The following is a 111,015-nucleotide window of genomic DNA, read 5'->3' on the forward strand; positions in this document are numbered from 1 at the left end:
CTCGGCCTGCTCGGCCTCGAGGCCGGCCTGCCGAAGCGCGAGCTGTGGCGCCGCGTGATCGTCGCCTGCGTCTCTCCGGTGTTCCACTGGAAGTTCTTCTCGCGCCGCATCCAGGCGAGCCTGTTCACCGGCGATGCCGCGCATGACTGGACCGGCCGCATCGCCTGGAGCGCCGCCATCATGACCACCGTCGCGACCGGCACCTTCTGGCTGTTCCTGCTCGCCTGGGTGTTGCCCGTGTCGGTGCTGCTGCAGATCGCGACGATCTTCCGCATCCTGGTCGAGCACAGCTTCCCCGAGGCGGAGCTGATCGCCGCGCGCGACAAGGAATTCGTCTGCCACGCCACCTGCGGCGTCTTCCCCGGCGCGCAGCCGCCGCTCGAGAAGGCGAACACGCTTGGCGGCGCGCTCGCCTGGACCGGCTGGTGGGCCAACATGCTGACGGTGCAGCTCTTCGTGCGGCTCTTCGTGCTGTGCGGCGACGCGCCCTGCCACGACTTCCATCATCGTCGCCCCGCGACCAAGCGCTGGACCACCTACGCGCATGCGCGCCAACAGGACCTGGAGAACGGCTCGCCGGGCTTCCCGACCGGCTACTTCGAGGCCTGGGGCCTGATGCACGCCGTCGACCGCAGCCTGGCGAGCCTCGCCAAGACCGCGCCGGCCACGCTCGGCCGCGAGCCCGCGGCCCATGCGGCCGCGCCTGTCACCTATGGGGAGCGCCTGCAGGAGGGCTGAACCAGAAGAACTTCGTCCGGAACGGGTCCGCGCCACTCCTGCGCGGACCGCTCGCCGGCACCGGGGTCGTCCTGCCCGGACCGGCGAGACTACGGGCCGCACCGCCGAAATCGGCTGGTGCGGCAACCGCCCCGGCATTGGGCCGGAACTACATCCATCCGTGTAGTCCTGTGGCTGACGCGCCGCCTCGCCCTGACAGGCGGCCGTGCGCCCGCGCGCCGCGCCCGCAGCCTGCGGCGTCCATCAGTCCCGCTGATCAGGTCTGCTCAGGCCGCGCCCGGCTCGGCCGGCGGCAGCTCCGCGATGCGCACCACGCTCTCCGGCAGCATGATCGTCACCGCCGTGCCCTCCCCGGGGGCGCTGACGATGCGCAGCGTGCCGCCATGCGCCTCGACGAGGCCCTTGGCGATCGGCAGGCCGAGCCCGGTGCCGGGGAAGCTGCGGGAATGCCCGCCATCGATCTGCTGGAACGGCTCCAGCGCGCGCGGGATGTCCTCCGCCCGCATGCCGACGCCGGTGTCGCGCACCAGCAGTTCCGCCGCGCCGTCGGGGCGCTGCCTGGCGGAGACGGTCACGCTGCCGCCCGCGCCGGTGAACTTCACCGCGTTGCTGATCAGGTTGTTCATCACCTGGCGGAAGCGGAGCTGGTCCACCTTGATCTCGAGCCCCGGCTCGCCGCGCCGCACTTCCAGCCGCACGTCGTTCTGCATCGCCAGCGCCGACAGCTCGCGCGCCGAGGCGCCGAGCAGCGTCTCCGCGCGGCACCACACCAGGCTGAGCTGCGGCGCCACCTTCGCCAGGCTGGAGTAGTCCAGGATGTCGTTGATCAGCTCCAGCAGCAGCCGGCCGGATTCGTTGATCTGCTGCGCGTACTCGGCGTGCTGGTGCGCCGTGAGGCGATAGCTCGACCCCGGCAGCATCATGTCGGAGAAGCCGATGATCGCGTTCAGCGGCGTGCGCAGCTCGTGGCTCAGCGTGGCGATGAAGCGCGCGCGGAGCGCGCTGGCCTCCTCGGCGGTCGCCTTGGCGATCCGCAACTCGATCTCGGACTGCTTGCGCGCGAGCACGTCGATGTAGACGGAGAGCGCGCCCTCCACGAGTTCCTGGTCGCCGCTCTCGAAGGGGCGGCTGACATTCGCCTCCGAGTGGTTGCCGAGGATCAGCGCATGACCGGAGGCGCGGTCATAGGCCCAGAGCACATAGGGCATGCGCAGGATGCCCGTGAGCTCATAGGCGGGCGATTCGATCACGCTGCGCGCCGTGGTGAGGAAGAAGGCCGGCGCCGCGGGCACCGTCGCGAATTCCGCCGGCGCGTCGGAGCCGAAGCCGATCGCATGCGTCACGCGGAACAGGTCGGGCGAGGTGGGGGAGGGCTCGTGCCGCGCGAAGGCGGCGCGGTCGCAGAGCGTGTTCTCGACGATCACCTCCAGCATCGAGGCGCCGAGTTCCTCGGGGGTCGCGCAGAGGTCGGAAAGCCGGTGCGCCTCGCGGATCAGCTTGGCGACGGTGCGGCTGCGGCGCGCTTCCCGGAAGGCCTGGCTCTGCTCTTCCTGCAGGCGCAGCAGGCGCGCGCCGAGGTCGTTGCACTCGCGCCGGTAATAGGCGAGCTCCCGTTCGAGCTTCGCCAGGTCGAGGGCGCGCAGTTCTGTCACTGTCGCCTCCGCAGCACCGTCAGCACGCCGGTCCAGTCCAGCGGCCGGCTGTGCTCGCCGTCGAAGGGCGCGACCTCCACCCCCGAATAGAAGCCGAGCAGCGGCACCTTCGCGTCCAGCCCGCGCACCACGAGCTCGGCTTCCTCGATCGAGGAGCCGCTGCGCGCGCTCGCCCGACCCGCGCAATCGATGTAGAGGCCGAGCAGGTTGTCGTGGCCACCGACCGTGCGGTTCATCTCCTCCACGCCGCGGCGGACGGAATCGAGCATGAGGCCGTTGTCGCGGCTCATGATCTGCACCAGCGCGCCTTCCTCGAAATCCGGCTCGAACAGGGTGATCGAGCCGGTATTCGCATCGGCGCTCAGGATCAGCCGGTTGACGTAGGATTTCTCGTCATAGGGCGCATAGGGATCGCCCTGCTTCTGGCCGAGCGTCGCCACCAGCGACAATTCCTGCCCGCGCCCGCCGCCGATCGGCAGCCCCAGCATGCGCTCGATCACCTTCAGCGCCGGTTCGCCATCCAGCTCATAGACGGTGGCGCCGTCGATGCGGGTAATCTCCATGAAGGCGCTGACCGGCCGGCAGCCATGCAGGATCACCGTCTCCGCGGAGACGTTGGGCGGGAAGACCAGCGCCACGGTGGCGTGCTTGCTGACGCCGTCGCCGTCGAAGACCCAGGCGCCGGACATGTTCATGTCGGTCAGCAGCCCGCCGCCGAGCAGGTTCACCGGCGCGTTGCCAACCGCCTCGTTGAAGCCGGCAACGATGGAACTCGCATAGTGCAGCTTCGGCGGCTGGGTGCTGGCAACGCTGTCGAACAGCAGCAGCACGACCTGGTCCTGCCTGACCACGCTGCGCACCTGCGCGCCGATGTCCGCGCCGGCCTTGCGCTCATCCACTTCCAGGCCACGGCTCACCAGGAATTGCGGCGCCGTGTCCGGGTCGTGGAAGGCTACCAGGCCCAGCTCGAAACCGCTGTAGCCGGAGCCGCTGCGGGAGATGGCGCCGGCCGCCGAGCCGCCGACCACCGGTACCGGCCCCAGCGCATCCGCCAGGGCGGCGCGCACGGCGAATGGGTCGAGCTTGCCGCCCGAGAAAGCCATCAGAAGGCGGGCGTTGTCCGCCGCCGTCCCGAGCGCAGCCACGGCCTGTCGCACTGCAGCGACGGGATCCGGACTTCTGCCGTAACCGACTCGCATCCGGGGCCTCCAGCCGCCCACACGCACGGTGGACGCCCGTCGCCGACGAAGCCTCGCCGACCAGCGTGCGCCAACCCTGTCAGAGCTATCCTTATGACGAAGCGAGGCCCAAGGCGTCAACTATTGCGTGCAAATTTGTATCGCAGTTCGAGACACGTCCGTCTTCCGATACCCTCCGTGCAGAAGGATCAGCTTCTGGGTAATGTCGCAACTCAGTATACATGATATTGCAGAAAAGCGGAGAGCGCGCTCAGCCACGCATTCCCGCCTGGCGCCGTTTCAATACAGTCCCGAAGGGACCCAGCAGCGCGCTGGCACGCGGTAGCTGCCGCGCGCCAGAAGCACCATCGGCTTCACCGCCCGCATCCCCGCCTGAAGGCACCAGCGCAGCACGTCCGACTGGCGGCTCGGCACCAGCAGCCCGAGCCTGCCCTGGCCGCGCCGCGCGGCGCCGGCCAGCAGGGCGATCAGGTCGGCCGCGGTCTCGGCCGCGCCGTGGTTGGCCTGCCAATCCTCCGGCGCGGTGAGATACGCGGCGATGCGGTTTCGGCGTTCCAGCACCAGCGGTGCGCCGGCCTCCAGGACGTGACGGATCTCCTGGGCGCGACCGACGCCGTGAGCGGCGGCGTGCAGGGCGTCGCAGGCAGTGACATCCTCCGGGCGCATCGGCCGCACGCCCTCGCCCGGCTCCGCCGGATCCCGCGGGCACCCCTCCAGCAGCAGCAGCGGCGCCTTCACCTCGAAGCCCAGCGCCGCATGCAGCGCCGCGGCAGGCATGGCGGCAGCATCCTGGACCAGCCTTGCGCCTGCCGCCCCCTCCGCGCGGTCCAGCAGCGCCCGCAGCAGGCGACGGCCGATGCCTGCCATCTGGTGCCGCGGCGCCACGGCCGTCGGTCCTATGCCGCGGATCTCGTCGCGCTCCTGCAGGAAGCCGACACCGACGACTTCGCCCGCATGCTCCGCGACCACGGCAAAGAAGGCGGGGTCCGCGAGCCACCCGGCCGCCCGCGCCGCGGCGACTGCCGCCGAGGCGAAGGCGGGCTCTACGCCATGTCGGCTGGCGAGGTCGCGCTGCGCGGCGTGCAGCACCCGGCCGCAAGCCTCGGCGTCGCGCATGGTGGCGGGACGCAGGGTCACGGATTGGGGGTCGGGCCAGGGGGGCGGCAGCCCGGCAGGCCGGGCGAGCAGGGCGAGGGACACGGCGCTTCTCCGGTTTCGTGCCGGCCAGGCCGGCGCCGCGAAGGGCGCCCTGCCAGGGCGGTGGATGCTCGGACCATGCCGCAGCGCCGTCGCCCATGCGATCTTCCAGGCTTGCCGGAGTTCCGCCGCTTTCCGGAACCGCCTTGCCGCCGGCGTCACTCCGGCACGCCGGCTTTCTCCAGCCCTTCGACGAAGGTGCCGCAATGGGCGAAATTGGCCAGCACGCGGCGGATGACCCCGAGGCGGAGCGGTGGGCCGAGCCTTTCCCGCACAGCCATGAAGGTGCGCGCCTCCTCCACCAGGCCGAGATGGCCGCAGCAGCTGATCAGCGTGTGGTAATGGCCGGTGTATTCCGCGAAGGCGGCGACCGAGGCGCGCAGATGCGGCAGCGCCGCCTCGAACCGCCTTGCGCCGAGCAGCGCCAGGCCGTGGGTCGAGCTGTAGATGCCGGCGAAGGTGTCGAGCGGGCTCATCCGCAGTGCAAGCCCGGTCTCCGCGATCGCGGCGTCGTACTGGCCGGCCCGCAACAGCGCCCAGCCCAGCATGCAGCGCCCGATGGCGGAGTTCGGGTTCAGCTCCCGCGCCGTGCGCAGTTCGGCCAAAGCCTGGTCATGCGCGCCGGCATTGCTGAGGCTCATGCCCAGCACCATGCGCGCCCAGGGCTCGGCCGGGTCCAGCACCACCGCTTCCTCCGCGATGCGGCGCGCCTCGACATAGCCGCTGCGCGGATCGGGCCAGCCATAGCAGAGCGTCGCCCACCAGATCGCCCAGGCGAGCGTGGCATGCGCGCGGGCATAGCCGGGGTCGATCGCGATGGCGCGGCGGAGCAGATACTGCGCCTCCTGGTTCTCCCGCCGCCCGACGCGATTCACGAGGCCGAGCGCGCGCACCACCAGGCCCCACGCGTCCATGCTCTCTGGCGGCTGGCTGGCGGCCCGGAAGCCTTCCTCGGCATAAAGATGCGGCTCGATCGCGGCGACCACATGGGTGGTGATCTCGTCCTGCACCGCGAAGACGTCGGCCAGCGCGCGGTCGTAGCGTTCGGCCCAGATATGCTTGCCGCTGCCGGCGTCGATGAGCTGGCCGGTGACGCGGATGCGCGCCTCCGCGGTGCGCAGGCTGCCTTCCAGCACGTAGCGGACGCCGAGTTCCTGCGCGACCTGCCGCACGTCAACCGCGCCGCGATAGCTGAAGCTGGAATTGCGCGCGATCACGAACAGCCAGCGCAGGCGGGACAGCGCGGTGATGATGTCCTCGGCGAGGCCGTCGGCGATGTGATCCTGCCCGGCGTCGCCACTCATGTTTGTGAAGGGCAGCACGGCGATGGAAGGCCCGTCGGCCGCACCGCCCGCGGCGTCGCGCGCCGGAGAGCTCTGCCGCAGCACGAGCCCGGTCTGGCCTTCCACGATGGCCAGCGTCCGGTCGGAGAACAGGCCGGTCAGCAGCTTGTCGACCGTGGACTTGCCCAGCCGGGTGCGATGGGCGAACTGCTCCCGCGACATCCGCTCGCGCGCGATGTAGTCCCGCACCAGCCCGGCGATGCGCTTGCGTTCTTCCATGCTCCTCGGTCGCGTGGGCCACGGCGGCGGTCCCGCCGCGAATGCCCCGCGCTGCCTTCCTCTCCCGATCCGCGCTACGGCCGCGCGCGATGGCCGTTCAGCAGGTCAGCACGACATTGCCCATCACCGCGCCGCGCTCAACCATCTCATGCGCTTCCGCGATGCGGTCCAGCGGCAGCGTGGCGCCGACGGCATGCGCAAGCTGTCCGCCTTCAAGCCAGAAGCCGAGCTGCGCCAGGCCCTGTTCGCGTGCTGCCACGGAAAGTTCATACACGATGAAGAAGCGGATAGCCGCGCCGGACATGATCATCGGCCCGAAGGCGAGCGCCATCTCGGGCTTTCCCGAACCATAGCACACGCAGAGCCCGTCCTTCGCCACCACCTGCGGCAGCAGCGCGGCATTGGCGGCGAGGTCCACCTCCACCACCCGGTCCACGCCGCGCCCGCCGGTGGCCTCCGCGACGCGCGCGGCGACGTCCTCCTCGCGGTAGTTCACGACGAGGTCGGCGCCGGCCGCGCGCACATGCGCCGCCTTCCCCGCAGAGCTGACGGTCGCGATCACCTGCGCGGCGCCGAGCAGCTTCGCCATTTGGATGGCGTAGTGCCCGACCGCGCCGGCGCCGCCGGCGACCAGCACGGACTGTCCGGCGACGCCGCCATCCGTCTGCACCGCGCGCCAGGCCGTCAGCGCGGGGATGCCGAGGCAGGCGCCGGCTTCGAACCCGGTGTTATCCGGCAGGCGCACGGCCTGGGCGGCGGGAAGGGCGATGTATTCGGCTGCCGTGCCGAAGGGGCGCTTCCACTGGCCGTTCCAGATCCAGACGCGCTCGCCGATCCGCGCCCGGTCCACGCCCTCGCCGACGGCCTCGATGGTGCCGGCGCCGTCGCTGTGCGGGATCACGCGCGGGGCAACCATCGGCCGGCTGCCCGCCCGCGTCTTCCAGTCCGAGGGATTCACGCCGGAGGTGGCGAGCCGCACCAGCACCTCGCCGGGACCGGGGGAGGGGGTGGGCATCTCGCCGACCACCAGCACCTCGCGCGCCGGTCCGTTCCGTTCGTACCACGCCGCCCGCATCGCCCGTGTCCTTCCCGTCCGCGCTTCTTGTGCCGGGAAGAGCGGGCGCGGCCAAGGCTCGTGGTTGTGCAGGTCTCAGGGGCGGCTAGGCTGGGCCGATGGGCGCAGGGTCAGGACGATGAACGACGCAGCAGGTCGGGCCGAGCTCGCTGCAAGGCTTCGCCAGGCGGGCTACGACCTGCCGGCCGAGGCGGTGGCGGACATCGCAAGGGGGCATGCGCTGCTGGTGCCGATGCTCGCGCGGATTGCGCCGCAGCCGCCGGCCGCCGAACCCGCCACCGTCTTCCGCCCGGAGACGGCGCGATGATCCCCGCCGGCATCGCCGAGGCGGCCTCGCTGTTCCGCGCGCGGAAGCTCTCGCCGGTGGAGCTTGCGCGTGCCTGCCTGGACCGCATCGCGCGGCACGACGCAACGCTGCACGCCTTCGTGCGCGTCACGGAAGACCGCGCGATGGATGACGCGCGTGCGGCGGAGCAGCGGCTGATGCGCGGCGAGGCGCGCGGGCCGCTCGACGGCATTCCCTTCGCGCACAAGGACATCGTCAACACCGCCGGCATCGAGACCACCTGCTGCTCCCGCATCCTCGCGGGGCACGTGCCCGCGCGCGACGCGCATGCGGCGAAGCGCCTGGCCGAGGCCGGGACGGTGCTGCTGGGCAAGCTGACAACGCATGAATTCGCCCTCGGCGGCCCCTCCTTCGACCTGCCGACGCCGCCGGCGCGCAATGCCTGGGACAGCGCCCGCTTCACCGGCGGATCGAGCAGCGGCTCCGGCACGGCGCTCGCGGCCGGGCTGGTGCTGGGCGCGACCGGGTCGGACACGATGGGCTCGATCCGCTCGCCCTCGGTGTTCTGCGGCACGACGGGGCTGAAGCCGACCTATGGCCTGGTCGGGCGCAGCGGCGTCTTCCCGCTGGCGCAGTCGCTCGACCATGTCGGGCCGATGGCACGCAGCGCCGAGGATTGCGCGCTGCTGCTTGAGTCGATGGCGGGTCCGGACCACGAGGACCCCGCCTCGTCGGGGCGCGAAGCCAAGGGGATCGCGGCGCAGATCGGCGGCGGCGTGCGGGGGCTGCGCATCGGCGTGATCCGGCATTTCCATGAGAGCGACAACCGCGGCAGCCCCGCGGCGCTCGCCAATCTTGACGCTGCGCTGGCGGTGTTCCGCGACCTCGGCGCCGAGGTCGCGGAGGTGACCCTCTCACCGCTGGCCGAGTGGCATGCGGTCGCCGCGACGATCATGCTGGCCGAGGCGCATGCGGTGCATGCGCCCTGGCTGCGCACCCGCTTCGCCGAGTATGGCGGCATCTTCCGGGAGCGCGTGGCGCTCGGCGCGCTGATCGGCAGCGAGCAGTATCTGAACGCGCAACGCCGGCGGCTGTCGCTCTGCGCGGAGATGGCGCGCGCCTTCGAGCGCCATGACGTGCTGGTCACCCTGGCGCAGCCCGGCGAGGCGCCGCCGATCGATGCCGTGTCGCGCTGGGGCGTGCTGGAACTAGGCTCCTTCGCCGCGCCGTTCAACGTGACCGGAGGGCCCGCCGTGGCGTTCGGGACGGGGTTCGGCGAGGGCGGGATGCCCACGGGCATGCAGATCGCCGGCCCGGCCTTCGCCGATGGCACGGTGCTGCGGGCCGCGCATGCCTACCAGCAGGCGACCGGCTGGCACGCAAGGCGGCCGCCTATTGCGGGATGAGGGCGATCGGCCCCGGCAGCCCGCGCCCCGTCCACAATCCCTCGAGCACCTGCCGCGCCGTGCTGTCGCCCACCGCGGGCGCGGCCAGTTCGAGGAATTTCTCGGAGAGTTCCGCGTCGCTCAGCGGCAGGTCCGGGTCGCCCTTGCGGGTCGGCTGGAAGTGCCGCAGCGCCCGCCCGTCCTTGAGCCGGACGGTCACGCGCGCCGCGCGCTTCTGCGGATAGGCATCCGCAAGTTCCGGATCGAGACTGACGGTCACCCTTGGCATCAGGGCGCGGATTGCCGGGTCCGCCAGCCGCTCCGGCGCGAAGGCGGCCAGCCTCACGCCACCGAGCCGCAGCAGGGCCGCGGCGCAGTACTGCATGCTGAACCGCGCTTCCTGCTCGGTCGCGGCATCCGGGCGGTCGCAGATGTCCTTCGTCGGACCATAGCCGCCGACATGGATCGCCTCCACGTCATCCGCGCCGAAGCCGGCCTGGCGCTGCAGTTCGCGCAGGCCATCGAGGCCCGCGAAGATATGCCCGCAGCAGCCATGGTTCTTGAAGGTCATGGCGGCGATCGCCTGGCTCTCGCCAAGCCCGGCCAGCGCCTTCTGCCACTTGCCGCGATCCTCGCTGGTGGCGGCGGCGAAGCCGACCGGCCCGTCCAGCACGTCGAGCGCACCGGTCACGCCGGCCTGTGCCGCCAGCGCGGCGAGCGCGCCCGCTTCGGCGGCGTGGCCGGCATGCAGCGGCTTGCTCATCCCCGCGCCGCGGAACGCCTGTTGCAGCCCGCCCGCCATCGTCGCCGCCGTGGCCATCGCATGGCCGATACGGTCCGCATCGCAGCCCAGCAGCACCGCGCCGGCGACGGCGGCACCGAAGGTGCCGACCGTCCCGGTGGTGTGCCAGTAGCGGTAATGGCTCGGCTGCACCGCGACGCCGATCCGGCAGGAGACCTCGTAGCCTGCGACGATGGCGCGCAGCAGGTCCTGCATGTCGGCGCCGCGCGCCTGGGCAGTCGCCAGCGCCGCCGCGATGGTGGGGCAGCCCGGATGGTAGCCGGCATCGCGGTAGATGTCGTCGAACTCGACGGTGTGGCTCGCCGTGCCGTTCAGCAGCGCCGCACGGCGGATGTCGGAAGGGGCGCCGTCCACGTAGCAGATCGCCGCGCCGCCTGTCGGCGTTCCGGCGGGCAACGCGCGCGCCAGCAGCGTCGCGGGCGGATGCGCGCAGCCCGCGAGCAGCGCGGCGAACCAATCCACCAGCGCCCGGCGCGCATGCCGTTCCAGCGCCTCCGTCAGCGGGCGGTCGCGCCAGGTCGCGGCGTGGTCCGCCAGCATGAGCAAGGGATTGTCCATCGTTCCACTCCCGCAGGGCGACGCCCGTGCCGTCCTGGGGCATCCTAGCATCGCGGGCGGTTCCCTGGCAGTTTGCCGCCTGCGCAAGCTCCTGGTCGTGAGAGACAATGGTCCACGCTCCCCAGCGCCCGCCCGCCGGCGCGCCGCCTGTCCGCATCAACCTCTATTCCGACACGCAGACGCTGCCCTCCGACGCCATGAAGGAGGCGATGATGCGCGCCGAGCTCGGCGACGAGCAGCATGGCGACGATCCCACGGTGCATGCGCTGTGCGACCGCATGGCCGCGCTGATGGGCAAGGAGGCCGCGGTCTTCATGCCCTCCGGCACGATGTGCAACGTCGCGGCGACGCTGACGCATTGCCGCCCCGGCGACGAGATCATCGCGCATGAGACAGCGCATATCCTCACCAGCGAGGGCGGCGCGCATGCCGCGCTCGGCGGCTTCCAGATCCTGCCGCTGAAGGGTGCGCGAGGCATGTACAGCCCGGACGAGCTGCGTGCGCATATCCGCGGCAAGTCGCGCCACACGCCGACGCAGCGGCTGGTGGAGGTGGAGCAGACCGCCAATATCGGCGGCGGCGCCGTCTGGCCGAAGGCGACGCTGGATGCCATCGCCGGCATCGCGAAGGAGCATGGCCTCGCCACCCACATGGATGGCGCGCGGCTGATGAATGCCTGCGTCGCGGCCGGGCTGCCGGCGTCGGAGATGGCGGCCGGGTTCGACAGCGTGTGGCTCGATTTCACCAAGGGGCTCGGTGCGCCGCTGGGCGCGGTGCTGTGCGGCTCCCGCGACTTCATCGACGATGCCTGGCGTTGGAAGCAGCGGCTTGGTGGCGCGATGCGCCAGGCCGGCATCTGCGCCGCCGCCTGCCTCTACGCGCTGGACCACAACGTGGCGCGCCTGGCTGAGGACCATGCGAACGCCAAGGCGCTGGCGCGCGGCCTGGCGCAGATCCCCGGCATCAGGGTGGAGGCGCCGGACACCAACCTGGTGTTCTTCGATCCCGCCGGCACGGGCGTCGCCGCGGCGGAACTCGTCGGCCGGATGCGCATGCAGGGCGTGCAGCTTTCGATGCTGGGCGGGCGCATCCGGGCCTGCACGCATATCAACGTGACCGCCCCGATGATCGACGAAGCGCTGGAGATCCTGCGCGGCGCCGTCCGCCGTTGACGCGATGAGCTGATGCGCGTGTGCGCGGGCGGGCGCATGCTCGCCCGACAGTGCGACGGGAGGGCGTGACCATGGCCAAGGGACAGAAACGCAGCGGCCGGGACGCCGGCTGAATGGACCGCGAGGCGCTGACGGCCTGGGCGCTGGCGAATGGCTGGCAGATGATGGCCGGCCATCCCAGCCTGGTGAAGCCGTCGAACCCGAAGGACGCCATCGTGCGGATGGTCTTCAAGGCGACGGTGGTGAACCTCGAGGTGAAGAAGCCGGCGGGCAAGTGGGAGAAGGTGTCGGGCGCGCCCTATGGCGCGATCGAACCGGCCGAGGAGGACGGGCTTCCCCGCGGCCTCGGCCTCGACACCATCACCGGCCTGACGATGCTGATGCGCGACAACAAGGACCGCCAGGTCTTCGCGCGCATGACAGGCAAAGGCTAGCTCCCCGCGACCTTCGCCAGCAGCCGCGCATGGCTGCGGGCGCCCTGGTGGAAGCAGCGCAGGTCGAATTTCTCGTTCGGGCTGTGCACCTGGTCGTCCTCCAGTCCGAAGCCCATCAGCACGGTATCCAGGCCGAGGATGGACTTCAGGTTCGACACCACCGGGATCGAGCCGCCGCAGCCGATCAGCGCCGCCGGCCGACCGTATTCGTCCTGCAGCGCCGCCATCGCCGCGCGCATCGCCGCGCTGTCCGTCGGCACCTCGATGCCGGCGGAGGAGCTGAACACCTGGAATTCTGCCTTTGCATCCGCCGGCATGCGCGCCTGCACGAAGGCCTTGAAGCGGTCCAGGATCGTCGTGTGGTCCTGCCCCGGCACCAGCCGGAACGACACCTTCGCATGCGCCTGCGAGGGGATGACGGTCTTGCTGCCGGGCCCCGTATAGCCGCCCCAGATGCCGTTGATGTCCGCCGTCGGCCGGGCCCAGAGCCGCTCCAGCGCGCTGCGGTCCTTCTCGCCGATCGGCACCGATAGCCCGATGGCGCCGAGGAAATCATGCTCGCTGAAGCCGAGCGACTGCCAGGACGCGCGCTGCTCGGCCGAGACCTCCGGCACATCGTCATAGAAGCCGGGCAGGCGGATGCGCCCGTTCTCGTCGTGCAGGTCGCCCAGGATGCGCGTGATCAGGTTGATCGGGTTCAGCGCGCTGCCGCCATACATGCCGGAATGCAGGTCGCGGTTCGCTGCGGTGATGTCGAGCTGCACGTAGCACATGCCGCGCAGGCGCGTGGACAGCGCGGGTGTGTCCACGTCCCACATGCCGGTGTCGCTGATGACGGCGACGTCGGCCTTCAGGTCCTTGGCATTGTCGGCCAAGAAGCCGGCGAGGTTGGGGGAGCCGATCTCCTCCTCGCCTTCGATGATGGCGGTGATGGCGCAGGGCGGGCCGCCGGCGACCTGGTGCCAGGCGCGCATCGCCTCCACCCACATCATGGTCTGGCCCTTGTCGTCCACCGCGCCGCGCGCGACCAGGCGCTTGCCGTGCGGCCCGTCCACGATCACGGGATCGAAGGGCGGCGAGTGCCAAAGCTCCAGCGGATCGGCGGGCTGCACGTCGTAGTGACCGTAGAACAGAAGGTGCGGTGCATCCTTTCCGGGACCCGGATGATGCGCGACCACCACGGGATGCCGGTCCGTCGGCCGCACGGCGGCGGTGAAGCCGACGCCGGCAAGCTGGTCGCGCACCCATTCCGCCGCACGCACGCAATCCGTCGCATGCACCGGCTGCGCGCTGACGGAGGGGATGCGCAGCCACTCCACCAGCCGCGCCACCGCCGCATCGCGATCGCCGTCGAGCGCCGCAAGAACCTCTGTCGTCTTGTCCACCAACATCACTCCGTTGCGCTGCGCCGGACCAGGGCGAGCGCGGCATCCACCGTCGCTGCCCGCACCGCGGTCCTGTCGCCAGGGAAGACGTGCCGCTCAACGCGGGTCGGGGCGCCGCGTCGCGCGCAGCCGATGAAGACCAGCCCCACCGGTTTCGCCGCGCTGCCGCCGGATGGCCCCGCGATGCCGGTGCAGGAGACGGCGATGTCGGCGCCGGAATCGGCGAGCGCGCCCTCGGCCATCTGCCGCGCCACGGGCTCGCTGACGGCACCATGTGCGGCGAGCATCGCTTCCGGCACGCCGACCAGCCGCGTCTTCGCCTCGTTCGAGTAGGTCACGTAGCCGGCCAGAACGGTGGCCGAGGACCCGCTGATCGCCGTCAGCGCCGCCGCGATCAGCCCGCCGGTGCAGCTTTCCGCCGTGGCCAGCGTCAGCTTGCGCGCCTGCAGCATCGCCAGCAGCGATGCGGCGTCGTCGAGCGTCGTCGCGTTCAGCATCACCCGATCACCCCCGGCAGCAGCGCCTGCAGCGCCAGCAGCAGCATGCCTGCGATCACGCCGGCAAGCACGTCGTCCAGCATCACGCCCGTCGCGCCCGGCTGCGCATCCGCCCAGGAAACCGGCCAGGGCTTCAGGATATCGAGCAGCCGGAACAGCAGGAAGGCCAGCGCGACGCCCGCCAGCGTCGCCGCCGGCAGCGCAGCCAGCGCGATCAGCATGCCCGCGCCTTCGTCGGCGACGAACCAGCCCGGATCCTCCTCCGGCGTCAGCACGCGCGGCGCGGCCCAGAAGCCTGCCAGCGTCAGCAGCAGCGCCAGCGCCAGGCAGGGCAGGGGGCCGAGCAGCACGCAGGGCAGCACCACCGCGCTGCCCCAGGTGCCCGGCCCGGGCCGCAGCAGTCCCGCGCCCCCGAGCGTCGCGACGAAGCGCGCCGCATCGAAGCCGCCGCCCCGCCGACGGGTCACGGAATGGCATCCAGGAATCGGTCGAGCCGCGTGGCGACGGAGCGCTCGTCCAGCGTCGGGCAATGTCCGCTGCCCGCCAGTTCGAACAGCACCATGTCCGGCCGCATCAGCTTCATCCGCGCCGCCGTCTCGGCCGAGAGCAGCCGGGAAAGTCCGCCGCGCACCAGCATCAACGGTGCATGCGCCAGCGCGCCGAAGGCGCCCCAGAGTTCCGGCACCTTGCCGTTGCCCTTCATCGCCTCCGCGATGCGGATGTCCCAGCGCGGATGGAAGCGGCCATCCCGCCCGGCCGCGTAGGTCAGCGCGGTGAAGCGGCGCCAGCCCGCCTCGTCCATCACCAGCGGCGGCAGCTTCTCCCGCAGATACGCCGTCGCGGTCTCGAGGTCGGGCAGCGCCGGGTCGCGCCCGACGAGATCCTGCACATCGCCGAGCCCGGCCTCCTCCAGCTTCGGGCCGATGTCGTTCAGCACCGCGCCGGCGATCGCGCCGGGCCGCATCACCGCCAGCACCATCGCGAGGATGCCGCCGAAGCTGGTGCCCAAAATCACCGCGCGCGGGCAATGCAGCGCGGCCATCGCGTCCAGCACGTCGCGCAGCGAATGCTCGATGCCGTAGCGCGCCAGCTCGGCCGGCCGGCCGCTCTCGCCATGGCCCGCCAGGTCCAGCGCCACCACCCGGCGCGTCGCCGCGTGGCGCTCCGCGAGGAGCGAGAAATCCATCGCGCTGCGGGTGATGCCGTGCAGGCAGAGGATCGGGGTGCGGTCCTCCGGTCCGGCAAAATCGAGCGCGGAGAGCGCCAGCCCGTCCCGGGCGCGGAAGCCGACGCGGCGTGGCGTCACGGGCGGCCCGCCAGCAGGCCATCCAGCGGATGCGGCATGTCCGCCGTCGCGGGGTTCTTCGCGCGGTACACCACGGTGTTCTCCACCACGCGCTGCACGTAGTTGCGCGTCTCGCCGAACGGGATCAGCTCGATCCAGTCGCGGATGTCCGGGCCGCTCGCCACGCGCGGGTCGCCATAGGTCCCGAGCCAGTCATCCACGCGCCCGGCGCCGGCATTGTAGGCCGCGGCCGCCAGCGGCAGCGCGCCGCCATAGCGGTCCAGCCGGTCCGCGATATAGGCCGAGCCGAGCCGCAGATTGTGCGCCGCGTCGGTCGTCAGCATGCCCGTGTTGTGCGGAATGCCGAGCCGCCGCGCCACACCCGCCGCGGTGGTGGGCAGCAACTGCATCGGCCCGCGCGCATTGGCGCGGGAGACGGCGGTGAGCTCGAAATTGCTCTCCTGCCGCGTGATGGCGTTCACCACGGCGGCCTCCGCACCGTCGGGCGGCGTGGGATACGGGGTGGGCCAGCCATCCTCCAGCAGGATCACGCCGTCGGCGCCGGCGCGCCGCGCCACCCATACGGCATGGTCGGGCCGGCCCATCAGCACGGCGAGCCGGGCGATCAGCCAGCGATCGGCGGCGTCGGGCGAGAGTTCCTCCATGCGCAGCAGGAAAAGCCTGGCGCGATCCGACTGGCCGAGATCGGCCAGCGTCACCGCCGCCCGCGCCAGTTCCCGGCTGCCGAAATCATGCGCCCGCTCGCGCGAGGGCTCGGGCAGGGCGGTGCTGGCGATACGTGCGGAAAGCTGCGCCGGCGTCTCGCCCAGCGCACGGCTCGACAGCTGGCCGTAGAAGGCAACCGGCAGCGCCGCACCCTGCTCCCATCGCGCCCGCGCTTCCGCGGTCCTGCCCTGCGCTGCCAGCGCCAGCCCCTCCCAGTAGGCGGCGCGGGAGCGGGTGATGACGCTGACGCTGTCATCGTCCACTCGCGCAAAATGGCGCTGCGCGCCCAGCGGGTCGTTCAGGCGGCGCAGCGCGATGAAGCCGGCCAGGAACTCCGCTTCCTGCCGTGGCTCGCCGGGCTCCGCCTGGCCGTGATTGGCGGCCACGCGATAGGCCCGCTGGGGGTCGGACAGGCGCAGCAGCTTGCGTGCCAGGATCTGGCGCTCGGTCCAGATCGCGCGCGCCGCCTGCGGTGAGAGGTCACGCTGCAGCGGTTCCGCCGCCGCCCAGACCGCCGCCGCCTCGGCGTCCTGGTCGCGCCGGCGAAGCTGCCGCGCCGCCTCATAGGCCACGCCGATGTCGCGGGTGGCGGCGCCGGAATTGATCTCGCGCTCGCCTCTCGCCGCCAGCCGCGTCTCGGCGATGGCGCGCCGGTTGCCGGCCAGAAGCGGAATCACGCGGGCGGCCGCGGCGGCCTGGTTGTCCCACAGCAGCCGGTCGAAGCGCTGCCAATGGTCCTCGGCCGTGAGCACGGCGGCATAGCGCGCGGCGAAGGCGGCCTCCGCCCCGGGATCGGCCGGTGGGCCGTCCCGCCACGCCTCGCGCAGCATCGGCGTCGCCTGGGCGCCGCGCCCGGCGCGCGCCAGGGCGTCGGCATAGCGCTGTGCGCCTTCGATGGTGCGGGGCGGGATGCGCGCGAAATGCCGCAGGACCAGCGCATCGTCCGGGTCTGTCGCCAGTGCTTCCTCGGCGCGGCGGGCGGTGGTCTCGGGCAACGGCCAATCCGGATTCTCCGCCAGCCAGGCCGCGATCTCGGCGCCCGACGCGCCGGAGGTGCGATTGTACATGCGCATCCAGGTCACCAGCTTGGCGGCGACGGGATCGGCGGATTGGGCCAGCGCCTCCGCATCCGTGAAGCGCCCGGCCATGGCGGCCGCGAGGGCCTGACGCCCGGCATTGCGCGCCGCCGGGCTCGCCCAGGGCTGGGCGGCGGCGGGCAGGGCAAAGGAAATCAGCAGGATGGCGAGGATGATCCGGCGCATGGCGCGGAGCATAGCGCGATTCCCGGTCTTGCGTCGGCCTTGCGGCGACGCCCCGCGACGCCTAGGTTCCGCGACCCGCCACACACGAGGGAAAACCGATGTTCCGGGGATCGCTGGTCGCCTTGATCACGCCCATGCAGGCCGACGGCTCCCTCGACCTGAAAGCCTTTGCCGATTTCGTGGAGTGGCAGATCGCGGAAGGCACGCAGGGCCTGATCCCCGTCGGCACCACCGGCGAGAGCCCGACGCTCAGCCACACCGAGCATCACGAGGTCATCGAGCACTGCATCGCCACCGCCCGCGGACGCGTGCCCGTGATCGCCGGCACCGGCAGCAACTCCACGGCCGAGGCGATCGACCTGACGCGTCATGCGAAGCGGGCCGGCGCCGACGCCGCGCTGGTGGTCACGCCCTACTACAACAAGCCGACGCAGGAAGGCCTGTATCGCCACTACATGGCGATCGCCGACGCCGTGGACCTGCCGATCATCATCTACAACATCCCCGGTCGCAGCGTGGTCGACATGACGGTCGAAACGATGGGACGGCTGGCGCAGCACCCCAACATCGTCGGCGTGAAGGACGCGACGGCGAACCTCACGCGCCCGCTGCACACCCGCATCGCCTGCGGCCCGGATTTCTGCCAGCTCTCCGGGGAGGACCACACAGCGGTGTCCTATCTCGCCGCCGGCGGGCACGGCTGCATCAGCGTCACCGCCAACATCGCGCCGCGGCTCTGCCGGATGATGCACGACGCCTGGGCCGGCGGCCGCGCGCAGGACGCCATCGAGATCCAGGACCGGCTGGTGCCGGTGCATGACGCGATGTTCTGCGAAACCTCGCCCGGCCCGGTGAAGTATGCCGCCAGCCTGCTCGGCAAGAGCAGCGACCTCTGCCGCCTGCCCATGGCCCCCGTGGCCGAGACCACGAAGGTCCGGGTCCGCGAGGCCATGACCAGCGCCGGCCTGTTGAACTGAACGGTGCCCTCAGACGCCGGGCGCGGCCTCCGGCCGCTTGGCTTCGCGGCACCGGCCGCGGCCGCCATTCGGCGGCTCGGCCCGCCTGAAGTGCGGCGGGCCGCCTTTCGCGCGACTTGGAACCCATGGCCGAACCCCGAAAAAAAGGCCTGATCAGCCACGGCGTCGCCGCGCAGAACCGCAAGGCGCGCTTCGACTACAAGATCAACGACACGATCGAGGCCGGCGTCATGCTCGTCGGCCCCGAGGTGAAGAGCCTGCGCGCCGGCCGCGCCACCCTGGCCGATGCCTGGGCCGGCGAGCGGGACGGCGAGCTCTGGCTGTTCAACGTCTACATCCCCGAATGGCAGGCCGGCAGCTTCGTCGCCCGCTTCGAGCCGCGCCGCCCGCGCAAGCTGCTGCTGCACAGGAAGCAGGTGCGCGAGCTGATCGGCGCCATCACGCGCGACGGCACCACGCTCGTGCCGATGGACATCCACTTCAACGAGCGCGGCGTGGCGAAGATCACGCTCGGCCTCGCCGAGGGCAAGAAGAAGCACGACAAGCGCGCCGCCATCGCCGCGCGCGACTGGCAGCGCGACAAGGCGCGGCTGATGCGGGACAAGGGGTGAGGCCCGGCGCCGCGCTGCTGCTCTCCGCGCTGCTCGCGGTGCCGGCGCGGTCCGAGACGCTGCCCACGCCCTTCGGCGCACCCGGCCCGGCGCGGCCGCTTTCGGCCCGGCCCTGCCCGGCGCCCCCGTCGCCCGTCGTCTCGCTGCAGAGCCAGGGCTTCTACACCGATGCGCGCGCCTCCATCCCCGACCCGGCGCGCGTTGCGGCCGATCGGGATGCGTCGCGGCCGCTGACCGAGTGGCTCGAGGCCCTGCAGCGGCCGACGGAGCGCTGGGTCGCGCTGCGCGACCCGGCGGAGGCGGCCTGCGCGCTGGCGCTGCTGCATGCCTGGGCGGAAGCGGGCGCGCTGCTCGGCGCGTTCAACACCCAGGCCGCCTACCACCGGAAGTGGACGCTCGCGGGCGCCGCGCTGGCTTTCCTGGCGCTGCGCGACGCGCCGGCCGCGCCAGGGCACCAGGCGCGCATCGCCGCATGGCTGGCGCATGTCGCCCGCGCCGTCCGCCCGCCTTATGACCGGCCGCCGCCGAACCGCATGCCGAACAGCGTGCAGAACAATCATGTCGCCTGGGCCGGCCTTGCCCTGGCCGCCGCCGGCATCGCCGCGGGAGACCGGGCCCTGCTGCGGGACGGCATGGGGTATGGCCGCCGCTTCCTCGCCGCCGTCACGCCCGAGGGGGCGCATCCGCAGGAGCTGTCGCGCGGGCGGATGGCGCTGCACTACCATCTCTTCGCCCTGGCGCCGCTCGCCGCGCTCTCGCGCCTTGGCGCGGCGGCGGGCGAGCGCTTCTCGGCCGAGGAGGCCGCGGCGCTGGATCGCCTCGCGCGCTTCGCCCTGGCGCAGACGCGCGACAGCACGCGGATCGCGGCGCTTGCCGGCGCGCCGCAGGGCCACCTCGCCGACCCGGCGCGACCTTGGCTGGCGGATGGGCAGGGCTTCGAGATCCTGGGCCTTGCGCCGGAGGCCCTCGCGCCCTTCCGGCCCTATCGGCAGCGCTGGCTGGGCGGCAACGCGACCCTGCTCTGGGGCCGCTGACCCCCTTGCGCCCTGCGGCCTGGCGCGCACCTATGCCGGGCGAGGAGATCGCATGCCCGAGGACGACGCCGTCCCGCTGACCGGCAAGGTCAAGGACAAGCTCATTGCCGCGAAGGAGGAGTGGGCGCGCGAGGGCCGCCTTCTGACGGGCACCCACGCCGATCCCCGCGCCGAGCGCCTGCCGCCCGGCCAGCGCCTGGTGCAGGACTGGCCGGTTCTGGATCTCGGCGTGCAGCCGGATGTGAACCCGCAGAACTGGCGCCTGCGGATCGAGGGGCTCGTGATGGCCCCGGTGCGCCTCACGCTGGATGAGTTCCGCGCGCTGCCCCAGGCGGAGCGGGTCAACGACATCCACTGCGTCACGCAATGGTCGCGCTACGACAATGCCTGGCAGGGCGTGGCGGTGAGCACGCTGCTGGATCTCGCGCGGCCCAAGGACGAGGCGCGCTTCGTCTCGCTCACCAGCTATGACGGCTACACCACGAACCTGGCGATGGAGGATTTCGCGCGGCCGGAGAACCTGTTCGCGCATGCCTGGTCGGGAAGGCCGCTGGAGCGGCAGCATGGCGGTCCGGTGCGGCTCGTCGTGCCGCATCTCTATTTCTGGAAGAGCCCGAAATGGGTGACGCGGGTGGAATTGCTGCGCGAGGACCGCCCCGGCTTCTGGGAGGTGCGCGGCTACCACAATCGCGGCGATCCCTGGATGGAGGAGCGGTATGGGTGATGTTCCCCGCAGGGCCGTGCTGGCGGCGCCGCTGCTGATGGCGGCCGCGCCGGTGCCCGAGGTCTCCGAATACACGCTGTCCGCGCTGGAAGGCGGCACGCTGAGCCTCGCCGATTTCCGCGGCCGCGCGCTGCTGATCGTCAACACCGCGAGCTTCTGCGGCTACACCCCGCAATACGCCGCGCTGCAGCGCCTGCATGACCGCTTCTCGGCGGAGGGCTTCGCCGTGATCGGCGTGCCCTCCAACGATTTCCGCCAGGAGAGCACCGACGCCGCGCGCATCCGCGAGTTCTGCGACACGATGTACGGCATCACCTTTCCGATGGCGGGGCTGACGCAGGTGCGCGGCCCGCAGACGCATCCGCTGTTCATCTGGCTGGCCGAGCGGGGCGGCGGCGCGCCGCGCTGGAATTTCCACAAATACCTGGTTGCGCGCGACGGCAGGACAGTGCGCGCCTTCCCCACGGCGACAGAGCCGGAGAGCCCGACGCTGCTGCGCGCAGTGCAGGCCGCGCTCGCAGGGCGGCCGCTGGTCTAGGCGCCCGCGCCGCGCGATACCCTCCGCGTGTCGTTGCGCCAGATCCTGCTGCTTCTCGGCCTCGCGGGCTGCGCCACCGGCGATGTCGTCATGGTGACCCAGGCGCGGCAGGCGCTGGTCGGGCTTCCCGCCGACGACCTGCGCCTCTGCGCCGGCATTCCGGACCGCGAGGCGGAATCGCCCGGCGGCACCTTCTGGACCTATGACCGCGGCGCGCCGGCCTCCTCGCTCTCGGGCGGGCTGCCCTGGGTGGATATGGGCGTCAGCCTCTCAGGCAGCGGGGAATGCCGCACGACCTTCCACCTGGTGGATGGCCGGGTGCGGCGGATCGGGTTCAGCGCGGCGCGGGAGGCCGGTGTCATCACCGACGCCGCCTGCGCACCGGTGGTGCGCGGCTGCATGCGGATGCTGCGGGAAGGCAGCATCGCCACGCGCTGATCACGCGCCGATGCGTGCCACGATGCTGCGCACCACCGCTTCGAACATCTCCGTCGTCAGCCGCCCCGTCTGGGTGTTGTAGCGGCTGACATGGTAGCTATCGGCCAGCAGCACGCCGTCCGGCAGCGTGTGCATCGCGCCATGCGCGAACCGCAGCCGCGCCGCGGGAATGCGGTAGGATTTCAGCAGCGCGTTGTGCGCCACGAGGCCGAGCGCGAGCACCGCCTTCAAGCCCGGCATCGCGGCGCGCTCGGCCGCGAGGAAGCGGTTGCAGGTGGTGACCTCGGCGGGGGTCGGCAGGTTCTCGGGCGGCACGCAGCGCACCGCATTGACGATGCGCGCGCCCACCATCTCCATGCCGTCGCGCGGATCCTCGCGATAGTCGCCGCGGGCCAGGCCGAATTGCAGCAGGGTGGCGTAGAGCAGCCGGCCGGCATGGTCGCCGGTGAAAGGCCGCCCGGTGCGATTCGCGCCCTTCACCCCGGGAGCGAGGCCAAGCACCATCAGCTTCGCGTCGCGCGGCCCCCAGCAGGGCACGGGGGCATTGTGCCAGTCCGGCCATTTCGCCCGGTTGGCCTGGCGGTATTCCACCAGGCGCGGGCATAGCGGGCAGTCGTGGCCCGGCGTTTCGGCGGTCTCGGTCATCCCGGCGCCATAGCGCGCCGGCGCTACTCCGGCACCTCCACCGGGTCGCGGAAGGGCTCCGCGGGTGTGGCGCGCGGCCGCGCCTCGGCCGGACGGGGGACGGCGGCGGGTCGCGGGCGGGGATCAGTCTGGCGGCGCGTGATGTCGGGCGCGAGGTCCGCGAGGTCGATGAACTGGTCCGCCTGCCGGCGCAGCTCGTCCGACACCATCGCGGGCTGGGTGCGGATGGTGGAGACCACGCTCACCCGCACGCCCTGCTGCTGCACCGCTTCCACCAGGCGCCGCAGGTCGCCGTCCCCGGCGAAGAGCAGCACATGGTCGAGCCTGGGCGCGAGGGTCATCACGTCCACGGCCAACTCGATATGGATGTTGCCACGCACCCTGCGCCGGCCGGCCGCGTCGGTGAATTCGCGCGCGGGCTTGGTGACCACGCAGTAGCCGTTGTACCCCAGCCAATCCACCAGCGGACGGAGCGGCGAATACTCGTCGTTCTCCAGCAGCGCGGTGTAATAGGCCGTGCGGACCAGCCGAGCCTGGCGGCGGAAGAAGCCGAGCAGGTTCTTGTAGTCCACGTCGAAGCCGAGGTTGCGGGAGGCGCCATAGAGATGCGCGCCGTCCATGAAGAGGCCCAGTCTCTCCTGAGGATCGAAATGCACGTCGTGATCTTTCGCTCGCAGCAGGCGCACCATAGTGAAACCGTCACGCCTCGTCACCGGTATGTTCCACGGGCCGTGACGGCGTGATCCTCATCGGGATCGGGGCCAACCTGCCCGGGCCCGACGGTGCGCCGGCGCTGGAAACCTGCCGAAGCGCCGCGGTGGCACTCGACCACGCGCCAGGGCTGCGGCTGCGGGCCCTGTCACCTTGGTTCGGTACTGCACCGGTTCCCAGGGAGGCGGGCGTTCCCGAATATGTGAACGGGGTGGCGCTGCTGACGCCACGGCCGGGAGCGGAGCCGCCGTCCGCCGAGGCCCTGCTGGCACAACTGCAGCGCATCGAAGCCGCCTTCGGCCGCGTCCGCTCCGTGCCGAACGCGCCGCGCACCCTCGACCTGGACCTGCTGGACCTTGACGGCCTGCGCCGTGCCAGTCCCGATCCGGTGCTGCCGCATCCGCGAATGCATCTGCGCGGCTTCGTCCTCGAGCCGCTGCGCGCCGTGGCGCCGGGCTGGCGGCACCCCGGCCTCGGCCGCACCGCGGACGAATTGCTGGCGATGCTGCCCGACCAGGGAGTCCGCCCGCTCGCCTGAACGCTTGCGCGCACGCAGCCCGATGGCTACATGGGAGGCTCACCAGAGGAGGGGACGGTCGGCCCGGGCTTCAGCTTGCCCGCATGGCTGCCACGTCCCCGCTACCGAATTGGAGCCGCCATGGCACGCGTTACGGTCGAGGACTGCGTCCTCAAGGTGCCGAACCGCTTCGAGCTCGTCCTGCACGCCGCCCAGCGCGCGCGCAACATCAGCCGGGGCGAGGAGCTGACGGTCGAGCGCGACAACGACAAGAACCCGGTCGTCGCGCTGCGCGAGATCGCCGATGCGACGGTCGACCTCGACATGCTGCAGGCCGACCTGATCAAGTCGCTGCAGCGCGCGCCGGAGCCGGAGCCGGCCGAGGAGGAGGTGCTGGACCTCATCGCGACCGACGAGAACATCTTCGGCGTGATGGACGTGAACGAGGAGCCCGCCGGCGATGGTGCGGGCCTCGAGGATCTCTCGGCCGACGACATCGAGGCGGCGATCGCCGCCGAGCTCGGCGGGAAGCGCTGACGCCCCGAGGACCTGGCGGGGGCGCCGCCCCCGCTTACCCCGGCAGGCGCCGCGTCGCGGCGGCGCCACCGTGAACGCGCCCATGGGGCCGTCCTGGGCGCCCGAGGGCCTCGCCGCCGGCGTGCCGGCCAGTGCCGGGCACGACCTGGCCCGGATCGTCTCCGCCTATGACCAGCGCGCCGACGCCGACCTGATCGAGCGCGCCTTCGAGGTCGCAAACGCTGCCCATGCCGGGCAGAAGCGCGACAACGGCGACCCCTACATCACCCATCCGGTCGCCGTGGCGCAGATCCTCGCGCAGTACCGGCTGGATTCCGCCTCGATCGCGACCGCCCTGCTGCACGACGTTGCCGAGGACACCAAGACCGGCCTCGCCGAGATCGAGAAGCGCTTCGGCAAGGAGGTCGCGCGGCTGGTGGATGGCGTCACCAAGCTGACGCGGCTGGAACTGCAGTCCGAGCGCACCAAGCAGGCCGAGAATTTCCGCAAGCTGGTCCTCGCCATGAGCGAGGACATCCGCGTGCTGCTGGTGAAGCTGGCCGACCGCCTGCACAACATGCGCACGCTGCATTTCGTCCCGCAGCCCGAGCGCCGCCGCAAGACCGCGCGCGAGACGATGGAGATCTTCGCCCCGCTCGCGGAGCGCATCGGCATGGACGCGCTGAAGACCGAGCTCGAGACGCTCTCCTTCCGCGAGCTAGACCCCGACGCCTTCCAGACCATCGCCGCGCGCCGCGCTTTCCTCTACGGCCAGGGCGCCGAGCTGATCGACGAGATCAAGGACGACATCGTCCGCGTCATGGCGGAGAACGGCGTCGAGGTGCTGGAGCTGACGGGGCGGGAGAAGTCGCCCTACTCCATCTGGATCAAGATGCACGGCAAGAAGGTCGAGTTCGAGCAGCTCTCGGACATCATGGCCTTCCGCATCATCGTCGCCGACAAGGGGGCCTGCTACGCCGCGCTCGGCGCGGTGCACAGCGCGTATCGCGTCGTGCCCGGGCGCTTCAAGGACTACATCTCGACGCCGAAGCCGAACGGCTACCAATCCCTGCATACCGGCGTCACCGTGCCCGAGAAGCGCAACGCCAAGATCGAGGTGCAGATCCGCACGCGCGACATGCACGAGTTGGCGGAATATGGCGTCGCGGCGCACTGGATCTACAAGCAGGGCGGCCTCGCGGCGCGCGACCAGCAGAAATTCCCCTGGGTCAAGGAACTGCTGGAGATCCTGGAACAGGCCGCGGAGCCGCAGGAGTTCCTGGACGCCACCCGGCTGGAACTGCATCGCGACGAGGTCTTCTGCTTCACGCCCAAGGGCGACCTGATCGCGCTGCCGCGCGGCGCGACCTGCGTGGACTTCGCCTACCAGGTGCACAGCCAGGTCGGCGACCAGTGCGTCGGCGCCAAGATCAACGGCGTCATCAAGCCGCTGCGCACGCCGCTGGAGAATGGCGACCAGGTCGAGATCATCACCGCCCGCGGCGGCACGCCGAACCCGCAATGGGAACGCTTCGTCGTCAGCGGCAAGGCCAAGGCGCGCATCCGCCGCTTCGTCCACGCGCAGCAGCGCGAGACCCAGCGCCAGGAAGGGCGTGCCGCCATCGCCAAGGCGTTCCGCCAGGAAGGCGTCGATTTCTCCGAGAAGCTGGTCGAGCCCGCGCTGAAGCAGCTCAAGCAGCCGAGCTTCGAGGAGCTGTGCCTCGTCGTGGCCTCCGGCGCGGTCTCGCCGAGAGATGTGGTGCACGCCGTCTATCCGGAACTGCGCGGGCCGCCGCGCTCGGCCGATGCGCTGCCCATTGCGCGATCCCGCGCGCGGGCGGTGCCGCCGATCCCGACCAAGGGCGGACGGCGCGACGTCGCCATGGGCGTCTCCGGCCTTGTCGCGGGCATGCAGGTGAATTTCGCCGGGTGCTGCCATCCGCTGCCCGGCGACCGCATCGTCGGCATCGTCACCACGGGCAAGGGGGTGACGGTCCACAAGGCCGATTGCCACAACCTCTCGGGCTTCGCCGAAAGTCCCGAGCGCTTCCTCGACATCGACTGGGATTACGAGGGCGGGGCAGGGGGCGCGCATCTGGGCCGCATCGAGGTGGTGGCCTCGGCCGATCGCGGTGCGCTCTCCGCCGTCACGGACGCCATCGCGCGCCAGGACGGCGCGATCGAGAACCTGCGCATCCACCATCGCGGCCCGGACTTCCAGGAGATCTCGATCGACGTGGAGGTGCAGGACCTGCGCCACCTGTCCAACATCATCGCGGCGCTGCGGGCGGTGCAGGGCGTGGCCCAGGCCGAGCGGGCTAAAGGCTAAGGGCGCTCAATGATCATCGGCCTCGGCAGCGACATCATGGACATCCGCCGGATCGAGCGGGTGATCGAGAAGCACGGCCAGCGCTTCCTGGAACGGGTCTTCACGCCACTGGAGATCGCGAAGGCCGAACGCCGCACCGAAAGGATCCGCGCGGCGACCTACGCCAAGCGCTTCGCGGCGAAGGAGGCCGCGTCCAAGGCGCTCGGCACCGGTTTCCGCCAGGGCGTGTTCTGGCGCGACCTCGGGGTGGTGAACCTCTCCTCCGGCCAGCCGACGCTGCGCATGACCGGGGGCGCGGCGGAGCGGCTGAAGGCCATCACGCCGCCCGGCCACCTGGCGCATGTCGCGCTGACCATGACCGACGAGTTCCCCTATGCCCAGGCCATGGTGATCATCAGCGCCATCCCGGCCCCCGCCGTGCTGGGCGGGATCGGCCGGCCCGCCGCGGCGCCTGCGCCGCAGGACGCTCTTCCTTGACACGGGGGGCGGGGCCGCGCTCTATCCGCCCGCGCAGCGACGGACCCGGCGCCCCGGCCGGCCAGTAGGATGCCCGTGAACACCCCCTCCATGGCGAAGAAGAAGTCGGGCGGCTGGCTCGAGTCCATCAAGACGATCGTCTATGCCGGGCTGATCGCCATCGGCATCCGCACGATCGCCTTCGAACCCTTCAACATCCCCTCCGGCAGCATGATCCCGACCCTGCTGGTGGGCGACTACCTCTTCGTCTCGAAATTCTCCTACGGCTATTCGCGCCACTCGCTGCCCTTCAGTCCGAACATCTTCTCCGGGCGCATCTTCGGGCGGCTGCCGGATCGCGGCGACGTCGCGGTGTTCAAGCTGCCGCGCGACAATTCCACGGATTACATCAAGCGCATCATCGGCCTGCCGGGAGACCGCATCCAGGTGCGCGGCGGCGTGCTGCACCTGAACGGCCAGGCGGTGCGCCGCGAATTCCTCGGGAACTACACGGTGGAGGGCGACGGGCCGCGCATGGTCGTGCGCGAATACCGCGAAATCCTGCCGCCGCAGCCCGGCGTCGAGCCGCACGCCCACATGATCCTGGAGATGTCGGACGACCAGCCCTACGACAACACGCCGGAATTCGTCGTGCCGCCGGGCCATGTCTTCGCGATGGGCGACAACCGCGACAACAGCCTCGACAGCCGCGCGCAGAACGCGGTGGGTTTCGTGCCGCTGGAGAACCTTGTCGGCCGCGCGGAATTCATCTTCTTCTCCGTCGATGGCTCCGCGCGCTGGTGGGAGGTCTGGGGCTGGCCGACCGCGATCCGTTGGACGCGCATCTTCACCGCGGTCCGGTGAGCGGCGAGCAGCGTTCCGCACAGGACCTGCCCGAGCCGGTCGCCACGCTGGCCGCGCGCCTGTCGCATGACTTCGCGCGGCCCGACCTGCTGATGCACGCGCTGACGCATCGCTCCGCCGCCGACCCCAAGCAACGCATGCTCGATTCCAACGAGCGGCTGGAATTCGTCGGCGACCGCGTGCTGGCGCTCGCCATCGCCGAATGGCTGGCCGAGCGCTTCCCCGAGGAGCGGGAGGGCGACCTCGGCAAGCGGCTCGCCCATCTCGTGGCGCAGGACAGCCTGGCGAAGGTGGCGCTTTCGCTCGGCATCGGCGAGGCGCTGCGCGTTCCCGCCAGCGAGGAGCGTTCCGGCGTGCGCAGGCGGGCCTCGGTGCTGGCCGATGCGGTGGAGGCGCTGCTCGGCGCGCTCTATGTGGATGGCGGGCTGGAACCGGCGCGCGCGCTGGTGCGGCGCGAATGGGCGGCGCTGCTGGAAGCTTCGGCCCAGCCGCCGGTCTCTCCCAAGACCCGGCTGCAGGAATGGACGCTGGGCCGGGGGCTCGGCCTGCCGGAATACCTGCTGGTCTCCACCACCGGCCCCTCCCACAACCCGGTCTTCGTCGTCCGCGCGCTCGCGGCGGGCCGCGACGCCGAGGGCACCGGCGAGAACAAGCGCGCCGCGGAGCAGCAGGCGGCCGCGAAGCTGCTGGCGCAGCTCGGCGCATGAGCGGGACACCGCCGGAAGCGACGCGATGCGGCCTGGTCGCGGTGGTCGGCGCGCCCAACGCGGGCAAGTCCACGCTGGTGAATGCGCTGACCGGGACGAAGGTGACGATCGTCTCGCCAAAGCCGCAGACAACGCGCTTCCGCATCCGCGCCGTCGTCATGCATGGCCGCAGCCAGATCGTGCTGGTGGACACGCCCGGCATCTTCGCCCCGCGCCGCCGCCTGGACCGTGCGATGGTGCATGCCGCCTGGGCCGGCGCGCAGGATGCCGACCTGACGCTGCTGCTGGTGGATGCGCGCGCCGGGCTGAAGGAGGATGTGCGCGCGATCGTCGGGAACCTGGCGAAGTCGAAGCGCCCGGTCATGCTCGCGCTGACCAAGGCCGACCTGATCCCGCGCGAGCGCCTGCTGCCGCTGGCGCAGGAACTGAACGCGATGCTGCCGTTCCGCGAGACCTTCATGGTCAGCGCACTGAAGAACGAGGGCCTCGACCGCATGCTGCAGGTGCTGGCCGCGGCGATGCCGGAAGGCCCCTTCCTGTTCCCGGAAGACGATTTGTCGGACCTGCCGCAGCGCATGCTGGCCGCGGAGATCGTGCGCGAACAGGTGCTGCGCCAGACGCATGAGGAAGTGCCGCACCACGCCACGGTCGAGACCGAGCAGTGGGAGGAGCGCAAGGATGGCTCCGCGCGGATCGAGGTGACGATCTATGTCAGCCGCGCCAGCCAGAAGGCGATCCTGATCGGCGACAAGGGCGCGCGCATCAAGGAGATCGGCCAGCGCGCCCGGGCCGAGCTGGAAAAGCTGCTGGAACGCCGAATACATCTGTTCCTGAACGTGAAGGAACGCGCCGGCTGGGATGAGGAGCGCGGGCGGCTGCGCGCGCTCGGGCTCGACGATCCGGGTTAGGCGCGCGCGGCGGCGCGATGCTCCCGCCGGTGCGCCACCAGGTCCACCGCGGTCTTGATCACCACCAGCAGCACCAGCGCCGCCATCGGCTCGCCCAGCAGCATCACCACGAAGGCGCCGCCGATGATGACGAGGTGCAGCACCACCACGCGCCGATAGGGCTGGTGCATCAGCGTGCGCTCCTCGACCTCGCGCCACTCGCCCTGGCCCAGGAAGTTCACGAAGAAGGAGAACAGGTGGCTCGCGGATAGCGCCAGCAGCGCCCAGAGCAGTCCCTGCGGCGACAGCAGCAGGGCGATGGCGCGCTCGTATCCGGCTTCCCCCGGGGGCGCCAGCACGCTGGTGACGGCAAGGCCGTGGATGAAGGCGAACATCCCGTAGTGCACGATGAAGAACGGGATGATCACGATGATCGCGAACTCGCGGCGCAGCGCCAGGACCGTGCCCATGCGGATCACCTGGAACACGCCCACCACGACGTTCTCGGCCCAGAACAGCAGCAGCAGGTCATAGGCGGACCAGAGCCCGAGCAGCACGCCGCCCAGGGGAACCAGGTTGGCCAGCACCAGCGCCAAACTGGACAAGGCGAGCGGAGGCGGCGCGGCGATCATCGCCGCAGTGTCCGGCAGGGCAAAGCCGGCCGCAACCGGCCGGGGTGGCTGCGCTACCGCTCGTTGATGCGGAAGGTGCCGGTCAGCCGCATGAAGCGTGTGTTGCGGAAGATGCTGGGGCCACCCGAGCCCTCGCTCCAGTTCCGCACCGGGCCGCTGTCCAGATGGATGAAACCGCGGTTGCGATACACGCCGACGCCGCCCTTGCGCAGCTTCAGCGCAGCATCCGCCACGGCCGGGAGGCGCCCCGTCGGCACGCCGAGATCCACCGCCGAGGCCTTCAGGTGCTGGCTGTCGCCCGCGCCCTGCACCGCGCGGTTCACCGCGGGCGTGCGGTAGCCGGAATGCACGTCCAGCACGCCGGTGAGCCGGGTGCGGGTGGCGACCTCCCAGAGGATCTCGATGGCGTCGACGTCGAAGGCGCGCGGCGGGCAGCCGGGATCGGCCAGGACCTGGGACAGGTCCTGCATCGCCGAACGGTCCGGCGCCCGGCCGTCATGCCAGGTGCCGGAGAAGGTCGCGCCGCTGCCGGCATGCTTCAGGGTGATCTGCCGGGCCGCGGCATGGGAGGTGCGAGGGATGATGAGCGTGGCGAAGGCGGCGGCACCGCCGAGGATGAGAGCGCGTCGCATGCCCCCGCTCTAGCGTCTCGCGACGGATCGCGCGACCTCCGTTTTGCGGGTTGTCTCGATGGCGCGACACACGATCGGTTCAGCGCGGCAGGCGCGCCGGCCCGTGCTTGATCGCGGGCCGGGGATGTGAAAACCCTCTGCGGCATGGAATGGCAGGCGCCTGCGGTGGTGCTCGAGGTGCGGCCGCATGGCGAATCGGGGGCCGTGGTCACGCTGTTGACCGAAGCCCATGGCCGGCATGCCGGCCTCGCCAAGGGCGGCGCCTCGCGCGGGCAGGCGGCGCTCTGGCAGCCGGGCAACCTGGTCGAGGCGCGCTGGGTCGGCCGGCTGGCCGAGCAGCTCGGCGCCCTTTCCGCCGAGCTTGTCCATCCCGCCGCGGCGCTGGCGATGGAGGAGCCGCTGGCGCTGGCGGTGCTGCGCGCCGCGACCGGGCTCGCCGATGCTGCCCTGCCGGAGCGCGAGCCGCATCCCCGGCTGTTCCATGGCCTGGTCGCGCTGATCGCCACCCTTGCACGTGGCGGCGAGCCGGCCATGCCCGACCTCGTGCGCTGGGAGGCCGACCTGCTGGCCGATCTCGGCTATGGCCTTGATCTCGCGCGCTGCGCCGTCACCGGAACGCAGGAGGAGCTTTGCTTCGTGTCACCCCGCACCGGCCGCGCGGTCTCGGCGGCGGCAGCGGGCGAATGGCGCGACCGGCTGCTGCCCTTGCCGGCCTTCCTGCTGGGGCAGGGGCCGTCCGGGCCGGCGGAGTGGCTCGCCGGGCTCCGCCTGACGGGCCATTTCCTGGCACGCGACGTGTTCGGCACGCAGCACCGCCCTCTGCCGGTGGCGCGGGAGATGCTTGTGGACCGGGTGGCGGCGCTGGTGGCGCCCGGGCCGCAGATCGGCTAGACCCGGCCCGACTGGAACGAACCGCGAATCACCATGCCCGATGACATCAAGCCTCCGCCGGAAGGTGGCGGATCGCGCGAGACCAAGCTCGCCGACGCCCTGTCCGAGCGCTACCTCGCCTATGCGCTCTCCACCATCGTCAGCCGCTCGCTGCCGGATGTGCGGGACGGGCTGAAGCCGGTGCATCGCCGGCTGCTCTACGCGATGCACCAGCTGAAGCTGGACCCCGCGGCGGGCTTCAAGAAATGCGCGCGCATCGTCGGCGACGTGATGGGCAAATACCATCCGCATGGCGACAGCAGCATCTATGAGGCGCTGGTGCGCCAGGCGCAGGACTTCGCGGCGCGCTATCCGCTGGTCGAGGGCCAGGGCAATTTCGGCAATATCGACGGCGATAACGCCGCGGCCATGCGCTACACCGAAGCGCGCCTGACCGAGGTCGCCCAGGCGCTGCTCGACGGCATCGAGGAGAACGCCGTCGATTTCCGCGCCACCTATGACGGCGAGGAGAAGGAGCCGGTGGTGCTGCCGGCGGCCTTCCCGAACCTGCTGGCCAATGGCGCGGCGGGCATCGCGGTGGGCATGGCCACCTCCATCCCGCCGCACAATGCGGGCGAGCTCTGCGCCGCCGCGCTGGAACTCGTTCGCGACCCCGAGGCCACCGTGGACACGCTGCTGAAGCACGTGCCGGGCCCCGATTTCCCCACCGGCGGCATCCTGGTGGAATCGAAGGAGGCGATCCGGGAGGCCTATGCCACCGGCCGCGGCGGCTTTCGGGTGCGCGCCCGCTGGGATGTGGAGCCGCTGAAGAACGGCACCTGGCAGGTGGTGGTCACGGAGATCCCGTACCAGGTGCAGAAGTCGCGCCTGATCGAGCAGATCGCGCAGCTGATGGAGGAGAAGAAGCTCCCGCTGCTCGGCGACGTGCGCGACGAGAGCACGGATGTCGTGCGGCTGGTGCTGGAGCCGAAGTCCCGCACCGTCGACGCCAAGGTCATGATGGAGACGCTGTTCCGCGCGACCGCGCTGGAAAGCCGCTTCCCGCTCAACATGAACGTGCTCGACGCCGACCGCACGCCGCGCGTGATGGGGCTGAAGGACGTGCTGCGCGCCTGGCTCGACCATCGCCATGTCGTGCTGGTGCGCCGGTCCGAGCATCGCCTTGCGCAGATCGCGCGACGCCTGGAAATCCTCGACGGCTACCTCATCGTCTACCTCAACCTCGACGAGGTCATCCGCATCGTCCGCGAGGAGGACAAGCCGAAGGAGGCGCTGATGGCGACCTTCTCGCTGACCGAGGTGCAGGCCAACGCCATCCTCGACATGCGCCTGCGCGCGCTGCGCAAGCTCGAGGAGATGGAGATCCGCAAGGAGCACAAGAAGCTCTCGGCGGAGCAGAAGAAGCTGCAGGGCCTGATGAAATCCGAGGCGGCGCGCTGGAACGCCATCGCGGAGGAACTGGAAGCGACCCGCCAGAAATTCGGCGACGGCGCGCTCGGCAGGCGCCGCACCACGCCCGGCGCGGCGCTGCCGGATGTCGCGGTGGACGAGTTGGCCTTCGTCGAGAAGGAGCCGATCACCGTCATCCTCTCGGAGAAGGGCTGGATCCGCGCGCAGAAGGGCCATGTGCCGGAGGACGCGGAGCTGCGCTTCAAGGAAGGCGATTCGCTGCACACCTGGGTGCATGCGCAGACCACCGATCGCATCGTGCTGTTCGCGACCAATGGTCGCGCCTTCACGCTGAAGGCCGACGCCATTCCGCGCGGCCGCGGCGATGGCCAGCCGCTGCGCCTGATGGTGGACCTGACCAACGAGGACGCGGTGGTCGCGATGTTCGTCCACCAGGACGGCGCGCGCTGGCTGCTCGCAGCCTCCGACGGCAAGGGCTTCGTCGCGAAGGGCGAGGAGCTTCTGGCGGAGAAGCGCACCGGCAAGCAGGTGCTGCTGGTGGACCCGCCGAAGGAGGCCTGCATCTGCATCCCCGTGCCGGCCGAAGGCGACAGCGTCGCGGTGACCAGCGATGCGCGGCTGCTTGTCTTCCCGCTCGACCAGGTGCCGGAGATGGCGCGCGGCCGGGGCGTGCAGCTGATCGCGCTGAAGGATGGCGAGTTGAAGGACGCGCAGGTGTTCAAGGGGCGCGAGGGGCTGGCCTGGAAATACGGCAGCGGCGTGCGGCTGGAGACCGACCTGCGCACCTGGCGCGGCCAGCGCGCCGGCGCGGGCAAGGCGCCACCGCAGGGCTTCCCGCGCAACCGCCGCTTCGGCGTCTGAGCCGCGGCGGGCCTATGGCCCGCCTGCCACCCACTCGGCGGCATGGGCTTCGCCGCCGGAGGGCAGCGGGCGGCGCGGGTCGGCCGTGAAGGCGAGGATGTCGTGCGCCACCACTTCGCGCTGCAGGTCGCGCAGCAGCACGTGCCAGCCTTCGGGGTAGAGCGCGACGCGGGCGCCAGTCCCACGCGGAATGCTGCGCAGTACGGCCAGTGTCGGCTCCTGCTCCGTCACGCCGTCCCTGGCGCCGAACAGGAACAGTGTCGGGCCGGCACAGCAGCGCGCAACGGCCGGCCGCGTGGCGCCATGCAGGTCCAGCACCCCCGCGACCAGATCCGCGCGGATGCTGCTGATCGCAAGCCTGTCCGCCTGGGCCCGGGCAAGCGATTCGTGGTTGTCGGACACGCCGAGCGTGGGTGCGCCGTTGCCGCCGCCGATGCCGGGCATGGTGGCAAGCACCATGCGCAGGGGCGCGGCGCGCGCCGGCCGCATGTCGTCCAGCGTGTAGAAGCCAGGGACGAGCAGGATCCAGCCATCGACCAGCGTCGCCTCCCCGGAGGCGCGGAGGCGGTCCGCCGCAAGCAGCGCGACATTCGCGCCCATGCTCTCGCCCAGCACGAAGAAGGGCCGGTCGGGACGGCGCGCGCGGAGCAGGCGGATCGCACTGACGGCATCGCCGACCAACGCCTCCTCGCCCGCCCACACCCCGCGATTGGGCGCGCGCCCATGGCCCCGCTGGTCGAAGGCCACCACCTCGAGCCCGCCCGCTCGAAGGTCCGGCGCGCTCTCTGACAGGAAGAAGCCGGCGTGGCTCCCCATCCCATGCAGCGCCAGCAGCGTCGCGCGCGGCTGGTCGGCGGCTGTTTCCTGGAACGGCAGAAGGGCGCCGTCGTTCATTCGTAAGGACGACCCGATGATCGCCGGCGTGGTGACAGGTGGACCGGAAGGCGCGACCTCGGGCCCGCACGCGGCAAGCATGCACAGCCCGGCCAGCGCCGCCGTGATCCGCCGGCACAGCGAGCGGTTGCGCATCGAACAGCATGTGCCAGCCAGCATGGACGAGCAGCCTCCCGCATCTTCAAGCTTGCATGCACCGGCGCCGGCACACCCTGCAACAAGCCCTTGTGTTCGGCGATGCGACGGCTGCGGGCGTTCCTGCCGCTGCGGGCCCTTGCTCCGGCGACGCGTCCGTGGCTTCCTCCCTGCTTGGGGAAAGCGGCTGCCAGCCTGGTTTACCGCCTTCAAGCGGCGGAGGAGGCTCGTTTGGTGACCGGACCCCTGATGCGCGACCTGCTCGATTCCCTCGCGCAGTCCCTGCCCGAAGCAGGGCCGGCGCGCGACCGCGCGCGTGACGAAACGCTCGCGCTGCTCGTTGCGATCTTCGGTCCTGCACGGGGCGCACCCGATGCGATGCTGAGCGCACGCATCACGCGCGCCGCGGATGCCGTCATCGCGGAGCGGCTGACGTTGCCGCTCCCCATGCCGGCGGAGCGACCGGCTTCACCGCGCGACGCATAGGCTCAGGCGGGATCAGCCGGTGACGCTGACCTTGGCGTGGCCTTCCGCCGGCTCCGCCGCCGGGGCCTCCCCGGCATGCTCCGGCAGCACGCGCCAGATGCCGCCCGAGAGCGCCTCGCTCGGCCGGAAGCGGGCCTTGTAGCTCATCTTCCTGCTCTCCGGGACCCAGTAGCCCAGATAGACATAGGGCAGCGACACCGCCCGCGCCCGGCCGACGAGCCACAGGATCGCATAGGTGCCGAGGCTGCGGCGGTCCTCGCCCGGCTCGTAGAAGGAATAGACCGCCGAGAGCCCGTCCGAGAGCCAGTCGGTCAGGCAGGCGCCGAGCAGGCGCCCGGCGCGGTCGCGGAACTCGACGACGCCGCTGGTGATCGGCGTGTCCTCCACCATGGCGCGGTAGTCGTAGAAGCCCATCGCGGCCATGTCGCCATCGCCGTGCCGTGCCGCCTGGTAGCGCTGGAACAGGCCGAACTGCTCGGCCGAGGCGCGGGCCGGCATCTCGAAGGCGCTGACATCGGCATTGGCGCGGATCACCCGGCGCTGCGTGCGGTCGGGCTGGAACTGCCCGGCGACGATGCGGATGGGGATGCAGGCGCGGCAGCCCGGGCACACCGGGCTGTAGGCGATGTTGTGGCTGCGGCGGAAGCCGGCGCGGGACAGCCGGTCATGCGTCGCTTCCGCATCGGCGCCGGCCAGCTCGGTCACGATCTTCCGCTCCGTCCTGCCGGGCAGATACGGGCAGGGGAGGGGCGCCGTGGTGTAGAAGAATTGCGGGCGGCGGGCGGTGCGGTGGAGCATCTGTCTCCGTGCAGTGTCGGCGCAGTGAAGCGGCGAATCAACCACCCCGCGGCGCCATCCTCAGGGTGTGAGGCTGATGCGACCCGTCTCGCGCTGCGGCGTCCGACCCAGGCGCAGAACGTCGCCATCCCGCCAACGTTCCAGCAGGTCGCCCCAATGGTCCGAGAGCGGATGCCCGGACTGGCCTGTCGCGATCATCACCAGCACGCCGTCGGGGTCGCTCAGGTCGAACACCGCGCGCAGCCCGGCGCCATGCAGGCTGGCGTAGGGCTTGTCGCCGGTGCCGCGGAAGCCGCCACGCCCGAGCGTCTCGCCATCGCCGCCGACCGGCGCCTCGAGTCCCACTATGCCGCCGAGCACGGGCACATGGCGCAGCAGCGGATGCTCGAACCGGGCGGGATGCGCGGTGCCCCAGCGCCAGGCTGCCGGGTCGCTGCCGTAGCGCGTCTCCAGCGCGCTCACCGCCTCGTCCAGCGACCGCGTCAGGATGGACAGACATGCATCCAGCCCGCACCAGCCGCGCCCGCGCCCATCGACGTCGAGCAGGAAGGCAAGGAATTCCGCGCCGGCCAGGTCATCGGCGGTGGCCGCGCCGCCGCGCTCCAGCGCCAGCCTGCGCAAGGCGCGCAGCCAGGCATGGAAGATCAGCGGCTGCGGCATGTCCGCGCCCATGGTGCCGTCCCAGTCGCGCAGGAGGGCATGCGCGCGTGCCGAGGCGCTGTTCGGGCGCACGGCGAGGAGCGTCGGCAGCACATCCCGTGCGAAGAGCGAGACGACGTCGTTCTGCATCGCCGCGAAGCCCTGCGCGTCATGCTTCGGCCGGGCAGCGAGCAGTTCGCGGATGCGGCGCAGGCGCCAGTCCCCGAACCAGTCGCGGCCGAGGAAGACCGGATGATCCTTCGGCGCCGGGCGGCTGTTCGCCGCGGCCAGCACGCCGGTCTCCGGGTTCTCGACATGCGGCATGGCGTCGAAGGGGACGAAGCCTGTCCAGTCGCCCTCGCCATCCCAGCCCGGCACCGGCAGCGTGCCGTCGCCGCTGCGCCGGATCGGCGTTCGGCCGACGAGATACTGCGCGATCGCGCCGGACGCATCGGCCACCATCAGATTCTGTGGCGGGCTCGACATGCGCGCCGCCGCCTGCCGCGCCTCGGCCAGGCTGGTCGCGCGGTTCAGTGCCATCAGCGCATCCGCGCTGGTCTCGCCCGGGGCGAGATTCGCCATCGCCACAGACAGCACCATGTCGTGCGGCAGCCCGGCTTGGGGGTCCACGTCGCTGATCACGGGGCCGTGCCGCGTCTCTCGCACCACCAGGCGCTCACTGTCGTGGCGGCCGCGCACGGCGATGAATTCCTCCCGCACCATGAAGGGGCGCGGTCCTTCCGGCGTCTCGTAGCTGTCGTCGTCCACGACCCGCTCGACGAACACGTCCTGGGTGTCGGAATGGGTCGTGGTGAAGCCCCATGCGAGCCGCTCGTTGCGGCCGATCACGACGGCGGGCACGCCGGGCGCGGTGGCGCCGGCGCGGAAGCGGCCATCCGGCAATTCGATCCGGGCCAGGTACCACAGGATCGGCGCCTGGTAGCCGAGATGCGGGTCGCTCGCGAGCAGCGGCGCGCCGGAGGCCGAGCGGCCGCTGGCCACCGCCCAGGCGTTCGAGGCGCTGTCCGGCAGGGGCGCGTCCACGCCGAAGACCGGCACCTGCGCCAGGATGCGACGCAGCGCCGGCGATGGCGGCGCGGCCGCGAGATCCGGCCGGCCCGCACTGCCATCCTCAGGCCAGAGCAGCGGCAGGCGCTCCTCGTCGAGCGTGCGCGCGATGCGCGCCCGCTCCAGGTCGCGCCGCCAAGCGCCGGAGAGCCATACGCCCATGACCCGGCCCCAGAGCAGTGAATGCTCCGGCTTCCAGGGCTCCGGCTCGCCGAGCACCAGGAATTCCGGCGCGGTCATCATGCCGCGCTCGGCAATCCGCGCATTCACGCCATCGGCATAGGCCTGCAGCAGGTCGCGCGTCTCGGGCGAAAGGGTTTCCAGGTCGCCGCGCGCACGTTCCGCGAGGCCGAGCGTGCGGGTGAAGCGGTCGAGGCGCAGTGCGCCCTCGCCGGCGATCTCGGCCAGTCGGCCCTCGCCACCGCGCCGCATCGCCTCCATCTGGAACATCCGATCCCGCGCATGCAGCCAGCCCAGCGTCATCGCCGCGTCGCGCTCGGTCCGGGCCGTGATGCGGGGGATGCCGTTGCCGTCGAGCGTGACGGTGACGGGGGCGGAGAGACCCTGGAGCTTCACCTCCTCCGACGCGTCGGGCAGGGAGATGTAGACCAGCGACAGGGCGAAGAACCCGCCGAGCATGCCGAGGACCGCGAGGAAGCCGACCACGCGCGCGGCAAAGAGCAGCACCGGTCGCATGACGGAGACATGGCGGTTGCGCCGCGATCGGCTGCGTCGCGGCGACTGCTGATGCTCGCCATGTACGCCGTGGCGCGAGCTTCGCCGGCGGCGACGCCGGCGCGTGCCTTCGCCCGGTTCCGCGGAGCCGGATGTCTCGCCCGTTTCGGAAGCCATTGTCCCGCCGCCTGCCTCCGCGCCGAACTTCCCCCCGGCCCGGCTAGGCCATGTTCACCATGATGGTCTTCTTGTGCGTGAAGTGCTCGAGCATGGCCTCGAGCGAGGCCTCCTTGCCGAGGCCCGACTGCTTCACGCCGCCATAGCTCAGATTGGCCTGCACGACGAGGTTCTGGTTGATCTGGACCAGCCCGGCCTCCAACCGATGCGCGAGGTCGAGCCCGACCTTGAGGTTGTTGGTCCAGAGCGACGCCGCCAGCCCGTAGTCGCTGTCATTAGCCTCCGCCAGCACGGTCTCCGGGTCGTCGAAGGGCTGGATCACGGTGACGGGGCCGAAGATCTCTTCCCGCACCAGGCGGCTGGAACTGTCGAGGCCGGTGAAGATCACGGGCTGGATGAACAGGCCCTTCTTCAGCGCCGGGTCCTTCGGCATGGCGGAGCAGACATGCGCGGTCGCGCCCGGCGTCTTCGTGCCTTCCGCGATGTAGCCCTGCACCTTCTCGAACTGGCCGTCGCTGATGATGGTGCCGATGTCGGTCTTCTCGTCCAGCGGGTCGCCCATGACCATGTTGTCCACGGCCGTCTTCATGGCCGTCACGAAGCGGTCAAAGATCGGACGCTCCACATAGATGCGGCTGGCCGCCGTGCAGCTCTGCCCCTGGCGGGTGAAGCGCATGGAGGTGAGCGCGCCGGAGACGGTCTTGTCGAAGTCGCAATCGGCGAAGACGATCATCGGCGACTTGCCGCCGAGTTCCAGCGTCACCGGGATCAGCTTCTCCGCCGCGGCCTTGTAGACGATCTTCCCTGTCTCGACGGAGCCGGTGAAGGTCACCTTCTTCACCAGCGGATGGGAGACCAGCGGCGCGCCGCATTCCGGCCCGAACCCGCTGACCATGTTGAAGACCCCGGGCGGCAGCACACGATTGAGAATCTCGCAGATGCGCAGCACGGCGAGCGGGGCTTCCTCGGCGCTCTTCACGACCACCGTGTTGCCGGCCACCAGCGCGGGCGCGACCTTCAGCGCCATCAGCAGCATCGGCACGTTCCACGGGATGATCGCGCCGACCACGCCGAGCGGCTCGCGCACCGTCACGGAAAGGACATTCGGCGCAAAGGGTACCGATTCGCCCTTCAGCTCGGAGCCCAGGCCGCCGAAGAACTCGAAGACGTCGGCGACGACATTCGCCTCCACCCGCGATTCCGTGCGCAGCGCCTTGCCCGTCTCCAGCGCGATCAGCCGGCCGAGCTCCTCGACATGCGCCTTCAACGCGGCGGAGCAGGCATGCACCAGCGCGCCGCGCTTGCGCGCGGGCACCTTGGCCCACTCCTTCTGGGCGGTTGCGGCGGCCTGCACGGCGGCATCCACATCGGCGGCATCGCCCTCCGCGGCGCGGGCGATCTCCTCGCCATTCGCCGGGTTCACCACGGCGAAGCTCTTGCCGGACCGGGCCGGCACGTAGCGCCCCGCAATGAAGTGATTCCCCGACAAGGCCTTGGCGAGCGCAAAGCAGTCGTTGGTCGGGGCCTCGGGCGTCGGATGGGGGCGGTCGAGCATGGGTTTCCTCCCGCTGGATCGGGACCTAATAGGGGGCCGCGACAATGCTGCGCCAGACCCCCCACGGCAATGGTGGCTGGACGCGGACCGGAGAGGACCAGAGAGCATATGGAGAAGGCGCCGAGCGGCCCCTTGAAGGGCCTGAGGGTCCTGGACCTGACCCGCGTGCTGGCGGGGCCGACCTGCACCCAGATGCTGGGCGACCTCGGCGCCGAGGTGATCAAGATCGAGCGCCCCGGCGCCGGCGACGACACCCGCGGCTTCGCCCCGCCGACCTGGCCGAACACGAAGGAGAGCGCCTACTTCCTGGGCGTGAACCGCAACAAGAAGTCGCTGACCCTCGACATCGCCGCGCCTGAGGGGCAGGAGATCGTGCACAGGCTGCTCGAGACCTGCGACATCCTGGTGGAGAATTTCAAGGTCGGTGCGCTGGCGAAATACGGCCTCGGCTTCGAGCAGCTCAAGGCGAAGTACCCGGGGCTGATCTACTGTTCCATCACCGGCTTCGGCCAGACCGGCCCCTATGCGCCGCGCCCCGGCTACGATGCGCTGATCCAGGGCATGGGCGGCGTGATGAGCCTGACCGGCGAGCCCGACGGCCTGCCTCAGAAGGTCGGCGTGCCCGTGGCGGACCTGTTCGCCGGCCTTTATGGCTGCATCGGCATCCTCGCCGCGCTGCGCCACCGGGAGCGTACCGGGCAGGGCCAGCAGATCGACATCGGCATGCTCGACACCTCGGTCGCCTGGTTGGCGAACCAGGGCATGAACTACCTGGCGACCGGCGAGAACCCGCCGCGCCTTGGCAACCAGCACCCCAACATCGCGCCCTACCAGGTCTTCCCGACGAAGGACGGGCACATCGTGCTGAGCGTCGGCAACGACCCGACCTTCGAGCGCTTCTGCCAGTCCTTCGGCTGCGAGCACCTGCTGGCCGACGAGCGCTTCAAGACCAATGCGAACCGGGTCGCGAACCGTGACGCCGTGACCGAGGCGCTGACGCCGGTGATGCAATCCAGGACCACGGCGGATTGGGTCGCGGCGCTGGAGGAGCGGAAGATCGGCTGCGGCCCGATCAACAAGCTCTCCGACGTCTTCGCCGACCCGCATGTGCAGGCGCGCGGCTGCGTCGTGCCGCTGCAGCATGCCTCGGGCGAGACGGTGAAGGTGATCGCCAACCCCGTGCGCCTCTCCGGCACGCCGGCCGACTACCGCATCCCGCCGCCGCTGCTCGGCGAGCATTCCGAGGAAGTGCTCTCCGGCCTGCTGGGCATGACCACGGCCGAGGTGGCGGCGCTGAAGGAGAAGGGCGTCGTCTGACACGCCGGACCGCCGGAGGAGCCGCATGACCCCGCGCCACCAGCGCCTGCGCTACCTGCTCGCCGGCGGCTTCCACCACCTGGCCTGGACCGAATGGGGGCCGGCGGATGGCGCGCCCGTGGTCTGCGTGCATGGCCTGACCCGCAACGGCCGCGACTTCGATGCGCTGGCGCAGGCGCTGGCCGCGAGCGGGCGCCGGGTGTTCTGCCCGGACCTGCCGGGCCGCGGCGCGTCGGACTGGCTGCCCGATCCGCTGCTGTACACGCCGCCCTCCTATGTCGTGGCGCTGGCGCATCTGATCGCGCGGCTCGAGGGTCCGGTGGACTGGGTGGGCACCTCGCTGGGTGGCATCTGCGGCATGATGGTCGCGGCCGGTCGCAACACGCCGCTGCGGCGGCTGGTGCTGAACGACATCGGCAGCCGCGTGCCGGCCACCGCGGCGGAGCGGATTGCGGCCTATGTCGGCACGCGGCTGGTCTTCCCGGATGTCGGCGCGCTGGAGGCGCATCTGCGCAAGGTCCACGCGCCCTTCGGGCCGCTGGCCGACGACGAGTGGCGCCACCTGGCCGAGCACAGCGCGCGAAGCCTGCCGGATGGCGGCGTGACCACCCACTACGACCCGGATATCGCCGTGCCCTTCCGCAACGCCCCGACCGGGCCGGTGGACCTCGCCGCAATCTGGTCGCTGGTGAAGCTGCCGGTCCTGGTGATCCGCGGCGCGGAGAGCGACATCCTGGACGAGGAGACGGCGGCCGACATGGCCACGCGGCCGGGCGTGGACCTCCTGTCCCTGCCCGGCATCGGCCATGCGCCGGCGCTGATGGAGGCCGGGCAGATCGGCAGGATCGCCGCCTTCCTCGATCGCCCGTAGCCAGGACAGGCAACCGAATGGTTGCCTGATCACGCGGGATCTGGCAATGATGGGCAACCAGGAGGTTGCCCATGACCGACAGCATCACCCGTAGCATCGTGCTCAAGGCGCCCATGGCCCGCGTCTGGCGCGCATTGATCGACCCTGGTGAGTTCGGCCTGTGGTTCGGCGTGTCCCTCGACCGCCCCTTCGTGGTCGGCCAGGAGACGACGGGGCGGATGGTGATCGAGAGCCATGCCGGCTGGCCCTGGTGGTCACGCACCGTGGCGATCGAGCCGCCGCATCGGCTGGTCTTCGTCTGGTCGCATGTCGAGACGGCGACGGAGGACGCATCGCGGGCCCCGACCACGCAGGTGGAGATCACGCTGGAGCCGGCGCGCGACGGCACCCGCCTGACGGTGCTGGAAACAGGCTTCGCGGCGCTGCCGGCCAGCCGCCGCGCCGGCATCATCCGTGGCAACGAGCAAGGCTGGGAGATCCAGCTCGGGAACATCCGCGCTCATGTCGAACGCTGATGCGCTGGGCCGGCGCGCCGTCATCCTCGCCGCATTGGGCGACCGTACGCGCCTGGCGCTGCTGCTTGCGCTTGTCTCCGGCGGGGCGCAGCCGATCGTGGCGCTTGCCGCCGATACCGGGCTGACGCGCCAGGGCGTGACGAAGCACCTGCAGGTGCTGCAGCGCGCGGGGCTGGTGAGCAGCATCCGCAGCGGGCGCGAATCCCGCTTCGCGGCGGAGCCTGCGCCGCTGGCCGAGACGGGCGAGTTCCTCCGCCAGGTCGCGGACCAGTGGGACAACGCGCTCGGCAGGTTGCAGCGCCACCTGGAAGGCTGAGCGCCGCGCGCGACGGCCCTTGGCGCCTCAGTAGCAGCCCGCGGCGCGGGCCCGGGCGCGCACCAGCGCGAGGACCGTGCGGCAGGTCGGCACCGGCACCTCCACCAGCTCCGCCAGCTCCACCACGCTGCCCAGCAGCGCGTCGATCTCCATCGGGCGGCCGCGCTCCAGGTCCTGCAGCATGGAGGTCTTGTGCGCGCCGACCTCCGCCGCGCCGGCAATGCGCTTGTCCACGTCGATGGCGAAGCGGACGCCGAGCTTCTGCGCCACCTCCTGGCCTTCCAGCATCATCGCGCGCGCGACGCCGCGCTGGCCGGCATCGCCGATCACCACGTCGAGCGTCGCGGTGGTCAGCGCGGAGATCGGGTTGAAGGCCATGTTGCCCCACAGCTTCACCCAGATCTCATCGCGGATCTTCGGCCGTATCGGCGCCTTGAAGCCGGCGGCGATCAGCGCCTCGGACAGCGCCTGGATGCGTGGCGTGCGCTCGCCGGAAGGCTCGCCAAGGGTGAAGCGGTCGCCATAGGTGTGCTCGATCACGCCGGGCTCGGAGACCTCCGCGGCGGGATAGACGATGCAGCCGATGGCGCGGCTCGGCGGCAGCAGGCGGGTCACGATGCCGCCGGGGTCCACGCTCTCGACCAGCCGGCCCTCGTGGGCGCCACCGAACGAAAAGAAGTACCACCAGGGGATGCCGTTGACGGCGGAGACGATGGCGGTCTCCGGCCCGAGCAGCGGCTGCATCTGCTCCGCGGCGCCGGGGAGCGAATGCGCCTTGAGAGTCACGACCACATAGTCCTGCGGCCCCGCCTCCTTCGCGGAGGCGACCGCGCGGACCGGCACGGTGATCTCGTTGCCTTCGCTGCGCAGCGTCAGCCCCTGCGCCTGCATCGCTTCCAGATGCGGGCCGCGGGCGACGACGGTGACCTCGACGTCGCCTTTTGCGGCGAGCTTCGCCGCCATCAACCCGCCGATCGCGCCGGCGCCGAAGACGCAGATCCTCACGACGTGATCCCCAGCTTCTCGGCCAGGCCGATGCGCATCAGCTTGCCGGTCGCGCCCTTCGGGATCTCCGCCACGAACACCACCTTGCGCGGCACCTTGAAGTCGGCGAGCTGCTTCGCGCAGAAGTCGCGCAGCTCGCGTTCGGTGCAGTCCAGCCCTTCGCGCAGCACCACCGCGGCGCCGACTTCCTCGCCGAGCTTGGCGTGCGGGATGGCGAAGCACAGCACCTGCGCGACGGCGGGATGCGCGGAGAGGACGCCATCCACTTCCAGCGGCGACACCTTCTCGCCGCCGCGGTTGATGAGCTCCTTGAGCCGGCCGGTCAGCATGAGGAAGCCGTCCTCGTCGAACATTCCCTGGTCGCCGGTGCGGAACCAGCCATCGGTGAAGGCCTTGGCGTTGGCCTCCGGGTTGGCCTCGTAGCCCTTGGTCACGTTCGGGCCGCGGATCACCACCTCGCCAATCCCGCCCTGCGGCAGTATCTTTCCGTGGTCGTCCATGATCGCGACTTCGGGCCCGGCGGCGCGGCCGACCTTGCCGGGCTTGCGCGGGCCTTCCAGAGGGTTGGAGCACATCTGGTGGCTCGCCTCGGTCATGCCGTAGCTCTCCACCAGCGGCGCGCCGAAGGTCTTCTCCATCGCTTCCATCACCGGCCCGGGCAGCGAGGCGGAGGAGGAGCGGATGAAGCGCAGCTTCACGCGCTCGATGATCTCGCGGTTGCGCTCGGCGCGCGACAGGATCGCCTGGTGCATGGTGGGCACGGCGGTGAACCAGGTCGGCTTCTCCTCGTCCATCCAGCGGAAGAAGCGCAGCGCATCGAAGCCGGGCGTGCAGACCACCGCACCGCCGGCGCCGAGTGAGGACAGCACCGCCGCGATCAGCCCGTGGATGTGGAACAGCGGCATCACGTTCAGGCAGACATCGCCCTCGGTCAGCGCCAGCGAGGCACCGATGTGGCGGGCCGAGGCGCAGACATTGCCGTGGCTCAGCGGCACGATTTTCGGGCGCGCGGTGGTGCCGGAGGTGTGCAGCACCAGCGCGACGTCGTCCTCCTCCGCCATGCCTGGCTTCGCCGCCACGCCCGGCGTCCCGCCGTCGAGCGCGAAGTCGCCGGCGGCCGCGCCGGGGATCACCTCCACGACCGGCACGCCGAGCTTCCCGGCCGCCGCACGCGCCGGCGTCTCGGCGCCTTTCAGCACGACCAGCGCCTTGGCCTTCAGGTCATCGATGTAGAAGGCAAACTCGTCCTCGCGATAGGACGGGTTGAGCGGCGCCGTGGTGGCGCCGCAGGCGATGGCCACGAAGGCGGCGGCCATCTCCGGCCCGTTCGGCAGCACGATGGCCACCCGGTCGCCGCGCCCGATGCCGATACCGTTCAGCGCCGCCACGGTCTTGCGTGCCAGTTCCCGCAGCGCGCCATAGGTCAGGTGCGGCCGGCCTTCGGTGGCGCGCAGCGCCGGCCGCGCGGCCTCTCCGCGCTCGAGCAGTTGGGCGACGGTGCGAAAATCGGTCATGCGACGTCTCCGGATCTGCGCCGGTCTATATCGGCGGCGCCGCGGGGCTGGAAGGGCGGCGGGTCAGAGACCGCTTGAGGATGCCGGCGGAAAAGACCCGCGGAGCCGACCCGTCCGGTGTTCTCAAGGGGGCTCTCAGCCCGGATAGGTCTGGGCGCGCACCGTGTCGATCAGCACCGGCTCCATGCCGGGCGGAGCGAGCGTGACGGTCTCGACATGGTCCTCGCGGAGCCGGTGCAGCAGCGCGCCCGGCCCGCGGCCGCCCGCCATGCCCGCCTGGTCGCGCGGGTGGCAGTAGAAGGAGAGGGCGGGCGCCCAGACATGCGCGACCCGGCCGCGCTGCGCCTCGTGATGCAGGTGGATATGGCCGGAGGCAACGAGGCGCAGCCCCGGATGGGTCAGCAGCGGCGCCAGCGCCGCGCGGGCCTCCTGCGGCACCGACCAGGGGTTCCACTCCGGCTCCTCCGGCACGTGCAGGAAGGGCGGGCGGTGCAGGAACACCGCGATCCGGCGTTCGCCGGCGCCCGCTGCGGCCTCGGCAATGAAGCCGGCCTGCGCGGCTTCCTGCGCGTGGCCGCTGCCCATCAATTCGGAATTGAGCCCGATGATGCGCCAGCCCGGCAGGTCCAGCAGGTGGCGATCCTCGCCGAGATGTCGCCGCCAGCGCGCCAGCCGCGTGTCGTCCACCGGCTGCTTCGTCGCCAGGCGCTGCTCGCTGCCGGTGTCGTGGTTGCCCGGCACCGCCAACAGGCGGCCAGGCAGGGTGCGATGCGTTGCCGCGGCGAAGGCCAGGTGGTCGTCCCGGTCCGCACCATCCAGCGAGAGATCGCCCGTCGCGACCGTGACATCGGGCGCCAGTTCGCCGGCCGCGCGGGCGACGCGCTCGAAGTTCGCGCGGAACAGCGGGCTCTCCGGCGAGAGATGCGCGTCCGAGACCTGCAGGATGGTGATCACGCCTAGCTCCGATCCGGCGTGCCGCCGGGGGTCTGGTCCGGCGGGGCGCCGGCGGTGTTGATGCCGAGCAGGGGATAGACCGGGCAGACGCCGGTGATGCCGGTCACCAGCGGCAGGAAGCCCAGGATCCCCCACCAGCCGAGCGGGCCGAAGATCCACATGATCACCCCCGCCGTGCCGACCCCGATCCTCAGTGTCCGGTCCAGCGTCCCGACATTGCGGCCCATGCGTGGCCCCCCTTCGGCGGCGGATGAGACACTGGCCGCCGGCACCCGTCCAGCGCAGGCGGGCTGGACCCCCCTCGGCGCAGGGGCCATGCTCGGTCGGAACGGAGGAGATCCCCATGGCGATCGAGGTCTGGACCTGGCCCACGCCGAACGGACACAAGGTGCACATCGCGCTGGAGGAGCTCGGCCTGCCCTACACGGTGGTGCCGGTGCACATCGGCGCCGGCGAGCAGTTCCGGTCCGAGTTCCTGGCGATCACGCCGAACCACCGCATCCCCGCCATCGTCGATCCCGACGGCCCGGGCGGCAAGCCGCTGAGCCTGTTCGAATCCGGCGCCATCCTGATCTATCTCGCGGAGAAGGCCGGGGCCCTCATCCCGAAGGACCCGGCCGCGCGCTACACCTGCCTGCAGTGGCTGATGTTCCAGATGGGCGGCGTAGGGCCGATGTTCGGCCAGTACGGCCACTTCAACATGTACGCCCCGGTGAAGCTGCCCTACGCGATGGAGCGCTACGCCAAGGAGGTGCAGCGCCTGCACCGCGTGCTCGACAAGCGTCTGAGCGAGGCGGAATGGTTGGCAGGCGGCGAATACTCGATCGCCGACATCGCGACCTTCCCCTGGATCCGCCTGCCGGAACGCCGCGCCATCGACCTCGCCGACTATCCCAATGTGAAGCGCTGGCACGACGCCATCGCCGCCCGCCCGGCGGTGCAGCGCGGCGTCGAGGTTCTGGCCGAGCGCCAGCGCAAGGGCACCATCACGGACGCCGAGCGGGAGAACCTGTTCGGCAACACGCAATTCCAGGCACGCTGAGACCATGGCCGAGATCGACCACATCGTCGTGGGCGCCCGCACCCTCGCGGAAGGCGCCGCCTATATCGAGCAGCATCTCGGCGTGAAGCCGGGGCCCGGGGGCACGCATGAGGGGGTGGGCACCCACAACCTTCTGCTCGGCCTCGGCAAGTCCTGCTATCTCGAAGTCATCGCGCCCGATCCCGAGCAGCCGGAACCGCCGCACCCGCGCCCCTTCGACCTCGACAGCCCCGGGGTGAAGCTGATGCTGGAAGCCGAGCCGCGGCTGATCGCCTGGGTGGCACGTACGCCGGTGCTGGATGCGGTCGTCACCCGGCTCGGCGTGCATCATGCCGGCGAGATCCGCACCATGAAACGCGGCAAGCTCTCCTGGCGGATGGCCATGCCGCCGCAGAACCAGGACATGAGCAACCTGATCCCCTCGCTGATCCAGTGGGACGACGGGAAGGGCGCCGCGCCGCGCCTTGCCGATTCCGGCGTGCGCCTGGTTGCGCTGGAAGCCGAGCATCCGGAAGTGGATGCCGTCCGCATCGCACTGGCGGGACGTGGCCTGGAGGAGGCGATCCGCCTGCGCCGGAGCCCGCATGCGCGCCTCGTCGCCCGCTTTACTCGGGCCGATGGCGGCGAGGCGGTCCTGGCCAGCGCCTGATCGCCTGATCGCCTGATCGCCTGACGGAGAACTACTTTCTTCCCGAGAACGGCGTGTAATTTTTAGTGCAACGCTCGCTGTTGCGACAGGCGCTGCATTCATTGCGATTTACATACGGTCAGCCTTGCACGCGACCGGGCGCGCAGAGCCGAGCGCTTTGAGATTCCAGGGCTTTTGCACACCGCGCCCCGGGTCGGGAAGCCGCTCATTGTGCGGCGCCCCGCACCGGGGCGTGGCGGTGTCCGGAGGTGTGTAATCTTTGGTGCTGCAGACCGCGCTGCCTGGGTTTTCGGCGGCGATTTGTGCGGCGTGCGCGGTCACCCGAGGCATGGCCCCGGGGGCTCCGCAATGATAGGTTTGCATTGCTCCGCGCGGCGGATGTGGAAGGACAAGGATGCCACTGCGGCTCGCCGCGTCACCGGATCGGCTGGTACCGCCACACGCTGGCGGGCGGAAGGTTCAGCGGGGTCCAGGCCTCGCGCTTCGCGCTCAACCCCAGCTTGCGGTAGGGCAGCGGCGAGGTGATGCAGTAGGTGTAGAGCAGGAACCCCTTGCCGGGCGCGACGGCTTCGACCGCATCGACGAAGCGACGCTGCTGCTCCAGCGGCAGCATGACCAGCGGAATGCCGCAGATCGCCGCGCCCACCTTGCCATGCAGGCTCTCCGGCAGGGCGCGGGCCAGTTCGAAGGCATCGCCCTGGATCACCTTCACACCCGGCAGGACGCCGCGGAGATGGTCCGCCATGTCCGGCACGATCTCCACCACCACCAGGCGGTCCGGCGGGACGCCGGAGTCCAGCAAGGCACGGCTGATCACCCCGGTGCCGGCGCCCAGCTCCACCACCACCTCGTCCTCCGCCCGCTCGACCAGCGCGGCGATGCGGCGGCAGAGCGCGGGGGAGGAGGGGATGACCGACCCCATCTGCAGCGGGTTGGCGAGCCAGCGGCGCAGGAAAAGCGCCGTGTTCTTCACCTGCCCATGCGACCGGCCGGGCTGCGTGGAGCGGGATACGGGGGCGGGGCGTTGGCCATCGGCAGCGATGTCCGACATGCGACTCTCCTCGACAGCAGCGTGACACGGGCGCGGCACGGCTACCGGGCGGGGAGCCCGGCTGCGCGCACGCATCGGCGTCAATGCCGTGACAAGTCGCTGACGGCCCCTGACGTTCGCCGGCGGATGCGCACGCCCGCGCGAGGCCACCGATGACCGCGCGCGTCCTCGTCGTCGACGACATCGTCGCCAACCTGCGGTTGCTCGAAGCCAAGCTGGTGAACGAGTACTACGAAGTGGCGGTCGCCAGTTCCGGCCAGGAGGCGCTGGCGATGGTGCAGCGCTCGCTGCCCGACGTCGTGCTGCTGGACGTCATGATGCCCGGCATGGACGGCTACGAGGTCTGCCGCCGCCTGAAGGCCCAGCCCGCCACCGCGCATATCCCCGTCGTGATGGTCACCGCGCTCACCGACCAGGCCGAGCGCGTGCGCGGCCTCGAAGCCGGGGCGGACGACTTCCTTTCCAAGCCGGTGGATGATGCAACGCTCTTCGCGCGTCTGCGTGCGCTGCTGCGCATGAAGCAGGTCCTGGACGCTTGGCGCCTGCGCGCCGAAACCGCCCGCGACCTGGGTTTCGAGCCGACGCCCGGCCCGCCCGATGCCGTCGCGGGGGCGCGCGCCCTTCTCGTGCTGGGCGACAGCGCGGAGGCGGAGATGCTGGGCGACATGCTGCGCCTCGACGGCATCGAGGCCGGGGTGTGTTCCGATGCGGCCGCAGCCTGGGACGCGATGCTGAGGAAGCTGCCGGATGTGGTGCTGATCAGCCTGTCCTCGGATGGCGGCGATGCGCTGCGCTTTGCGTCCCGCCTGCGGGCGGAGACGCTGACGCGCGACGTGCCGGTCGTGCTGGTGGCAGACCCGTCCCAGAAAGGCCTGGTGCTGCGCGGGTTCGACCTCGGCGCCAACGACCACGTGCTGCGCCCGGTGGACAGCAACGAGCTGCGCGCGCGCGTGCGCAACCAGATCCGCCGCAAGCGCTACCAGGAGAAGCTGCGCGCCGAGCTCGACCGCTCGCTGGAGATGGCGGTGACCGATCCGCTGACCGGCCTGCGCAACCGCCGCTACGTCCGCCGCCACCTGGACGCCGTGCTGCGCGGCACCGGCGCGGCGGTGCTGCTTCTGGACGTCGATCATTTCAAGCAGGTCAACGACGCGCATGGCCATGCCACGGGCGATGTCGTGCTGCGCGAGGTCGCCGAGCGCATGCGCGGCTACCTGCGCGCCGCCGACGTCGTGGCGCGCTATGGCGGCGAGGAATTCATGGTGGTCATGTCCGGTGCCACCGAGGAGGATGCGCTGCTGGTGGCGGAACGCCTGCGCAGCGCCATCGCCTCCTCCCCGATCGAGGTGGAAGGCATCAGCCTCAACGTGACGACCAGCGTCGGGGTCGCGGCGGGGGAGCCCGGAGCGGGCTGCGACGAGGTCGTCGGCGCGGCCGATGCGGCGCTCTACCGGGCGAAGAACACCGGCCGAAACCGCGTGCAAGTGGCGGCGCGGGGCGATTGGCCGCACGAATCCTGCGCATCCGGCGCAGCCGGTGCCCGGCGACCGCGCCTCGGCATCTGACCCGCAGCGCGGAGCCGTCGGATAAACACCAAAAGCCCGGCCAATGGCCGGGCTTTCCGATCAGTGCGGGCAGGCGGGCCGCTGGCCCGCCGGGATCACTTGATCTTGGCTTCGCGGAAGGCGACGTGCTTGCGCGCCACCGGGTCGTACTTCTTCAGCTCGAGCTTGCCGGTCGCGGTGCGGGTGTTCTTCTTCGTGACGTAGAAATAGCCGGTATCGGCGCTGCTCACGAGCTTGATCAGGACGGTGTTGGCCTTGGCCATGGTCAGGGTTCCAGCGGCAAAAAGACGAGAACCGCGCACACCGATGGTGGCCCGGCAATGTGGCGGAAGATAGCCGGGCGCGGCCGCAGGTCAAGGTGAAAGGGGCGGCGGGGCACACACGAAGCGCATGGCCCCGCAGAGGCCGCGCCCCGGGGCATGCCGTCATCGTCGGCTCGCTGCCCCTGGGGGGTTGTCATGTCGTCCGGACCGGGACCGTTGCCTTGGCTATCGTGGCGCGCCAGCCGCCGGGGTCATCCTGACGCCGCTCAGCGCGGCAGGGAACGCAGGGCCGTCTCATATGCCCTGGGATTGTCGATCAGCGCCCGTGCCGCGCGCAGGTCGGCCGGGCGCCCCTCCGCCGGTGGGCAGGCGCTGCGCAGTGCCGCAACCTCCGAAGGCAGCACCGGCGGGCGCGCGGCGCGCTGCCTTGCCAGGGCCGCCGCCATCGGCGCCCGCCCGGCCGCCAGCTCCGCCAGGCCCTCGGTCAGCGCCTCCGGGCCCAGGCTGGTGCAGAGTTCCGGCAGCACGCCCAGGCCCTGGATCGGCCAGCCCAGAGGCGACACCACCTGGGACCAGGTGATCAGCAGATCCGCCCCGTTCGCCAGCGGCGCGACGAGCTGGATCAGGCCCTTCCCCGTGGTGGCGCTGCCGACCACGACGGCACGATGGCGGACTGCGAGCGCCATCGCGACGATCTCGGCTGCCGAGGCGGTGCGACCATCCACGAGCACCACCACCGGCCGGCCTCGGGCAAGGTCCTCGCCGCCGGCGACATAGCGCCGGCCGGCATCCGGATGCCGCCCCTCCGTGCGCGCCACCTCGCCATCGGCGAGGAACGCGTCCGCGACAGCAACCGCCTGGGTCAGCAGGCCGCCCCGGTTGCCGCGCAGGTCCAGGACCACGCCCCGCGGCGCGCCACCATCGAAGCCTTCCGAGAGCGCGGCCGCGATGCGCTGCTCCGTCAGCACGGAGAAGCCGGCGACCTGGATCCAGAGGATTCCGTCGCGCCGCTCCCAGGTCACCGTCTCCGGCACCACCAGCTCACGCAGCAGCGACACATCGCGCTGGCGGCGGCCACGCCGCAGCGTCAGGGTGACGGTGCTGCCCTCCGGCCCCTCGAGCATGGCGGCGGCGCGGTCCGGCTCCCGCGCGCTGAGCCGCTTGCCATCCACGGCCAGCAACCGGTCGCCGACCCGCACGCCTTCGTCGGCCGCTGGCCCGCCCTCCGTCACCTCCACGACCACCAGGGCGTTCCCGCGCACCGCAATGCGCAGTCCGAGCCCAGACTGGCCGATGCGCCGCTCCCGCGAGATCCGCGCCTCGGCCGCCGTCACATAGCGGCTGTAGGGGTCCAGGTGATTGAACACCTCGTCGAAGCCGGAGGCGATAACCCGGTCCGACCCTGCCCGCCGCAGGACTGGCGAGACGCGCCAGGCGGTTTCGTAGACGCCGGCGAGCATCGCACCCAGCGCGGCTCCCGCGGCCTCTGGCGTCGTCGCGGCGACGAGGGTCGCGACCGGGACGCTTGCCAGTGGTCGATCTTCCAGCGTCAAGCGCAGGGCGCCATCCTTCAGCGTCACGTCGAAGCGCGTGTCCAGCACGCCAAGGCCGCGCAGCGACCACAAGGCCAGGTCGGCCGGCGCCGCAGCTTCCAGGTGGCGCTCCAGGACCAGCCGCATGGCATCGCCGATGACGCGTTGCGCTACGGCGCGGGGGAAGTCCGGCGTCTCCGCGCTGGCCAGCGCAAGCGGCGCGGCCAGCAGCCAGAGGCTCAGCGCCGCCGCGAAGGCCCGGAGCGCCGGCCCGGCGAAGGCGGCAGCTTGCGCCCTCGGCCGCCGCGCCCGTCGCCCTGCATCAGCCGGAACACCATGCCGCCGGTGCGCGGCGTTGCGGAGACGAGTTGCACCTCCACCGCCTGGCCGAGGCTGTAGGTGAGGCGCGTTCTCTGGCCGGTCATCGCGTGCCCGGCACCATCCAGCTGCCATCGGTCATCCGGCAAGGACGCCAGCGGGACGATTCCGCTCGCGCCGTTCGCCTCTACAGTCACGAAGAGACCGAATCGAGTCACCCCGCTGATTCGCGCATCGAACATGTCGCCAACGCGGTCCGACATCCAGGCGGCGAGGTAGCGGTCCACCGCGTCGCGTTCCGCCATCGCGGCCCGGCGCTCGGTCTGGGTGATGTGCTCGCCGGTGTCGGGGAAGCGCGCGGCGTCCTCCTCGGGCAGCCCGTCGCGGCCGAGCTTCAGGCCGGAGACCAGCGCGCGATGCACCAGCAGGTCGGCGTAGCGCCGGATCGGGCTGGTGAAATGCGCGTAGCGCGCCAGCGCCAGGCCGAAATGGCCGATATTGTCGGGGCTGTAGGCCGCCTGGGACTGGCCGCGCAGCACCGCCTCGTTCACCAGCCGCGCCTCCGGCCGATCCTTCACGATCTCCAGCACCTGGGAGAAGTCGCGGGGGTGGATGCGGTCGCGCGGCGCGAGCTTGATGCCGATGCCCTGCAGGAACTGGCGAAGCCCTTCCAGCTTCTCGTCCGAGGGGCGGTCGTGGATGCGGTACATGCAGGGTTGCCGGAGTCGCTCCAGCTCCTCGGCGGCGCAGACATTCGCCGCGACCATGAACTCCTCGATCAGCCGGTGGCTGTCGAGGCGCGAGCGCGGCACCACGGCCTGGACATTGCCCTTCTCGTCCAGCAGGACGCGGCGTTCCGGCACGTCGAGATCCAGCGTGCCGCGCCGCTCGCGCTCCGACAGCAGCGCCCTGAAGGCGCCGTAAAGCCGTTGGACGTGGCCGGGCTCCAGCCCTTCGGGGTCGCTGCCGGCATCCTGGTGCGCCTGCACCTGTTCGTAGGTCAGGCGGGCGGCGCTGCGCATCAGGCCGCGGCCGAAGCGGTGGCCGGTCTTGGTGCCGGCCTTGTCGAAGCGCATCTCGACGAAGAGGCAGCCGCGATTCTCGTCCGGGCGCAGGCTGCACCAGCCGTTGGACAGCGCCTCGGGCAGCATCGGCACGACGCGGTCCGGGAAATACACGCTGTTGCCGCGCGCCCAGGCCTCCCGGTCGAGCGCGGAGCCCGGCTTTACATAGTGGGCGACATCGGCGATCGCCACGAGGATGCGCCAGCCGTCCCCCTCGGGCTCGGCGAAGACGGCGTCGTCGAAGTCGCGCGCATCCTCGCCGTCGATCGTGACCAGCGGGATGCCGCGCAGATCCTCGCGCCCGCGCACCGTCACGCCCTTCGCGCGCTCCGCTTCCTGCACCGCCTCGGCCGGGAAGATGTCTGGGATGCCATGCGCGTGGATGCAGACGAGGGAAACACTGCGCGGCTCGCCCATGCGGCCCAGCACCTCGACGATGCGGGCGGGGCGGGGGCCGAAGGCGCGGTGCTGGGGCAGGGGCTCGGCCAGCACGATGTCGCCGGCCGCGGCGCCGTTCGCATCGGCGGGCGAGACCATCCAGTCGGCGCGCTGGCGGCGGTCCGTCGGGATGATGCGGCCTTCCTCGAAGACGCCGAGGATGCGGGCGGGGGCGCCGCTGCCGGCCAGGCGCTTGAAGGTGCGGCCTTCGTATTTCGTGCCGCCCAGGAATTTCAGGCGCGCCAGCACGCGTTCGCCCGGCGCGAGCGCCGGCTGGCCGCGCGCTTCGCGGCGCATGAAGATGGCTGGCGGCGGTCCGTTCGCCTTGTCCCACTGCACCGGGCGCGCGATGGCGTCGCCATCGGCATCGGTGCCGACCACCTCCACCACGGTCATGTCGGGCAGCCGGTCCGGCGCGGCGAAGCCGCGGCGGCCGGCGGGGGCGGCCTCGCCACTGTCCTTCAAGGACCGCAGAAGCTCGCGCAGGGCAGGGCGCTGCTCGGTGGTCAGGCCGAAATGGCGGGCGATCTCCGTCTTGCCGACGCGGCCCGGCGCGTCGCGCAGGAAGGCGCGCAGTTCCTCGCGGCTGGGGAGGCGATTTCCCCCACCCCGACCCTCCCCCGCAAGAGCGGGAGAGGGAGCTTTGGCCCTCCCTCGCTTTTGCGGGGGAGGGTTGGGTGGAGGAGCCCCGCTCACCGAGGGTCGCGCAACCCGCTTCCGCGCGGCATGCCCCTTCTTCGGCGGCCCGCGGCGCGGCACCTTATTTCGCCTTGCGCGCCGCGGTCTTCGCGGCCGGCTTCTTCGCCGTGGCCGGCTTGCGCGCCGGCGCCTTCTTCGCGGCGGGCTTCGCCGCGGCGCGCTTCGGCGCCGCCTTCGGCTTCGCCTCGCCCCCCGGCGCCGCAGCCTTTCGCGAAGCCGGCTTCGCCTTGCCCTTGGCACCCTTGGCCCCGCGCGGCGGCAGTGCCTTGCCCTTCTCGGCGAGCAGCGCGACCACCTCGTCCAGCGTCGCGGCCTCCATCTCCATCCCGCGCGGCAGGTTGGCGACCATGCCGCTGTGCAGGGCATAGGGGCCGAAGCGGCCCTTGCGGATCTCCACCGGCTGCCCGTCCTTCGGGTGCTGGCCCACCAGCCGCACCTTGGCGCGCGCCTTGGCGAGAAGCTCCATGGCCCTATTCATGCCGAGCGTCAGCACCTCGTCCCCCGGCTCCAGCGACTGATACACGTTGCCGAGCCGCACGTAGGGGCCGAAGCGCCCGATACCCGCGGTGATCTCCTCGCCCGTCTCCGGGTCGCGCCCCACCACGCGCGGCAGGGAGAGCAGGCCGAGCGCCGCATCCAGGTCCAGCGTGTCCGGGTTCATGTCGCGCGTCAGGCTGGCGCGGCGCGGCTTCACCTTCTTGCCGTCCTGTTCCGTCTCCTCGCCGAGCTGCACATAGAGCCCGTACGGACCGCGCCGCAGCGTCACCGGCTGGCCCGTGACGGGATCCACGCCCATCTCGCGCTGCCCCTCGTTCAGCCCGGCGGCGCCATCCGCCTCCGCGCCCGGCACGGCCAGCGGCCGCGTGTAGCGGCACTCCGGATAGTTCGAGCAGCCGATGAAGGCGCCCTGCCGCCCAAGCCGCAGGCCGAGGCGCCCGTTCGCGCAGGCCGGACAGACGCGGCCATCCGAGCCGTCCGCCTTCTGCGGGAAGAAATGCCGGCCCAGCTCCTCGTCCAGCGCGTCGATGACGTCGCTGATCTTGAGCTCCGTGGTCGCCGCGATGGCGGCCGAAAAATCCTCCCAGAAGGCGCGCATCACCGCGCGCCAGTCGGCGCGGCCGCCGGAGATGTCGTCCAGCTTCTCTTCAAGGCCCGCCGTGAAGCCGTAATCCACGTATTTCTCGAAGAAGGATTCGAGGAAGGCGGTGACCAGCCGGCCGCGATCCTCCGGCAGGAAGCGCCGCTTCTCCAGCCGCACATATTGCCGGTCCTGCAGCACCTGCAGGATCGAGGCATAGGTGGAGGGGCGCCCGATGCCGAGCTCCTCCAGCTTCTTCACCAGCGTCGCCTCCGAATAGCGCGGCGGCGGCTGGGTGAAGTGCTGCGTGGCGGCGACGGCGCCTGTCTTCAGCGGGTCCTTCTCCCGCATCGGCGGCAGGGTTTTTTCGTCGTCGTCCTCGGACGCGGCGGCCGTGACGATGCCGGCGCGCGCGTCCGCGGCGCGGTCGTCCTCGTCCTCGCGATAGAGCCGCAGGAAGCCGTCGAAGGCGACGACCGACCCGGTGGCGCGAAGCCGCGTCTTCCCCGTCTCGTCGGCGATCTCGACGGTGGTCTGGTCCAGCTCGGCCGACTGCATCTGGGACGCCACGGCACGCTTCCAGACGAGTTCATAAAGCTTGCGCTGGCGCTCATCGAGGAAGGGCGCCACCTGCTCCGGCGTGCGGCTGACATCCGTGGGCCGGATCGCCTCATGCGCTTCCTGCGCGTTCTTCGCCTTGGACTGGTATTCGCGCGGCGCGCCCGGCACGTAGTCCGCGCCGAACTGTTCCTTGACGTGGTCGCGGATGGCGAAGATCGCCTCCCGCGCCATCTGCACGCCGTCCGTCCGCATATAGGTGATCAGGCCGACCGTCTCGCCGGCGATGTCCACGCCTTCGTAAAGCTGCTGCGCCAGCCGCATGGTCTGCTGCGCGCCGATGCCGAGCTTGCGCGACGCTTCCATCTGCAGCGTCGAGGTGGTGAAGGGCGGCGGCGGATTCCGCCGGACGCGCTTCTTCTCGACGCTGGTGACGCTGAAGCGCCCGGCTTCCACCGCGCGCTTCGCGGCCAGCGCGGCCGCCTCGTTCGGCAGGTCGAACTGCTCGAGCTTCTTGCCGTCGTGATGCGTCAGGCGGGCCGTGAACAAGGCACCGGCCGGGGTCTGGAAGCGCGCTTCCACGGTCCAGTATTCGCGCGCCCGGAATGCCTCGATGTCGGCCTCGCGCTCGCAGATCAGGCGCAGCGCGACGGACTGCACCCGGCCCGCGGATTTCGAGCCCGGCAGCTTCCGCCACAGCACCGGCGAGAGGTTGAAGCCCACCAGGTAGTCCAGCGCGCGGCGCGCCAGATAGGCCTCGATCAGCGGCGTATCCAGGTCGCGCGGCGCGGCGAGCGCGGTCTGGATGGCGCGTTTGGTGATCTCGTTGAAGGTGATGCGGTTGACCTCGACGCCCTTCAGCGCACCGCGCCGGGCGAGCATGTCCTTCACATGCCAGGAGATCGCCTCGCCCTCGCGATCCGGGTCGGTCGCCAGGAACAGGCGGCGCGCGCCCTTCAGCGCCTGCGCGATCTCCCGCACCTGGCGCTCGCCGCGGTCATCGGCCTCCCAGTCCATGGCGAAATCCTCCTCCGGCCGGACGGAGCCGTCCTTGGGGGGGAGGTCCCGGACATGGCCGAAGGACGCGAGCACGCGGAAATCGCGGCCGAGATACTTGTTGATGGTCTTGGCCTTGGCCGGGCTCTCGACCACGACGACGTCGGTCATGCTTGCGGATTCGCCCAGTTTGTCCGGCGCAAGCCGGTCAGCTTGCGGCGCGCGCGACGCGGTTGCCGGGCAGGGGTTCCACCAGCCCGGAAAGCTCCAGGTCCAGCAGGATGGCCCGCACCGTTGGCGGCGAGAGGTGGCAGCGCCGGACCAGATCGTCAACGGCTACCGGTGTAGGTCCAATCAGTTCAAGCACTTGGGCCGCGGTATCCGAGGGTGCCGGCGGCTCCGCCACCTCCTGCGGTTGCGGTTCGGACTCGCTGCGGGGGCGGAACAGGGGCAGGTCGCGGGGGGCCTCGGGCAGGTGGGCGAAGACGTCCTCGGCGGTCTCGACCAGATGCGCGCCCTGGCGGATCAGGTCGTTCGAGCCCCGCGCGCGCGGGTCGAGCGGGCTGCCTGGCACCGCGAAGACCTCGCGCCCCGCTTCCAGCGCCAGGCGGGCGGTGATCAGGCTGCCGGAGCGCAGCGCCGCCTCGATCACCACGACGCCCAGCACCAACCCGGCGACGATGCGGTTGCGGCGCGGGAAGTGGCGGGCGAGGGGGGCGGTGCCGAGCGGCGCCTCGGCCACCACCGCGCCGCCCTCGGCCGCGATGCGGGCCTGGAGCTTGGCGTTCTCGGGCGGGTAGGGCTGGTCGAGGCCGCCCGCGACCACGGCGACAGTTCGCCCATGCGCCTCCAGCGCGCCGAGATGCGCCGCGGCATCCACGCCGCGCGCGAGGCCGGAGGTGACCGCAAGGCCGCCGGTGGTCAGGCCCGCCGCGAGTTCCTCCGCGATGCGCCGCCCGCCGGCGGAGGCGGCACGCGCACCGACCAGCCCCACCTGCCGGCGCAGCAGCACCGAGGCGTCTCCGAGCACGGCGAGAACCGGCGGCGCGTCCTCCGTCAGCGCGAGCAGCGGCGGGTAGCCGGGTGCGTCCAGATGCAGCCAGGTGCCGCCAAGCTTCGTGACGGCGTCGGATTCGCGTTCGGCGGCGTCGGCGGGGAAGGGGGCGAGGGGACGCCCTGTCTGCGACGAGATGCGCGGCAGCGCATCCAGCGCCGCGGCGGCGGAGCCGTGGCGGGCGAGCAGGCGACGGAAGGTTGTGGGCCCGATGCCTTCCGTTCGGGCGAGGCGCAGGCGGGCGAGGTGATCGGCGTCCCGCACGCCGCCTAGCCCTTCGATCCCACCCGCGGCTCCGTACCCGCCAGCAGGCGCTGAATGTTCGCCTTGTGCCGCCAGGCGATCAGCGCCGCGAGCAGCACGGCGAACAGGGCAAGCTTCGCGTCGCCGAAGATGAGCGCGGCGATGGGGGCCAGCGCGCAGGCCGCCAGTGCGCTGGCCGAGGAGATGCGCGTGACGGCGAAGACCACGGCCCAGGTGCCCAGCGCCACCGCGCCCAGCCACCAGGCCGCGCCGAACAGCACGCCGGCGCCCGTCGCCACGCCCTTGCCGCCCTTGAAGCCGAGCCAGACCGGGAAGGCGTGACCGGCCATGGCGGCGACGCCCGCGACCAACCCGGCGTCCGCGCCCCAGAGCCAGCGGGCGATGAGGATCGCCGCGAAGCCCTTCACCGTGTCCAGCACCAGAGTCGCGGCCGCGAGGCCCTTGTTGCCGGTGCGCAGCACGTTGGTCGCGCCGATATTGCCCGAACCGATGCTGCGGATGTCGCCAAGTCCGGCCGCCTTGGTCAGCAGCAGCCCGTAGGGCACGGAGCCCAGCAGGTAACCGAGGAAGGCCGCGAGGATCAGGCTCATCCGAACACCCGTTTCCCAGCCTTCCAGGTGCCGAGCACCTTGCCTTCAAGCGCGCGCCCGTCGAAGGGCGTGTTCTGCGCCTTGCCCGGCAGTTTCCCGGCCTCCACGCGCCAGCCGCGCTCCGGGTGGAACAGCACCAGGTCCGCCGGCCGGCCCTTCCGAAGTGTCCCGGCCTCGATGCTCAGCAGCTTCGCGGGCCGCGCGGTGAGCAGGTCCAGCGCCTGCAGCAAGGTCAGATCCCCGCCATGCACGCGAGCCAGCGTGACGGCCAGCAGCGTCGCCAGCCCCGCGCCGCCGGCTTCCGCCTGTGCGAAGGGCAGGCGCTTGTCGTCGGCGTCACGCGGCTGGTGGTCGGAGGCGATCGCGTCGACCGTGCCGTCCTTCAGCGCGGCCACCACCGCCAGCCGGTCCTCGTCCGAGCGCAGCGGCGGGGAGAGCTTCGCGTAGGTGCGATACTCGCCGATCGCCGTCTCGTTCAGGTCGAAATAGGGCGGCGCCGTGTCGCAGGTGACGCGCAGGCCAAGCACCCGCGCGGCACGGATATGCGCCAGCGCCGCCGCGGTCGAGACATGCGCGAAATGCACATGCCCGCCCGTGATCTTTGCCAACTCGATGTCGCGCGCAACCAGCATGGCTTCGGCCGCGACGGGAATGCCGGGGAGGCCCATCCGCGTGGCGCGCTCGCCTTCCGTCGCGGCGCCGCCGGCGGCGAGGCTCGGCTCCTCCGGGTGCTGCACCACGAAGCTGCCGAAGGCGCGGGCGTAGGACAGCGCGAGGCGCATGGTCCGCGCATTGCCGATGGCGTGGCGCCCATCGGTGAAGGCGACGGCGCCGGCCTCCTTCAGCAGTCCGAACTCGGCGATCTCCTTGCCCGCGCAGCCCGCGGTGGCGGCGGCGTAGGGCAGGATCGTCAGGCAGCCCGTCGCCTCGCCGCGGCGGATCACGAACTGGATCAGCGCGGCATCGTCCAGCGGCGGGTCGGTGTCGGGCAGGGCGCAGAGCGTGGTGATGCCGCCGGCGGCGGCGGCCTGCGCGGCGGAGGCGATGGTTTCGCGATGTTCGGCGCCGGGCTCACCGAGCGCGGCGCGCATGTCAACGAGACCCGGTGCCAGGCAGGCGCCGCCGGCATCCACCACCTCGGCACCATCGGGCGTGCCGAGATTGCCGCCGTGGTCGAGGATCACGCCATCGCGCACCAGCAGCGCGCCCGGCATGTCCAGGCCCGTGGCCGGATCCAGCAGCCGGGCATTGACGATGAGGGTTGCCGCCATGGCCGCCGTTATAGCGGCCGGGCCGAGTCCCGCCACCGTTGGCGCTGCCGGAAAAGGCGGCGCCTTTCTAGCCTGCCGCATGCCGCGCGCGCAGATTGCCCGTCCGCCGGCCATCGCGGGTCGCGGAGGCGGCTGGCGCCGTCGGCCGGATCGCCTATCGTCCGAGATATGGAAGAAGCCCGTACCGCGATGCGTCGCCGTTCCCTGCTTGCCTTGCCGGCCGCGCTGTTGCCCCCGTCCATGCTGCCTGCCCCCGCGCGCGCCCAGCCTGCCTGGCCAACGCGCCCGGTGCGCATCGTCGTGCCCTTTGCAGCCGGGGGCAGCACCGACGTATCGACCCGCCTGCTGGCGCCGCGCATTCAGCAGAGCCTGGGCCAGCCCGTGGTCATCGAGAATCGCGGCGGCGCGGGCGGCACACTGGGATCGGACGTCGTGGCCAAGGCGCCACCCGATGGCAGCACCTTCCTGATGGGCACGATCTCCACGCATGTCCTTGCCGTCGGGCTCTATGGCGCGCGGCTGCCCTACGACCCCGAAAAGGATTTCGTGGCGGTCGCGCCGACCGTGCTGGTGCCGATCTGCATCACCGCCCATCCCTCGCTCGGCGTGACTGACCTGCAGGGGTTGATCGCGGTTCTGAAGGCCAATCCGGGCAAGGTCGCCTATGGCACCGGCGGCGCCGGCGGGTCGGCGCATATCGGCGCCGTCGCCTTCCTCAACGCCATCGGCGCGGAGGCGACGCATGTGCCCTATCGCGGCAGCGCGCCGATGCTGACGGACATGCTGGCTGGCCAGGTGAAGCTCTGCTTCGACACACCGGCGTTGATCGCCCAGCACCACGCGGCGGGCCGGCTGCGCTGCCTGGCGGTGGCGACGGCGGCACGCTCGCCGCTCATGCCGGATGTGCCGACGGCGGCGGAGGCCGGCCTGCCGGACTACCGCGCCTATTCCTGGTTCGGCCTGTTCGCGCCCGCGGGCACGCCCGCGCCGATCGTGCAGCGGATGAAACAGGCCGTGCGCGATGCGGTGCTGGACCCCGCCAACCGCGCGAAGCTGGTGGAACAGGACCTGCCGCCGATCATGGAGGGCAGCCCGGCCGAGTTCGCCGCGTTCCTGCGGAGGGAGCTGGACTCCTGGGTGCCGGTGGTGCGCGCGAGCGGCGCGACTGCGGACTGACGCGCGCGGTCATGCGTTGCGCAGCAGATTGCGGGAGAGCAGGTCCAGCACCGCCATCCGCACCGCCACCCCCATCTCCACCTGCTCCCCGATGACGCTGCGGGCGGGATCGTCGGCCACCGCGCTGTCGATCTCGACGCCGCGGTTCATCGGCCCGGGATGCATGACGATGGCGTCGGGCTTCGCATGCGCGAGCTTTGTTGCATCCAGACCATAGAAGCGGAAGAACTCGCGGGCGGAGGGCACCAGGCCGCCGGTCATCCGCTCCTTCTGCAGGCGCAGCATCATCACGACATCGGCGCCCTCCAGGCCCGACCGCATGTCGTGATGCACCTCGACGCCGAGGCGCACGGCCTCGGCCGGGATCAGCGTCGGCGGGCCGACGATGCGCACGCGGGCGTTCATGGTCAGCAGCAGATGGATGTTGGATCGCGCCACGCGGGAATGCAGCACGTCGCCGCAGATCGCGACGGTCAGCCCCTCCAGCCTGCCCTTGCGGCGCCGGATGGTCAGCGCGTCCAGCAGGGCCTGGGTTGGGTGCTCATGCGTGCCGTCGCCGGCATTGATCACCGCCGCATCCACTTTTTGGGCCAGCAGCGCGGGCGCGCCGGACTGGCCGTGGCGCACCACCAGCAGGTCGGTGCGCATAGCATTCAGCGTCGCGGCAGTGTCGAGCAGCGTCTCGCCCTTGTTCACGGACGATGTGGACACGCTCATGTTCACGATGTCCGCCCCCAGCCGCTTGCCGGCGAGTTCGAAGCTGGTGCGGGTGCGCGTGGAATCCTCGAAGAACAGGTTGATCAGCGTGCGGCCCTTCAGCAGGTCGCGCTGCGTCGTGCCGCGCCGGTTCTGCAGGGCGTAGTGGTCCGCCAGATCCAGCAGCTCGGCGATATAGGGGGGCTCCAGGCCTTCGATGGCGAGGAGGTGGCGAAGGGGGTAGGGCACGGGGGCGCACCTTAGGCGCGGGGCCGGGGATTCGGCCAGTGCGGCGGCTTGCATGTCGGGCGGGCCGATTCAGATGCCCGGGGCCTCGCGGCCCTCGGGTCATCGGGCCGCCTCAGCCCGGACGGCTCGCGTCCAGGGCCGCCTGCAGCATATATGCCGCCGCCGCCGCATCCACCCGCTCCGCGCGCTTGGCGCGGCTGAGATCGGCCTCGATCATCGCGCGGTTCACCGCGGCCGAGGACAGCCGCTCATCCCAGAAAGCCACCGGCAGACCAGCCGCCTCGGCCAACGCGCGGCCCCAATCCTTGGCCGCCTGCGCCGCCGGGCCGAAGCTGCCATCCATCCCGAGCGGCAACCCGACCACCAGCCCGCCCGCGCCTTCCTTGCGCGCGATGGCCGCAACCTCCGCCGCCGCCACCGCAAGCTTCCCGCGCTTCAACGCGCCATAGGGCGAGGCCAGCGTCAGCGAGACGTCTGACAACGCCACGCCGACCACCCGGCTGCCGGGATCGAGGCCGATCAGCCGCGCGGAGCGGGGCAACGCGGCGCGCAGCTCGGCAAGCGTCAGGGGCGCCATGGCCGCCATCCAGCCGATGGCGCCGCCGGGGTCAAGCGGCGCGGCGGCCTTCGTCCAGCGGGCGGAGCTGGTTCGCCAGCACGCTGCGCCCGATCCTGCGGCCCATCTCCAGCCCAGCCTCGGTGGCGAAGCGGAAATCGGCGCCGGCCAGGATCTGCGCCTCCGCCTGCTCCCGCGCCGCGGCGGCGAAGCCGGGGAAGCGCCGCTGCGGCGCCTCCGGCAGCGCCGTGCCGGAGGCGAGCGCGAAGGGCGTGGCATCCCCCAGCACGCCCGCCAGCACCGTGGCCGCGGCCGATCCCAGCGCCGCGGGGGCGGAGGGATGGCCCTGCACCGGCGGGGTCGGCAGCAACGGCTCCCAGCCGGGGTCGGCGGTGGTGGAGGGGTTGAAGTCCTCCGCGGCCATGCGGATCGCCGTCACCGGGCGCCAGAAATCATGCTGCATGGCCGAGTCCCAGGCTGCGACGCAGCCATCGGCCAGCGCCATGTTGGCCAGCGCGAACAGCCGCGCGGCGTCCCACAAATCGAGGCCCCGCGCCTCCGCCACGCTCCGCGCGATGCGGTTCCAGGCGATGCCCGGCGATTCCTGCCAGAGATGCGCGATCTGCGTCTGCTCCGCGCTGCGGCGGGCCGAGGCGCGCCCACCCAGCGTCTTCACCTCCTCGAAGGCGCGGGCATAGGCGGTGCTCTCGACCGAGGGCGGGGCCGGGCTGCGGAACTGCCGCGGCGATTGCAGGGCGAAGGGGCGCAGCGTCGCCCAGTGCGGCGCCAGTACGAAGCCGTTGCCGGGCGTGTGGCGATAGGCGCCGACATGGCTCAGCGTGCCGTAGCGTTCCGTGCGGTCGGCACCGTCGTCGGCGCGGGCCGTCAGCATCGTGGCGGCGACGGTCGCGCCGAGCACGATGGCCTGCTCCACCGCCTCGCCCCGGCCGGCCTCCAGCAGGGTCTTCTGCAGGGTGAAGCGCAGCGCCTCGCGCTGCCCGGGGCAGGCCGTGCGCAGCACCTCATGCGCCGCCACCGCCGCCGCCACGGCGGGATCGCCGCCCTGGCCAGGCGAGATCGGCAGCCAGGGCGCGTAGCGCGCCGCCGCGACATTGGCCGCGTCATGCATCGCCAGGTGCAGCATCGCGAGCGTGCGGCTGGCCGCGAGCGGATCGCGATAGCCGGTCTCCGCCGTGATGGCCTGCAATGCCGCGAGGCTCCAGTCGGCGACCAGGGTGCCGGCGGGGGCGGGGATCGATTCCGGCTCCTCGCTCGCGGCCGCGGTGGCGGAGACGCGCCAGCCCGCTGCGGCCGCGGCGCCGCTCAGCGCGGCGGTGGTCAGCAGCACGAGGCCGTTGCGGCGGCCGAAGCCCGGGCTTTCGTTCTTGCGCATCGACATTCTCCGGCGTGGCTGCCGCGGCAGGCGCGGCCTTGGGGCAGCCTTCTCCGCCCCCGGCGTTTCCGGGCGATTGCATCCTGGCCTGAATCGGGTTTCGCGAAGGTTTCGCTGCGGTGTCGCGTGCAACGCCGACGCCGCGGTGGCCTCGGCCCTTGACTTCCGCGCCCCTCGGCGCTTCCTGCCGGGGTCCTTCACGCCTGGAAAACCGCCCGAAAATGTCGCTCGACGCCGCCACCGTGAGGCGCATCGCCTCGCTGGCCCGCATCCGCCTGGAAGAGGACGAGGTCGGCCGCATGCAGGCCGAGCTCAACGGCATCCTCGGCTGGATCGAGCAGCTGCAATCCGTGGACACCGAGGGCGTGGAGCCGATGGCCGGCGGCGCGCCGGAGGGGCAGCCGGCGATGCGCATGCGCGACGACGCCGTCACCGATGGCGGCCAGGCGGACGCCATCCTGGCCAATGCGCCCGACCGCATGGGCGAATATTTCGGCGTTCCGAAGGTGGTCGAGTGATGCGCCTGACCGATCACACCCTGCGCTCCGCGCTGGATGCGCTGGAAGCCGGCGAGACGACCTCCGTTGCGCTGACCGAGGCGTTCCTCGAGGGCATTGCCGCGCTGAATGCGCGCCTGAACGCCTTCATCACCGTCACGGCCGACCAGGCGCTGGAGGCCGCGAAGGCCTCCGACGCGCGTCGCGCGGCGGGGAAGGCGGGGCCGCTGGAAGGCGCGCCGCTGGCGATCAAGGACCTGTTCTGCACGGCCGGCACGCAGACCACCGCCGGCAGCGCGATCCTGCGCGGCTTCGCCCCGCCCTATGAGAGCACGGTGACAAAAAACCTGCTGCGGGACGGCGCGGTGTTCCTGGGCAAGGTGAATCTCGACGAATTCGCCATGGGCTCGTCGAACAAGACCAGCGCCTATGGCCCGGTCGAGAATCCCTGGTCGCGCGCCAACGATCCCGACACCCGGCTTGTGCCGGGCGGGTCCTCCGGCGGCTCGGCCGCGGCGGTGGCGGCGCATCTGGCGCTGGGCGCCACGGCGACCGACACCGGCGGCTCCATCCGCCAGCCGGCCGCCTTCTGCGGCATCACCGGCATCAAGCCGACCTATGGCCGCTGCTCGCGCTTCGGCATCGTCGCCTTCGCCTCCTCGCTGGACCAGGCGGGGCCGGTGGCGCGGACGGTGGAAGACTGCGCCATCCTGCTGACGTCCATGGCCGGCTTCGACCCGCGCGACGCCACCAGCGCCGACCTGCCGGTGCCCGATTTCGCCGCCGCCTGCGCGCGCCCGGTGAAGGGCCTGCGCATCGGCGTGCCGAAGGAATACCGCCTGGATGGCATGGCGCCGGAGATCGAGGCGCTGTGGCGACAGGGCCTGGACTGGCTGGTGCAGCAGGGCGCGACGCTCGTGGACATCAGCCTGCCGCACACGAAATACGCGCTGCCGACCTACTATGTGGTGGCGCCGGCCGAGGCCTCCTCCAACCTCGCGCGCTACGACGGCGTGCGCTTCGGCCTGCGCGAGACGGCGCCGGGTTCCGACCTGCGCGACCTCTATGAGCGCACGCGGGCCAAGGGTTTCGGCGCCGAGGTGCGGCGGCGCATCATGATCGGCACCTATGTGCTGAGCGCCGGCTACTACGACGCCTACTATCTCAAGGCGCAGAAGGTGCGCGCCCTGATCCGGCGCGACTTCGAGCAGGCCTGGGGCAAGGTGGACGCCATCGTCACCCCGGCGACGCCCTCCGCCGCCTTCGGCATGGACGAGAAGCAGGACGACCCGGTCACGATGTATCTGAACGACGTCTTCACTGTGACGGCAAACCTGGCGGGCCTGCCGGGCATCGCGGTGCCGGCAGGGCTGGATGTGCAGGGCTTGCCGCTCGGCCTGCAGGTGATCGGCAAGCCGTGGGACGAGGAGACCTGCTTCAGCGTTGGCGCGGCGATCGAGCGCGCGGCGGGCTTCGCCGCGCAGCCGCGGATGCTGGCGTGACCACCCTTTTGGTCCCCTCGCCCCCCGGAGGGGGGAGAGGGTCGCGTAGGCTTGGGCGCGCAAGCGCCCTAGCCGGAGCGGGTGAGGGGGGGTGCGCGGAGCGCTTGATCCTCAGGCGCTGGTCGTACTCGACGCCGCCCTCACCCAACCCTCTCCCCCCTGCGGGTGGAGAGGGCTTTCGGGCGCGGGTGGCTGGGGAAACGCCTGATCCGCTGCGTGACGACGCGGAATCCGCGCGCCTCGATTTCGCCCGCAGCCTGGCCGCCATCCGCGGCGCGGCCGAGCAGCGCCGCTGCCTCTCCTACGCCGATGTCGCCGCCGCGAGCTTCCTGCCCTGGAACGCGGCGCGGCGCCGGATGGACCCGCATCTCTTCGCCATCTGCGCCTGGTCGCTGGATCGCGGCGGGGCGATGCTGTCGGCGATCGTCGTGAACAAGCATCTGGTGAACACCGGCCGCATGGAAGGCCGCACGCTCGCGGGCTTCACCGCCATGGCGCAGCGCCTTGGCGCGCGCGTCGGCGACCCCGTCGCCTTCCTGCGCGACGAACAGCAAAGAGTCTTCGACTGGGCCGAGAAGGAACGAGGCCATGACCTACACCATTGACGGCAGCACCGGCCCTTGGGAGCTGGTGATCGGGCTGGAAGTCCACGCCCAGGTCATCAGCCAGTCCAAGCTGTTCTCCGGCGCCGCCACCGAATTCGGCGCGGAGCCGAACAGCCAGGTGTCCTTCATCGATGCCGGCTTCCCCGGCATGCTGCCGGTGATCAACCGCGAATGCGTGGCGCAGGCCGTGCGCACCGGGCTCGGGCTGAATGCGCAGATCAACCTGTGGTCCCGCTTCGACCGGAAGAACTACTTCTACGCCGACCTGCCGCAGGGCTATCAGATCAGCCAGTTCGCCGATCCGATCGTCGGCAAGGGCGAGATCGAGATCGAGCTGGCGGACGGCACGAAGAAGACCATCGGCATCACCCGCCTGCACCTGGAGCAGGATGCGGGGAAGTCGCTGCACGACCAGCACGCGACGAAAAGCTTCATCGACCTGAACCGCTCCGGCGTCGCGCTGATGGAGATCGTCTCGGAACCCGACATGCGAAGCCCGGAAGAAGCCGGGGCATACCTGACGAAGCTGCGGCAGATCCTGCGCTACCTCGGCACCTGCGACGGCAACATGGACGAGGGCTCCATGCGCGCCGACGTCAACGTCTCCGTCCGCAAGGCCGGCGAGGGCTATCGCACCCGCTGCGAGGTGAAGAACGTCAACTCCGTGAAATTCGTCATGCAGGCGGTCGAGGCCGAGGCGCGGCGCCAGATCGAGGTGTGGGAATCCGGCGGCACGGTGGAGCAGGAGACCCGCCTGTTCGACACGCAGCGCGGCGTGACGCGCTCCATGCGCTCCAAGGAGGACGCGCATGACTACCGCTACTTCCCCGAGCCCGACCTGCCCCCCCTGGTGCTGGCGCAGGATTGGGTCGAGAGCCTCAAGGCGTCGCTGCCGGAACTGCCGGATGTGCGCCGCGCGCGCTACGTCGCCATGGGCCTCACGCCCTACGATGCGCATGTCCTGACGCTGGAGAAGGAAACGGCCGCCTTCTACGAGACGGTGGCGAAGGGCCGCGACGCCAAGCTGGCCGCGAACTGGGTGACCGGTGATTTCTTCGCCGCGCTGAACCGCCTGAAGCGCGACATCGCCGACCCGCCGGTGACAGCCGAAAACCTCGGCGCCCTGCTGGACCTGATCGCCGACAACACCATCAGCGGCAAGATCGCGAAGGACGTCTTCGAGATCATGATCGAGACCGGCAAGGCGCCCGGCGCGATCGTGGAGGAGCGCGGCCTGAAGCAGGTGACCGACACCGGCGCCATCGAGGCGGCGGTCGCCGAGGTGCTGGCGAAGAACGCCGACAAGGTCGCGGAATACCGCTCCGGCAAGGACAAGCTGTTCGGCTTCTTCGTGGGACAGACGATGAAGGCCATGCAGGGGAAGGGCAATCCCGCACTCGTGAACGAGGTGGTCAAGAAGCTTCTGGCCTGACTACCCTGTCCCCTTCGCGCCGGCATCCGGCCGCAGGGGGAGCCTTCCGGTCATGGACCAGCCACCGCCGCAGCAGCACGGTCTCGTGCCGATCATGGAGCGCGGCCTTGCCATCGTCGTGGTCGGCGGCGTGCTGCTGGGCATCCTCGCGACGCTGCAGCCCTTCGCGACCTCCATCGTGTTCGGCGCGATCCTGGCGATCGCGCTCTGGCCGATGCGCCAGGGCCTGGTGCGGCGCGGCATCCGTCCTGCCTTCGCGGCCGCGTTGCTGGTGGTGGTCGTGCTCGCCGCCATCGTCGTGCCGACGCTCGCCGTCGCGCCCGGCCTGGTCGAGGCGATCAATGCCGGCATGGTCTGGGCGCGGGAGGCGCTGCTGCGCGTCCCCGCCGAGCCGCCGGAATGGCTGGCCAACCTGCCGGTGGTCGGCGGCAAGATCACCGCCGGCTGGGCGCAGGTGGAGGAAGCGCGGCACAATCTCGGGGCCGTCATCGGACCCTATCTGCTGCGCTTCCAGTCGGTGCTGCTGAACATCGCCGGCGGGCTGGCCGACAGCCTGCTGCAGATGCTGCTGGCCATGGTGGTGGCGGCGATGTTCTGGACCTCGGGCGAGGTGGTGGCGGATTCGCTGCGCCATGCCGCGCGGCGCATCGGCGGGCCGACCGGCAGCGACGTGCTGGAGACGGCAGGGGGCGCCGTGCGGTCGGTGGCCTATGGCGTGGTCGGCACGTCGGTGTGGCAGGGCGTCGCGGCGGCGATCGGCTACGCGATCGCAGGCGTGCCGGCGCCGTCGCTGCTGGGCTTCCTGACCTTCGTCTTCTCGATCAGCCAGGTGCTGAGCCCGCTTGTGGTGGCGATGTGGATCGGCGCGTCCTGGTGGCTGTTCGAGCAGGGCCAGACGGGCTGGGCGATCTTCATGGCCATCTGGGGCGTCGCCGGAATCTCGTCCTCCGACAACCTGATCCGGCCGCTGCTGATCCGCCGCGGCGTGGACATGCCGCTGTCCATCGTCATCATCGGCGTGTTCGGCGGCTTCGTCGCCTTCGGCTTCCTGGGCCTGTTCATCGGCCCGGTGCTGCTGGCGGTGGGGCTGGTAATGCTGCGGGCGTGGCGGGCGGCGGCGCCGATCTGACGCCGCCGCGCCGCGTCAGCTCGCGCGCACGCTCCAGGGGTAGGGCATGCTGCCCTTCTGGAAGCCGGAGAGGTTCTTCCGGTAGGCGGTGCGCATCGTGAACTGGCCCAGCGGCACCGTCGCCACGTCGTCCTGCGCGAGCTTGTTCAGCGCATTCGCCAAGGCGAGCTGCCTCGCCGCATCCGGCGCATCAAGCCAGGCTTCCACCAGCTCCATCGAACGCGGGCTGGTGTACCAGCCGAACCAGCCCGTCGGCCCCGGCCCCTTCACGATCGAGGAGATGGCCGGGTTCAGATAGGCCAGCGCCGAGCCATAGGTGTGGAAGATGCTCCACCCGCCCTGGTCCGTCGGCTGCTGACGCACGCGGCGCTGCACCACCGTGCCCCAGTCGGTCTCCGCCAGTTCCACGTTGAAGCCGATGCGCTTCAGGCGGTCCGCGGTCACCTGGCCATGCGGGCCGATCAGCGGGAAGTCGGTGGGGTTGATGATCACCACCTTCTCGTTGTTGTAGCCGCTCGCCTGCAGCGCGGCGCGGGCCCGGTCCAGGTTGCGCGGCGGTGCGTTGACCGGGGAGAGGTCCTCCGTGCCCAGCGGCGTGCCGCAGGGGAACAGGCTGTGGCACTCGCGCCAGACGCTGCGGTCGTCGCCGAGCGTCGCGCGCATGTACTCGGTCTGGTCCACCGCCAGCGCCACCGCCTGCCGGATCTCCTTCCTGTTGAAGGGCGTCTGCAGGTGGTTCAGCCGCATGATGGACATGATGCCGTAGGGATTCAGCACGTCCACGGTGACGTTGCGGTTGCGCGCCAGCGTCGGGATGAGGTCGGGAAGGGGCTGGTCGAGCCAGTCCACCTCGCCCGCCTGCAGCGCCGCGGCGGCGGTCGCGGGGTCGGGCAGGATGTGCCACTCGATCCGCGGCATATGCGCGATCTTGCCGCCGGCCGCGCTGTCCGCGGGCTCGTTGCGCGGGCGGTAGCCGTCGAACTTCTCGTAGACCAGGCGGCTGCCGGCGACGAATTCGTCGTTCTTGAAGCGATAGGGGCCGCTGCCGATCGTCTCGTTGATCTGCGTGTTCGCGTCGGTCTTCGCCACGCGTTCCGGCATCATGAAGGGCACGTTGGAATCGGGCTTGCCGATCGCGTCCAGCAGCAGCGGGAAGGGCTTCGTCAGCTTGATCTCGATGGTGCGGTCGTCGGCCGTGCCCCAGCTGTCCACGCGTTGCGCCAGGATCTGGCCGAAGGGATCGCGCTTGGCCCAGCGCGCCAGCGAGGCCGCGCAATCCTGCGCGCGCACCGGCTCCCCATCGTGCCAGCGCAGCCCTTCGCGCAGGCGGATGCGCCAGGTGCGGCCATCGGCGGAGACCTCGTGCCCCTCGGCCATCTGCGGCCTCGGGCGAAGCTGCCCGTCCATGGCGTAGAGCGTGTCGTAGATGTGGTAGCCGTGCATCGAGGTGACGATCGCGGTCGTCCAGATCGGGTCGAGCGTCGCGATGTTGGCCTGCGGCACGAAGCGCAGCGTCATGGCGCGCGTGTTCTGCCCGATCGCGGGCGCGACGAGGCCGCCGGAGGCGGCGAGTCCCGCGGCGGCGGTGATGAAGCTGCGACGATGCATGGTCTGGTCCTCCCTCGGGTGCTTGTCGTTGCGCGAAGGCTAGGCGTGCGACGCACCCGCGGTCAACGCGGCCCGGGCTGCGGCGTATTCCGCCTTGAGCCGCGCGACGATCTCGCCGGCCGGCAGGATCTCGGCAATGCCGCCCACGCCCTGGCCGGCGCCGAAGATGTCCTTCCACGGCCGCGGGCGGTTGGCGCCATAGCCGGTGCGCGCCTGGTCGGCCGGCAACGCATCCGGGTCCAGACCCTGCGCGGCGATGGAGGGCTTGAGGTAGTTCGCCGGCACGCCGCTGAAGAAGGGCGTGTAGAGGATGTCGGCCGCGCGGCTTTCCACGATCATCGCCTTGTGGCGCTCATTGGCCATGGATTCCGTCGTCGCGATGAAGCGCGTGCCGACATAGGCAAGGTCCGCGCCCATCGCCTGCGCCGCCAGGATCTGCCGCCCCTGCGTCATCGCGCCAGAGAGTGCGATCGGCCCGTCCCAGATGCGCCGCACCTCGTCCACCAGCGCGAAGGGCGAGATCGCGCCGGCATGCCCACCGGCGCCGGCCGCCACCAGGATCAGCCCGTCCACCCCCGCTTCCAGCGCCTTCTCGGCATGACGCAGCGTGGTGACGTCGTGCAGCACGATGCCGCCCCAGCCATGCACCTGCTTCGCGATCTCGCCGGGTGCGCGCAGCGAGGTGATGATGATCGGCACCTGGTGCTTCGCGCAGACGGCAAGGTCGTGCTCCAGCCTGGCGTTGCTGCCGTGGACGATGAGGTTGACGGCGAAGGGCGCGTCGCCGGGGCGCAGGCCTTCGCGTATGCGCGCCAGCCACGGATCGAGCTCGTTTTCCGGCCGCGCATTGAGCGAGGGCATGGAGCCGACGATGCCGGCGCGGCACTGCGCGACGACGAGCTCCGGGTTGGAGACCAGGAACATCGGTGCGCCGATCACCGGCAGGGACAGATTCTGGAGCAGCGGGGGGAGGGGCATGCATGCGATCCGGTGGAGGCGTGGCGCGAGCATGCCGCCCGTCGCCGCCTTCGTCCAATCGCCTTGACCGGCAAAGGGGGGCGGGCGATCTAGCCGCTTGGCATCCGCGGCGGCAGCACGCGCCGCCGGGCAATGAGGAAGCGCAGCATGACCGGTCCTGTGCGGTTCGAGGTCGCCGGGGGCATCGCCCTCGCCACCATCGCCAATCCGCCGGTCAATGCGCTCTCCGCCGCGCTCCGCGCCGCGCTGGCCGAGGCGGTTACACGGGCGGCCGGCGACCCCGCCATCCATGCGCTGGTCATCGCCGCGGAGGGGCGCACCTGGATCGCGGGCGCCGACATATCCGAATTCGGAAAGCCGCCGGCTTCGCCCACCCTCGCCGAATTGATCGCGCTGCTGGATGGCTGCCCGAAGCCGGTGGTCGCCGCGATCCACGCGGCCTGCCTGGGAGGCGGGCTGGAGGTGGCGATGGCCTGCACGGCGCGGCTGGCCGGCCCCGCGGCGAAGCTCGGCTTGCCGGAGGTGAAGCTCGGCCTGCTGCCCGGCAGCGGCGGCACGCAGCGGGCGCCGCGGCTGATGGGGGCCGCGGCGGCGCTCAGGCTGATGGCGCAGGGCGATCCGCTGGATGCGAAGGCCGCGGTCGCGGTGGGGCTGGCCGATGCGGTGGAGCCGGGCGACCTGGTTGCAGCCGCGCGGGCGCATGCGGCGAAGCTGGCGGCGGGGCCGCTGCCGAAGCCGGTCTCGCAGCGCGACGGCGGCCTCGGCGCGCGCGACGACTTCGAGAAGGAAGCGTCCGCACTGTCGAAGCGTGCCGCCACGGAACCGCAGGTCGCCGCCATGATCGCCTGCGTCCGCGCCGCCTTCGAAAAGCCCTTCGCGGATGCCGTCGCGGACGAACGAAAGGCCTTCCTCGACCTGCTGCAGGACCCGCGCAGCAAGGCGCTGCGCCACGTCTTCTTCGCCGAGCGCGAGGCGGCGAAGATCGCCAACATCCCCGAGGGCACGAAGCCGCGGAAGGTGGAGCGCGCGGCGGTGCTCGGCGCCGGCACGATGGGTGCGGGCATCGCGATGTGCTTCGCCAATGCCGGCATTCCCGTGCGCGTGATCGAGACGGATGAGGCCGCGATGACGCGCGGCCTGGACCGCATCCGCGCCACCTATGAGGCCAGCGTGAAGCGCGGCAGCCTGGCGCCCGAAAGGCGCGACGCGCGCATGGCGTTGATCGAGGGCGCGGTCGGGCTGGAGGCCGCGAAGGACGCCGACCTGATCGTCGAGGCCGTGTTCGAGGAGATGGGCCTGAAGAAGCAGGTCTTCGCCACGCTCGACAAGGTCGCGAAGCCCGGCGCGATCATCGCCTCCAACACCTCCTATCTCGACATCGACGACATGGCGGCGGCGACGAACCGCCCGGGCGATGTCCTGGGCATGCATTTCTTCTCGCCGGCGAATGTCATGCGCCTGCTGGAAGTGGTGCGGGCGAAGGACACCGCGCCGGACGCGCTGGCGACGGCGGCTGAGATCGGCCGCAGGCTCGGCAAGGTGCCCGTTGTCGTCGGCGTGTGCTTCGGCTTCGTCGGCAACCGGATGCTGGCGCGGCGCACGCAGCAGGTGGAGCGCCTGCTGCTGGAAGGCGCGCTGCCGCAGCAGGTGGACAAGGCGCTGACCGATTTCGGCTTCCGCATGGGGCCGTGTGCGATGGGCGACCTGGCCGGGCTCGATATCGGCTGGCGCATCCGCAAGGCGACCGGCAAGCGCGCGCCGGTGGCCGATGCGCTGGTGGAGGCCGGGCGGCTCGGCCAGAAGACGGGCAAGGGGTACTACCTGTATCCCGAAGGCGCGCGCGCCGGCGTGCCCGATCCGGATGTTGCGGCGCTGATCGAGAAGGTCGCCGCGCAGGAAGGCGTGACCCGCCGCGCGATCGGCCAGGAGGAAATCCTGGACCGCCTGCTGCTGCCGATGGTGAACGAGGGGGCGCGCATCCTGGAGGAAGGCGTCGCAGCAAGGCCCGGCGACATCGATGTGGTCTGGCTGCACGGCTACAACTGGCCTGCCTGGCGCGGCGGCCCGATGCACTGGGCCGATGCGCGCGGGCTGAAGGACGTCTTCGCGCGGCTGACGGAGCTCGCGCGCCAGACCGGCGACGAGAGCCTGGCGCCGGCGCCGCTGCTGGCGACGCTCGTCGCCGAGGATCGGGGCTTCGCGAGCCTGCGATGAACCGCCGCGTGGCGCATCCCTGGGAGGCGAGCTACCCGCCGGAATGCCGCTGGGATGCGCCGATCGCGCAGGGCACGCTGCCAGCCTTCCTGGACGAGGTCGCCGCGCGCTACGGCGATGCGCCGGCGCTGGAATACCGCGGCGTTGTGCTCAGCTACACGGAGGTGAAGCGGCTGTCCGATCGCGTGGCGGCGGCGCTGATGGCCATGGGCATCGGGCGCGGTGATTGCGTCGCGCTCTACCTGCCCAATACGCCGTGGCATCCGATCTGCTTCTTTGCCGCGCTGCGCACCGGCGCGCGCGTGACGCATCTCTCGGCGCTCGATGCGAAGCGGGAGATTGCGCACAAGGCGCGCGATTCAGGTTCGACGCTGCTGATTACCACGGGCTTCGCGCCGCTACTGGCGAATGCGGAATGGCTGCTCGCGGACGGCGCCGTGCGGCGCGTGCTGCTGGCGCCCGAGGCACGCTGGGGCGGTGAGGATGTTTCGAACGACTTCCCGCGGCTGCCGGAAGCGGAGCCGCCGCAATCCTGGCCCGTCATCGCGCCCGGCGATCTCGCGCTGCTGCAGTACACCGGCGGCACCACCGGCACGCCGAAGGGGGCGATGCTGACGCATGGCAACCTCACCGCCGCGGTCGGCATCTACAAGGCGTGGCGCGACCGCACGACGATTCCGGAAGGGCAGGGGCGCTGCCTGGTGCTGCTGCCGCTGTTCCACATCTTCGCGCTGACCGCCGTGCTGCTGCGGCAGATGTCGGAAGGCCATCTCTGCCACCTGCGCCCGCGCTTCGACGCCGCGCAGGCGGTGCAGGAGTTTCGGACGCTCGGCATCACCACCTTCTCCGGCGTGCCGACCATGTGGATCGGCATCCTCAACACGCCCGGCGTCACGCGGGAGCATTTCGCGACGCTGCGTCAGGTCTCCTCCGGCGGCGCGCCGATGCCGTTCGAGGTGCAGCAGAAGCTGGAGGCGCTGGTCGGCCTGCGCATCGGCGGCGGCTGGGGCATGACGGAGACCTGCCCCGCCGGCACGCGCCTGCCGCCCGATGCGCCGCGGCGCGCCGGCCTCATCGGCCTGCCGCTGCCCGGCATCGAGATGCGCATCGTCGACCCTGATAACCCCGCCGTGGAACGCCCCGTGGGCGAGGTCGGCGAGATGGCGGTGCGCGGGCCGAACGTCTTCTCCGGCTACTGGAACCGTCCTGCCGAAGAGAATGCGCGCTGCTTCGCCGAGGGCTGGTTCCTCACCGGCGACATGGGCTGGATGGACGAGCGCGGCTACTTCACGCTGGTGGATCGCCGCAAGAACATGATCCTGTCCGGCGGCTTCAACGTCTATCCCGCGCAGATCGAGCAGGCGATCTACGAACATCCGGACGTCGCCGAATGCATCGTCATCGGCGTGCCCGACGCCTATCGCGGCCAGGCGGCGAAGGCCTATGTGGCATTGAAGCAGGGCGCGCGCGGCCTCACGCTGGAGGAGCTGCGCGGCTTCCTCGCCGATCGGCTCGGCAAGCACGAGATGCCGGCGGCGCTGGAACTGCGCGAAAGCCTGCCGCGCAGCGCCGCCGGCAAGCTGCTGGCCAGCGCGCTGCGCGACGAGAACAGGGAGTAGAGGCCATGGAACTGCGCTACACCGCCGAGGAGATCGCCTTCCGCGACGAGCTGCGGCAGTTCTTCCGCACGCAGATTCCCGCCGAGATCCGCCGCAAGGTCAGCGAAGGCCGCGCCCTGGCTCGGGCAGACTACGTCACGTCCCAGAAGATCCTGCATGCGGCGGGGCTGGCGACGCCGAACTGGCCGGTGGAATGGGGCGGCAAGGACTGGTCGCCGGTGCAGCGCTACATCTTCGTGGAGGAGCTGCAGGCCAATGCCGTGCCGCAGCCGCTCGGCTTCAATGTGACCATGGTCGGCCCGGTCATCGCCACCTTCGGCAGCGAGGACCAGAAGCGCCGCTTCCTGCCGGGCACGGCCAGCCTCGACATCTGGTGGGCGCAGGGGTTTTCCGAGCCCGGCGCCGGGTCCGACCTCGCCAGCCTGAAGACGACGGCGCGGCGCGAGGGCGAGCATTTCATCGTCAACGGCCAGAAGACCTGGACAACCCTCGGCCAGTATGCCGACTGGATTTTCTGTCTCGTCCGCACCGATCCCGCAGCCAAGAAGCAGCAGGGTATTTCCTTCGTTCTCATCGACATGAAGACGCCCGGCATCACCGTGCGGCCCATCATCACCATCGATGGCGGGCATGAGGTGAACGAGGTCTTCTTCGACGAGGTGAAGGTGCCCGCGGAGAACCTGGTCGGCGAGCTCAACAAGGGCTGGGACTACGCGAAGTTCCTGCTGTCCAACGAGCGCATCGGCATCGCGCGCATCGGCATGACCAAGGAACGCCTCGCGCGCGTGAAGCGCCTGGCGCAGGAGACGCCGGCGGGCGAGGGCACCGTCTGGGACGATCCCGATTTCCGCCGCCGCCTCGCCTGGTCCGAGATCGAGCTGAAGGCGCTGGAGATCACCCAGATGCGTGTGGTGGCCGCGCAACGCAGCCGTGCCGCCGACAAGCCGGACCCCTCCAGCTCCATCCTCAAGATCAAGGGCAGCGAGATCCAGCAGCAGGCGACGCAGCTTCTGATGGATGTTGCCGGCCCCTACGCCGCGCCGCGGCCCGATCGCAACGAGGACGGGCTGAACCTGCCCTCCGTCGGGCCGGAATGGGCGGATGCCGCGGCGCCGCTGTTCTTCAACTTCCGCAAGGTCTCGATCTACGGCGGCTCGAACGAGATCCAGCGCAACATCATCGCCAAGGCCTTTCTGGGCCTTTGAAGTGCGCGGCACTTGCCGCGGGCCCCATTCGGGGCCTCGCCGCGCAACTGCGCGGCGCCTGGCACCAAGTTTTGATTCGGGTTTGACCTGCCATGGATTTCGACCTCACCGACGAACAGCGCCTGCTGGCCGACAGCGTCAACCGCTTCGTCTCCGACCGCTACGGCGATTTCGAGAAGCGCAAGGCGTATCGCGCCGAGCCGCGCGGCTACGCCGCCGCCAACTGGTCAGCGATGGCGGAGATGGGCCTGCTCGCCCTGCCGCTGCCTGAGGAGGAAGGCGGCTTCGGCGGTGGTCCCGTCGAGACCATGCTGGTCATGGAGGCCATCGGCCGCGGCCTGGTGGTGGAGCCCTACCTCGCCACCGTCGTCCTCGGCCTCGGCCTGCTGCGGCGCGCCGGCGGGCAGCCGGACCTGCTCGCACAGGTCGCGGCCGGCGAGGTCACGCTCGCCTTCGCGCATCAGGAACGCCAGGCACGCCACGACCTGCACGACATCGCCACCACCGCGCGACGCGACGGCGATGCCTATGTGCTGGACGGCGCGAAGGGGGTCGTGCTCGGCGGCGACACGGCGGATCGCATCATCGTCGCCGCGCGCCTCTCCGGCGCCCGGCGCGACCGCGCCGGCATCAGCCTTTTCCTGCTCGATCCCGCGACGCAGGGCGTCACCCGCCGCGGCTACGCCACGCAGGACGGTCTGCGCGCCGCCGAAATCGTGCTGGAAGGCGCCCGCGCCGCGCTGCTGGCCGAGGACGCGCTGCCGCTGATCGAGCTTGTCGTGGACGAAGCGATCGCCGCGCTCTGCGCCGAGGCGCTTGGCGCGATGGAGACGCTGCGCGACCTGACGGTCGACTACCTCAAGACCCGCCAGCAATTCGGCCGCGCCATCGGCGAGTTCCAGGCGCTGCAGCACCGCGCCGCGGACATGCTGGTTGCCACGGAGCAGGCGCGCAGCATGGCCATGTATGCCGCGATGATGGTGCAGGATTCCGATGCCGCCGCGCGCGCCACGGCCCTCTCGGCCGCCAAGGCGCTGATCGGCCGGCTGGCGGACCAGCTCGGCAAGGACGCGATCCAGCTGCATGGCGGTATCGCCATGACGGAGGAATACAAGGCCGGCCACTACTTCAAGCGGCTGGCAATGCTCAACCTGCTCTTCGGCGACACGGACCACCATCTGCGCCGCGTCGTGGCGGCGGGTGGCCTGCCGGAGTAACGATTCGGCAGCGGCTGCAACGGTTGCGCAGAACACAGCGCCTGTCTGGTCGCAGACCCGTGACAACGAGGGCAGCGACCCGGTCTCGCATCGGTTTTTCTGGACGAATGGCCAAGTTGTTGATGTGAAATTTCGATGTCAGTCCGAGGCGTCTTTACTTTCGTTAATCAAGTCTCTTTATCCTGATCGATGCGAGCAGTACCGCGATCCGGGCTATGGGCCCGGCGCCTCGCCCGATTGGGGACACGGAGAGACATGCCCGACGGCCTTGTCCAGGCCCAGGCTATCCAGGCGCGCGCGCCGCGCCAGAGTGCCGCGCTGCCGATCCTCGGCGCCGGCGGTGCGTTGCGCGTGGTGCTGATCACCAGCCGGGAGACGCGGCGCTGGGTGATCCCCAAGGGCTGGATCGAGCCGCGCGAGGCGCCCAGCCGCAGCGCCGCGCGCGAGGCCTTCGAGGAGGCCGGCCTGGCCGGGGAGGCCGAGGCCGATCCCATCGGCAGCTATGCCTATGCCAAGCGCCTCGCCGGCGGCGCCGTGCGCCCGACCGAGGTGCTGGTCTTCCGCTATCGCGTGGCGCGGCTCCTGCACGACTGGCCCGAGAAGCGCGAGCGGGAGCGCAAGCTCTTCACGCCGGAAGCCGCGGCGGGCCTGGTGAAGGAACCCGGCCTCGCCGAGCTGCTGCGCAGCCTGCGCGGCGCCTGATCAGGGCGCGACGAAGCCGTCCGGCGTGATGCCTCGCGGCTTCACCAGGTCGTAGGGGCCGCGCGGCAGGTAGCGCCCGGTGCCCGGCTCGGCCTGCACCTTCCCGTCGCGCATCACCACCTCGCCCCGGCGGATGGTTGTGACGGGCCAGCCCGTCACCTCCAGCCCCTCATAGGGCGTGTAGTCGATGGCGTGCTGCATCACGGCGTTGGTGAGCGTGACCTTCCTCGCGGGATCCCACAGCACCAGGTCCGCGTCGCTGCCGGGCTGGATCACGCCCTTCCTGGGATAGAGGCCCATGATCCGCGCCGGATTGGTCGCGGTGAGCTTCACGAACTCCTCCAGCGCGATGCGCCCCTTCGCCACGCCCTCGCTGAACACGATGGGCAGCCGCGCCGCCAGCCCGGGAATGCCGTTCGGGATCTTCTCAAACGACGCATCGCGCCCGGCCACCGCCTTGCCGCGATCGGTCCCGAAGGTGAAGCCGCAATGGTCGGAGGAGACGACGTCGAGCGTGCCGCGGCGGATCATCTCCCAGATCCGCAGATGCTCCGCCGTGTCGCGCGGCGCCGGCGAGCACATGAACTTCGCGCCCTCGAAGCCGGGGCGATCCATGTCGGCTGCGGTCAGCGTGACGTATTGCGGGCAGGTCTCGCCCCACACCTTCAGCCCGCGCGCCTGGGCGCGCGCGATCTCCTCGGCCGCGTCCTCGCAGGACACATGGAAGACCTGGATCGGCTGGTCCACCAGCTCGGCGAGTGCGATGGCGCGGTGCGTGGCCTCCCTCTCCACCACGCGCGGCCGCGACCAGGCATGGTATTTCGGCCCGGTCATCCCGGCGGCCAGCAGCGCCTGGGTGCGCCAGTTGATCGCGTCGTAGTTCTCGCAATGCACGGTGACGAGGCAGCCGTTGCGGCGCGCGGTCAGCAGCACCTTGATGTATTCGGCGTCGTTCAGGTGCAGCGGCTCATACGTCAGAAAAACCTTGAGGCTCCGCACGCCCTCCGCGACCAGCTGCGGCACCTCCTCGTTCAGCACGGCGTCGGTGGGGTCGCTGATGATCTGGTGGAAGGCGTGGTCCAGCATCCCCGTGGCGGCGCGCTTGCGGTAGTCGCGATAGCGCTCCAGGACGCCATGCCCCTTCCACTGCGGGATGAAGCACACCACGCTGGTCGTGCCGCCGGCAAAGGCGGAGGTGGAGGCGGTGACGAAGCTCTCCTCGTTCACGGTGAGCTGCGGCGCGCCATCGGATTTCGCATAGCCGCCGAGGGAGGGCTCCTCGATGTGGCAGTGGCTGTCCACGCCGCCGGGCACCACGTAGAGCCCGCCGGCGTCCAGCACCTGCGCCGCGTCCGTGATGGTCTCGGCCAGCGCGGCGATGCGCCCGTCCTTCACGCCGATGTCGCAGCGCGTCGCGCCGAAGGCGGTGGCGACCAGGCCGCCGCGGATTGCGATGTCGTATGCGGCCATGTCCCGTCTCCTATCTGCGATCCGCGGCGTCGCTGGCGAAGGCGCGACCGTAGCGCGCCTCCAGCCGCCGCTGCACCAGTTCCCAGCAGGTCGTCATCACCAGGTACCAGCAGGCCGCGGCGATGAAGAGCTCCAGGACCATGAACTTCTCCTGGATCAGGATCTGCGTCCGCCGCAGCAGCTCCTCCATCGAGATCACGCTGGCGACGGAGGTGGTCTTCAGCAGCCCGTTCACGGAATTGCCGAGCGGCGGGATGATGATGCGCAGCGCCTGCGGCCAGGTGATGGTGCGGAACACCTGCACCTTGGACAGGCCGAGCGCCGTGCCCGCCTCCTTCTGCCCCTTGCCGACCGCCAGGATGCCCGCGCGCACGATCTCGGAGAGGTAGGCGGCCTCGTTGAGCGAAAGGCCAAGCAGCGCGGCCTGGGTCACGCTGAAGCGGATGCCGAACAGCGGCAGCCCCGTGTAGATGATGAGCAACTGCACCAGCAGCGGCGTGCCGCGGAACAGCCAGCAATAGCCCGCGGCGATGGCGGAAACTGCACGATTGCCCGACAGCCGCATCAGCGCCAGCGCGACGCCGAGCACCAGGCCGAAGGCGAGCGAGGCCGCAGTCAGCCACAGCGTCGTCAGCGCGCCTTCCAGCAGGAAGGGGTTGAAGAGGTAGTCGAAGAACCCCGACCAGGACCAGATATGAATCGCTGTTGCTCCAACTCGCTCCCTCCCCCGCGCCGGCGGGGGAGGGACCCAGGCTTACTGCGGGCCGACGATGGCGAAGGAGCGGTCCGCGATGCCGACACCGTACTTGTTGAACAGCGCATCCAGGCTGCCATCGGCCAGCATCTGCTGCAGCGCCCAGGACACCTGCTCGGCGAGCGGGCGGGAGCGGAAGGCCAGCGCCGCCGGCGCCGGGTTCAGCCCGTGCAGCACCCGCGGGAAGTCGCCACGCTGGTCGTATTCGGCGGCCACCGCGTCGATGCTCGTCACCCCCTGCACCTGGCCGGCGCGCAGCGCCTGGAAGGCCACGGCGAAGTTGTCGAAGGTGCGGATGTTGATCGCCGGCTTGCCGGCCGCGACGAGCTGCTGGCTGATGCCGCGCAGCGTGCGCTCCTCGAAGCCGCCGAGCTCGACGCCGATGGTCTTGCCGGCCAGGTCGTCCTGGCTGCGGATGTTGAGCGGATTGCCGCGCGCCGCGCTGATCGCGACCGCGTTGTTCTCGTAGCGGATCATCTGCATCATCCGCGCGCGTTCCTCGGTGAAGAAGATGCCGGTGTTGATCATGTCCCAGCGGCGCGCCGCCAGGCCCGGGATCATCGCGCTGAACTCGATGCGCACATATTCCGGCGTCAGGCACAGGCGCTTCGCGATCTCGTTGCCGAGCTCGATGCGCATGCCCTGCAGCTGGCCCTGCGCGTTGACGAACTGCAGCGGCGGCAGCGTCGGGTTGGTGGACATCACCAGCGTGCCGGGCTTGACCAGCTCCGCGGCCGGGATCGGCGCCGGGCAGGTCTGCGCCAGCGCCGCGGCGGGCGCGAAGGCGATGGCCGCGATCGCGGCGATGAGATGACGACGCATGTGAAACGCTCCCTTGGTTAGGCGGCCTGGCGTGCCGCTTCGGACAGCAGGCCCAGTGATTGCAGCACGCCGGCCAGCGCCGGAATGTCCTCGCCCGGCAGGGGCAGGCGCGGCGGGCGCGGATCGCCCATCGCCATGCCCATCAGCCGGAACCCCGCCTTGGTGCCGGAGACGTAGCGCGGTCCGCCCACCCAGGGCAGCAGCGGCGCCAGCCTGCGGTACAGCGCCAGCGCGCGATCCATGTCCTTGTCGAAGGCGGCGGCGTGGAACATCTCGGTGGAGAGCTTCGGCGCGAGGTTGCTGCACACCGCCACCCAGCCGATGGCGCCGAGCCACGCGCTTTCGTACCCCAGCACGCCCGCGAACACCTCCATCCGATCGCCGCAGAGCGCCACGATGTCGCGCACGCGCGTGACCTCCAGCGTGCTCTCCTTCACGTAGCGGCAGTTCGGGATGCGGCTGATCTCGGCCAGCATCGCCGGAGTCATGTCGACATTCGCCGTCGCTGGGTTGTTGTAGACCATGATCGGGATGCCGATGGCCTTGGCCACGGTATCGTAGTGGTGCACCAGTTCCTTCAGCGTCGGCACGGAGTAGAAGGGCGGGATGATCATCACGCCGTCCGCGCCGAGCGATTCGGCTTCCCTGCTGGTGCGCACCACCTCCCGCGTGTCCTCCGCGCCGGTGCCGATCAGCACGGGCACGCGCCCGCGCGCGCTGCGCACCACCGTCTCCACCACCGCGGTTCGTTCCTCCGGGGAGATCGAAAGAAACTCGCCGGTGGAGCCCAGCGGGATCAGGCCGCGGATGCCCTCGCGGATCTGGAACTCCACCAGGCGTTCCAGCGCCTTCAGGTCCACCGCCGCGCCATCCTCGGTGAAGGGCGTGACGAGGACCGTGTAGCAACCGCGGAACGGCTCCTGCCTGCCCTGCGAGGCCATCATCTTGCTCCCACCCCCGATGCTGCGATCATCAACCCTCTTTCGCGGATCGCATCAAGCCCGGCCATGCGGCTGACCCATCCCAGGATCACCCCGTCTGCCGATGCCGTGGGCATCAGCTTCGACGGCCGCCCGCTTTCCGCGCTGCCCGGTGAGACCGTGGCCGCCGCGCTCTCGGCCGCGGGCATCCTCGCGTACCGGCACACGCCGAGTGGCGCGCCGCGCGGTCTCTGGTGCGGCATGGGCGCCTGCTTCGACTGCCTGGTGACCATCGATGGCCGCGCCAACCAGCGCGCCTGCCTGGCGAAGGTCGCGCCGGGCATGGCGGTGGAAAGCGCCGCGCCAGCCGCGCCCGCGCCGCTGGCGCCGGAGCCGGATGCGGCCGCGGCGGAGATCGCGCCGGATGTGCTGGTGGTCGGCGCCGGGCCGGCGGGCCTCTCCGCCGCCATCGCCGCTGCCGAGGCAGGCTGTTCCGTGGCGGTGCTCGACGAGCGCGACGCGCCCGGCGGGCAATACCTGAAGCCGCTCGCCGCCAGCCACGCCCATGCCGCGCCGGACCGCCAGTTCCGCCAATCCGCGGCGATGCGCGCGCGGGCCGAGTCGGCGGGCGTGGCGTTCCATCACGGCGCGACGGTGTGGGGTGCCTTCGCCCCGGAGGAGCTTGGCGTGCTCGTCGGCGGGCGGAATGTCGTGGCGCGGCCGCGCCGCCTCATCCTCGCGCCGGGCGCTCATGAGCGTCCCGTGCCGATCCCCGGCTGGACCCTGCCGGGCGTGATGACCACCGGCGCCTTGCAGACGCTCGCGCGCGCCAACCGCGTCTCGCCGGGGCGGCGCGTGGTCGTGGCCGGCAACGGCCCGCTCAACCTGCAGCTTGCCTGCGAATTAGTGGAGGGCGGCGTCGAGGTCGTCGCCGTGCTGGAGGCGGCGCCGAAACCGGGCTTCCGGGCGTGGCGCGCGGCGGTGACGCTGGCCGCCCGCGCGCCGGACCTCGCCTGGGATGGCGTGCGCTATCTCGCCGTGCTGCGCCGCGCGGGCGTACCGGTGATCTGGGGCGCGGTGCCCGAGCGCATCCTGCCCGTGGCCGAGGGCCTCGCGCTGCACGTCGCGACGCCGCGCGGCATGCGCGCCTTCGCCGCCGACGTCGTCGCGCTCAACCTCGGCTTCCAGCCGGAGACCGGCCTCGCGCGCGCGCTCGGCTGCGCGCATCGCTTCACCGACAGCGGCATCGGGCGGCTGGAGACGGTGATCCAGCCGGACGGGCGCACAACGCTGGGGGCCGTCTTCGCCATCGGCGACGGCGCGCAGGTCGGCGGCGCGCGCATTGCGCTGGCGCGCGGGCGGCTTGCCGGCCTGGCCGCGGCGCGCGACCTCGGGCGCGCGGTCGCGCCGGATGCCGAGTTCGTCGCGGCGCTGGCCCGCGCAGAGGCGTTCCAGTCCGCGCTGTGGCGCCTGTTCGAAGTGCCCGGCTTCGACGCGGCGACGCTCGCCGAAGACACCATCGTCTGCCGCTGCGAGGAGGTGACCGCGGGCGCGCTGCGTTCGGCCATGGCGGAGGGTGCGTGTTCGCTCGCCTCGCTGAAGAAGGCGACGCGGGCGGGCATGGGGCGCTGCCAGGGGCGGATGTGCGGCGCCACCGTCGCGCGCCTCGCGGGCGCGGAGGATGAGCCCGACTGGGCCGCGCCACGTGCGCCGATCAAGCCGGTGCCGGCGATGGCGCTGGCGATGGAGAAGCCCGAGTGGACCGAGGCGCCGGGGTTCGAGGCATTCTCCCTCCCCCGGAATGCGGGCGAGGCTCGGGGTGTGGGCGGCGCAACCGCCGAGACGACCTGCGACCTCCTCGTGATCGGCGCCGGCATCATCGGCCTCGCCATCGCCCGCGCCGCGGCGCGCGAGGGTCTGCACGTGATCGCCGTGGATCGCGGCGAGCCGGGGCAGGGCGCCTCCACCGCCAATGCCGGCAGCCTGCACGTGCAGCTGCACGCCTATGACAGCGCCGGCGCCGCGGAGGGGCCGGAGAGCGCGGCTGCACAGATCCTCGCTCTCGGCCCGCGTTCCGTTGCGCTGTGGCACGACATCGCGCGCGAATCCGGCGAGGCGCTGGCCATCCGAATCGCCGGCGGCCTGATGCTGGCGGAGAGCGATGCGCAGCTTGGCGCGCTCGCCGACAAGGTCGCCATTGAGCGCGACTTCGGCGTGACCTCCTCGCTGCTCGGCGCCAATGAGCTCTACGCCACCGCGCCCTGGCTCGCCCCGGGCTTCGCCGGCGCCGCCTTCTGCGCGGAGGAAGGGCAGATGGACCCGCTGCGCGGGCTTTCCGCGATGCTCCGCCTGGCGCGCGCCGCCGGCGCCGAGATCCGCGGCGCGACACCTATCGGCGCGCTCGCACGCGATGGCAGCAGGTTTCGCGCCGAGACACCGGCCGGCGTGATCCGCGCCGCGCGCGTGGTCAACGCCGCCGGTCCCTGGGCAGGGCAGATCGCGGCGATGCTCGGCGCGCCGATCCCGGTGCGCGCGACGGTGCAGCAGGTGATTGCGACCGAAGCCGCGGCGACGGAGCTGCTGCGTCCGCTGGTCCTGCATGCGGGCCGGCATCTCTCGCTGAAGCAGGGCGATGGCGGCCATCTGATCCTCGGCGGCGCCTGGCCGGGCGCGCTGGATGCCATGGGCCGGCCGCGCAATCTGCGCAGCAGCATCGAGGGCAATCTCTGGGTCGCGCGCAGCGTGCTGCCCGCGATCTCCGGCCTGCATGTGATCCGCGCCTGGACGGGGTTGAACGTGCTGATCCCGGGCCCGATCCTCGGCGCCGATCCGCGCGTGCCGGGTCTGTTCCACGCCGTCACCTTCAACGGCTGGACGCTGGCGCCGGTGATCGCGGAGCTGATCGCGGAGGCGCTGCGCGGCGGCAAGGGGCCGCCGTCGGTGTTCTCGCCGGGCTCCTACGCGACGCGGTCGTAGACCAGGTGCAGCGCGCCGCCGCTGCGCGGCGTGCTGCTGCGCAACGCGAAGCGTGTCTCCGGCGTGCCCTCCGGGAACAGGAGCGGGCCGCAGCCGAGCACGACCGGCAGCACCGCCACCTCCAGCACGTCGAGCCGGCCGATCTCCATGATCTGCCGGATCACCACCCCGCCACCTTCCACCCAGACGCGCCGGCAGCCGCGCGCCTCCAGCTCCGCGACGATCGCCGCCATCGCGCCGGTGCGTGCCTCGACAGCCGGCGGCGGATCGGGCAGCGAGCGGTTCGTGACGACGATGGTCGGCTTGGCCTCATAGGGCCAGTCGCCCATCCGCAGCACGGTGTCGTAGGTGCCGCGACCCATCAGGATGGCGTCGATCCCGGCGAAGAAGACATCCAGGCCGAACTCCTCCGGCGGCCCGGTCATCTCCAGCCAGTCCACCGAGCCATTCGCCCGCGCGATCCTGCCATCCAGGGACGCGGCGATGTGGCAGTGGAACACGGTCATCAGTGCAGCCGCGGCGCCTTCAGGAAGCTCGCGCGGTCGCTGCTGGTGATCGGCAACTCGAAGCGCCGCCCGTCGCGCTCGGCCGAGACGGTCACGCGCACGCCGGCCTGCCCGCAGGACCACAGGCTGCGCCACACGCCGGCGAGGTCCGACGCCTCATGCCCGTCGATGGCCAGGATGCGGTCGCCTGCGCGCAGCCCCGCGCGCTCCGCCGGCCCCTTGCTGGCGAGGGAGGCGATCACGACGCCTTCCTCCTGATCCGCCGCATAGACCCCGAGCCAGGGCCGCGCCGGCTTGTTCACCCGTCCGTATCGCAGCATGTCGTCCAGGATCGGATGCAGCAGCGCGACGGGGACGCACATGTTGAGGTCCATGCGCCGTCCGCGCTTGTCGCGGTGCTGCAGCACCAGGGAGCCGATGCCGAGCAGCTTGCCCTCCGGCCCGATCAGCGCCGCCCCGCCCCAGGAGGGATGCGCGGGCGCGGTGAACAGCGCCTCCTCCAGCAGGTATTCCCAGTAGCCCGCAAACGGCTCGCGCGCGACGATCGAGCAGGCCACCGCGCCCGCCTCGTCCGGTGCTGCTGCGGCTGCCAGAACGGTCTGCACGCCGGCCTCCGGCACCTCCGTCGGGCCGAGCGGCATCGCAGGCGTTTCCAGCCGGCCGAGCGCCTGCACCAGGCCGAACCCCGTCTCGAAGTCGGAGGCCAGCGCATGGCCCTGCACCACGCGGCCGCTGGCCGTGGTGATCCAGATGCTCTCGGCCTCGCTGACGAGGTAGCCGATGGTCAGCACCAGCCCATCCGCGCGGATCACGACGCCGGTGCCCTCGCGCTCCGTGCCCAGCGTGCGGGCCGAGAAGGCATCGGCCGGCACGCGCGACTTCAGCGCCACTACCGAGCCCAGCGCCGCCGGGAGGTCGTAGTCGTAGTCGGCCGGGTCGGGCCGCAGCTCCTCGGGGATGGTCCAGTCCTCGTCCGCCATCGGGCATCCTGCTTCCAGGACAACAACCTAGCCAAGACCTGCCCCCAGGCGGAAGCGGGGGTGGGGGCTCGCAACCCGGGCGTTCTATTCCGGCAGTTCCTCCAGCAGTTCCACCTGCCATTGCAACTCGGCTGGCGACAGGGTCCAGCTTCCTTCGACATTCGCCCGCACCGCCTTGGCACGGGGCACGCCGAGACTGACCTGCACCTCCTCAGCCAGTTCCGCCGTCCAGCCGGCGCGCCAGCACAAGGCCACGATGGCCCGCGGGCTGCGGAGCGCGAGCGCCGCCTCGATCCGGCCCGGGGGGTAGCCGGTGGCGGAGGTCAGGACCTCCGCCAAAGCGTCCCGGTCGCCGCTCCTCGCGGCGTCCCGTGCCGCGGCCTCGCTGGCGGCGGCGGCGGCCAGATGCGCCTCGATCCGCGGCTGCAGGGTTTCCGCCAGGCCCGCCGGCAGGTCGGGCCGCGCGGCAAGCGCCTGCAGCAGATGCGCCGCGATGATGGCGCCCAGCGCACGGGCGGCGCCGGGCGGCAGGCGTGGGCGACGCACCAGCGCGGCCTGCCAGGCGGCCTGGCCGGCCGATTGCTCCGCCAGGCGATCCAGCGTGGCTTCGCGGATCGCCGCGGAGGCATTGCCGAGCAGTGCCGCGATGGCCGGCGCGTCGGCGGTGGCGGCGATCGCTTCGGCCACCGGCTCCGCCAGCTGCGCGCGGCCGGCGACGATGCGCCGGGTGAAGGCGGCGGGCGGCGCGGCGACAAGCGCCAGCAGGTCCTCGTCGCGCAGCAGCGGCGACAGGCGCAGCACCGGGGCGGCGACATCCAGTTCGGTGTCCTGCGCCAGGCGCAGGATCAGCGTGCGCGGCGCATCCGGCAGCCCGGCGACCGCCTCGGAGAGGGCGGCGCGCACCGCCACCGCCGCATCCTCCACCAGCCGGGCCAGGATCGCGCCGGTCATGCGGCCGGGACGGCCCTGCGCCGGGGCATCGAGGCCGGGCGCGAGACGGCCGATGCGGCGTGCCAGCGCCTCCCGCACATCGGCCTCGGCATCCTCGACCAGCAGCAGGCCGGCCTGGGGCGGCGTCGCGCTGTTGGCGGCGACGGCGGCACGGACCTGCGGCGCCGGATCGGCGGCGAGCCAGGTCAGCAGTTCCGGTGCCGTCGTGGCATCCGCGGCCAGCGCGGCGCGTTCCGCGACGCTGCCCTGGCGTTCGCGCAGTGCCGCGTGGCTCACGCGGCGCGCCTTTCGCGCTTGCGGCTGTACATGGCGGCGTCGGCGCGGGCGAGCAGCACCTCCTCGGTCTCGCCGAGCGCCACTTCCGCCAGGCCGATGCTGGCCGCGACGGCCGCCTCGCCGGCATCAGGGAAGCCTACCAGCGGGCCGGGCACGCCGAGCGAGCCGCAGCGCGCCTGCGCCATGGCGGGCGTTGCCCCGGGCAGCCAGAGCGCGAATTCGTCGCCGCCGAGCCGCGCCGCCAGTTCGCCCGGCCTGAGCGCCTCCGACAGCCTTGCGGCCATGGCGCGGATCGCGGCATCGCCGGCGGCATGGCCATGGCGGTCGTTCACGCGCTTCAGCCCGTCCATGTCGAGATAGGCCAGGACACCCCTCGGCTGCCGCGCGCGGCCAGCCGCCAGGGCATCGGCGAAGCCGCGGCGGTTGAGCAGGCCGGTCAGCGGATCGGTGCGCGCGGCGCGCGCGAGTTCCTGCTGCCGTCCGGCCTCCGCATGCAGCCCGGCGAGGGAGGGGGCCAGTGCGAGCAGCAGCTCCGCCTCCTCCCGATCCGGCGGCGGATCGCGCCAGATGGCGAGGCGGAGGTCCGGCGCCACGGGCAGGGTGGCATCCGGCGGGCCGGACGGCGCGGTGGAGCCGGGCAGGATGTGCCAGCCCTCCAGCCCCGCCTCCAGCAGCGCGGCGCCGGAACAGCCGAGCGCCTGACAGATGCCTTCCAGCAGCTTCGCCAGCGCCGGCCCCGCCGCCCCTTCGCGCGCCCGGCCGCGCTCGGCCAGCACCAGCAGCCGCGCAAGCGCCGTCGTCCGTCGCAGCATCCGCGCGGTCGCGGCATCGCCGCGCTCCTCGGCCGTCACGTCGCGGGCCACACCGCGCAGGCCGCCGCTCTCCAGGGTGAAGGCGGTGATCTCGAGGCAGGCCTCCGACCCGTCGGCGCGGCGGAACCAGGCGCGGAAGCCGCGGGGCGGCGCGGCGGGGTCGAAGGGATCGAACACGGCTTCCGGCGCGAGCAACTGGCGCGCGGACTGGCCGAGCAGCGTCTCGGCGGCATGGCCGAGCACCTCCTCCGGCGCGACGAAGGTCAGGCGGCCCGCCGCATCCGTCTCGAACAGCAGGTCGGCGGCGAGCAGCGCCATGTCGCGCCAGCGGGCGCGGCTTTCGAGCAGGGCGGCGGAGAGAGGGTCGGCATGGACGGCGTTCATGCCGCCCATCCTGCGGCACGGCCCTGAACCGGTGGTTGACGCCGGGGCCATGCGCCGCGTTGACAGCGCATCGCCCCTTCCCCAAACCTCGCGGCGAGCCCCTCCGCTCCCGCCCTTCTGCCAGGATCGCACGCACCATGGACAAGACCGCCCTGCAGGCGCGCATCGAGGCGCTCTGGGCCCGCCGCGACATGCTGAACGCCCAGACCACCGGCCCGGACCGGGCCTGCGTGGAGGAGGCGCTTGCCATGCTCGATTCCGGCGGCGCGCGCGTGGCCGAGCCGGACGGGAAGGGCGGCTGGAAGGTGAACCAGTGGCTGAAGCAGGCGGTGCTGATGAGCTTCCGGCTGAACGACAGCACCCCGATGGACACCGCCGCGGGCGCCTATGACAAGGTGCCGCTGAAGTTCGAGGGCTGGGGCGAGAACCGCTTCAAGGCTGCGGGCTTCCGTGCCGTGCCGGGCGCGGTGGTCCGCCGCTCGGCCTATATCGCGCCGAATGTCGTGCTGATGCCGAGCTTCGTGAATGTCGGTGCCTATGTGGATTCCGGCACCATGGTGGACACCTGGGCGACGGTCGGGTCCTGCGCGCAGATCGGGAAGAACTGCCACATCTCCGGCGGCGCCGGCATCGGCGGCGTGCTGGAGCCGCTGCAGGCCAACCCGGTGGTGATCGAGGATGAGTGCTTCATCGGCGCCCGGTCCGAGGTGGCGGAGGGCGTGATCGTGGAGCGCGGCAGCGTGCTCTCCATGGGTGTCTATCTCGGCGCCTCCACCAAGATCGTGGACCGCGCGACGGGCGAGGTGATGTACGGCCGCGTGCCGGCCTATTCCGTGGTGGTGCCCGGCGCGATGCCGGGCAAGCCGATGCCGGACGGCTCGCCGGGCCCGAGCCTGTACTGCGCCGTGATCGTCAAGCGCGTGGACGAGAAGACCCGCAGCAAGACGAGCATCAACGAGCTGTTGAGGGATTGATGGCCTCAGGCGCCGGCGCGGCCTCCGGCCGCTTGGCTCTTCGCGCCTCAGACATGGCGCGCCGTGCGGCGATGTCGGTCGCCGCGCGGGGCCGCTTCGCGGCCCAGGCTGGAAGGTGTGACAGTTGACCGCCGATCCGGTTCCCATCGCGCAGGCGCTGATCCGCTGTCGCTCCGTCACGCCCGCCGATGATGGCGCACTGGACGTGGTGCAGCGCTTCCTGGAGCCGCTCGGCTTCGCCTGCACGCGCCTGGTCTTCGGGCCCGACGACTACCGCGTGGACAATCTGTTCGCCCGCCGCGGCACCGAAGGCCCGCATTTCTGCTACGCAGGGCACACCGATGTGGTGCCGCCGGGCGACGTCGCGGCGTGGCGCGACGATCCCTTCTCCGCGACGATCCGCGACGGCGTGCTGTATGGCCGCGGCGCCTGCGACATGAAGGGCGGCGTCGCCGCCTTCCTCGCGGGCCTCGCCGACTTCCTCGCGGCGCATCCGGCGCACAAGGGCTCCGTCTCGCTGCTGATCACGGGCGACGAGGAGGCGCGCAGCGTAGACGGCACCGCCAAGGTCCTGGAATGGATGCAGGCGAACGGGCAGATCCCCGACATGGCGCTGGTCGGCGAGCCGACCAGTCGCCTGGCGCTCGGTGACACCATCAAGATCGGCCGCCGCGGCAGCCTCAACGCCTGGGTCACCGTGGACGGCGTCCAGGGCCACAGCGCCTATCCGGCCGGCGCCGACAACCCGATCCATCGCCTCGTTGCCGCGCTCGGGCCGCTGCTCGCCGCGCCGCTCGACAATGGCAGCGCGCATTTCCCGCCCTCGACGCTGCAGGTGACGGGCTTCGACGTGGGCAACCGCACGAGCAACGTCATTCCCGCCACGGCGAAGGCGATGCTCAACATCCGGTTCAACGACCATCACAGCAGCGCACAGCTTGTCGAACGGCTGCACGCTGCCTTCCGCGCCAGCGGCGCGCGCTACACGCTGCGAACCGAATGCTCCGGCGAGAGTTTCCTGACGGAGCCCGGCCCCTTCGTGGATGGGCTGTCGCGCGCCATCGCGCGGGCGACAGGCGTGACGCCGAAGCTCGACACGGGCGGTGGCACCTCCGATGCGCGCTTCATCGCGCGCTACTGCCCGGTGGCCGAGTTCGGCGCCGTCGGCGCAACGCCGCACCAGGTGGACGAGCGCGCGCCGGTGGAGGAACTTCGGCGGCTGGCGGACACCTATCGCGTGATCCTCGAGGAGTTCCTGATCTGACCGTCGCGCGCCCTGGTCCCCTGCGGGCATGAGTGGATCGCAGCCACAGCCGCAGATGCGCGCGGTGATCGTCGCGGGCCTGGCCGGCGCCTTCCTGCTCGGCCGCGGCCGCACCGAAGGCCTGATGCTGATGGAGAGCTCGCCCGAAGGCGCCTGGCGGTCCTTCGTGGCGGCGCTGATCTGCCTGCCCGCCTTCGTCGGGATCCGGTTGATTTCCTGGGCCGCCTTCGGCCTGCCCGATGGCGGCTTCCTGCGCGGCCTGACGGCGGAACTGACCGGCTATGCCATCGCCTGGACGGCCTTCGCGTTGCTGTCGCTGGCCATCGCGCAGTCCTGGGGGCGCACCGCGGAATGGCCACGCTTCATCGCCGCCTGGAACTGGAGCAACGTCGTCCAGTACCTCGTGCTGATGGCGCTGATGCTGCCCGGTGCGCTCGGCCTGCCGGACAGCATCGCGCAGATCCTGACTTTCGCGGGCCTCGCCTATGCGATCTGGCTGGAGTGGTTCGTCAGCCGCCATGCGCTCGGCGTGCCCGGCACGCGCGCGGCGATCCTGGTGGGGCTCGACCTGGTGATCGGCCTGTTCCTGGGCGGGCTGATCCGCACGCTGTCGGAGGGATGACAAGCATGGCCGCACGCCATGGCGCAGCCGCGCTGCTGCGCTTCGCGACCGAGTGCGCCCGCGCCGCGGGTCTGCCGGAGGAGAAGGCGCGCGACCTGGCGGAGGTGCTGGTCGAGGGCGACCTGATGGGCCACGACACCCACGGCCTCGCGCTGCTGACGCCCTATCTGGACAGTCTGGCCGCTGGCGACATGCGGGCCGAGGGCGAGCCGGAGGTGGTCTCCGCCACGCCCGTCGCCGAGACGTGGGAGGGGCGCAAGCTGCCCGGCCCCTGGCTGGTGCGCCGCGCCATCGCCGCGGCGGAGAAGGCGGCGGACATCTTCGGGCTGGGTGCGGTCAGCATCGCGCGCAGCCATCACATCGGCTGCCTCGCCGCCTATGGCCCGCCCGTCGCCGCGCGGGGCAGGATGCTGCTGCTGATGTGCTCGGACCCGGCCACGGCCTCCGTCGCGCCCTGGGGCGGCACGCGGCGGATCATCACGCCCAATCCCGTCGCGGCGGCCTGGCCGACGCCGGAGGGGCCGGTGCTGATCGACGTCTCCATGTCCATCACCACGAACGGCATGACCGGCCGCAGGCGCGGGGAAGGCACGCGCTTCCCCGGCCAGTGGCTGCTGGATGCCGACGGCAACCCGACCGACGATCCGAACGCCTTCTTCACCGAACCCGGCGGCACGCTGCTTCCGCTCGGCGGCGTGGATGCCGGGCACAAGGGCTTCGCGCTCGGCCTGCTGGTGGAGGCGCTGACGAGCGGGCTTTCTGGGCATGGAAGGGCGGAGGCGCCGACCGGCTGGGGTGCGAATGTCTTCGTGCTGGTGCTGGATCCCGCGAAGTTCGGCGGCGCCGAGCGCTTCCTGGCGGAGAGCGGCTGGATGGCGCGTGCGGTGCATGGCAACCCGCCGCGCCCCGGCTTCGACGCCGCGCGCCTGCCAGGCGACGGCGCGATGGCGCGGAAGGCGAAGGCGCTGGCGGAGGGCGTGGCGCTGCACCCCTCCATCCCGCCGGCGCTGGAGAAGCTGGCTGCGCGCTACGGCGTGGCGCTGCCGGATCAGGTCCAGTCCGGCTCGGGATCGTAGCGCGCTGCGGTGAAGACCAGGCCGTCCGGCGGGGCGGTCTGGCCGGCCTTTGCGCGGTCGCGCCCGTCAAGCACCTGCCGCGGCCAGGTGACGGGGCGCTTGCCGGCGCCGACTTCCACAAGCGTGCCGACGAGATTGCGCACCTGGTGATGCAGGAAGCTGCGCGCTTCGGTGGTGATGACGATCTCCTGCCCAAGGCGGCTCACATCCAGCCGGTCCAGCGTGCGCAGCGGCGACTTGGCCTGGCAGGACGCCGCGCGGAAAGCAGAGAAATCATGGCGTCCGAGCAGCATCTGCGCGGCGTCGTGCATCGCAGCCGCGTCGAGGCGGCGCTTCACATGCCAGAGCCGCCCGGCTTCCAGCGCCGGGCGCGCCGGCCGGTTCAGGATGCGGTAGCGATAGGCGCGGCCGGTGCAGGCGAAGCGCGCCGAAAAGTCCTCGGCGACGCGCGCGGCGGCGAGGGCGACGACGGCGTGCGGAACGGTCCGCGCATTGATCGCCTCCCGCACGCGCTCGGCCGGCAGTTCGGCGGCGAGCAGCAGGTCCACCACCATCGCTTCCGCATGCACGCCGGCATCGGTGCGGCCGGCGGCGGTGGCGAGCGGGGCTTCGCCCGCATTCAGCGGCACCGCGGAGTCTTCGACGATCTGCTGCACGGAGAGCCCATCCGGCTGGCGCTGCCAGCCGACGAGACCGGTGCCGCAGAATTCAAGCTTCAGGGCGTAGCGGGGCATCGTGCCTTTCTCCCTCTCCCGCTCTTGCGGGGAGGGCCGGGGTTCGGGTGCGCCGCAGCTATAGCAGCACAGTGCCGGCGGGCAGCGGATATCCCCTGAGGAACGCCTCGGCGTCCGTTGCCGCGCGCCCGGCGCGCTGCAGGCGCAGCAGGCGCAACGCGCCCTCGCCGCAGGCGATGGTGGGTGCAGCATCCAGCACCGTGCCCGGTGCGCCGGAACCGGCGGCCGGCTCCGCAGCGAGCACGCGGATCGTCTCCGCACCATTCTGGAAGAAGCAGCCGGGCCAGGGGGTGAGCGCACGGATGCGGCGGTCCAGCGCCGCGGCCGGCTGCGTCCAGTCCAGACGCCCATCCTCCTTGGCGATCTTCGGGGCATAGGTCACCCCGTATTCGGGCTGCGGCACCGGGGGCGGATCCTCCGCCAGCGCGCGCAGGATCAGCCTGGCGCCCAGCGCCGCGAGGGCGTCGTGGATCTCCGGCGTCGTCGCGCGCGGGCCGATCGGCACCGCTTCCCGCAGCAGCATGGGGCCGGTGTCGAGGCCTTCCTCCATCTGCATGATGGTGATGCCAGTCTCCGCGTCGCCGGCGAGGATCGCGGACTGGATCGGCCCTGCGCCGCGCCAGCGCGGCAGCAGCGAGGCGTGGATGTTCAGGCAGCCGCGTCGTGGCGCCTCCAGCATCGGCCTGGGAAGGATCAGGCCGTAGGCCGCGACCACGGCGACATCCAGGTCCAGCGCGGCAAAGGCGGCGTGCTCGGCTTCGTCGCGTCGCACCCGCGCCGGCGTCCGTACCGGCAGGCCGAGTTCCATCGCGGCGCGGTGGACAGGGCAGGGGGTGTCCTTCTGACCCCGTCCGGCGGGCCGCGGCGGCTGCGCATAGACTGCCGCGATCTCATGCCCCGCCGCGTGCAGGGCACGCAGCGCGGGGACGGCGAAGTCGGGGGAGCCCATGAAGGCGAGGCGCATCAGGCGGCCGCCGCAGGCGGCCGAGGCCGCGAACGCGGACCGCCGCTCGTGCGGCGCAGCCAAGGCCGCGGACGCGGCCGCCCGGCGTCTGAGGGCATTGGAAAGACTCCTAATCCCGCGCCTTGGCCTTGAGTTCCTTCGCCAGCTTGCGCAGCAGCATGTTCCGCTTCAGCGCGGAGATGTGGTCCACGAACAGCACGCCGTCGAGGTGGTCGATCTCGTGCTGCAGGCAGGCGGCCATCAGGCCCTCCGCCTCGATCTCCTGCCTCGCGCCGGTGAGGTCGGTCCAGCGCGCCTTGACGCGCGCGGGGCGCGTGACGTCCGCGAACTGGCCAGGCAGCGACAGGCAGCCTTCCTCGCGCGTTGCGAGATCCTTGCTCTGCGCAACGATCTCCGGATTCACCAGCACGATTGGCTCCGGCTCGTCCTCCGGCCGGAGGTCGATGACCACCAGGCGCAGCATCTCGCCCACCTGGGGCGCGGCGAGGCCGATCCCCGGCGCCTTGTACATGGTCGCCAGCATGCGCTGCGCGAGTTCCGGCACGCGCGCATCGCCCGGCTGCACCGGCTTCGCCTTGGCGCGCAGCCGAGGGTCGGGAACGTAGAGGATGGGAAGCAGCTCAGTCTCGGTCATCGTCGTATCCACAGGACGGGAGACCTAGCCCCGCGTCTCCCCCCTTGCAACGGCATGAGACGAAGCCAAAATCTTGTGTCGCGGGGTGCCTCGGGCCTCGCGGGATAGATGCCTTGCCCAGGACATCCAGGCCGGTCGGGACCGGCAGGGATGGGGGAGGCCAGGGGAACACAGGATGTCGCGTCCCTCGCTGTTCGGCTCGCCGCTTTTCCTCGGCTTCGATCATCTCGAGCAGATGCTCGATCGGGTCCAGAAGAACGCGGATGGCTACCCACCCTACAATATCGAGCAGACGGGCGACACGCGGCTGCGCATCACGCTCGCCGTCGCCGGCTTCTCGATGGACGACCTGCAGATCACGCAGGAGGACAACCAGCTGGTGATCCGCGGTCGGCAGAAGGAGGACACGGAGGGCCGCGTCTTCCTGCATCGTGGCATCGCCGCCCGGCAGTTCCAGCGCGCCTTCGTGCTGGCCGAGGGCATCGAGGTGGAAGGCGCGTGGCTCGACAACGGGCTGCTGCATGTCGATCTACGCCGCCCGCTGGCCGAGGCGCGCGTGAAGACGATCAAGATCGCCGCCCGCGGCAGCGGTGCGCAACGCCCGGTGGTGGGCGGCCTGGCCGAGCCGATGATCGGCGGCCGAACGGAGGAGGGGTGATCGCTACCCTCATACGCAAGGGCGCGGGCCTCATGGGACGCGCCGGAAGGAGTGACGGATGAACGAGCATGACAGCGGCGCCGAAGCGGGCCGCATCCAGATCAGCGACGCGGCGCTGCGCAATCTCTCCGTGCAGGATTTCGCCCGGCTTGGCCTCGAGGAGCTGGCCTATGTGCGGCCGGTGGTGCTGAACGGCGCCCGCGCCTTCGCGATCCACGCGGCGGACGGCACGCCGATCGGCGCCGCGCCGAGCAGCCAGCTCGCCGCCGCGGCGATCCTGCAGCACGAGATGGAACCCGTCGCGGTTCATTGACCCCGCGGCGCGCCCACTCCTAGGCTGCCGGAAAGGCAAGCACGGGGGAGGGCGCGCCATGCGCATCGCAAGACGGAACCTGCTCGCGGGCGCGGCGCTGCTCGCCGCGCCGCGGGCCTTCGCACAGTCACCGACGCTGCGCATCGTCGCGCCGTTTCCGCCCGGCGGATCGGTGGACCTGGTGGCGCGCATCCTGCAGCCGAAAGTCGCGGAACTGCTGGGCGGGGCGGTGGTTGTGGAGAACCGCGGCGGCGCCGGTGGCATGCTCGGCAGCGAGCAGGTGGCGCGGAGCGCGCCGGATGGCAGCACCGTGGTCTGGGGCAACATCGCCACCCATGCGCTGAATGCCGCGGTCTATACTCGCATGCCATACGATCCCGTCGCGGATTTCGCGCCGGTGACGCTGGCGGCGCAGGTCGAGTTCATGCTGGCCGTGCACCCTGCGGTGCCGGCGCGCAGCGTGGCCGAGCTGGTGGCGCTGGCGAAGGCGCAGCCGGGCAAGCTGAACTACGGCACGGCCGGGGCGGGCAGCCTGCCCCATCTGCTGACGGAGATGTTCAAGCGCGCCGGCGGCGGGCTGCAGATCGAGCATGTCCCCTATCGTGGCGGCGGCCCGATGCTGGTGGATCTGCAGGCCGGCCATATCAGCATGACCATCGCCGACGTCGCGAATATCCTGCCGCTGATGCAGGCCGGGCGCCTGCGTGGCATCGCGGTGGCGGGCGCCGAGCGCAGCGCCGTGCTGCCGGACCTGCCGACCATCGCGGAGACGCTGCCTTCCGTGGTGGGCACGGCCTGGCACGGCATCTTCGCGCCGGCGCAGACGCCGCCGGAGGCCGTGACGCGCCTCAACCGCGCCTTCGTCGGCGCGATCCGCGATGCAGAGGTGCAGCAGCGCATGCGCGCGGCCGGCACCGTGCCGGTGGGCTCCACGCCGGAGGAGCTCGCCAGCTTCCAGCGGGCCGAGATCGCGAAATGGACGGAGATCGCGCGCGCGGTGGGGGCGAAGGTGGAGTAGCGCCCGGCCCTCCTCCGCCGCGGCGGAGGAGGGCATCGCGGATCAGCCCGCCTTGGCGTCGATCCAGCCGACATGGCCGTCGGCCCGGCGGAACACGACGTTCATGGCGCGCGAGCCGCGGTTGCGGAACATCAGCGCCGGCGCCTGCAGCAGGTCGAGCCGCATCACCGCCTCGCTCACCGTCAACTCCTCGATACTGGTTACGGATTCGGCGATGACCGCGGGGTGGTCCTGGCCATTCGCGACGGCCGCCTCGGCTGCGTCCTCCACCTCCTCCTCAGGCTGGCGCAGAACCATCTGGCGGGCGGGCTCGCCACGTGGTCGGTCGCGCTCGGCGGCCATGCTGCGGGCGTGGTCGTTCACCCGGCGGCGGTAGCGCCGCAGCCGCTTGGCGACGTGCTCGGCCGCTTCCTCGAAGGCACGATGCGCGTCGGGGCCCTCGCCCTCGCCGCGCATGAACAGGTCGCGGCCGGCCTTCAGGTTGATGTCGCAGACGAAGGCATGGCCCTTGCCGTTGCGGCGGAAGGTGACGTTGGCTTCCAGCGCGTGGTCGAAATACTTGCGCGCGATGGTGCCGAGGCCTTCGCGGACATGGGTCTGCAGCGCTTCGCCGGTCTCGACCTGCTTGCCCGCGACAGTGATGTGCATCTGGGTGAACTCCGCTCCAGGGTTCGGAGAGGGCCACCCACGGTCAGGCCGGGACGGCCTTCTCCCGCTTGCGCTGCACGGACGATGGTATGCGCAACGCCTCGCGGTATTTGGCCACCGTTCGCCGCGCGATGTCCACACCTTCCTTGCGCAGTCGTTCCACGACGGCGTCGTCCGAAAGGATGTCCTCCGGATCCTCCTGCGCGATCATCTCGCGAATCCGGAAACGAATCGCTTCCGCGGAATGCGCCTCGCTTCCGGAGGTGCCAGCGATTGCCGTCGTAAAGAAATACTTGAGCTCGAAGGTGCCGCGCGGCGTCGCGATATGCTTGTTCGCGGTCACCCGGCTGACGGTACTCTCATGCATGGAGACGGCTTCCGCCACGTCGCGCAGGATCAGCGGACGGAGATGCGCGACGCCATGCCGGAAGAAGCCGTCCTGCCGGCGCACGATCTCGGCCGCGACCTTCAGGATCGTGTTCGCCCGCTGCTCCAGCGATTTCACCAGCCAGGTCGCGCTCTGCAGCCTGTCCGCGAGGAACGCCTTGTCGTCCTTGTTCTTCGCCCCGACCACCGCGCGCGCGTGGAAGCCGCGGTTCACGAGGACGCGTGGCAAGGTCTCCGGGTTCAGCTCCACCGCCCACTCGCCGTTTTCCAGGCGCCGCATCAGTACGTCCGGCACGACCATCGGCGGCGGCGCGGCGTCCCAGTTCGCGCCCGGCTTGGGATCGAGCCGCTTGAGTTCGGTGATCATGTCCGCAAGGTCTTCGGAATCGACGCCGCAGACCTTCATCAGCCCGCGCAGGTCGCGCCGCGCGAGCATCTCCAGATTGTCGAGCAGCGCCTCCATGCAGGGATCGAGACGGTTCAGCTCGGCAAGCTGCACGGCCAGGCATTCGCGCAGCGATTGCGCGAACATCCCCACGGGATCAAGGCGCTGCAGCCGCCGGCGCACGGCGGCGACAAGCGCCTCCTCGCAGCCCATCGCGGCGGCGATGGCCGCATCCGTCACGGGCAGGCGGCCGGCCGCGTCCACCATCGCCAGCATCTGCGCCGCAATCAGGCGTTCCCGCGCGTCATGGAAGGTCAGGCGGATCTGCTCGCCGAGATGCTCGCGCAAGGTGAGGCGCGCATCGGCCAGTTCGTCGATGCCGGAGAGCTCGTCCTCGAAATCGCCGCGCCCGCCGCGGCCCACGCCGGCGCCAAGCCCGCTCGCGCCGTCCGCGTCATAGACATTGTCCCACTCGGCATCGAGCGGCGCGGCGCCGTCCGCCGGCAGCGCATCGGAGGTGGCGGCGGCATGCGCATCGGTCGGCTCTGGCGCCGGAGCCTCGGCGGGACGTTCGTCGGCGGCGGTGCGTGGTTCTGCGCGCTCGTCGCGTTCGAGCAGCGGGTTGCGCTCCAGCTCCTCCTCGACGAAGGCGGTGACCTCGACATTGGAGGACTGCAGAAGCTTGATGGCCTGCCGCAACTGCGGCGTCATCACCAGCGACTGCGACTGACGCAGATCCAGCCGCGGCCCTAGCGCCATGGCGATCCGTCCCGCTTCGGCCGACTCCCCGCCTCACCCATGGCCGCGCCCCTAGAGGGAAAACCTTTCCCCGAGGTAGACGCGGCGCACGCCCTCATGCTCGACGATGTCGCGCGGGCTGCCCTCCATCAGCACCTGGCCTTCATGGAGGATGTAGGCGCGATCGATGATCTCCAGCGTCTCGCGGACATTGTGGTCGGTGATCAGCACGCCGATGCCGCGGTCCTTCAGGTGCTTCACCAGGTCGCGGATCTCGCCGACGGCGATGGGGTCGATGCCGGCCAGCGGCTCGTCGAGCAGGATGTAGGCGGGCTGCGTCGCCAGAGCGCGCGCGATCTCGCAGCGCCGCCGCTCGCCGCCCGAGAGCGCGAGGGCAGGCGCGCGGCGCAGATGCGCGATGCCGAACTCTGCCAGCAGCGCATCCAGCATCTGCTCGCGCCGGTCGCGGATCGGCTCGATCACCTCCAGCGCGGCGCGGATGTTGTCCTCCACGCTGAGGCCGCGGAAGATCGAGGCCTCCTGCGGCAGGTAGCCGAGGCCGAGCCGTGCGCGGCGATACATGGGCAGGAAGGTCACGTCGTGACCGTCCATCATCACCTGGCCTTCGTCGGGCTGAACCAGGCCGGTCATCATGTAGAAGGTGGTGGTCTTGCCGGCGCCGTTCGGCCCGAGCAGGCCGACCGCCTCGCCGCGCTTCAGGTTGACGGAGACGCCGCGCACGACGGGACGCTTCTTGTAGCGCTTGCCCAGCCCGATCGCGACGAGGCCGGCATTCTGCGCGGCGATCCGAAGGTTCGGCACCGGATCCGGCCGGGCGATGTCGGGCGGGCTCATGGGCGTGCTCCCGCGCCGTCCGGACGCGGGACGCGCGGCTGACGCGCAGCCCCCTGCGGCGTGCCCGCAGGCGGCACCTGCGCCTCGCCGGGCTGGGTCTGCTGCGGCACGATCAGGCCCTGGACACGCTGGCCGGGGGCAGAAACCAGGCGGGCGATGCCGCTGCGGAGATTCACGATGGCTTCCTGGCCGTTGAGCTGGTTGTCGCCACGGGTGATGCGGACATTCCCGAGCAACCGTGCCATGCCGGTCTGCGGCGAATAGACGCCCCGGTCGCCGCGCACGACCTCTTCCGGCGTGCGGATCTCGACATCGCCGAAGGCCTCGACGCGGTCGATCCTGCTGCCCTCGCCGCCGCCACCGGGCAGGCCCGGCAGCCCACCCTGGCGGGCAGGCTGCTGCGCCGGCTGGGCAGCCTGCTGCACCGGTGGCCGCGCGCCTTCGGGCGGTGCTTCGAGGAAGTAGGCCACGAGCGTGTCGGCCGTGATCCGGCGATTGTCGGTGGTGGTCACCACCGCGCCGCCGCGCGCGACCGCCATGCGCCGCTGCGGCCAGTATTCCAGGCTGTCCCGCGCGGTGATGCGCTGGTCCGGCGTCTCAAGCGCGAGCCCCTGGCCGGAGAGCACCATGACGGCCTGGTCCATGTCATAGACCGCGCGCGTGCCGTTGGCGCGTTCGTTGGCGGAGGTGATGCGGACGTTGCCCTCGGCCTCCAGCCGCCAGATCTCGCTGCCGGAGACGGGACTGGCGGCGCCGGATTGCTGCTGCCTGGGCGGCGCGCCGGCGCGCGGGCGGTAGCGCGCGATGAGGCGATCCGCGTCGATCGTCACGCCATCCCGCGTGGCGCGGGCGTTGCCGTTCGCGACCACCACCTGGTCCTGCTGGCGCCACTCGATGCCGTCGTCCGAGGTGATCTCGATCGGGCCGCCCTGGGTGAAGTCCAGCGTCTGCGCGGCGACCGGCGACGCGAGCAGCGCCGTGAGCAGGAGAAGGGCGCCGCGCGTCACGGGGTGCCTTCCAGCACGACATGCGACTTGCCGGTGAAGACGACGACCTGGCCGCGGTCGCGCAGCCGGAAGCCCTCCGCGGTGAGCGTGCCGAAGGGGCCCTGTGCCGCGACGGGGGAATCGCCTGCAGCGTGGCCGCCGGCGACGTCGATGGCCGCGGCGTCGGTCACGAACTGCGTGCCGTCGTCGTGGTGGATAGTGACGCGGCCGGCAAGGTCCAGATGGTTTCGCGGCCGGTCGAAGCGGCCTTCCCGCGCCTCCAGGTAGAGCCAGCCGCCATCGGTCAGCAGCAGGTCGGCCTTGGGCGCGTGCAGCTGCACCACCTCCTCGTTGCCGGCCTGCACTGCCGTGTCGGCCGTGACGGTGTAGGGGCGGTTCTGCTCGTCCACGCCCTGGAAACGCGGCTGCACGACGCTCAGCGCATCGGCCCGGACCTGGGTGACCCGCTTGAACGCGACACGGCCGCGATCGGCCGCGCTCTCGAATTCAGGCCACAGCGCGATCGCCGCAAGCAGGCCGACCGCCGCCACCGGCAGCAGCCGCTTCGCGACCGCCACCATGACGCGCCGGCGCATCAACTCGCCCGCGGTCGGGGGGCGGCGGCGGCGGGAGGGTGGTGGCAGGCGACTGGCGGGGAGCCGCGCGGCGGAAGCCATCGAAGGCCCCCGGGACGGCGTAAGCGGCGGAGATTTCACCCGACCTGTATGGGGCTGGGCAGGGCGAGGGTCAACGCGCGAATGCGATCGGACAAGAAATGTGCCAAATCATGGCAATGATGGCATCACAAGGGTTTGAGGCCCTGATTCGGCTCTTGACGTGCCACCCCGCGAATCAGTGCGCGAAGAGATCCGGGTCCTCGTAGCCCAGCAGGTCCAGCCGCCCGCGGCTCGGCAGGAAGCGGTAGCAGGATTCCGCAAGATCGAGGCGGCCCTCCCGCTCCAGCAGCGCTTTCAGCTTCGCCCATAGCGCATGCAGATGCAGCACGTCGGATGCCGCGTAGCTGAGCTGTTCCGGCGTGAGGTCCGGCGCGCCCCAGTCGCTGGATTGCTGCTGCTTGGAGATCTCGACGCCGAGCAACTCCTTCAGCAGGTCCTTCAGCCCGTGCCGGTCGGTGAAGGTGCGCACCAGCTTCGATGCGATCTTGGTGCAGACCACCGGCGCGACCGTGACGCCGAGCGCCTGGTGCAGCATCGCCACGTCGAAGCGGGCGAAGTGGAAGATCTTCAGCACCTCCGGATTCTCCAGCAGGCGCTTCAGGTTCGGGCAGTCCGCGCCGCGGCCGCCGAGGGCAGGGGGGATGATCTGCACGCAATGTGCCGTGCCGTCGCCCGACGAAAGCTGCACGAGGCAGAGCCGGTCGCGTCGCGGGTCCAGGCCCATCGTCTCCGTGTCGATGGCGACGGAGCTGCCGAAATCGAGGCCGTCGGGCAGGTCGTGCTTGTGGAGACGGATCATGGCGCCTTGGGTGAACAGGGTCTCGCCCATCGGTCGCGACCGCCTCTTGAAACCCCGCCGGCGGCGGGTGGTGCCCAGGAAAGGACTCGAACCTTCACGGCCTCGCGGCCACAGGTACCTGAAACCTGCGCGTCTACCAATTCCGCCACCTGGGCAGGTGCGCGAGGCCCCGGCGTTTAGGGGGGCCTCACCGATGCGTCAAGCGGGGGGGCTGCGATCGTCGAAGGGCGCAGGCGGCGACGCCGCCGAGCACCGGAGACGTGAATCGCAGGCCCGTTCCTATTGCGCCCCGATCGCGTTCAGCCGCCGCTCCTCGTCCACGATGTAGTCGCGGATCACCGGTACGTCGTCGCGTTTCTCGGAGATCAGGATCTGGAAGACGAAGTTGGAGCCATGCAGGAAGCCCAGCTCCACGCTCGCCAGGTAGAAATCCCACATGCGGCAGAAGCGCTCGCCCATCTTCGCGACGGCGTCTGCCCGGACGGCGTCGAACGCTTCCCGCCAGTGCTTGATGGTCCAGTAGTAGTGCAGGCGGAGCATCTCGCAATCCGCGCACCAGGTGCCGGTGCGCTCCAGCGAGGCGAAGACTTCCGACATCGCCGGCACGTAGCCGCCGGGGAAGATGTATTTGCGGATGAAGGGAGCGGTGGTGCCGGGGGGCGACTGGCGGCCGATGCAATGCACCAGCGCGAATCCCCCGGGCTTGGTCAGCGCCTTGATCTTGCGGAAGTAGGTGTCGAACTCGTCGATGCCGATCGCCTCCATCATCGCGATGGAGACGACGCGGTCATAGGTGCCTTCCAGCAGGCGGTAGTCCTGCTCGCGGAACTCGACCAGGTCCGTCACGCCCTCGTCGATGGCGCGCTGTTTCGCGATGGCGCATTGCTCGGGCGAGAGGGTGACGGAGACCACCTTCACCCCGTAGTTGCGTGCCAGGAAGGTGCCGAGCGCGCCCCAGCCGGAGCCGATCTCGGCCACCACCATCCCCGGCTCCAGCCGCAGCTTGGCGGCGATGTGGCGGAGCTTCGCAAGCTGCGCCTCGTGCAGCGTGGCGTCCGGCGTTGGGTAGTAGGCGCAGGAATAGGTCATCGTGGGGTCGAGCCACATCCGGTAGAAATCCGGGGGTATGTCGTAGTGGTGGCGGATGTTCTTCGCCGCGAGCCCCAGCGGGTTGCGCTGGTGCCAGCGCCGCGCCGCGCGCCAGGCCTTGCGGAGCGCCTGCTGCACCGGGTGCGCGGCAAGGCCGGAGCGGTTGACCGAGAACAGGTAGAGCAGGTCGAAGACAGGCTGCCCGTCCTGCATCACGAGCCGTCCGTCCATATAGGCCTCGGCGGCCTTGAGCTCGGGATTGAGGAAGATCTCGTGCTCGACCTTCTTGTCGGTCAGGCGGATGGCGACATCAGGCCCGTCCTGGCCGCTGCCGAATCGATGGGCCACCCCCGCATGGTCGGTGACGGTGAGGCTGCCGCGCTGGACGAAGCGGTTGAGCAGGCTTGAGAGGAGTCGCATGGGCCCGATCCGTGGTCGCGGCGCCTGTATGCCGCCAGCCCGGCGGGCCGGCCATCCCTGAGGGGGCCGCTTGGCGCGCCGGGGTTCGGCCCATATGGTCCGGCGCGCCAGGGTCTGGGGGATGGACGATGCGGGGTGCGCTCGAGCGCAAGGTGGCGACGGTGTTCGGCGGCTCCGGCTTCATCGGCCGCTATGTCGTCCAGCGCCTCGCCCAGCAGGACTACATCGTGCGGGTCGCGGTGCGCGATCCCGCCGGGGCGCGCTTCCTGCAGACCCAGGGGCGGGTTGGACAGATCGTGCCGCTGGCGGCGCCGGTGACCGACGCGGCGGCGGTGGCCCGCGCCGTCCAGGGTGCGCAGGTGGTGGTGAACCTGGTCGGCATCCTGTTCGAGCGCCGCCCGGGCGATTTCCGCCGTATCCAGGGGGAGGCCCCCGGCGCGGTGGCGCAGGCCGCGGCGGCTGCCGGGGCCGAGGGCTTCGTCCAGCTCTCTGCGATCGGCGCCGATGCGTCCTCGCCCAGCCTCTATGCCCAGACCAAGGCGGAGGGCGAGGGGCGGGTGCTGGCGGCCTTCCCGCAGGCGACGATCCTGCGCCCGTCGGTGGTGTTCGGGCCGGAGGATGGGTTCTTCAACCGCTTCGCGGCCATGGCCCGGCTGCCCTTCATGCCCGTGGTCAGCGGGGGCACGAAGTTCCAGCCGGTCTATGTGGGAGACGTGGCGGAGGCGGTGACCGCGTCGCTCGCCCGGCCGGAGGCACGAGGCAGGACCTATGAGCTCGGCGGCCCGCGGGTGATGACCATGCGGGAGGTGCTGCGCTTCATCCTGGAGGTGACGCGCCGGCGCCGTGCGCTGGTGGACATGCCGCCGGGGCTGATGCGGTTCCAGGCCGGGCTGCTCCAGCGCCTGCCCTCGCCACCGCTGACCCAGGACCAGCTGCTGCTGCTGGAGCGGGACAATGTGGTGGCGCCAGGCATGCCAGGGCTGGCGGAGCTCGGGATCGCCGCGACCTCGGTGGAAAGCGTGGTGCCGGGCTACCTCAAGCGCTTTCGGCCGGGCGGCGGACGGCGCGACGCGGCATAAAGATCCGAGTCGGACCTTTTATCGCATGCAGGCGTTGCGGCGGGGGTAGGGGCGGCAGGCATCAGGCGCAGATGAGACAGAAAAACTGTCCTTAACGGCCAGATCGGACTCGCAACCGCGTGACGCCTGCGGTAGAGGCGACCCCGATGGGCGTGACGTGGCGCCCAGGGAGGGTCTCCGCCGCCATGGCCGAACGGATGCTGCAGTTCGTGCGCCTCGATCAGCGCCAGCCCGAGAAGCGGGCAGCCGCCACGCGCCGCACGGATTTCGACGAGATCTATCGTGAGTTCACGGCCGAGGCCGCCAGCGAGCAGGCCAGCCGCTGCAGCCAGTGCGGCGTGCCCTTCTGCCAGGTGCATTGCCCGCTGAACAACAACATCCCCGACTGGCTGAAGCTGACCGCCGAGGGCCGGCTGGAGGAAGCCTATGAGGTCGCCTCCGCCACCAACACCTTCCCCGAGATCTGCGGCCGCATCTGCCCCCAGGACCGCCTCTGCGAGGGCAACTGCGTCATCGAGAAGGGCTTTGGGAGTGTCACCATCGGGTCGGTGGAGAAATACATCACCGACACGGCGTGGGAGCGCGGCTGGGTGAAGCCGCCGAAGCCGCGGCGCGAACTGGCGCAGAGCGTCGGCATCGTCGGCGCCGGCCCGGCCGGGCTGGCGGCGGCCGAGCGGCTGCGGCTGCGCGGCTACCAGGTGCATGTCTACGACCGCTACGACCGCGCCGGCGGCCTGCTGATCTACGGCATCCCGAACTTCAAGCTCGAGAAGGACGTCGTGCTGCGCCGCTGGAAGCAGTACGAGGAAGGCGGCATCCGCTTCCACCTGAACACCGCCATCGGCCAGGACGTCTCGCTGGCGGAACTGCGGGCACGGCACGACGCCGTCCTGATCGGCACCGGCGTCTACAAGGCGCGCGACATGCAGGCGCCGGGCATCGGGCTGGATGGCATCGTCCCGGCGCTGGACTACCTCACCACCTCCAACCGCACTGGCCTCGGTGAATCGGTCGCGGCTTTCGACTCCGGCGCGCTGAATGCGGCGGGCAAGCATGTGGTGGTGATCGGCGGCGGCGACACGGCGATGGATTGTGTCCGCACCGCGGTGCGGCAGGGCGCGGCCTCCGTCACCTGCCTCTATCGCCGCGACAAGGCCAACATGCCGGGCTCGATGCGTGAGGTGTATCACGCGGAGGAAGAGGGCGTGCGCTTCGAATGGCTCGGCGCGCCGGAGGCGTTCCGCGGGGAGGGCACGGTCAAGGGCGTTGTCGCGCACCGCATGCATCTCGGCCTGCCCGATGCGACCGGACGCCAGCAGGTGACGCCGGTGCCGGGCAGCCGCTTCGAACTGCCGGCGGACCTCGTGATCATGGCGCTCGGCTTCGACCCGGAGGATCTGCCCACCGCCTTCGGCGAGAAGGATCTGCCGGTCACACGCTGGGGCACGCTGAAGGTGGACCACCGCACGATGATGACGGCGCTGCCCGGCGTCTTCGCCGCCGGCGACATCGTCCGCGGCGCCTCCCTCGTCGTTTGGGCGATCCGCGACGGCCGCGACGCGGCCGACCAGATGGATCTCTACATGCAGCAGAAGGCGAGCCCGCTCGCCGTGGCCGCGGAGTGAGCGCCATGACCCAGGAAAACGGCTTCGACTTCGCCGCCAGCTACGCCGCCAATCGCGACCTGCTGGCGAACGCGGCGCATCTCGACGTCACCGAGCACGATGCCTGCGGCGTCGGCCTGGTCGCGGCGCTGGACGGCAAGGCCAGCCGCAAGGTCGTGCAGGCGGGCATCGATGCGCTGAAGGCCGTCTGGCATCGCGGCGCGGTGGATGCGGACGGCAAGACCGGCGACGGCGCCGGCATCCATATCGAGATCCCGCAGGATTTCTTCGCCGAGGTGGTGGAGCGCGGCGGCGACAAGGTGCGGCCGGGCCGCATCGCCGTCGGCATGGTGTTTCTGCCCAAGACCGACCTCGGTGCGCAGGAGCGCTGCCGCCAGATCGTCGAGACGGAGGTGCTGAACGCCGGCTACCAGATCTATTCCTGGCGGCAGGTGCCGATCGACGTTGCCTGCATCGGTGAGAAGGCCAACGCGACCCGGCCGGAGATCGAGCAGATCCTGATCTGGGACCCGGAGCTGCGCGACGAATCCACCTATGAGCGCGACCTCTACGTCATCCGCCGCCGGATCGAGAAGCAGGCGATCGCGGCGCAGATCCCGGAGCTGTATCTCTGCTCCTTCTCCTGCCGCTCTATCATCTACAAGGGCATGTTCCTGGCGGAGAGCCTGACGGAGTTCTATCCGGACCTGCTGGACGAGCGCTTCGTCAGCCGCTTCGCGATCTACCACCAGCGCTACAGCACCAACACCTTCCCGACCTGGCGCCTGGCGCAGCCCTTCCGCACCCTCGCCCATAATGGCGAGATCAACACGCTGCACGGTAACGCCAACTGGATGAAGAGCCACGAGACGCGCCTGTCTCACCGGCTGCTCGACCCCTTCATGGACGACATCAAGCCGGTGGTGCAGGCCGGCGGCAGCGACACCGCGACGCTCGACAACGTGTTCGAGCTGCTGGTGCGCGGCGGGCGCGACGCGCCGATGGCCAAGGCGATGCTGATCCCCGAGAGCCTCGGCAATAACGCGACGATGCCGGACGCGCATCGCGACCTGTTCCTCTACTGCAACGCGGTGATGGAGCCCTGGGACGGGCCGGCGGCGATCTGCGCCACCGATGGCCAGTGGGTGATCGGCGGGCTGGACCGCAACGGGCTGCGCCCGATGCGTTATTCCATCACCGATGACGGGCTGCTGATCGTCGGCTCCGAGACGGGCATGGTGAAGCTGTCCGAGGATGCGATCCTGCAGAAGGGCCGCGTCGGCCCCGGCCAGTGCATCGCCGTAGAGCTCGCGACCGGGCGCTTCTACGCCGACCGCGCGCTGAAGGACATGCTGGCGGCGCGCAAGCCCTTCGGCGACTGGACCAAGCGCACCACCCGCATCGACGGCATCGTGAAGGCGCATGCGGACGAGCAGGCGGAGTACACCGGCGAGGCGCTGCGCCGCCGCCAGCTTGCCGTCGGATACACGCTCGAGGAACTGGAGACGATCCTGCACCCGATGGTGGAGGATGCGAACGAGGCCATCGGGTCCATGGGCGACGACACGCCCATCGCCGTGCTGTCAGGCCAGTATCGCGGCATCCACCATTATTTCCGCCAGTCCTTCAGCCAGGTGACCAACCCGCCGATCGACAGCCTGCGCGAGACGCGGGTGATGACGATCAAGACCCGCCTCGGCAATCTCGGGAACATCCTCGACGAGGACCCGACGCAGTGCGACATGCTCATGCTGGACAGCCCCGTGCTGTCCAACGCCGAGTTCGCCGCGATGCGCGCCTATATGGGCGACACCGCCTGCGTGGTGGACGCGACCTTCCCGGTCACCGAAGGCGAGGCGGGGCTCCGCCGCCACATCGAGCGAATCCGCCGCGAGGCCGAGGACGGCGTGCGCAGCGGCTGCACGCATGTGATCCTGACCGACGAGCACCAGGGGCCCGAGCGCGCGGCGATCCCGATGATCCTGGCGGTCGGCGGCGTGCACACGCATCTGGTGAAATCCAGCCTGCGCACCTTCACCAGCGTGAACGTGCGCTGCGCCGAGGCGATCGACGTGCACTACATCGCCGTGCTGATCGGCGCCGGCGCCACCACGGTGAACGCCTATCTCGCGCAGGAGAGCATCGCGGACCGGCATCGCCGCGGGCTGTTCGGCAAGCTGTCGCTGCAGGATTGCGTCGCCCGCTACAAGAAGGCGGTGGACAAGGGCCTGCTGAAGATCATGTCCAAGATGGGCATCGGCGTGCTGTCCTCCTATCGCGGCGGGATGAATTTCGAGGCCATCGGCCTCTCCCGCGCGCTGGTGGCGGAGTTCTTCCCGGGCGTCGCCAGCCGCATCTCCGGCATCGGCCTGTCCGGCATCGCGCGGCGCGTGCTGGCGCTGCATGGCAAGGCGTGGGACGCGGATGCGGTGACGCTGCCGGTCGGCGGCCTCTACAAGTTGCGCCGCCGCGGCGAGAACCACGCCTTCGACGGCAGCCTGATCCACACGCTGCAG

104 protein-coding genes and 1 tRNA gene (2 of these 105 running past the window's edge) are annotated in these 111,015 nt (G+C 71.2%); 50 read left to right on the top strand and 55 right to left on the bottom strand.

What is annotated here, in order from left to right:
• Positions 1–738, top strand: partial view of a fatty acid desaturase gene (locus E4T13_RS02320; protein WP_137176622.1) — the 3' portion only. It extends 513 nt beyond the left edge of the window; the window shows 738 of its 1,251 coding nt (coding positions 514–1,251); its start codon lies off the left edge, out of view; it ends in the stop codon at positions 736–738.
• Positions 739–1,004: 266 nt separating this feature from the next.
• On the opposite strand, the gene E4T13_RS02325 is transcribed toward E4T13_RS02320, so the two are convergent.
• The 5 genes from E4T13_RS02325 to E4T13_RS02345 all read right to left on the bottom strand — a co-directional run bounded on the left by E4T13_RS02325 (position 1,005) and on the right by E4T13_RS02345 (position 7,423).
• Positions 1,005–2,390, bottom strand: coding sequence for a sensor histidine kinase KdpD (locus tag E4T13_RS02325; RefSeq protein WP_137176623.1), 1,386 nt, complete (start codon positions 2,388–2,390; stop codon positions 1,005–1,007).
• The gene (locus E4T13_RS02330) at positions 2,387–3,493 is read right to left on the bottom strand and encodes an FIST signal transduction protein (protein WP_170984757.1); all 1,107 of its coding nucleotides are present in this window, start codon (positions 3,491–3,493) and stop codon (positions 2,387–2,389) included. The genes E4T13_RS02325 and E4T13_RS02330 overlap by 4 nt, the downstream gene beginning before the upstream one ends.
• A 375-nt stretch (positions 3,494–3,868) precedes the next feature.
• Positions 3,869–4,789, bottom strand: a complete 921-nt coding sequence (locus E4T13_RS02335) for a GNAT family N-acetyltransferase (protein WP_137176625.1) — start codon at positions 4,787–4,789, stop codon at positions 3,869–3,871.
• A 155-nt stretch (positions 4,790–4,944) separates the two neighbouring features.
• Positions 4,945–6,348 carry a hypothetical protein gene (locus tag E4T13_RS02340; protein ID WP_137176626.1) on the bottom strand — a complete coding sequence of 468 codons (1,404 nt, stop codon included), beginning with the start codon at positions 6,346–6,348 and terminating at the stop codon, positions 4,945–4,947.
• A 97-nt stretch (positions 6,349–6,445) separates the two neighbouring features.
• Positions 6,446–7,423 (bottom strand): NADPH:quinone reductase, encoded by a 978-nt coding sequence (locus tag E4T13_RS02345; RefSeq protein ID WP_137176627.1) that lies wholly within the window; start codon positions 7,421–7,423, stop codon positions 6,446–6,448.
• A gap of 118 nt (positions 7,424–7,541) precedes the next feature.
• On the opposite strand from E4T13_RS02345, the gene E4T13_RS02350 reads away from it, so the two are divergent.
• Together E4T13_RS02350 and E4T13_RS02355 are read left to right on the top strand one after the other, a co-directional pair.
• Positions 7,542–7,730, top strand: a complete 189-nt coding sequence (locus E4T13_RS02350) for a hypothetical protein (protein WP_137176628.1) — start codon at positions 7,542–7,544, stop codon at positions 7,728–7,730.
• Entirely contained in the window at positions 7,727–9,115 is a 1,389-nt protein-coding gene (locus tag E4T13_RS02355) for an amidase (RefSeq protein ID WP_137176629.1), read from the top strand. The genes E4T13_RS02350 and E4T13_RS02355 overlap by 4 nt, the downstream gene beginning before the upstream one ends.
• Here the strand turns inward: E4T13_RS02355 and E4T13_RS02360 are convergent.
• Entirely contained in the window at positions 9,102–10,454 is a 1,353-nt protein-coding gene (locus E4T13_RS02360; RefSeq protein ID WP_137176630.1) for an MmgE/PrpD family protein, read from the bottom strand. The genes E4T13_RS02355 and E4T13_RS02360 overlap by 14 nt on opposite strands.
• A 107-nt stretch (positions 10,455–10,561) precedes the next feature.
• Here E4T13_RS02360 and E4T13_RS02365 point away from each other — a divergent pair, with 107 nt between their 5' ends.
• Both E4T13_RS02365 and E4T13_RS02370 read left to right on the top strand, forming a co-directional pair.
• Positions 10,562–11,626 carry a low specificity L-threonine aldolase gene (locus E4T13_RS02365; RefSeq protein ID WP_137176631.1) on the top strand — a complete coding sequence of 355 codons (1,065 nt, stop codon included), beginning with the start codon at positions 10,562–10,564 and terminating at the stop codon, positions 11,624–11,626.
• 113 nt (positions 11,627–11,739) lie between these two features.
• Positions 11,740–12,060, top strand: coding sequence for a hypothetical protein (locus tag E4T13_RS02370; RefSeq protein ID WP_137176632.1), 321 nt, complete (start codon positions 11,740–11,742; stop codon positions 12,058–12,060).
• On the opposite strand, the gene E4T13_RS02375 is transcribed toward E4T13_RS02370, so the two are convergent.
• From E4T13_RS02375 to E4T13_RS02395, 5 genes are read right to left on the bottom strand one after another with little or no spacing between them, the layout of a single operon-like run.
• Positions 12,057–13,451: a dipeptidase gene (locus tag E4T13_RS02375; RefSeq protein ID WP_137176633.1), complete on the bottom strand. Its 1,395-nt coding sequence runs from the start codon at positions 13,449–13,451 to the stop codon at positions 12,057–12,059. The two genes, E4T13_RS02370 and E4T13_RS02375, sit on opposite strands and share 4 nt — an antisense overlap.
• A complete protein-coding gene (locus E4T13_RS02380) occupies positions 13,451–13,942 on the bottom strand; it encodes a CinA family protein (protein ID WP_137176634.1) in 492 nt (163 codons plus the stop codon). Before E4T13_RS02380 ends, E4T13_RS02375 begins: the two co-directional genes overlap by 1 nt.
• Entirely contained in the window at positions 13,942–14,409 is a 468-nt protein-coding gene (locus E4T13_RS02385; RefSeq protein ID WP_137176635.1) for a phosphatidylglycerophosphatase A, read from the bottom strand. The genes E4T13_RS02380 and E4T13_RS02385 overlap by 1 nt, the downstream gene beginning before the upstream one ends.
• A complete protein-coding gene (locus tag E4T13_RS02390; RefSeq protein ID WP_137176636.1) occupies positions 14,406–15,248 on the bottom strand; it encodes an alpha/beta fold hydrolase in 843 nt (280 codons plus the stop codon). The genes E4T13_RS02385 and E4T13_RS02390 overlap by 4 nt, the downstream gene beginning before the upstream one ends.
• Positions 15,245–17,227, bottom strand: coding sequence for a lytic transglycosylase domain-containing protein (locus tag E4T13_RS02395; protein WP_240790957.1), 1,983 nt, complete (start codon positions 17,225–17,227; stop codon positions 15,245–15,247). Before E4T13_RS02395 ends, E4T13_RS02390 begins: the two co-directional genes overlap by 4 nt.
• 86 nt (positions 17,228–17,313) lie before the next feature.
• Here E4T13_RS02395 and dapA point away from each other — a divergent pair, with 86 nt between their 5' ends.
• The 6 genes from dapA to E4T13_RS02425 all read left to right on the top strand — a co-directional run bounded on the left by dapA (position 17,314) and on the right by E4T13_RS02425 (position 21,537).
• Positions 17,314–18,192, top strand: a complete 879-nt coding sequence (gene dapA / locus E4T13_RS02400; protein ID WP_137176637.1) for a 4-hydroxy-tetrahydrodipicolinate synthase — start codon at positions 17,314–17,316, stop codon at positions 18,190–18,192.
• A 125-nt stretch (positions 18,193–18,317) separates the two neighbouring features.
• Positions 18,318–18,803, top strand: a complete 486-nt coding sequence (smpB, locus tag E4T13_RS02405; protein ID WP_137176638.1) for an SsrA-binding protein SmpB — start codon at positions 18,318–18,320, stop codon at positions 18,801–18,803.
• Positions 18,800–19,837, top strand: a complete 1,038-nt coding sequence (locus tag E4T13_RS02410; protein WP_170984758.1) for an alginate lyase family protein — start codon at positions 18,800–18,802, stop codon at positions 19,835–19,837. The genes smpB and E4T13_RS02410 overlap by 4 nt, the downstream gene beginning before the upstream one ends.
• A gap of 52 nt (positions 19,838–19,889) precedes the next feature.
• On the top strand, positions 19,890–20,561 hold the full coding sequence (locus E4T13_RS02415) for a sulfite oxidase-like oxidoreductase (protein WP_137176640.1): 672 nt from the start codon (positions 19,890–19,892) through the stop codon (positions 20,559–20,561).
• Positions 20,554–21,099: a glutathione peroxidase gene (locus E4T13_RS02420; protein ID WP_137176641.1), complete on the top strand. Its 546-nt coding sequence runs from the start codon at positions 20,554–20,556 to the stop codon at positions 21,097–21,099. The genes E4T13_RS02415 and E4T13_RS02420 overlap by 8 nt, the downstream gene beginning before the upstream one ends.
• Positions 21,100–21,126: 27 nt before the next feature.
• Positions 21,127–21,537 carry a hypothetical protein gene (locus tag E4T13_RS02425; RefSeq protein ID WP_137176642.1) on the top strand — a complete coding sequence of 137 codons (411 nt, stop codon included), beginning with the start codon at positions 21,127–21,129 and terminating at the stop codon, positions 21,535–21,537.
• Here E4T13_RS02425 and E4T13_RS02430 read toward each other — a convergent pair whose 3' ends face one another.
• Both E4T13_RS02430 and E4T13_RS02435 read right to left on the bottom strand, forming a co-directional pair.
• Positions 21,538–22,182 (bottom strand): uracil-DNA glycosylase, encoded by a 645-nt coding sequence (locus E4T13_RS02430; protein WP_137176643.1) that lies wholly within the window; start codon positions 22,180–22,182, stop codon positions 21,538–21,540. It abuts the gene before it with no gap.
• 23 nt (positions 22,183–22,205) lie between these two features.
• Complete coding sequence (locus E4T13_RS02435) at positions 22,206–22,838, bottom strand: NYN domain-containing protein (RefSeq protein WP_137176644.1); 633 nt, start codon at positions 22,836–22,838, stop codon at positions 22,206–22,208.
• 83 nt (positions 22,839–22,921) lie between these two features.
• Here E4T13_RS02435 and folK point away from each other — a divergent pair, with 83 nt between their 5' ends.
• The 7 genes from folK (at position 22,922) to era (ending at position 29,190) form a co-directional block, all read left to right on the top strand.
• Positions 22,922–23,431, top strand: coding sequence for a 2-amino-4-hydroxy-6-hydroxymethyldihydropteridine diphosphokinase (gene folK, locus E4T13_RS02440; RefSeq protein ID WP_137176645.1), 510 nt, complete (start codon positions 22,922–22,924; stop codon positions 23,429–23,431).
• Positions 23,432–23,551: 120 nt separating this feature from the next.
• Positions 23,552–23,947 (top strand): DNA-directed RNA polymerase subunit omega, encoded by a 396-nt coding sequence (gene rpoZ, locus E4T13_RS02445; RefSeq protein WP_137176646.1) that lies wholly within the window; start codon positions 23,552–23,554, stop codon positions 23,945–23,947.
• An 82-nt stretch (positions 23,948–24,029) separates the two neighbouring features.
• Entirely contained in the window at positions 24,030–26,255 is a 2,226-nt protein-coding gene (locus tag E4T13_RS02450; RefSeq protein WP_137177665.1) for a bifunctional (p)ppGpp synthetase/guanosine-3',5'-bis(diphosphate) 3'-pyrophosphohydrolase, read from the top strand.
• A 9-nt stretch (positions 26,256–26,264) separates the two neighbouring features.
• Positions 26,265–26,732: a holo-ACP synthase gene (gene acpS / locus E4T13_RS02455; RefSeq protein WP_137176647.1), complete on the top strand. Its 468-nt coding sequence runs from the start codon at positions 26,265–26,267 to the stop codon at positions 26,730–26,732.
• A gap of 90 nt (positions 26,733–26,822) precedes the next feature.
• Positions 26,823–27,575, top strand: a complete 753-nt coding sequence (lepB, locus tag E4T13_RS02460) for a signal peptidase I (protein WP_137177666.1) — start codon at positions 26,823–26,825, stop codon at positions 27,573–27,575.
• 92 nt (positions 27,576–27,667) lie between these two features.
• Positions 27,668–28,282 (top strand): ribonuclease III, encoded by a 615-nt coding sequence (gene rnc / locus E4T13_RS02465; RefSeq protein ID WP_137177667.1) that lies wholly within the window; start codon positions 27,668–27,670, stop codon positions 28,280–28,282.
• Positions 28,279–29,190: a GTPase Era gene (gene era, locus E4T13_RS02470; RefSeq protein WP_137176648.1), complete on the top strand. Its 912-nt coding sequence runs from the start codon at positions 28,279–28,281 to the stop codon at positions 29,188–29,190. Before rnc ends, era begins: the two co-directional genes overlap by 4 nt.
• Here the strand turns inward: era and E4T13_RS02475 are convergent.
• Positions 29,187–29,801, bottom strand: a complete 615-nt coding sequence (locus tag E4T13_RS02475) for a DUF6498-containing protein (protein ID WP_137176649.1) — start codon at positions 29,799–29,801, stop codon at positions 29,187–29,189. The two genes, era and E4T13_RS02475, sit on opposite strands and share 4 nt — an antisense overlap.
• A 53-nt stretch (positions 29,802–29,854) precedes the next feature.
• Entirely contained in the window at positions 29,855–30,433 is a 579-nt protein-coding gene (locus E4T13_RS02480) for a DUF882 domain-containing protein (protein WP_137176650.1), read from the bottom strand.
• Between the two features lie 144 nt (positions 30,434–30,577).
• Between E4T13_RS02480 and recO the strand changes: the two genes are divergently transcribed.
• Together recO and parC are read left to right on the top strand one after the other, a co-directional pair.
• Positions 30,578–31,324, top strand: coding sequence for a DNA repair protein RecO (gene recO, locus E4T13_RS02485; protein WP_137176651.1), 747 nt, complete (start codon positions 30,578–30,580; stop codon positions 31,322–31,324).
• 33 nt (positions 31,325–31,357) lie between these two features.
• On the top strand, positions 31,358–33,595 hold the full coding sequence (parC, locus tag E4T13_RS02490; RefSeq protein WP_137176652.1) for a DNA topoisomerase IV subunit A: 2,238 nt from the start codon (positions 31,358–31,360) through the stop codon (positions 33,593–33,595).
• 12 nt (positions 33,596–33,607) lie between these two features.
• On the opposite strand, the gene E4T13_RS02495 is transcribed toward parC, so the two are convergent.
• Positions 33,608–34,489 carry an alpha/beta fold hydrolase gene (locus tag E4T13_RS02495; protein WP_170984759.1) on the bottom strand — a complete coding sequence of 294 codons (882 nt, stop codon included), beginning with the start codon at positions 34,487–34,489 and terminating at the stop codon, positions 33,608–33,610.
• 369 nt (positions 34,490–34,858) lie between these two features.
• Between E4T13_RS02495 and E4T13_RS02500 the strand changes: the two genes are divergently transcribed.
• Entirely contained in the window at positions 34,859–35,110 is a 252-nt protein-coding gene (locus E4T13_RS02500; protein WP_137176654.1) for a hypothetical protein, read from the top strand.
• 12 nt (positions 35,111–35,122) lie between these two features.
• On the opposite strand, the gene E4T13_RS02505 is transcribed toward E4T13_RS02500, so the two are convergent.
• The 3 genes from E4T13_RS02505 to E4T13_RS02515 form a co-directional block, all read right to left on the bottom strand.
• A complete protein-coding gene (locus tag E4T13_RS02505; protein ID WP_137176655.1) occupies positions 35,123–35,908 on the bottom strand; it encodes an arginyltransferase in 786 nt (261 codons plus the stop codon).
• A 60-nt stretch (positions 35,909–35,968) separates the two neighbouring features.
• On the bottom strand, positions 35,969–38,311 hold the full coding sequence (locus E4T13_RS02510; RefSeq protein WP_137176656.1) for a penicillin acylase family protein: 2,343 nt from the start codon (positions 38,309–38,311) through the stop codon (positions 35,969–35,971).
• Positions 38,312–38,510: 199 nt separating this feature from the next.
• Positions 38,511–40,022, bottom strand: a complete 1,512-nt coding sequence (locus E4T13_RS02515; RefSeq protein ID WP_137176657.1) for an aldehyde dehydrogenase family protein — start codon at positions 40,020–40,022, stop codon at positions 38,511–38,513.
• A 108-nt stretch (positions 40,023–40,130) separates the two neighbouring features.
• Here E4T13_RS02515 and E4T13_RS02520 point away from each other — a divergent pair, with 108 nt between their 5' ends.
• The 4 genes from E4T13_RS02520 to E4T13_RS02535 all read left to right on the top strand — a co-directional run bounded on the left by E4T13_RS02520 (position 40,131) and on the right by E4T13_RS02535 (position 43,041).
• The gene (locus tag E4T13_RS02520; protein ID WP_137176658.1) at positions 40,131–41,339 is read left to right on the top strand and encodes a CaiB/BaiF CoA-transferase family protein; all 1,209 of its coding nucleotides are present in this window, start codon (positions 40,131–40,133) and stop codon (positions 41,337–41,339) included.
• Between the two features lie 25 nt (positions 41,340–41,364).
• Complete coding sequence (locus E4T13_RS02525) at positions 41,365–42,210, top strand: alpha/beta fold hydrolase (RefSeq protein ID WP_137176659.1); 846 nt, start codon at positions 41,365–41,367, stop codon at positions 42,208–42,210.
• Between the two features lie 71 nt (positions 42,211–42,281).
• Positions 42,282–42,725 carry an SRPBCC family protein gene (locus E4T13_RS02530; RefSeq protein WP_137176660.1) on the top strand — a complete coding sequence of 148 codons (444 nt, stop codon included), beginning with the start codon at positions 42,282–42,284 and terminating at the stop codon, positions 42,723–42,725.
• Positions 42,712–43,041 (top strand): helix-turn-helix transcriptional regulator, encoded by a 330-nt coding sequence (locus tag E4T13_RS02535; protein WP_137176661.1) that lies wholly within the window; start codon positions 42,712–42,714, stop codon positions 43,039–43,041. Before E4T13_RS02530 ends, E4T13_RS02535 begins: the two co-directional genes overlap by 14 nt.
• Before the next feature lie 27 nt (positions 43,042–43,068).
• On the opposite strand, the gene E4T13_RS02540 is transcribed toward E4T13_RS02535, so the two are convergent.
• The 4 genes from E4T13_RS02540 to E4T13_RS02555 all read right to left on the bottom strand — a co-directional run bounded on the left by E4T13_RS02540 (position 43,069) and on the right by E4T13_RS02555 (position 46,741).
• Positions 43,069–44,046 (bottom strand): 2-dehydropantoate 2-reductase, encoded by a 978-nt coding sequence (locus tag E4T13_RS02540; protein WP_137176662.1) that lies wholly within the window; start codon positions 44,044–44,046, stop codon positions 43,069–43,071.
• Positions 44,043–45,560: an acyl--CoA ligase gene (locus E4T13_RS02545; RefSeq protein WP_137176663.1), complete on the bottom strand. Its 1,518-nt coding sequence runs from the start codon at positions 45,558–45,560 to the stop codon at positions 44,043–44,045. Before E4T13_RS02545 ends, E4T13_RS02540 begins: the two co-directional genes overlap by 4 nt.
• Positions 45,561–45,695: 135 nt before the next feature.
• Positions 45,696–46,514, bottom strand: coding sequence for a metallophosphoesterase (locus E4T13_RS02550; RefSeq protein WP_170984760.1), 819 nt, complete (start codon positions 46,512–46,514; stop codon positions 45,696–45,698).
• 2 nt (positions 46,515–46,516) lie between these two features.
• On the bottom strand, positions 46,517–46,741 hold the full coding sequence (locus E4T13_RS02555) for a DUF2892 domain-containing protein (RefSeq protein WP_137176665.1): 225 nt from the start codon (positions 46,739–46,741) through the stop codon (positions 46,517–46,519).
• 116 nt (positions 46,742–46,857) lie between these two features.
• On the opposite strand from E4T13_RS02555, the gene E4T13_RS02560 reads away from it, so the two are divergent.
• The gene (locus tag E4T13_RS02560; protein ID WP_137176666.1) at positions 46,858–47,556 is read left to right on the top strand and encodes a glutathione binding-like protein; all 699 of its coding nucleotides are present in this window, start codon (positions 46,858–46,860) and stop codon (positions 47,554–47,556) included.
• A 4-nt stretch (positions 47,557–47,560) separates the two neighbouring features.
• Entirely contained in the window at positions 47,561–48,205 is a 645-nt protein-coding gene (locus tag E4T13_RS02565; RefSeq protein WP_137176667.1) for a VOC family protein, read from the top strand.
• A gap of 415 nt (positions 48,206–48,620) precedes the next feature.
• Here E4T13_RS02565 and E4T13_RS02570 read toward each other — a convergent pair whose 3' ends face one another.
• Complete coding sequence (locus E4T13_RS02570) at positions 48,621–49,256, bottom strand: class I SAM-dependent methyltransferase (RefSeq protein ID WP_137176668.1); 636 nt, start codon at positions 49,254–49,256, stop codon at positions 48,621–48,623.
• A 152-nt stretch (positions 49,257–49,408) separates the two neighbouring features.
• Here E4T13_RS02570 and E4T13_RS02575 point away from each other — a divergent pair, with 152 nt between their 5' ends.
• The gene (locus E4T13_RS02575; RefSeq protein ID WP_137176669.1) at positions 49,409–50,821 is read left to right on the top strand and encodes a PleD family two-component system response regulator; all 1,413 of its coding nucleotides are present in this window, start codon (positions 49,409–49,411) and stop codon (positions 50,819–50,821) included.
• 95 nt (positions 50,822–50,916) lie between these two features.
• Here the strand turns inward: E4T13_RS02575 and rpmG are convergent, their stop codons facing one another.
• The 7 genes from rpmG to pyrC form a co-directional block, all read right to left on the bottom strand.
• Positions 50,917–51,084 (bottom strand): 50S ribosomal protein L33, encoded by a 168-nt coding sequence (gene rpmG / locus E4T13_RS02580; protein ID WP_137176670.1) that lies wholly within the window; start codon positions 51,082–51,084, stop codon positions 50,917–50,919.
• Between the two features lie 266 nt (positions 51,085–51,350).
• Positions 51,351–52,763: a S41 family peptidase gene (locus E4T13_RS30965; RefSeq protein ID WP_137176671.1), complete on the bottom strand. Its 1,413-nt coding sequence runs from the start codon at positions 52,761–52,763 to the stop codon at positions 51,351–51,353.
• A gap of 92 nt (positions 52,764–52,855) precedes the next feature.
• Complete coding sequence (rnr, locus tag E4T13_RS02590) at positions 52,856–55,132, bottom strand: ribonuclease R (protein WP_408906384.1); 2,277 nt, start codon at positions 55,130–55,132, stop codon at positions 52,856–52,858.
• 64 nt (positions 55,133–55,196) lie between these two features.
• Positions 55,197–57,938 (bottom strand): type I DNA topoisomerase, encoded by a 2,742-nt coding sequence (gene topA / locus E4T13_RS02595; protein WP_137176673.1) that lies wholly within the window; start codon positions 57,936–57,938, stop codon positions 55,197–55,199.
• A gap of 37 nt (positions 57,939–57,975) precedes the next feature.
• Positions 57,976–59,085, bottom strand: coding sequence for a DNA-processing protein DprA (dprA, locus tag E4T13_RS02600; protein ID WP_137176674.1), 1,110 nt, complete (start codon positions 59,083–59,085; stop codon positions 57,976–57,978).
• Positions 59,086–59,090: 5 nt separating this feature from the next.
• Entirely contained in the window at positions 59,091–59,675 is a 585-nt protein-coding gene (gene plsY, locus E4T13_RS02605) for a glycerol-3-phosphate 1-O-acyltransferase PlsY (protein ID WP_137176675.1), read from the bottom strand.
• On the bottom strand, positions 59,672–60,946 hold the full coding sequence (gene pyrC / locus E4T13_RS02610) for a dihydroorotase (RefSeq protein WP_137176676.1): 1,275 nt from the start codon (positions 60,944–60,946) through the stop codon (positions 59,672–59,674). Before pyrC ends, plsY begins: the two co-directional genes overlap by 4 nt.
• Positions 60,947–61,135: 189 nt before the next feature.
• Between pyrC and E4T13_RS02615 the strand changes: the two genes are divergently transcribed.
• Complete coding sequence (locus tag E4T13_RS02615; protein ID WP_137176677.1) at positions 61,136–62,122, top strand: tripartite tricarboxylate transporter substrate binding protein; 987 nt, start codon at positions 61,136–61,138, stop codon at positions 62,120–62,122.
• A 9-nt stretch (positions 62,123–62,131) separates the two neighbouring features.
• On the opposite strand, the gene E4T13_RS02620 is transcribed toward E4T13_RS02615, so the two are convergent.
• From E4T13_RS02620 to E4T13_RS02630, 3 genes are all read right to left on the bottom strand, one after another.
• On the bottom strand, positions 62,132–63,067 hold the full coding sequence (locus E4T13_RS02620; RefSeq protein ID WP_240790959.1) for an aspartate carbamoyltransferase catalytic subunit: 936 nt from the start codon (positions 63,065–63,067) through the stop codon (positions 62,132–62,134).
• Positions 63,068–63,179: 112 nt separating this feature from the next.
• Entirely contained in the window at positions 63,180–63,644 is a 465-nt protein-coding gene (gene ruvX / locus E4T13_RS02625) for a Holliday junction resolvase RuvX (RefSeq protein ID WP_137176679.1), read from the bottom strand.
• A gap of 31 nt (positions 63,645–63,675) precedes the next feature.
• The gene (locus E4T13_RS02630; protein WP_137176680.1) at positions 63,676–65,016 is read right to left on the bottom strand and encodes a vanadium-dependent haloperoxidase; all 1,341 of its coding nucleotides are present in this window, start codon (positions 65,014–65,016) and stop codon (positions 63,676–63,678) included.
• 221 nt (positions 65,017–65,237) lie between these two features.
• Here E4T13_RS02630 and gatC point away from each other — a divergent pair, with 221 nt between their 5' ends.
• From gatC to E4T13_RS02655, 5 genes are all read left to right on the top strand, one after another.
• A complete protein-coding gene (gene gatC / locus E4T13_RS02635; protein ID WP_137176681.1) occupies positions 65,238–65,534 on the top strand; it encodes an Asp-tRNA(Asn)/Glu-tRNA(Gln) amidotransferase subunit GatC in 297 nt (98 codons plus the stop codon).
• Complete coding sequence (gene gatA, locus E4T13_RS02640; RefSeq protein ID WP_137176682.1) at positions 65,534–67,015, top strand: Asp-tRNA(Asn)/Glu-tRNA(Gln) amidotransferase subunit GatA; 1,482 nt, start codon at positions 65,534–65,536, stop codon at positions 67,013–67,015. Before gatC ends, gatA begins: the two co-directional genes overlap by 1 nt.
• Positions 67,016–67,203: 188 nt before the next feature.
• Positions 67,204–67,620 (top strand): hypothetical protein, encoded by a 417-nt coding sequence (locus tag E4T13_RS02645; RefSeq protein ID WP_137176683.1) that lies wholly within the window; start codon positions 67,204–67,206, stop codon positions 67,618–67,620.
• A complete protein-coding gene (gatB, locus tag E4T13_RS02650; RefSeq protein WP_137176684.1) occupies positions 67,604–69,052 on the top strand; it encodes an Asp-tRNA(Asn)/Glu-tRNA(Gln) amidotransferase subunit GatB in 1,449 nt (482 codons plus the stop codon). Before E4T13_RS02645 ends, gatB begins: the two co-directional genes overlap by 17 nt.
• Positions 69,053–69,104: 52 nt before the next feature.
• Positions 69,105–70,181, top strand: coding sequence for an AI-2E family transporter (locus E4T13_RS02655; protein WP_137176685.1), 1,077 nt, complete (start codon positions 69,105–69,107; stop codon positions 70,179–70,181).
• A 15-nt stretch (positions 70,182–70,196) separates the two neighbouring features.
• Here the strand turns inward: E4T13_RS02655 and E4T13_RS02660 are convergent, their stop codons facing one another.
• A complete protein-coding gene (locus E4T13_RS02660) occupies positions 70,197–71,789 on the bottom strand; it encodes an ABC transporter substrate-binding protein (protein WP_137176686.1) in 1,593 nt (530 codons plus the stop codon).
• A gap of 39 nt (positions 71,790–71,828) precedes the next feature.
• Positions 71,829–72,767, bottom strand: a complete 939-nt coding sequence (locus E4T13_RS02665; protein ID WP_137176687.1) for a nitronate monooxygenase family protein — start codon at positions 72,765–72,767, stop codon at positions 71,829–71,831.
• 147 nt (positions 72,768–72,914) lie between these two features.
• On the opposite strand from E4T13_RS02665, the gene E4T13_RS02670 reads away from it, so the two are divergent.
• From E4T13_RS02670 to E4T13_RS02690, 5 genes are all read left to right on the top strand, one after another.
• Complete coding sequence (locus E4T13_RS02670; protein ID WP_137176688.1) at positions 72,915–74,981, top strand: 3-hydroxyacyl-CoA dehydrogenase NAD-binding domain-containing protein; 2,067 nt, start codon at positions 72,915–72,917, stop codon at positions 74,979–74,981.
• Entirely contained in the window at positions 74,978–76,600 is a 1,623-nt protein-coding gene (locus E4T13_RS02675; RefSeq protein ID WP_137176689.1) for an AMP-binding protein, read from the top strand. The genes E4T13_RS02670 and E4T13_RS02675 overlap by 4 nt, the downstream gene beginning before the upstream one ends.
• Positions 76,601–76,605: 5 nt before the next feature.
• Entirely contained in the window at positions 76,606–77,805 is a 1,200-nt protein-coding gene (locus E4T13_RS02680; RefSeq protein ID WP_137176690.1) for an acyl-CoA dehydrogenase family protein, read from the top strand.
• A 92-nt stretch (positions 77,806–77,897) separates the two neighbouring features.
• Positions 77,898–79,022: an acyl-CoA dehydrogenase family protein gene (locus E4T13_RS02685; RefSeq protein ID WP_137176691.1), complete on the top strand. Its 1,125-nt coding sequence runs from the start codon at positions 77,898–77,900 to the stop codon at positions 79,020–79,022.
• A gap of 255 nt (positions 79,023–79,277) precedes the next feature.
• The gene (locus E4T13_RS02690; protein WP_137176692.1) at positions 79,278–79,724 is read left to right on the top strand and encodes an NUDIX hydrolase; all 447 of its coding nucleotides are present in this window, start codon (positions 79,278–79,280) and stop codon (positions 79,722–79,724) included.
• Here E4T13_RS02690 and hydA read toward each other — a convergent pair whose 3' ends face one another.
• From hydA to E4T13_RS02710, 4 genes are read right to left on the bottom strand one after another with little or no spacing between them, the layout of a single operon-like run.
• Complete coding sequence (gene hydA, locus E4T13_RS02695; RefSeq protein ID WP_137176693.1) at positions 79,725–81,194, bottom strand: dihydropyrimidinase; 1,470 nt, start codon at positions 81,192–81,194, stop codon at positions 79,725–79,727.
• Between the two features lie 10 nt (positions 81,195–81,204).
• Complete coding sequence (locus E4T13_RS02700; protein WP_137176694.1) at positions 81,205–81,894, bottom strand: amino acid ABC transporter permease; 690 nt, start codon at positions 81,892–81,894, stop codon at positions 81,205–81,207.
• Positions 81,895–81,948: 54 nt separating this feature from the next.
• A complete protein-coding gene (locus tag E4T13_RS02705) occupies positions 81,949–82,770 on the bottom strand; it encodes an ABC transporter substrate-binding protein (RefSeq protein WP_137176695.1) in 822 nt (273 codons plus the stop codon).
• A gap of 17 nt (positions 82,771–82,787) precedes the next feature.
• A complete protein-coding gene (locus E4T13_RS02710; RefSeq protein ID WP_240790960.1) occupies positions 82,788–83,714 on the bottom strand; it encodes a dihydrodipicolinate synthase family protein in 927 nt (308 codons plus the stop codon).
• A gap of 63 nt (positions 83,715–83,777) precedes the next feature.
• Here E4T13_RS02710 and E4T13_RS02715 point away from each other — a divergent pair, with 63 nt between their 5' ends.
• Positions 83,778–86,666 (top strand): FAD-dependent oxidoreductase, encoded by a 2,889-nt coding sequence (locus tag E4T13_RS02715; RefSeq protein ID WP_137176696.1) that lies wholly within the window; start codon positions 83,778–83,780, stop codon positions 86,664–86,666.
• On the opposite strand, the gene E4T13_RS02720 is transcribed toward E4T13_RS02715, so the two are convergent.
• From E4T13_RS02720 to E4T13_RS02735, 4 genes are all read right to left on the bottom strand, one after another.
• Positions 86,648–87,172: a dihydrofolate reductase family protein gene (locus tag E4T13_RS02720; RefSeq protein ID WP_137176697.1), complete on the bottom strand. Its 525-nt coding sequence runs from the start codon at positions 87,170–87,172 to the stop codon at positions 86,648–86,650. The genes E4T13_RS02715 and E4T13_RS02720 overlap by 19 nt on opposite strands.
• A complete protein-coding gene (locus tag E4T13_RS02725; RefSeq protein ID WP_137176698.1) occupies positions 87,172–88,152 on the bottom strand; it encodes a S1C family serine protease in 981 nt (326 codons plus the stop codon). The genes E4T13_RS02720 and E4T13_RS02725 overlap by 1 nt, the downstream gene beginning before the upstream one ends.
• Before the next feature lie 84 nt (positions 88,153–88,236).
• Complete coding sequence (locus tag E4T13_RS02730) at positions 88,237–89,379, bottom strand: DUF2336 domain-containing protein (RefSeq protein ID WP_137176699.1); 1,143 nt, start codon at positions 89,377–89,379, stop codon at positions 88,237–88,239.
• Positions 89,376–90,575 carry a diguanylate cyclase gene (locus tag E4T13_RS02735; protein WP_170984761.1) on the bottom strand — a complete coding sequence of 400 codons (1,200 nt, stop codon included), beginning with the start codon at positions 90,573–90,575 and terminating at the stop codon, positions 89,376–89,378. The genes E4T13_RS02730 and E4T13_RS02735 overlap by 4 nt, the downstream gene beginning before the upstream one ends.
• 137 nt (positions 90,576–90,712) lie before the next feature.
• Between E4T13_RS02735 and dapD the strand changes: the two genes are divergently transcribed.
• The 4 genes from dapD to E4T13_RS02755 all read left to right on the top strand — a co-directional run bounded on the left by dapD (position 90,713) and on the right by E4T13_RS02755 (position 94,511).
• On the top strand, positions 90,713–91,549 hold the full coding sequence (dapD, locus tag E4T13_RS02740; protein WP_137176701.1) for a 2,3,4,5-tetrahydropyridine-2,6-dicarboxylate N-succinyltransferase: 837 nt from the start codon (positions 90,713–90,715) through the stop codon (positions 91,547–91,549).
• A 124-nt stretch (positions 91,550–91,673) separates the two neighbouring features.
• Positions 91,674–92,813, top strand: coding sequence for a succinyl-diaminopimelate desuccinylase (dapE, locus tag E4T13_RS02745; protein ID WP_137176702.1), 1,140 nt, complete (start codon positions 91,674–91,676; stop codon positions 92,811–92,813).
• Between the two features lie 28 nt (positions 92,814–92,841).
• Positions 92,842–93,435, top strand: coding sequence for a hypothetical protein (locus E4T13_RS02750; RefSeq protein WP_137176703.1), 594 nt, complete (start codon positions 92,842–92,844; stop codon positions 93,433–93,435).
• Positions 93,436–93,440: 5 nt separating this feature from the next.
• Positions 93,441–94,511 (top strand): Ldh family oxidoreductase, encoded by a 1,071-nt coding sequence (locus tag E4T13_RS02755; RefSeq protein WP_137176704.1) that lies wholly within the window; start codon positions 93,441–93,443, stop codon positions 94,509–94,511.
• On the opposite strand, the gene truA is transcribed toward E4T13_RS02755, so the two are convergent.
• The 3 genes from truA to def form a co-directional block, all read right to left on the bottom strand.
• The gene (gene truA, locus E4T13_RS02760) at positions 94,484–95,245 is read right to left on the bottom strand and encodes a tRNA pseudouridine(38-40) synthase TruA (RefSeq protein WP_137176705.1); all 762 of its coding nucleotides are present in this window, start codon (positions 95,243–95,245) and stop codon (positions 94,484–94,486) included. The genes E4T13_RS02755 and truA overlap by 28 nt on opposite strands.
• A 58-nt stretch (positions 95,246–95,303) precedes the next feature.
• Positions 95,304–96,209, bottom strand: coding sequence for a methionyl-tRNA formyltransferase (gene fmt / locus E4T13_RS02765; protein WP_137176706.1), 906 nt, complete (start codon positions 96,207–96,209; stop codon positions 95,304–95,306).
• Between the two features lie 109 nt (positions 96,210–96,318).
• Positions 96,319–96,843: a peptide deformylase gene (gene def / locus E4T13_RS02770; RefSeq protein WP_137176707.1), complete on the bottom strand. Its 525-nt coding sequence runs from the start codon at positions 96,841–96,843 to the stop codon at positions 96,319–96,321.
• A 175-nt stretch (positions 96,844–97,018) separates the two neighbouring features.
• Here def and E4T13_RS02775 point away from each other — a divergent pair, with 175 nt between their 5' ends.
• Genes E4T13_RS02775 through E4T13_RS02785 form a run of 3 tightly spaced genes read left to right on the top strand, consistent with a single transcriptional unit; the run spans position 97,019 to position 98,832 of the window.
• The gene (locus tag E4T13_RS02775; RefSeq protein WP_137176708.1) at positions 97,019–97,501 is read left to right on the top strand and encodes an Hsp20 family protein; all 483 of its coding nucleotides are present in this window, start codon (positions 97,019–97,021) and stop codon (positions 97,499–97,501) included.
• A gap of 58 nt (positions 97,502–97,559) precedes the next feature.
• On the top strand, positions 97,560–97,814 hold the full coding sequence (locus tag E4T13_RS02780) for a DUF1150 family protein (RefSeq protein WP_137176709.1): 255 nt from the start codon (positions 97,560–97,562) through the stop codon (positions 97,812–97,814).
• A 58-nt stretch (positions 97,815–97,872) separates the two neighbouring features.
• Complete coding sequence (locus E4T13_RS02785) at positions 97,873–98,832, top strand: tripartite tricarboxylate transporter substrate binding protein (RefSeq protein ID WP_137176710.1); 960 nt, start codon at positions 97,873–97,875, stop codon at positions 98,830–98,832.
• A gap of 42 nt (positions 98,833–98,874) precedes the next feature.
• Here E4T13_RS02785 and hpf read toward each other — a convergent pair whose 3' ends face one another.
• The 8 genes from hpf to E4T13_RS02825 form a co-directional block, all read right to left on the bottom strand.
• Positions 98,875–99,480: a ribosome hibernation-promoting factor, HPF/YfiA family gene (gene hpf, locus E4T13_RS02790; protein ID WP_137176711.1), complete on the bottom strand. Its 606-nt coding sequence runs from the start codon at positions 99,478–99,480 to the stop codon at positions 98,875–98,877.
• A gap of 43 nt (positions 99,481–99,523) precedes the next feature.
• The gene (gene rpoN, locus E4T13_RS02795; protein ID WP_137176712.1) at positions 99,524–101,011 is read right to left on the bottom strand and encodes an RNA polymerase factor sigma-54; all 1,488 of its coding nucleotides are present in this window, start codon (positions 101,009–101,011) and stop codon (positions 99,524–99,526) included.
• A gap of 51 nt (positions 101,012–101,062) precedes the next feature.
• A complete protein-coding gene (lptB, locus tag E4T13_RS02800) occupies positions 101,063–101,845 on the bottom strand; it encodes an LPS export ABC transporter ATP-binding protein (RefSeq protein ID WP_170984762.1) in 783 nt (260 codons plus the stop codon).
• Positions 101,842–102,852 (bottom strand): LptA/OstA family protein, encoded by a 1,011-nt coding sequence (locus E4T13_RS02805; RefSeq protein ID WP_137176713.1) that lies wholly within the window; start codon positions 102,850–102,852, stop codon positions 101,842–101,844. The genes lptB and E4T13_RS02805 overlap by 4 nt, the downstream gene beginning before the upstream one ends.
• The gene (gene lptC / locus E4T13_RS02810) at positions 102,849–103,427 is read right to left on the bottom strand and encodes an LPS export ABC transporter periplasmic protein LptC (protein WP_240790961.1); all 579 of its coding nucleotides are present in this window, start codon (positions 103,425–103,427) and stop codon (positions 102,849–102,851) included. Before lptC ends, E4T13_RS02805 begins: the two co-directional genes overlap by 4 nt.
• A gap of 256 nt (positions 103,428–103,683) precedes the next feature.
• Complete coding sequence (locus tag E4T13_RS02815) at positions 103,684–104,337, bottom strand: ribonuclease D (RefSeq protein WP_137176715.1); 654 nt, start codon at positions 104,335–104,337, stop codon at positions 103,684–103,686.
• A gap of 38 nt (positions 104,338–104,375) precedes the next feature.
• Positions 104,376–104,462, bottom strand: a tRNA-Leu gene (locus E4T13_RS02820).
• 124 nt (positions 104,463–104,586) lie between these two features.
• A complete protein-coding gene (locus E4T13_RS02825) occupies positions 104,587–105,816 on the bottom strand; it encodes a cyclopropane-fatty-acyl-phospholipid synthase family protein (RefSeq protein WP_137176716.1) in 1,230 nt (409 codons plus the stop codon).
• 128 nt (positions 105,817–105,944) lie between these two features.
• Between E4T13_RS02825 and E4T13_RS02830 the strand changes: the two genes are divergently transcribed.
• From E4T13_RS02830 to gltB, 3 genes are all read left to right on the top strand, one after another.
• Positions 105,945–106,895, top strand: coding sequence for a complex I NDUFA9 subunit family protein (locus tag E4T13_RS02830; protein WP_137176717.1), 951 nt, complete (start codon positions 105,945–105,947; stop codon positions 106,893–106,895).
• A 185-nt stretch (positions 106,896–107,080) separates the two neighbouring features.
• Positions 107,081–108,520 (top strand): NAD(P)-dependent oxidoreductase, encoded by a 1,440-nt coding sequence (locus tag E4T13_RS02835; RefSeq protein ID WP_137176718.1) that lies wholly within the window; start codon positions 107,081–107,083, stop codon positions 108,518–108,520.
• 5 nt (positions 108,521–108,525) lie between these two features.
• Positions 108,526–111,015, top strand: partial view of a glutamate synthase large subunit gene (gltB, locus tag E4T13_RS02840; protein WP_137176719.1) — the 5' portion only. 2,049 nt of this gene lie beyond the right edge of the window; the window shows 2,490 of its 4,539 coding nt (coding positions 1–2,490); it begins with the start codon at positions 108,526–108,528; its stop codon lies beyond the right edge, outside the window.

Origin of the sequence: Roseomonas sp. AR75 (assembly GCF_005222815.1) — a bacterium.
In the GTDB taxonomy this organism is placed as follows: domain Bacteria; phylum Pseudomonadota; class Alphaproteobacteria; order Acetobacterales; family Acetobacteraceae; genus Falsiroseomonas.

What these genes read in the sequence shown, in the direction of transcription:
- E4T13_RS02630 (WP_137176680.1), bottom strand. Translation starts at nt 65,016, where the DNA reads ATGCGCAAGAACGAAAGCCCGGGCTTCGGCCGCCGCAACGGCCTCGTG.
- E4T13_RS02505 (WP_137176655.1), bottom strand. Translation starts at nt 35,908, where the DNA reads ATGCTCCACCGCACCGCCCGCCGCCCGCAATTCTTCTACACCACGGCG.
- E4T13_RS02780 (WP_137176709.1), top strand. Translation starts at nt 97,560, where the DNA reads ATGAACGAGCATGACAGCGGCGCCGAAGCGGGCCGCATCCAGATCAGC.
- recO (WP_137176651.1), top strand. Translation starts at nt 30,578, where the DNA reads ATGGAATGGCAGGCGCCTGCGGTGGTGCTCGAGGTGCGGCCGCATGGC.
- E4T13_RS02735 (WP_170984761.1), bottom strand. Translation starts at nt 90,575, where the DNA reads ATGAACGCCGTCCATGCCGACCCTCTCTCCGCCGCCCTGCTCGAAAGC.
- rpmG (WP_137176670.1), bottom strand. Translation starts at nt 51,084, where the DNA reads ATGGCCAAGGCCAACACCGTCCTGATCAAGCTCGTGAGCAGCGCCGAT.
- E4T13_RS02340 (WP_137176626.1), bottom strand. Translation starts at nt 6,348, where the DNA reads ATGGAAGAACGCAAGCGCATCGCCGGGCTGGTGCGGGACTACATCGCG.
- E4T13_RS02480 (WP_137176650.1), bottom strand. Translation starts at nt 30,433, where the DNA reads ATGCGACGCGCTCTCATCCTCGGCGGTGCCGCCGCCTTCGCCACGCTC.
- E4T13_RS02355 (WP_137176629.1), top strand. Translation starts at nt 7,727, where the DNA reads ATGATCCCCGCCGGCATCGCCGAGGCGGCCTCGCTGTTCCGCGCGCGG.
- E4T13_RS02430 (WP_137176643.1), bottom strand. Translation starts at nt 22,182, where the DNA reads ATGACCGAGACCGCCGAAACGCCGGGCCACGACTGCCCGCTATGCCCG.
- E4T13_RS02380 (WP_137176634.1), bottom strand. Translation starts at nt 13,942, where the DNA reads ATGCTGAACGCGACGACGCTCGACGACGCCGCATCGCTGCTGGCGATG.
- E4T13_RS02415 (WP_137176640.1), top strand. Translation starts at nt 19,890, where the DNA reads ATGCCCGAGGACGACGCCGTCCCGCTGACCGGCAAGGTCAAGGACAAG.
- rpoN (WP_137176712.1), bottom strand. Translation starts at nt 101,011, where the DNA reads ATGGCGCTAGGGCCGCGGCTGGATCTGCGTCAGTCGCAGTCGCTGGTG.
- E4T13_RS02660 (WP_137176686.1), bottom strand. Translation starts at nt 71,789, where the DNA reads ATGCATCGTCGCAGCTTCATCACCGCCGCCGCGGGACTCGCCGCCTCC.
- E4T13_RS02665 (WP_137176687.1), bottom strand. Translation starts at nt 72,767, where the DNA reads ATGCCCCTCCCCCCGCTGCTCCAGAATCTGTCCCTGCCGGTGATCGGC.
- E4T13_RS02720 (WP_137176697.1), bottom strand. Translation starts at nt 87,172, where the DNA reads ATGACCGTGTTCCACTGCCACATCGCCGCGTCCCTGGATGGCAGGATC.
- lptB (WP_170984762.1), bottom strand. Translation starts at nt 101,845, where the DNA reads ATGAGCCCGCCCGACATCGCCCGGCCGGATCCGGTGCCGAACCTTCGG.
- era (WP_137176648.1), top strand. Translation starts at nt 28,279, where the DNA reads ATGAGCGGGACACCGCCGGAAGCGACGCGATGCGGCCTGGTCGCGGTG.
- E4T13_RS02370 (WP_137176632.1), top strand. Translation starts at nt 11,740, where the DNA reads ATGGACCGCGAGGCGCTGACGGCCTGGGCGCTGGCGAATGGCTGGCAG.
- E4T13_RS02815 (WP_137176715.1), bottom strand. Translation starts at nt 104,337, where the DNA reads ATGGGCGAGACCCTGTTCACCCAAGGCGCCATGATCCGTCTCCACAAG.
- E4T13_RS02365 (WP_137176631.1), top strand. Translation starts at nt 10,562, where the DNA reads ATGGTCCACGCTCCCCAGCGCCCGCCCGCCGGCGCGCCGCCTGTCCGC.
- rpoZ (WP_137176646.1), top strand. Translation starts at nt 23,552, where the DNA reads ATGGCACGCGTTACGGTCGAGGACTGCGTCCTCAAGGTGCCGAACCGC.
- E4T13_RS02715 (WP_137176696.1), top strand. Translation starts at nt 83,778, where the DNA reads ATGCGGCTGACCCATCCCAGGATCACCCCGTCTGCCGATGCCGTGGGC.
- E4T13_RS02830 (WP_137176717.1), top strand. Translation starts at nt 105,945, where the DNA reads ATGCGGGGTGCGCTCGAGCGCAAGGTGGCGACGGTGTTCGGCGGCTCC.
- E4T13_RS02520 (WP_137176658.1), top strand. Translation starts at nt 40,131, where the DNA reads ATGGAGAAGGCGCCGAGCGGCCCCTTGAAGGGCCTGAGGGTCCTGGAC.
- E4T13_RS02670 (WP_137176688.1), top strand. Translation starts at nt 72,915, where the DNA reads ATGACCGGTCCTGTGCGGTTCGAGGTCGCCGGGGGCATCGCCCTCGCC.
- acpS (WP_137176647.1), top strand. Translation starts at nt 26,265, where the DNA reads ATGATCATCGGCCTCGGCAGCGACATCATGGACATCCGCCGGATCGAG.
- E4T13_RS02690 (WP_137176692.1), top strand. Translation starts at nt 79,278, where the DNA reads ATGCCCGACGGCCTTGTCCAGGCCCAGGCTATCCAGGCGCGCGCGCCG.
- E4T13_RS02535 (WP_137176661.1), top strand. Translation starts at nt 42,712, where the DNA reads ATGTCGAACGCTGATGCGCTGGGCCGGCGCGCCGTCATCCTCGCCGCA.
- dapA (WP_137176637.1), top strand. Translation starts at nt 17,314, where the DNA reads ATGTTCCGGGGATCGCTGGTCGCCTTGATCACGCCCATGCAGGCCGAC.
- E4T13_RS02565 (WP_137176667.1), top strand. Translation starts at nt 47,561, where the DNA reads ATGGCCGAGATCGACCACATCGTCGTGGGCGCCCGCACCCTCGCGGAA.
- E4T13_RS02345 (WP_137176627.1), bottom strand. Translation starts at nt 7,423, where the DNA reads ATGCGGGCGGCGTGGTACGAACGGAACGGACCGGCGCGCGAGGTGCTG.
- lepB (WP_137177666.1), top strand. Translation starts at nt 26,823, where the DNA reads ATGGCGAAGAAGAAGTCGGGCGGCTGGCTCGAGTCCATCAAGACGATC.
- E4T13_RS02510 (WP_137176656.1), bottom strand. Translation starts at nt 38,311, where the DNA reads ATGCGACCGGTGCTGCTCTTTGCCGCGCGCGTGGTCGGCTTCCTCGCG.
- hydA (WP_137176693.1), bottom strand. Translation starts at nt 81,194, where the DNA reads ATGGCCGCATACGACATCGCAATCCGCGGCGGCCTGGTCGCCACCGCC.
- E4T13_RS02450 (WP_137177665.1), top strand. Translation starts at nt 24,030, where the DNA reads ATGGGGCCGTCCTGGGCGCCCGAGGGCCTCGCCGCCGGCGTGCCGGCC.
- E4T13_RS02825 (WP_137176716.1), bottom strand. Translation starts at nt 105,816, where the DNA reads ATGCGACTCCTCTCAAGCCTGCTCAACCGCTTCGTCCAGCGCGGCAGC.
- E4T13_RS02835 (WP_137176718.1), top strand. Translation starts at nt 107,081, where the DNA reads ATGGCCGAACGGATGCTGCAGTTCGTGCGCCTCGATCAGCGCCAGCCC.
- E4T13_RS02755 (WP_137176704.1), top strand. Translation starts at nt 93,441, where the DNA reads ATGGCCGCACGCCATGGCGCAGCCGCGCTGCTGCGCTTCGCGACCGAG.
- E4T13_RS02685 (WP_137176691.1), top strand. Translation starts at nt 77,898, where the DNA reads ATGGATTTCGACCTCACCGACGAACAGCGCCTGCTGGCCGACAGCGTC.
- pyrC (WP_137176676.1), bottom strand. Translation starts at nt 60,946, where the DNA reads ATGGCGGCAACCCTCATCGTCAATGCCCGGCTGCTGGATCCGGCCACG.
- hpf (WP_137176711.1), bottom strand. Translation starts at nt 99,480, where the DNA reads ATGCACATCACTGTCGCGGGCAAGCAGGTCGAGACCGGCGAAGCGCTG.
- gatC (WP_137176681.1), top strand. Translation starts at nt 65,238, where the DNA reads ATGTCGCTCGACGCCGCCACCGTGAGGCGCATCGCCTCGCTGGCCCGC.
- E4T13_RS02710 (WP_240790960.1), bottom strand. Translation starts at nt 83,714, where the DNA reads ATGATGGCCTCGCAGGGCAGGCAGGAGCCGTTCCGCGGTTGCTACACG.
- plsY (WP_137176675.1), bottom strand. Translation starts at nt 59,675, where the DNA reads ATGAGCCTGATCCTCGCGGCCTTCCTCGGTTACCTGCTGGGCTCCGTG.
- E4T13_RS02420 (WP_137176641.1), top strand. Translation starts at nt 20,554, where the DNA reads ATGGGTGATGTTCCCCGCAGGGCCGTGCTGGCGGCGCCGCTGCTGATG.
- smpB (WP_137176638.1), top strand. Translation starts at nt 18,318, where the DNA reads ATGGCCGAACCCCGAAAAAAAGGCCTGATCAGCCACGGCGTCGCCGCG.
- gatA (WP_137176682.1), top strand. Translation starts at nt 65,534, where the DNA reads ATGCGCCTGACCGATCACACCCTGCGCTCCGCGCTGGATGCGCTGGAA.
- gatB (WP_137176684.1), top strand. Translation starts at nt 67,604, where the DNA reads ATGACCTACACCATTGACGGCAGCACCGGCCCTTGGGAGCTGGTGATC.
- E4T13_RS02570 (WP_137176668.1), bottom strand. Translation starts at nt 49,256, where the DNA reads ATGTCGGACATCGCTGCCGATGGCCAACGCCCCGCCCCCGTATCCCGC.
- E4T13_RS02785 (WP_137176710.1), top strand. Translation starts at nt 97,873, where the DNA reads ATGCGCATCGCAAGACGGAACCTGCTCGCGGGCGCGGCGCTGCTCGCC.
- E4T13_RS02750 (WP_137176703.1), top strand. Translation starts at nt 92,842, where the DNA reads ATGAGTGGATCGCAGCCACAGCCGCAGATGCGCGCGGTGATCGTCGCG.
- E4T13_RS02575 (WP_137176669.1), top strand. Translation starts at nt 49,409, where the DNA reads ATGACCGCGCGCGTCCTCGTCGTCGACGACATCGTCGCCAACCTGCGG.
- E4T13_RS02675 (WP_137176689.1), top strand. Translation starts at nt 74,978, where the DNA reads ATGAACCGCCGCGTGGCGCATCCCTGGGAGGCGAGCTACCCGCCGGAA.
- E4T13_RS02530 (WP_137176660.1), top strand. Translation starts at nt 42,282, where the DNA reads ATGACCGACAGCATCACCCGTAGCATCGTGCTCAAGGCGCCCATGGCC.
- rnc (WP_137177667.1), top strand. Translation starts at nt 27,668, where the DNA reads ATGCACGCGCTGACGCATCGCTCCGCCGCCGACCCCAAGCAACGCATG.
- E4T13_RS02515 (WP_137176657.1), bottom strand. Translation starts at nt 40,022, where the DNA reads ATGCTCGACCGCCCCCATCCGACGCCCGAGGCCCCGACCAACGACTGC.
- parC (WP_137176652.1), top strand. Translation starts at nt 31,358, where the DNA reads ATGCCCGATGACATCAAGCCTCCGCCGGAAGGTGGCGGATCGCGCGAG.
- E4T13_RS02615 (WP_137176677.1), top strand. Translation starts at nt 61,136, where the DNA reads ATGCGTCGCCGTTCCCTGCTTGCCTTGCCGGCCGCGCTGTTGCCCCCG.
- E4T13_RS02375 (WP_137176633.1), bottom strand. Translation starts at nt 13,451, where the DNA reads ATGTTGGTGGACAAGACGACAGAGGTTCTTGCGGCGCTCGACGGCGAT.
- E4T13_RS30965 (WP_137176671.1), bottom strand. Translation starts at nt 52,763, where the DNA reads ATGCGGCTGGTCCTGGAGCGCCACCTGGAAGCTGCGGCGCCGGCCGAC.
- ruvX (WP_137176679.1), bottom strand. Translation starts at nt 63,644, where the DNA reads ATGGCGCCCCTGACGCTTGCCGAGCTGCGCGCCGCGTTGCCCCGCTCC.
- E4T13_RS02680 (WP_137176690.1), top strand. Translation starts at nt 76,606, where the DNA reads ATGGAACTGCGCTACACCGCCGAGGAGATCGCCTTCCGCGACGAGCTG.
- topA (WP_137176673.1), bottom strand. Translation starts at nt 57,938, where the DNA reads ATGACCGACGTCGTCGTGGTCGAGAGCCCGGCCAAGGCCAAGACCATC.
- E4T13_RS02350 (WP_137176628.1), top strand. Translation starts at nt 7,542, where the DNA reads ATGAACGACGCAGCAGGTCGGGCCGAGCTCGCTGCAAGGCTTCGCCAG.
- dapD (WP_137176701.1), top strand. Translation starts at nt 90,713, where the DNA reads ATGGACAAGACCGCCCTGCAGGCGCGCATCGAGGCGCTCTGGGCCCGC.
- E4T13_RS02495 (WP_170984759.1), bottom strand. Translation starts at nt 34,489, where the DNA reads ATGAACGACGGCGCCCTTCTGCCGTTCCAGGAAACAGCCGCCGACCAG.
- fmt (WP_137176706.1), bottom strand. Translation starts at nt 96,209, where the DNA reads ATGCGCCTCGCCTTCATGGGCTCCCCCGACTTCGCCGTCCCCGCGCTG.
- E4T13_RS02360 (WP_137176630.1), bottom strand. Translation starts at nt 10,454, where the DNA reads ATGGACAATCCCTTGCTCATGCTGGCGGACCACGCCGCGACCTGGCGC.
- E4T13_RS02725 (WP_137176698.1), bottom strand. Translation starts at nt 88,152, where the DNA reads ATGGCGGACGAGGACTGGACCATCCCCGAGGAGCTGCGGCCCGACCCG.
- E4T13_RS02655 (WP_137176685.1), top strand. Translation starts at nt 69,105, where the DNA reads ATGGACCAGCCACCGCCGCAGCAGCACGGTCTCGTGCCGATCATGGAG.
- E4T13_RS02775 (WP_137176708.1), top strand. Translation starts at nt 97,019, where the DNA reads ATGTCGCGTCCCTCGCTGTTCGGCTCGCCGCTTTTCCTCGGCTTCGAT.
- E4T13_RS02475 (WP_137176649.1), bottom strand. Translation starts at nt 29,801, where the DNA reads ATGATCGCCGCGCCGCCTCCGCTCGCCTTGTCCAGTTTGGCGCTGGTG.
- E4T13_RS02545 (WP_137176663.1), bottom strand. Translation starts at nt 45,560, where the DNA reads ATGACCGATTTTCGCACCGTCGCCCAACTGCTCGAGCGCGGAGAGGCC.
- E4T13_RS02560 (WP_137176666.1), top strand. Translation starts at nt 46,858, where the DNA reads ATGGCGATCGAGGTCTGGACCTGGCCCACGCCGAACGGACACAAGGTG.
- lptC (WP_240790961.1), bottom strand. Translation starts at nt 103,427, where the DNA reads ATGCGCCGGCGCGTCATGGTGGCGGTCGCGAAGCGGCTGCTGCCGGTG.
- E4T13_RS02555 (WP_137176665.1), bottom strand. Translation starts at nt 46,741, where the DNA reads ATGGGCCGCAATGTCGGGACGCTGGACCGGACACTGAGGATCGGGGTC.
- def (WP_137176707.1), bottom strand. Translation starts at nt 96,843, where the DNA reads ATGACCGAGACTGAGCTGCTTCCCATCCTCTACGTTCCCGACCCTCGG.
- E4T13_RS02705 (WP_137176695.1), bottom strand. Translation starts at nt 82,770, where the DNA reads ATGCGTCGTCATCTCATCGCCGCGATCGCGGCCATCGCCTTCGCGCCC.
- E4T13_RS02395 (WP_240790957.1), bottom strand. Translation starts at nt 17,227, where the DNA reads ATGCTCCGCGCCATGCGCCGGATCATCCTCGCCATCCTGCTGATTTCC.
- E4T13_RS02525 (WP_137176659.1), top strand. Translation starts at nt 41,365, where the DNA reads ATGACCCCGCGCCACCAGCGCCTGCGCTACCTGCTCGCCGGCGGCTTC.
- E4T13_RS02330 (WP_170984757.1), bottom strand. Translation starts at nt 3,493, where the DNA reads ATGGCTTTCTCGGGCGGCAAGCTCGACCCATTCGCCGTGCGCGCCGCC.
- truA (WP_137176705.1), bottom strand. Translation starts at nt 95,245, where the DNA reads ATGCCCCGCTACGCCCTGAAGCTTGAATTCTGCGGCACCGGTCTCGTC.